General features: G+C 43.5%; 91 protein-coding genes, 4 tRNA genes and 1 other annotated feature (2 of these 96 running past the window's edge). Of the genes, 65 read left to right on the forward strand and 30 right to left on the reverse strand.

The annotated features are described in order from the left end of the window. Positions 1–528 carry the 5' portion of a dienelactone hydrolase family protein gene (locus ACS8FA_RS18475; RefSeq protein ID WP_439267425.1) on the reverse strand. The gene continues 264 nt to the left of window position 1, outside the view, so 528 of the gene's 792 nt are visible here — the first part of the coding sequence; its start codon is at positions 526–528; the stop codon falls past the left edge of the window. 560 nt (positions 529–1,088) lie between these two features. Between ACS8FA_RS18475 and ACS8FA_RS18480 the strand changes: the two genes are divergently transcribed. After that, positions 1,089–3,176 carry a catalase gene (locus ACS8FA_RS18480; protein ID WP_439267423.1) on the forward strand — a complete coding sequence of 696 codons (2,088 nt, stop codon included), beginning with the start codon at positions 1,089–1,091 and terminating at the stop codon, positions 3,174–3,176. Positions 3,177–3,505: 329 nt separating this feature from the next. Further along, positions 3,506–4,294, forward strand: coding sequence for an MBL fold metallo-hydrolase (locus tag ACS8FA_RS18485; protein ID WP_439267421.1), 789 nt, complete (start codon positions 3,506–3,508; stop codon positions 4,292–4,294). Between the two features lie 87 nt (positions 4,295–4,381). Here the strand turns inward: ACS8FA_RS18485 and ACS8FA_RS18490 are convergent. The 7 genes from ACS8FA_RS18490 to leuS all read right to left on the reverse strand — a co-directional run bounded on the left by ACS8FA_RS18490 (position 4,382) and on the right by leuS (position 13,444). Continuing rightward, positions 4,382–4,457 (reverse strand) — tRNA-Lys (locus tag ACS8FA_RS18490). 159 nt (positions 4,458–4,616) lie between these two features. Continuing rightward, positions 4,617–4,692 (reverse strand) — tRNA-Lys (locus ACS8FA_RS18495). Positions 4,693–4,886: 194 nt separating this feature from the next. After that, complete coding sequence (locus ACS8FA_RS18500) at positions 4,887–6,836, reverse strand: MacB family efflux pump subunit (protein ID WP_227684577.1); 1,950 nt, start codon at positions 6,834–6,836, stop codon at positions 4,887–4,889. A 270-nt stretch (positions 6,837–7,106) separates the two neighbouring features. Further along, a complete protein-coding gene (locus tag ACS8FA_RS18505) occupies positions 7,107–8,432 on the reverse strand; it encodes an efflux RND transporter periplasmic adaptor subunit (RefSeq protein ID WP_160021558.1) in 1,326 nt (441 codons plus the stop codon). Between the two features lie 281 nt (positions 8,433–8,713). Continuing rightward, positions 8,714–9,814, reverse strand: coding sequence for a DNA polymerase III subunit delta (gene holA, locus ACS8FA_RS18510; RefSeq protein WP_439265675.1), 1,101 nt, complete (start codon positions 9,812–9,814; stop codon positions 8,714–8,716). A 159-nt stretch (positions 9,815–9,973) separates the two neighbouring features. Continuing rightward, a complete protein-coding gene (locus tag ACS8FA_RS18515) occupies positions 9,974–10,690 on the reverse strand; it encodes an LPS-assembly lipoprotein LptE (RefSeq protein ID WP_439265673.1) in 717 nt (238 codons plus the stop codon). 66 nt (positions 10,691–10,756) lie between these two features. After that, positions 10,757–13,444 (reverse strand): leucine--tRNA ligase, encoded by a 2,688-nt coding sequence (gene leuS, locus ACS8FA_RS18520; RefSeq protein WP_439265671.1) that lies wholly within the window; start codon positions 13,442–13,444, stop codon positions 10,757–10,759. Positions 13,445–13,680: 236 nt separating this feature from the next. Between leuS and ACS8FA_RS18525 the strand changes: the two genes are divergently transcribed. Then, positions 13,681–14,058: an arsenate reductase gene (locus tag ACS8FA_RS18525; RefSeq protein WP_439265669.1), complete on the forward strand. Its 378-nt coding sequence runs from the start codon at positions 13,681–13,683 to the stop codon at positions 14,056–14,058. 128 nt (positions 14,059–14,186) lie between these two features. On the opposite strand, the gene argB is transcribed toward ACS8FA_RS18525, so the two are convergent. From argB to ACS8FA_RS18550, 5 genes are all read right to left on the reverse strand, one after another. Continuing rightward, complete coding sequence (gene argB, locus ACS8FA_RS18530; RefSeq protein WP_057758912.1) at positions 14,187–15,098, reverse strand: acetylglutamate kinase; 912 nt, start codon at positions 15,096–15,098, stop codon at positions 14,187–14,189. 79 nt (positions 15,099–15,177) lie between these two features. Beyond that, complete coding sequence (locus tag ACS8FA_RS18535; RefSeq protein WP_439265667.1) at positions 15,178–16,980, reverse strand: phosphohexomutase domain-containing protein; 1,803 nt, start codon at positions 16,978–16,980, stop codon at positions 15,178–15,180. A gap of 138 nt (positions 16,981–17,118) precedes the next feature. Then, positions 17,119–17,583: a dUTP diphosphatase gene (dut, locus tag ACS8FA_RS18540; protein WP_371546940.1), complete on the reverse strand. Its 465-nt coding sequence runs from the start codon at positions 17,581–17,583 to the stop codon at positions 17,119–17,121. A gap of 123 nt (positions 17,584–17,706) precedes the next feature. After that, the gene (mgtE, locus tag ACS8FA_RS18545) at positions 17,707–19,110 is read right to left on the reverse strand and encodes a magnesium transporter (RefSeq protein WP_101206268.1); all 1,404 of its coding nucleotides are present in this window, start codon (positions 19,108–19,110) and stop codon (positions 17,707–17,709) included. 155 nt (positions 19,111–19,265) lie between these two features. Next, complete coding sequence (locus ACS8FA_RS18550) at positions 19,266–21,299, reverse strand: UvrD-helicase domain-containing protein (protein WP_439265665.1); 2,034 nt, start codon at positions 21,297–21,299, stop codon at positions 19,266–19,268. A gap of 845 nt (positions 21,300–22,144) precedes the next feature. Here ACS8FA_RS18550 and ACS8FA_RS18555 point away from each other — a divergent pair. The 14 genes from ACS8FA_RS18555 (at position 22,145) to ACS8FA_RS18620 (ending at position 39,705) form a co-directional block, all read left to right on the forward strand. Beyond that, a complete protein-coding gene (locus ACS8FA_RS18555; RefSeq protein ID WP_102091044.1) occupies positions 22,145–22,768 on the forward strand; it encodes an NADH-quinone oxidoreductase subunit A in 624 nt (207 codons plus the stop codon). Between the two features lie 175 nt (positions 22,769–22,943). Beyond that, complete coding sequence (locus tag ACS8FA_RS18560) at positions 22,944–23,612, forward strand: NuoB/complex I 20 kDa subunit family protein (protein WP_101206265.1); 669 nt, start codon at positions 22,944–22,946, stop codon at positions 23,610–23,612. A gap of 152 nt (positions 23,613–23,764) precedes the next feature. Beyond that, positions 23,765–25,540, forward strand: a complete 1,776-nt coding sequence (gene nuoC / locus ACS8FA_RS18565; protein ID WP_057758925.1) for an NADH-quinone oxidoreductase subunit C/D — start codon at positions 23,765–23,767, stop codon at positions 25,538–25,540. A gap of 183 nt (positions 25,541–25,723) precedes the next feature. Continuing rightward, entirely contained in the window at positions 25,724–26,233 is a 510-nt protein-coding gene (gene nuoE, locus ACS8FA_RS18570; protein ID WP_201555956.1) for an NADH-quinone oxidoreductase subunit NuoE, read from the forward strand. Further along, positions 26,230–27,654, forward strand: a complete 1,425-nt coding sequence (nuoF, locus tag ACS8FA_RS18575) for an NADH-quinone oxidoreductase subunit NuoF (RefSeq protein ID WP_439265662.1) — start codon at positions 26,230–26,232, stop codon at positions 27,652–27,654. Before nuoE ends, nuoF begins: the two co-directional genes overlap by 4 nt. A gap of 10 nt (positions 27,655–27,664) precedes the next feature. Further along, positions 27,665–30,745 (forward strand): NADH-quinone oxidoreductase subunit NuoG, encoded by a 3,081-nt coding sequence (gene nuoG, locus ACS8FA_RS18580; RefSeq protein ID WP_439265660.1) that lies wholly within the window; start codon positions 27,665–27,667, stop codon positions 30,743–30,745. 52 nt (positions 30,746–30,797) lie between these two features. Further along, positions 30,798–31,790 (forward strand): NADH-quinone oxidoreductase subunit NuoH, encoded by a 993-nt coding sequence (gene nuoH / locus ACS8FA_RS18585; RefSeq protein ID WP_179798733.1) that lies wholly within the window; start codon positions 30,798–30,800, stop codon positions 31,788–31,790. A gap of 68 nt (positions 31,791–31,858) precedes the next feature. Beyond that, positions 31,859–32,407, forward strand: coding sequence for an NADH-quinone oxidoreductase subunit NuoI (gene nuoI / locus ACS8FA_RS18590; protein WP_010198902.1), 549 nt, complete (start codon positions 31,859–31,861; stop codon positions 32,405–32,407). Beyond that, a complete protein-coding gene (gene nuoJ, locus ACS8FA_RS18595) occupies positions 32,404–33,147 on the forward strand; it encodes an NADH-quinone oxidoreductase subunit J (RefSeq protein ID WP_057758935.1) in 744 nt (247 codons plus the stop codon). Before nuoI ends, nuoJ begins: the two co-directional genes overlap by 4 nt. A gap of 98 nt (positions 33,148–33,245) precedes the next feature. Then, positions 33,246–33,554 (forward strand): NADH-quinone oxidoreductase subunit NuoK, encoded by a 309-nt coding sequence (nuoK, locus tag ACS8FA_RS18600; RefSeq protein ID WP_025653102.1) that lies wholly within the window; start codon positions 33,246–33,248, stop codon positions 33,552–33,554. 4 nt (positions 33,555–33,558) lie between these two features. Continuing rightward, positions 33,559–35,433: an NADH-quinone oxidoreductase subunit L gene (gene nuoL / locus ACS8FA_RS18605; protein ID WP_439265658.1), complete on the forward strand. Its 1,875-nt coding sequence runs from the start codon at positions 33,559–33,561 to the stop codon at positions 35,431–35,433. A gap of 3 nt (positions 35,434–35,436) precedes the next feature. Beyond that, a complete protein-coding gene (gene nuoM / locus ACS8FA_RS18610; protein ID WP_439265656.1) occupies positions 35,437–37,062 on the forward strand; it encodes an NADH-quinone oxidoreductase subunit M in 1,626 nt (541 codons plus the stop codon). A 3-nt stretch (positions 37,063–37,065) separates the two neighbouring features. Further along, the gene (locus ACS8FA_RS18615; protein WP_439265654.1) at positions 37,066–38,544 is read left to right on the forward strand and encodes an NADH-quinone oxidoreductase subunit N; all 1,479 of its coding nucleotides are present in this window, start codon (positions 37,066–37,068) and stop codon (positions 38,542–38,544) included. A 333-nt stretch (positions 38,545–38,877) separates the two neighbouring features. Then, positions 38,878–39,705 (forward strand): ferredoxin--NADP reductase, encoded by an 828-nt coding sequence (locus tag ACS8FA_RS18620; RefSeq protein ID WP_439265653.1) that lies wholly within the window; start codon positions 38,878–38,880, stop codon positions 39,703–39,705. A 108-nt stretch (positions 39,706–39,813) separates the two neighbouring features. On the opposite strand, the gene ACS8FA_RS18625 is transcribed toward ACS8FA_RS18620, so the two are convergent. Then, complete coding sequence (locus ACS8FA_RS18625; RefSeq protein WP_224737876.1) at positions 39,814–40,593, reverse strand: hypothetical protein; 780 nt, start codon at positions 40,591–40,593, stop codon at positions 39,814–39,816. A 581-nt stretch (positions 40,594–41,174) separates the two neighbouring features. On the opposite strand from ACS8FA_RS18625, the gene ACS8FA_RS18630 reads away from it, so the two are divergent. Together ACS8FA_RS18630 and ACS8FA_RS18635 are read left to right on the forward strand one after the other, a co-directional pair. Then, positions 41,175–42,062: a TonB family protein gene (locus tag ACS8FA_RS18630; protein ID WP_201571580.1), complete on the forward strand. Its 888-nt coding sequence runs from the start codon at positions 41,175–41,177 to the stop codon at positions 42,060–42,062. A gap of 221 nt (positions 42,063–42,283) precedes the next feature. Then, positions 42,284–43,159 (forward strand): mechanosensitive ion channel family protein, encoded by an 876-nt coding sequence (locus ACS8FA_RS18635; RefSeq protein ID WP_101206253.1) that lies wholly within the window; start codon positions 42,284–42,286, stop codon positions 43,157–43,159. Positions 43,160–43,208: 49 nt separating this feature from the next. On the opposite strand, the gene ybeY is transcribed toward ACS8FA_RS18635, so the two are convergent. Both ybeY and ACS8FA_RS18645 read right to left on the reverse strand, forming a co-directional pair. Beyond that, positions 43,209–43,808, reverse strand: a complete 600-nt coding sequence (gene ybeY / locus ACS8FA_RS18640; protein WP_439265650.1) for an rRNA maturation RNase YbeY — start codon at positions 43,806–43,808, stop codon at positions 43,209–43,211. 314 nt (positions 43,809–44,122) lie between these two features. Further along, positions 44,123–45,226, reverse strand: coding sequence for a PhoH family protein (locus tag ACS8FA_RS18645; RefSeq protein ID WP_439265648.1), 1,104 nt, complete (start codon positions 45,224–45,226; stop codon positions 44,123–44,125). A 599-nt stretch (positions 45,227–45,825) separates the two neighbouring features. Between ACS8FA_RS18645 and ACS8FA_RS18650 the strand changes: the two genes are divergently transcribed. The 3 genes from ACS8FA_RS18650 (at position 45,826) to ACS8FA_RS18660 (ending at position 50,655) form a co-directional block, all read left to right on the forward strand. Continuing rightward, positions 45,826–47,154 carry a UbiH/UbiF/VisC/COQ6 family ubiquinone biosynthesis hydroxylase gene (locus ACS8FA_RS18650; RefSeq protein ID WP_439265646.1) on the forward strand — a complete coding sequence of 443 codons (1,329 nt, stop codon included), beginning with the start codon at positions 45,826–45,828 and terminating at the stop codon, positions 47,152–47,154. Positions 47,155–47,321: 167 nt separating this feature from the next. Then, on the forward strand, positions 47,322–48,605 hold the full coding sequence (locus ACS8FA_RS18655) for an FAD-dependent monooxygenase (protein WP_439265644.1): 1,284 nt from the start codon (positions 47,322–47,324) through the stop codon (positions 48,603–48,605). Positions 48,606–48,738: 133 nt separating this feature from the next. Continuing rightward, positions 48,739–50,655 carry a DUF262 domain-containing protein gene (locus tag ACS8FA_RS18660; protein ID WP_439265642.1) on the forward strand — a complete coding sequence of 639 codons (1,917 nt, stop codon included), beginning with the start codon at positions 48,739–48,741 and terminating at the stop codon, positions 50,653–50,655. A 90-nt stretch (positions 50,656–50,745) separates the two neighbouring features. Here the strand turns inward: ACS8FA_RS18660 and ACS8FA_RS18665 are convergent, their stop codons facing one another. After that, positions 50,746–51,657: a LysO family transporter gene (locus tag ACS8FA_RS18665; RefSeq protein WP_439265641.1), complete on the reverse strand. Its 912-nt coding sequence runs from the start codon at positions 51,655–51,657 to the stop codon at positions 50,746–50,748. Between the two features lie 264 nt (positions 51,658–51,921). Between ACS8FA_RS18665 and ACS8FA_RS18670 the strand changes: the two genes are divergently transcribed. From ACS8FA_RS18670 to ACS8FA_RS18680, 3 genes are read left to right on the forward strand one after another with little or no spacing between them, the layout of a single operon-like run. Further along, positions 51,922–54,615: an alpha/beta fold hydrolase gene (locus tag ACS8FA_RS18670; protein WP_439265639.1), complete on the forward strand. Its 2,694-nt coding sequence runs from the start codon at positions 51,922–51,924 to the stop codon at positions 54,613–54,615. 3 nt (positions 54,616–54,618) lie between these two features. Continuing rightward, entirely contained in the window at positions 54,619–55,824 is a 1,206-nt protein-coding gene (locus tag ACS8FA_RS18675; RefSeq protein WP_439265637.1) for a patatin-like phospholipase family protein, read from the forward strand. Then, the gene (locus ACS8FA_RS18680; protein ID WP_439265635.1) at positions 55,821–56,648 is read left to right on the forward strand and encodes an SDR family NAD(P)-dependent oxidoreductase; all 828 of its coding nucleotides are present in this window, start codon (positions 55,821–55,823) and stop codon (positions 56,646–56,648) included. The genes ACS8FA_RS18675 and ACS8FA_RS18680 overlap by 4 nt, the downstream gene beginning before the upstream one ends. 26 nt (positions 56,649–56,674) lie before the next feature. Here ACS8FA_RS18680 and ACS8FA_RS18685 read toward each other — a convergent pair whose 3' ends face one another. The 3 genes from ACS8FA_RS18685 to nadA all read right to left on the reverse strand — a co-directional run bounded on the left by ACS8FA_RS18685 (position 56,675) and on the right by nadA (position 60,810). Further along, on the reverse strand, positions 56,675–57,568 hold the full coding sequence (locus ACS8FA_RS18685; RefSeq protein ID WP_439265634.1) for a phosphatidate cytidylyltransferase: 894 nt from the start codon (positions 57,566–57,568) through the stop codon (positions 56,675–56,677). 121 nt (positions 57,569–57,689) lie between these two features. Continuing rightward, the gene (nadB, locus tag ACS8FA_RS18690) at positions 57,690–59,600 is read right to left on the reverse strand and encodes an L-aspartate oxidase (protein WP_439265632.1); all 1,911 of its coding nucleotides are present in this window, start codon (positions 59,598–59,600) and stop codon (positions 57,690–57,692) included. A 70-nt stretch (positions 59,601–59,670) separates the two neighbouring features. Next, positions 59,671–60,810 (reverse strand): quinolinate synthase NadA, encoded by a 1,140-nt coding sequence (gene nadA, locus ACS8FA_RS18695; protein WP_439265630.1) that lies wholly within the window; start codon positions 60,808–60,810, stop codon positions 59,671–59,673. A 359-nt stretch (positions 60,811–61,169) separates the two neighbouring features. On the opposite strand from nadA, the gene ACS8FA_RS18700 reads away from it, so the two are divergent. From ACS8FA_RS18700 to ACS8FA_RS18710, 3 genes are all read left to right on the forward strand, one after another. Continuing rightward, complete coding sequence (locus ACS8FA_RS18700; RefSeq protein ID WP_439265628.1) at positions 61,170–62,201, forward strand: NUDIX hydrolase; 1,032 nt, start codon at positions 61,170–61,172, stop codon at positions 62,199–62,201. Positions 62,202–62,361: 160 nt separating this feature from the next. Beyond that, a complete protein-coding gene (gene nadC / locus ACS8FA_RS18705; RefSeq protein WP_439265627.1) occupies positions 62,362–63,222 on the forward strand; it encodes a carboxylating nicotinate-nucleotide diphosphorylase in 861 nt (286 codons plus the stop codon). A 314-nt stretch (positions 63,223–63,536) separates the two neighbouring features. After that, on the forward strand, positions 63,537–64,178 hold the full coding sequence (locus ACS8FA_RS18710) for a MarC family protein (protein ID WP_082624565.1): 642 nt from the start codon (positions 63,537–63,539) through the stop codon (positions 64,176–64,178). A 149-nt stretch (positions 64,179–64,327) separates the two neighbouring features. Here ACS8FA_RS18710 and ACS8FA_RS18715 read toward each other — a convergent pair whose 3' ends face one another. After that, positions 64,328–64,930: a LysE/ArgO family amino acid transporter gene (locus ACS8FA_RS18715; protein WP_439265624.1), complete on the reverse strand. Its 603-nt coding sequence runs from the start codon at positions 64,928–64,930 to the stop codon at positions 64,328–64,330. Positions 64,931–65,096: 166 nt separating this feature from the next. Here ACS8FA_RS18715 and ACS8FA_RS18720 point away from each other — a divergent pair, with 166 nt between their 5' ends. The 3 genes from ACS8FA_RS18720 (at position 65,097) to ACS8FA_RS18730 (ending at position 67,265) form a co-directional block, all read left to right on the forward strand. Next, positions 65,097–65,825: a hypothetical protein gene (locus ACS8FA_RS18720; RefSeq protein WP_439265680.1), complete on the forward strand. Its 729-nt coding sequence runs from the start codon at positions 65,097–65,099 to the stop codon at positions 65,823–65,825. Between the two features lie 173 nt (positions 65,826–65,998). Continuing rightward, positions 65,999–66,673, forward strand: coding sequence for a hypothetical protein (locus ACS8FA_RS18725; RefSeq protein WP_439265622.1), 675 nt, complete (start codon positions 65,999–66,001; stop codon positions 66,671–66,673). Between the two features lie 40 nt (positions 66,674–66,713). Then, complete coding sequence (locus ACS8FA_RS18730) at positions 66,714–67,265, forward strand: hypothetical protein (protein WP_201555925.1); 552 nt, start codon at positions 66,714–66,716, stop codon at positions 67,263–67,265. 155 nt (positions 67,266–67,420) lie between these two features. Here the strand turns inward: ACS8FA_RS18730 and rluB are convergent, their stop codons facing one another. Next, on the reverse strand, positions 67,421–68,347 hold the full coding sequence (gene rluB / locus ACS8FA_RS18735; RefSeq protein ID WP_101206234.1) for a 23S rRNA pseudouridine(2605) synthase RluB: 927 nt from the start codon (positions 68,345–68,347) through the stop codon (positions 67,421–67,423). A gap of 322 nt (positions 68,348–68,669) precedes the next feature. On the opposite strand from rluB, the gene folD reads away from it, so the two are divergent. Continuing rightward, on the forward strand, positions 68,670–69,548 hold the full coding sequence (gene folD / locus ACS8FA_RS18740) for a bifunctional methylenetetrahydrofolate dehydrogenase/methenyltetrahydrofolate cyclohydrolase FolD (protein ID WP_165597445.1): 879 nt from the start codon (positions 68,670–68,672) through the stop codon (positions 69,546–69,548). A gap of 99 nt (positions 69,549–69,647) precedes the next feature. Then, the gene (locus ACS8FA_RS18745; RefSeq protein ID WP_165597444.1) at positions 69,648–70,166 is read left to right on the forward strand and encodes a phosphate-starvation-inducible protein PsiE; all 519 of its coding nucleotides are present in this window, start codon (positions 69,648–69,650) and stop codon (positions 70,164–70,166) included. 80 nt (positions 70,167–70,246) lie between these two features. On the opposite strand, the gene corA is transcribed toward ACS8FA_RS18745, so the two are convergent. Further along, positions 70,247–71,401: a magnesium/cobalt transporter CorA gene (corA, locus tag ACS8FA_RS18750; protein WP_404944629.1), complete on the reverse strand. Its 1,155-nt coding sequence runs from the start codon at positions 71,399–71,401 to the stop codon at positions 70,247–70,249. 145 nt (positions 71,402–71,546) lie between these two features. After that, entirely contained in the window at positions 71,547–71,936 is a 390-nt protein-coding gene (locus ACS8FA_RS18755) for a DUF2237 family protein (RefSeq protein WP_057759025.1), read from the reverse strand. A gap of 488 nt (positions 71,937–72,424) precedes the next feature. Here ACS8FA_RS18755 and ACS8FA_RS18760 point away from each other — a divergent pair, with 488 nt between their 5' ends. From ACS8FA_RS18760 to ACS8FA_RS18820, 13 genes are all read left to right on the forward strand, one after another. Next, on the forward strand, positions 72,425–73,723 hold the full coding sequence (locus ACS8FA_RS18760; RefSeq protein ID WP_439265618.1) for an ATP phosphoribosyltransferase regulatory subunit: 1,299 nt from the start codon (positions 72,425–72,427) through the stop codon (positions 73,721–73,723). A gap of 198 nt (positions 73,724–73,921) precedes the next feature. Continuing rightward, the gene (locus ACS8FA_RS18765; RefSeq protein ID WP_057759029.1) at positions 73,922–75,211 is read left to right on the forward strand and encodes an adenylosuccinate synthase; all 1,290 of its coding nucleotides are present in this window, start codon (positions 73,922–73,924) and stop codon (positions 75,209–75,211) included. A 79-nt stretch (positions 75,212–75,290) separates the two neighbouring features. Continuing rightward, positions 75,291–76,994, forward strand: coding sequence for a TPR end-of-group domain-containing protein (locus tag ACS8FA_RS18770; protein WP_439265617.1), 1,704 nt, complete (start codon positions 75,291–75,293; stop codon positions 76,992–76,994). Between the two features lie 213 nt (positions 76,995–77,207). Next, a complete protein-coding gene (gene ndk, locus ACS8FA_RS18775; RefSeq protein WP_439265616.1) occupies positions 77,208–77,639 on the forward strand; it encodes a nucleoside-diphosphate kinase in 432 nt (143 codons plus the stop codon). Positions 77,640–78,152: 513 nt separating this feature from the next. Further along, positions 78,153–79,382 (forward strand): dual-specificity RNA methyltransferase RlmN, encoded by a 1,230-nt coding sequence (gene rlmN, locus ACS8FA_RS18780; RefSeq protein ID WP_439265614.1) that lies wholly within the window; start codon positions 78,153–78,155, stop codon positions 79,380–79,382. A gap of 211 nt (positions 79,383–79,593) precedes the next feature. Continuing rightward, positions 79,594–80,529 carry a type IV pilus biogenesis/stability protein PilW gene (pilW, locus tag ACS8FA_RS18785; RefSeq protein ID WP_439265612.1) on the forward strand — a complete coding sequence of 312 codons (936 nt, stop codon included), beginning with the start codon at positions 79,594–79,596 and terminating at the stop codon, positions 80,527–80,529. Further along, positions 80,526–81,338: a helix-turn-helix domain-containing protein gene (locus ACS8FA_RS18790; RefSeq protein WP_439265678.1), complete on the forward strand. Its 813-nt coding sequence runs from the start codon at positions 80,526–80,528 to the stop codon at positions 81,336–81,338. The genes pilW and ACS8FA_RS18790 overlap by 4 nt, the downstream gene beginning before the upstream one ends. Before the next feature lie 158 nt (positions 81,339–81,496). Further along, entirely contained in the window at positions 81,497–82,612 is a 1,116-nt protein-coding gene (gene ispG / locus ACS8FA_RS18795) for a flavodoxin-dependent (E)-4-hydroxy-3-methylbut-2-enyl-diphosphate synthase (protein WP_057759039.1), read from the forward strand. Between the two features lie 123 nt (positions 82,613–82,735). Next, complete coding sequence (gene hisS / locus ACS8FA_RS18800) at positions 82,736–84,025, forward strand: histidine--tRNA ligase (protein ID WP_238068148.1); 1,290 nt, start codon at positions 82,736–82,738, stop codon at positions 84,023–84,025. A 69-nt stretch (positions 84,026–84,094) separates the two neighbouring features. After that, positions 84,095–84,889 carry a YfgM family protein gene (locus tag ACS8FA_RS18805; protein ID WP_439265609.1) on the forward strand — a complete coding sequence of 265 codons (795 nt, stop codon included), beginning with the start codon at positions 84,095–84,097 and terminating at the stop codon, positions 84,887–84,889. Between the two features lie 146 nt (positions 84,890–85,035). After that, the gene (bamB, locus tag ACS8FA_RS18810; RefSeq protein ID WP_439265607.1) at positions 85,036–86,244 is read left to right on the forward strand and encodes an outer membrane protein assembly factor BamB; all 1,209 of its coding nucleotides are present in this window, start codon (positions 85,036–85,038) and stop codon (positions 86,242–86,244) included. 389 nt (positions 86,245–86,633) lie between these two features. Beyond that, on the forward strand, positions 86,634–88,055 hold the full coding sequence (gene der, locus ACS8FA_RS18815; RefSeq protein WP_057759046.1) for a ribosome biogenesis GTPase Der: 1,422 nt from the start codon (positions 86,634–86,636) through the stop codon (positions 88,053–88,055). Between the two features lie 205 nt (positions 88,056–88,260). Continuing rightward, positions 88,261–90,231: a sensor histidine kinase gene (locus ACS8FA_RS18820; protein ID WP_439265604.1), complete on the forward strand. Its 1,971-nt coding sequence runs from the start codon at positions 88,261–88,263 to the stop codon at positions 90,229–90,231. Between the two features lie 185 nt (positions 90,232–90,416). Here ACS8FA_RS18820 and ACS8FA_RS18825 read toward each other — a convergent pair whose 3' ends face one another. Both ACS8FA_RS18825 and ACS8FA_RS18830 read right to left on the reverse strand, forming a co-directional pair. Further along, positions 90,417–91,583 carry a D-alanyl-D-alanine carboxypeptidase family protein gene (locus ACS8FA_RS18825; protein WP_160021596.1) on the reverse strand — a complete coding sequence of 389 codons (1,167 nt, stop codon included), beginning with the start codon at positions 91,581–91,583 and terminating at the stop codon, positions 90,417–90,419. A 500-nt stretch (positions 91,584–92,083) separates the two neighbouring features. Beyond that, complete coding sequence (locus tag ACS8FA_RS18830; RefSeq protein ID WP_439265601.1) at positions 92,084–92,518, reverse strand: MCR_0457 family protein; 435 nt, start codon at positions 92,516–92,518, stop codon at positions 92,084–92,086. A 540-nt stretch (positions 92,519–93,058) separates the two neighbouring features. Between ACS8FA_RS18830 and surE the strand changes: the two genes are divergently transcribed. From surE to modB, 12 genes are all read left to right on the forward strand, one after another. Beyond that, positions 93,059–93,877 (forward strand): 5'/3'-nucleotidase SurE, encoded by an 819-nt coding sequence (gene surE / locus ACS8FA_RS18835; protein WP_439265599.1) that lies wholly within the window; start codon positions 93,059–93,061, stop codon positions 93,875–93,877. Between the two features lie 135 nt (positions 93,878–94,012). Further along, the gene (locus tag ACS8FA_RS18840) at positions 94,013–94,801 is read left to right on the forward strand and encodes a peptidoglycan DD-metalloendopeptidase family protein (RefSeq protein WP_057759055.1); all 789 of its coding nucleotides are present in this window, start codon (positions 94,013–94,015) and stop codon (positions 94,799–94,801) included. Between the two features lie 69 nt (positions 94,802–94,870). Further along, complete coding sequence (locus ACS8FA_RS18845) at positions 94,871–96,169, forward strand: lytic murein transglycosylase (protein WP_201605350.1); 1,299 nt, start codon at positions 94,871–94,873, stop codon at positions 96,167–96,169. A 405-nt stretch (positions 96,170–96,574) separates the two neighbouring features. Next, positions 96,575–97,870: a molybdopterin molybdotransferase MoeA gene (locus ACS8FA_RS18850; protein WP_439265597.1), complete on the forward strand. Its 1,296-nt coding sequence runs from the start codon at positions 96,575–96,577 to the stop codon at positions 97,868–97,870. 205 nt (positions 97,871–98,075) lie between these two features. Next, positions 98,076–99,113, forward strand: a complete 1,038-nt coding sequence (gene moaA / locus ACS8FA_RS18855) for a GTP 3',8-cyclase MoaA (RefSeq protein ID WP_439265677.1) — start codon at positions 98,076–98,078, stop codon at positions 99,111–99,113. 128 nt (positions 99,114–99,241) lie between these two features. After that, the gene (gene moaB, locus ACS8FA_RS18860; protein WP_102078147.1) at positions 99,242–99,772 is read left to right on the forward strand and encodes a molybdenum cofactor biosynthesis protein B; all 531 of its coding nucleotides are present in this window, start codon (positions 99,242–99,244) and stop codon (positions 99,770–99,772) included. A gap of 18 nt (positions 99,773–99,790) precedes the next feature. Beyond that, on the forward strand, positions 99,791–100,528 hold the full coding sequence (gene mobA / locus ACS8FA_RS18865) for a molybdenum cofactor guanylyltransferase (RefSeq protein WP_439265595.1): 738 nt from the start codon (positions 99,791–99,793) through the stop codon (positions 100,526–100,528). 30 nt (positions 100,529–100,558) lie between these two features. After that, positions 100,559–101,065, forward strand: a complete 507-nt coding sequence (gene moaC, locus ACS8FA_RS18870; RefSeq protein WP_439265593.1) for a cyclic pyranopterin monophosphate synthase MoaC — start codon at positions 100,559–100,561, stop codon at positions 101,063–101,065. 93 nt (positions 101,066–101,158) lie between these two features. After that, the gene (locus tag ACS8FA_RS18875; RefSeq protein ID WP_439265591.1) at positions 101,159–101,440 is read left to right on the forward strand and encodes a MoaD/ThiS family protein; all 282 of its coding nucleotides are present in this window, start codon (positions 101,159–101,161) and stop codon (positions 101,438–101,440) included. A 77-nt stretch (positions 101,441–101,517) separates the two neighbouring features. Further along, on the forward strand, positions 101,518–102,009 hold the full coding sequence (locus tag ACS8FA_RS18880) for a molybdenum cofactor biosynthesis protein MoaE (RefSeq protein ID WP_439265589.1): 492 nt from the start codon (positions 101,518–101,520) through the stop codon (positions 102,007–102,009). Next, positions 102,002–102,871: a molybdate ABC transporter substrate-binding protein gene (gene modA / locus ACS8FA_RS18885; protein ID WP_439265587.1), complete on the forward strand. Its 870-nt coding sequence runs from the start codon at positions 102,002–102,004 to the stop codon at positions 102,869–102,871. Before ACS8FA_RS18880 ends, modA begins: the two co-directional genes overlap by 8 nt. A gap of 46 nt (positions 102,872–102,917) precedes the next feature. Then, on the forward strand, positions 102,918–103,619 hold the full coding sequence (gene modB, locus ACS8FA_RS18890) for a molybdate ABC transporter permease subunit (RefSeq protein ID WP_439265585.1): 702 nt from the start codon (positions 102,918–102,920) through the stop codon (positions 103,617–103,619). Positions 103,620–103,834: 215 nt separating this feature from the next. Here the strand turns inward: modB and ACS8FA_RS18895 are convergent, their stop codons facing one another. After that, positions 103,835–104,317: a hypothetical protein gene (locus ACS8FA_RS18895; protein ID WP_057759076.1), complete on the reverse strand. Its 483-nt coding sequence runs from the start codon at positions 104,315–104,317 to the stop codon at positions 103,835–103,837. A gap of 133 nt (positions 104,318–104,450) precedes the next feature. On the opposite strand from ACS8FA_RS18895, the gene ACS8FA_RS18900 reads away from it, so the two are divergent. Continuing rightward, positions 104,451–105,670, forward strand: a protein-coding gene (locus tag ACS8FA_RS18900; protein WP_102091412.1) for an IS3 family transposase whose coding sequence is annotated in 2 segments (ribosomal slippage) — positions 104,451–104,733 and positions 104,733–105,670 — 1,221 coding nt in all. Because the reading frame shifts where the segments join, the coding sequence is not laid out codon by codon here. Continuing rightward, positions 104,726–104,842 (forward strand) — a sequence feature (AL1L pseudoknot). Its footprint overlaps the gene before it by 117 nt. 380 nt (positions 105,671–106,050) lie before the next feature. Here the strand turns inward: ACS8FA_RS18900 and ACS8FA_RS18905 are convergent. The 3 genes from ACS8FA_RS18905 to ACS8FA_RS18915 all read right to left on the reverse strand — a co-directional run bounded on the left by ACS8FA_RS18905 (position 106,051) and on the right by ACS8FA_RS18915 (position 107,243). Next, positions 106,051–106,806: a hypothetical protein gene (locus ACS8FA_RS18905; RefSeq protein WP_439265768.1), complete on the reverse strand. Its 756-nt coding sequence runs from the start codon at positions 106,804–106,806 to the stop codon at positions 106,051–106,053. Positions 106,807–107,053: 247 nt separating this feature from the next. After that, positions 107,054–107,130 (reverse strand) — tRNA-Asp (locus ACS8FA_RS18910). Between the two features lie 37 nt (positions 107,131–107,167). After that, positions 107,168–107,243 (reverse strand) — tRNA-Val (locus ACS8FA_RS18915). Positions 107,244–107,544: 301 nt separating this feature from the next. On the opposite strand from ACS8FA_RS18915, the gene ACS8FA_RS18920 reads away from it, so the two are divergent. The 6 genes from ACS8FA_RS18920 to ACS8FA_RS18945 all read left to right on the forward strand — a co-directional run. Then, complete coding sequence (locus tag ACS8FA_RS18920) at positions 107,545–109,182, forward strand: cardiolipin synthase (RefSeq protein WP_439265766.1); 1,638 nt, start codon at positions 107,545–107,547, stop codon at positions 109,180–109,182. A gap of 119 nt (positions 109,183–109,301) precedes the next feature. Next, a complete protein-coding gene (locus ACS8FA_RS18925) occupies positions 109,302–110,831 on the forward strand; it encodes a tetratricopeptide repeat protein (protein WP_439265764.1) in 1,530 nt (509 codons plus the stop codon). Between the two features lie 118 nt (positions 110,832–110,949). After that, complete coding sequence (locus ACS8FA_RS18930; protein ID WP_439265762.1) at positions 110,950–112,506, forward strand: 3-deoxy-D-manno-octulosonic acid transferase; 1,557 nt, start codon at positions 110,950–110,952, stop codon at positions 112,504–112,506. Then, entirely contained in the window at positions 112,503–113,225 is a 723-nt protein-coding gene (locus ACS8FA_RS18935; protein ID WP_439265760.1) for a 16S rRNA (uracil(1498)-N(3))-methyltransferase, read from the forward strand. Before ACS8FA_RS18930 ends, ACS8FA_RS18935 begins: the two co-directional genes overlap by 4 nt. A 263-nt stretch (positions 113,226–113,488) precedes the next feature. After that, the gene (locus ACS8FA_RS18940) at positions 113,489–114,613 is read left to right on the forward strand and encodes an extracellular solute-binding protein (RefSeq protein WP_439265758.1); all 1,125 of its coding nucleotides are present in this window, start codon (positions 113,489–113,491) and stop codon (positions 114,611–114,613) included. Between the two features lie 198 nt (positions 114,614–114,811). After that, positions 114,812–115,343: the 5' portion of an ABC transporter permease gene (locus ACS8FA_RS18945; RefSeq protein ID WP_439265756.1), read on the forward strand. 1,145 nt of this gene lie beyond the right edge of the window; 532 of the gene's 1,677 nt are visible here — the first part of the coding sequence; it begins with the start codon at positions 114,812–114,814; its stop codon lies off the right edge, out of view.

Genomic DNA, 115,343 nt, shown 5'->3' on the forward strand with positions numbered 1-115,343 from the left:
GGCACCGTGGAAGGGTACAAAGGCTTTTTGCTCAAAACCTGATCTTGCTAGCTCTAACGCGACCGTACCGCCGAAACAATAACCCATGGTCGTGCCTTTACGCACATCATTGCCTTGTAGTTGTCCTGCCGTCAATGCCCCTGCCAATATGCGACGCATTTTATTACGGTCATCATATAGCTCCCCAGTTAGGCGTTTGTTTTCTTCGATAGAAGTAGGGCGAATGCCTTGTCCAAACATATCGGCCGCCAATACGTTGTAGCCTTCAGCCGCTAACATATCAGCACGTTTGCGCTCATAGTCAGTTAGACCATCCCAATCATGAATCAATAAGATAAAAGGTGCATTAGCTTTGTCCGCCTTGGCGTAATAGCCTTCGTACGCTTTATCATCGACCGTATAGGTCACGTTTTTGGTCGTGATAGCAGCAGCCGTTTGACTGAACGTTAATGCTATTAGACCCATTGACGCGCCTACTAGCAATGAGTGATAAGGTTTTTTAGTCGGGGAGCCTAGAGTTGGTAACATGGTAGGTAGCCTTATAGTTATATAAAAAATAGTCGCATCATCAAATCCCTATAAATCCGCTACATCGTCATCCTCGCTAACCATACTAATGTATAGCTTGCGCTCGGTTTTCTTGTATCGAAATTATCTGAATCCAACAATATAAAAAAGATAAATATAAGGCTAAAACCCTGCCAATTTATTTATCAATAGTCTCTAGTACTGCATAAAAAGCATACCTTAAAGAATAACTACATTACAAGATTCTGTTGTTAACGTTTATGCGCCTTTAAGACCAACTAAAGCAGCTGGTTTATAGCGTCTATAGACCTTAACCAAACATCAACAAGGTTTACTATATACGCAACTATATTTGACCTATTTTTTGGGTAGTATAAGTCCTAAGCCTATTATTCCTTTACGAATTTTAGTGCGGTATCAATTTAACGATCGGCAATGCTGAAAACACAGACAAATAAATGACAGATGAAGTCACCACTATCTCAAAGGATATCAAACCTGTGTAGGCACTCTTTTAATGATTTAAAAGAGCACTCTCAATCTATTAGCTAGGACTTTTTATGAATAATAATATCGATCATACTGACCCCGCCAAAGACATGAATACTGAACGTGGTAATGGTGGCGAAACCCATCAGCGCGCAGGCGATGATACAAAAGTGTTGACCACGCAGCAAGGTGTGGCTATCGCTGATAATCAAAACTCTCTAAAAGCAGGCTCACGTGGGCCGACGCTATTAGAGGATTTTGTATTACGTGAAAAAATCAATCATTTTGACCATGAGCGTATCCCTGAGCGTATCGTCCATGCTCGTGGTAGTGCCGCACACGGTTATTTTGAGCTGACAGAATCACTAGAGGAATATACGACTGCCAAAGTATTGACCGAAACAGGTAGGCAAACGCCACTATTTACGCGTTTCTCAACAGTAGCAGGTAACAAAGGTTCAAAAGATACGCCACGTGATGTGCGCGGTTTTGCAGTGAAAATGTATACAGAAGAAGGTAACTGGGACATCGTTGGTAACAATATGCCAATCTTCTTTATCCAAGACGCGATGAAGTTTCCAGATTTGATTCACGCCGTAAAACCAGAACCAGATCGCGGTTTCCCGCAAGCGGCATCTGCTCATGATACGTTTTGGGATTTTGTCTCGTTAAGTCCTGAAACCATGCACAATCTAATTTGGCTGATGAGTGATCGCGGTCTGCCACGTAGCCTACGTATGATGGAAGGTTTTGGTATTCATAGCTATCGCTTAATCAACAAAGAAGGGAAGAGCACTTTTGTACGTTTTCATTGGAAGCCAGTACTAGGCGTACAGTCAACCACATGGGATGAGGCAGTGAAAATCTCAGGTGCGGATCCTGACTATCATCGCCGCGACTTGTTTGAGTCAATCAACAACGGTGACTATCCTGAGTGGGAGTTTGGCGTACAGTTATTTACTGAAGAAGAAGCCAATGAGTTTCCGTTTGACCATCTCGATGCGACCAAACTGATTCCAGAAGAATTGGTACCAGTAAAAGTCGTGGGTAAAATGGTATTGAACCGCTATCCAGATAATTTCTTTGCAGAAACTGAGCAGGTAGCATTCTGCCCATCACATCTGCCACCGGGTGTTGATTTTAGTAATGACCCACTATTGCAAGGTCGTTTGTTCAGTTATCTAGACACACAGCTATCACGTCTAGGGTCGCCAAACTTTGCCCAGATTCCTATCAATGCGCCAAAATGTCCGTTTGCTAACAATCAGCAAGATGGTCATATGCAGATGCAAGTGCCTAAGACGCGTGTACTCTATGAGCCCCAAAGTCTAGATCCAACTCGTCCTCGTGAAAGCGCTAAACGTGGTTTCAACTCATTCCATGAGCAACTAGATGATGGCGTAAAAGGCCGCGTACGTGACGAGAGCTTTGCCGATCATTATAGTCAGCCACGTATGTTCTATCGTAGTCAGACAGCAACTGAGCAAGCACATATCGCCACCGCTTATGCGTTTGAGCTAGGTAAAGTAGACACAGCCCATGTACGTACGCGTATGCTTAGCCATTTGATTCATATCGATGAAGACTTGGCCAATCGCGTAGCAACGGCATTGGGTATGGAGCTACCAGAGCCAGCTGATGCAGCTGCACCTGTCCAAGACTTAGGAACTTCTAAAGCGGTACAAACTATCGGTCTAACGCCTGATAGTCTAAAAGGTCGTATGATCGGTATCTTGGTTGCAGAAGGCTCTAATAGTAGTGAAGTCAAAAAGTTCGAAGATGCTGCCAAAGCGCAGGGTGCTAGTGTCAAAATCGTAGCGCCTAACAAAGAAGTCGTATTGGATGATGGTACCCGTATACAAGCTGATGAGCGCCTCGCTGGTGGTCCGTCAGTGATGTTTGATGCTGTCGTTAGTATCATCATGCCTGACCAAGCTAAAAAGCTGGCAAAAGACAGCTCAGCACTAGATTGGTTCAACGATGCGTTCAACCATTGCAAAGCCATCGCCTATTGCGGCGCGACTGATGAATTTATCCTAAGTAAACTCCCAGTTGAAAAAGATGAATTTGTAACGCCATTGGCTGAGCTAGATGCCTTTATCAGCAATGCTAAGTCTCGCCTATGGGAACGTGAGCCAAAGGTTCGTGATCTTGCATAGTTTATAAGTAGGTAATTTACGAATTATCCAAAATACTAAATAAGATACTAAGTGTTTCCTTAAACCCAGCCTAAGCGCTGGGTTTTTTGCTTTTTACTAATAAGGTGAGAGTTATCATGGATAGAATTATATAGGCGGTTATGAGTAGTAAGTTGTCCATAGTTAATTGTTAGCCGCATCGTCTCTTTATGTCGCCTTACTCTTGTATATAGTCACAAGCGTTCACTCAAAGTCATTTTATTTATGGTGACGGGCGCTATACTAAAGATTGGCTATAAAACTGAACAAAAGCCTCACAATAATAACGACGAATGAGGTAGGGAACACCAATGAGTCTATGTGAAATTGTACGTTTAGAAGGATATATCCAGAGTAGCTATCTGGCAGTATATCCAGATAAAATAATGCTGTTAGATGGCTGCTGCCGTGCTGATGTGCCGATGGTGCTTAACTATATTAAGACAACGTTAAAACGACCTATCACCGACCTAAAAGTAGTAGTGGTCACGCATATGCATCCGGATCATGCAGGTGGTGCGAATAAGTTTCGAGAAAAGACTGGCTGTCTAATTGTCTCAGCAGATAAAAAAAAGCAATGGTATAGCGGTATTGGCGGGTACACGATGCACTTCGTAGATATACATCTAGGATATTATGTGGCCAGACGTCAAGGTAAACCATTTAAAAACCTATATTACTCGGCAAGTCTGAAACCAGATATCACTGTCACAGATGGCGAGCTTGTGCCACATTTTGATGAATGGCAAGTATTAGAGACCCCAGGTCACACGGATCGCGATTTGTCTTTGTTTCATCTGCCCAGTCGCGAAGTATACACCGCTGATTTAATCATTAAGTTGCGACACAAGTTCGTAGCACCATTTCCTGTCTACTACCCTAAAGACTATGTTCAATCGCTAAAAAAAATCAGGGCATTGCAACCGTCAATGGTGATGATGGCACATGGTCGAGAGCTAGCGATGAGTGAGGCAGAGTTCGATGAGTTTATTGCTCATGCACCTAAGCACCCACGTACCATCAAAGATACGATCAGACACAAACTACTATGGCGCAAGAGAGATAACTTTCGACTGTTTAAACGTAAGCATAATAAATAGAGGTATATAAAAGCTAAGAAACAACATTTAAAACGCCCAGACGAAAAAAAGCCCAATTACTAAGATAGTAACTGGGCTTTCTAAATATGGTGGGCTGTCCGCGACTCGAACGCGGGACCAATTGATTAAAAGTCAACTGCTCTACCAACTGAGCTAACAGCCCTGAAGAGTATATAAAAAAGCGATGCTTTTTAACTCTACAAGAGAAAATTCTAACTAAAGAACTTTCTAAAACTAAACATCTTAACGATGTCTTTTAAACTTATCTTTATCAGTCTACTACCGGATAGGGCAGAACGATTAATAAAGATTAAACTAAATATGGTGGGCTGTCCGCGACTCGAACGCGGGACCAATTGATTAAAAGTCAACTGCTCTACCAACTGAGCTAACAGCCCTAACGTTTAAAGTGTTTGTATCCCTAAACGTGAGAGCACATTATATATATTATTATGACAATTACAACCCCACATGATAAAAAAAGTGTAATTCTCTTATAAAATCGCCAATTTATTCCAGTTTCTTTAAATTTTTGCCATTATATCGATATTGACTGCTCTATTTTTGGCTAAAGCGAGTCAATAATCGATTATTAGTCTCGAGAAAGTGCTTCAACAGGATCTAATTTGGCGGCATTACGTGCTGGCAAGAATCCAAATACTACGCCAATTAACGTCGAACAAACAAAAGCAGCAATAATAGAGGTTGATGAATAGATAACTTTGAAATTATCACCGCCCACACTATTAATTAATTCACCAATGGCAAAGGCCAGTCCAATACCAATCAGCCCTCCTAAAATACAGACCAGAACGGCCTCAATAAGGAACTGCTGCATGATATCGCTCTGACGTGCGCCTACTGCCATACGTACGCCAATCTCGTTGGTGCGCTCGGTGACAGAGACTAGCATAATATTCATCACCCCAATACCGCCGACGATCAATGAAATAACAGCGACTGATGAAATAAGTAGAGTCATCGTTCCTGTCGTCGACTCGATTGTTTGACGAATAGAGTCTGAATTACGCAGCTCAAAGTCATCTTTACCATGGCGACTCTCTATTAAATCAGAGATGGCCGTCTCTGCGGCACTAGAAGAGATACTGTCATCTAACAACGCCACAAAGCGGTCGATATTGGTACTACCAGTGACACGCGACATCACCGTTGTATAAGGCATATAGATGGTAGGCGTCGTCACACTGGGGCCAAAGCCACCATCGCTCTCTTCGAGGACGCCAATTACGCGTCCAGGTACACTACCAACCAGTATCACCTCACCAACAGGATTATCAATATCTGAGAAAAAGGTCTGTTTAGCGTTGTCATCGATGATGATATCTTGACTACGTAATGTAATGCTTTTTGCATCAAACCCTTGGCCCAATGTTAATGTCTCACCAGTGACGTTTAGATAGTCTTCACCAACGCCATTGACGGTAGCATCCTCTTGTATATTACGATAGCGGACACTAGAGCTGGCATTTACCTGAGGGCTGACACTGATAATATAGGGCTGATTGCCGACCGCCTCTGCATCTTCTGGTGTCAAATTGTCATCATTATAGCGGCGTCTAGGATCGCCTCTAGGGTAGCCATCATTGACGGTAATGGTATTGGTACCTAACGAGCTGATATTGGCAAGGATTTGCTGCTGAGAGCCTTGTCCAAGGCCTACGATAGATACGACTGCGGCAATACCGATAATAATGCCGAGCATAGTTAGTAGAGTACGCATCTTATGCGCGCGCATGGCAAGCAAAGACATTTTAAACGCTTCAAGCAGTCGATCAATAAAACTACCAAAGGCACTTTTTCGATGCTCGCCAAGGATAGATTCTGGTTTTTTGTCTGTGTGCTTATAATGCTCAGTTTGATAGTCAGCGATGACATGGCCATCTTTGAGCTCAATCACACGCTCCGCTTGTGCTGCTAGTTTTGGATCATGAGTGACCATGATAATGGTATGACCTTGTGCGCTGAGGTCATGCAAAATCGCCATGACATCTTCGCCAGACTTACTGTCTAGGGCACCAGTTGGCTCATCTGCTAAGATAACATCGCCACCATTCATCAGTGCACGAGCGACAGAAACACGCTGCTGCTGTCCACCTGAGAGCTGATTGGGACGATTGTTGACCTTATTGCCAAGGCCGAGGTCAGTTAGTAGCTTCTCAGCACGATTGGTGCGTGCCTCGGTATCCATGCCCGCATACACGGCAGGGACGGCGACGTTGTCTTTGGCACTGATATCACCAAGCAAATGATAGCGCTGAAAAATAAAACCAAAGTGCTCACGGCGCAGTTCTGCTAGCTGATCGGCATCAAGCTTACGGGCGGATTGACCATAAATCTTATAATCACCAGCAGTGGCTTGATCTAGACAACCTAAGATATTCATCAAGGTGGACTTACCAGAGCCTGATTGTCCAATGATGGCAACCATCTCACCTTGGTGAATCGTCAGATTGATATCATGCAAGACGCGAATGGTTTGCTCACCAGCAGGGAACTCTCTGATAATGCCAGACAGCTCCATAATGGGCTTGCCTGATGCAGGATGGTTAGCGGTATTGGTTTTTGCCGGATTACTTAAGTTATCTGAGCTGTTTGAAGGGTTAGCAGTAGTGTGTGACCCTAAGTTTTGAGCCGTGCTACTTTCAGAGCTATCTTCACTCGACGGTTTAGGAGATTGAGATATAGTCATAGCAGTGTCTTTAATAAAGGCTAATAAGCGTTATAGTGTTGTTATGAAAGGGCTGCTATGTTTTTAGCAAGCCTTTCTTACTCAACATAGTCAAAGCACAAGTTACATTTGAGGTCCACCAGGTACGCGGCCGCTATCTGATTTCTTACCGCTCTCTTCACTGATGATTACTTCTTCCCCTTCTTTCAAACCACTTAAGATTTGCGCATTTACTCGGTTATCAATACCGACTTCTACTGTACGCTCTTCTACGGTTCCGTCCTCTTTTAATACACGTACAAACTTGCCGGTGGCTGCTTTGCCTTTTTCTTTACCTTTAGTTCGCTTTTCTTGTATCACTGTTGATGGTACTAATAGAGTATTTTTGGCTTCGTTGACGATGATATATATCTGTGCCGTCATATCGATTCGAAACAAGCGGTCAGGGTTTGGTACTTCTACGTAGCCGACGTAATAGATAGCAGCGTCTGTCGAGCTGGTGCTACTGATCTGCTCTGGGGCAGGTTCGATAGCGGTTAATGTCGCATCATACTGTTTGTCTGGATTACCGATAATATTGAAATAAGCAGGCATACCAGCACTGACATTGATAACGTCAGCTTCGGAGATTTGCGCGTTGATACGCACGGTCGATAAATCCGCTAGCGTCACCAATGTGGGCGCCGTTTGGTTAGCATTGACCGTAGTACCTTGCTCAGTCGTAATAGAAACGACTGTACCTGATATTGGTGCACGAATCGTGGTATAGCTTAGATCTTCTTCAGCAGTACTGACGTTGGTTCGTGATTTGCGTAGCGCTGCTTGCTGACTGTTTATATTGGCTTCTGTGGTCGCAATCGCGGCTTTAGCTGTGTCGATAGCCGCACGTGCATTGGCAACGGCTGCTTTTGCAGTCTCGACACTGGTCGCCTGCGTGTCATATTCTTGTTGTGAGATAGCATCGATAGCGACTAAGTCTTGCAAACGCGCAAAGTCAGACTGTGCTTGTTTGAGCTCAGACTGACGGCTGGCAAGATCAGCATAGGCACTTTTTAGACTGGCTTGTTTGCTCAACGATTCTGCTTGCGCACTTTGTAGCGCGGCTTCGCTTTGCTCAAGACTGGCTTGTTCATTGCTCAGGCTGTTCTTCTGAGTCACTTGATCAATCTGCGCAATCAAATCGCCTTGCTTGACTTCGTCACCGACTTCAACGTACAGGCGTTTTACTTCACCAGATACCTGTGCCCCTACATCGACGGTGTTTAACGCTTTTACTTTACCGGACGCCATGACATTGTTTTCAATATCACCGACTTCAACGGTTGCGGTTAAGTAGTTGGGTGTGGTTTCTTCTGGTTTTAAAAAAGTATAGGCCAAAGCCCCTAATGCTACGATAATTAAGGTGATGACACCCCATTTGATAGCAGACTTTTTGCTTATTTTGCGCATGACAACAATCCAATCACAATTAAATCAAGTGTAGATATAGTAGAGGCTTCACCTACAAAAGGGAATGGAAATTAGTTTACGAAAGGTTAAGGTAGCCAAGAATAGAGACAGGTACAGAAAAGAAATGCTTACTAAAAATCAATAAAACGGAGATTATAGGAGAACAAGATAGGGTAGTAAAATCTAGATTTACAGCGTTTAAATGTATAAACCAGTAAGAGAAGAGATGGATAACTTGTTAATAGTAGAAACAATAAAAGGTGGTGACAAGCGGATCAGTCTTAGCGCATAGCAAATAAACGCTTACCTGCGAGCTCTAGTGCCGCTTGCAATAATAGCTCCCATGCTGGCTGACGAATTAGACCTTTAATAGCTTGGTCACAGCGGTAAAGCAGAGCAGGCCATTCGATCGTTTGTTGTTTTGACTGACGACGGCAGGCTTGTTGGTATAACCCTTGTTTACTACGCCAAATGCCTAATGCTTGAGGGTCTTGACCGTCCATAAGTTGAATGATTTGACGCATGTCTTTGCTGATAGCCCAAAGCACTAAAGTAGTGGGCTCATCGGTCGACTTTAGCTGAAACATGATTTTGGCAACCTGCGTACTATTGCCCGCAAGCATCGCATCAGACAAATCAAACACACTAAACTGCGCATCGCTGACCAACGCTGCTTGTAGGTCTGCAATATCCAATGCCACATTATTCACAGGTTGTGAAAAGCTATTAGATTGTTCGGTGCTATTGTCAGTAGCACTATCTTCACTAGTACGGCTATTAGCCACTAGCTGCGGTGCAAACAGATAAGACAATCGCCATAGGGTTTGATAAGCACTTAGCAAATGATGCTCAGTGTGTGACATGAGTAGCTGCCACGCTTCTTGAGACAGTCGTAAGCCAAACTTCTGAGCTTGTATTTGTAATAGCTGTTGGCGCTGCTGCTCATTGTATAAATTGCAATCAATGACATTGCCATATTGCGCAAAAGGAGCAAACCATTTGCTGCTCTGGCTGCGTTTGTCCTGCTTAGGTGTGAGCCACAACACACTATGACCGTGTGTGCCCGCTTGCGCCTCGACCGCGAAACGTTCCAATTCAGCGATAACTGCTTTGTCGGGTTTATGGTTGCCCGTCACGATTAAGGCACTGGCGTCATCAAATAAAGACTGACTGCCAAGCTCAGACAGTACTTCTTGCCAACTCTTGACAGAAATCAGCTCTATACGTTTGATTGCATAGTTCTGCGCGCGCCAATGTGGACGCAGCGCATCTATCAACCATTGACTCAGTAGTGGCTCGTCACCGTGCGCCAGCCACAAGCCAGCTACCGCAACCGAGGGCTGCAGTAGTTTTGGATAGGCTTTGATGAAAGTATCTTGCATAGCGTGGTGTTACACAGGTTAATGAGCAGGTAATGCCAGTTCCAAAAATATGCTCAGCAGTGTCAAGCTAGCCCAGTCTACTCAAGGTAGTACTTACACTCGCTTAGTTTTCTACTCATATTTCTATAAATGGTATCGTTTGATAATCAGAACGACTAACTATTCTGGTTTTGGTACGACGACAACGGTTGGTGTCACACCTTTATTCATCTGCACAGACTGCTTGGTAGCAGGTGCGACCTTTGGAAGCGAGATTGCGACGTACTGGTCAGTGATACGGCGGGCTAAAGTATCATAGAGCCAATCGCGAGTCTGATCGCCTTGCTGATCGTCAGTACTGACAGATGCTTCGTTGTACTGATAGCTTCGCTCGACCTGAATGGGGTTGCTTAGTGTCACAGGCTTACCATTTTCCATCGTTTGATAGCTGACATCTGCTGATAGTACCAAGCGAATCTCTGTTAATACCCCAACCAATTCGTAACGTTTAAAACGTACATTACGGATATCGATAGCGGCAATAGACTCAGCCCCTGCTTGTTGGTTATTACGAGCAACTTCTTCTGAGCTCATATTACCAATAACATCGACACCTAATGTCTTTAGGCGACGCGTCAATGGTAGTTTCAGCGGGAATGAGGTGCGATTGTCTTCGATAATAACAGCTGTTTTTTCGACGTCAAGCAGCATCGCTGAGTCGTAGCCACGCAGCTGGAAGCCACAGCCGCTAAGAGCAGCGGCTGCACCTACCACCGCAAACATTGGCAGCGTAGCAAGTAAGACTGCTCCGAGCTTTTGGCCATGGGACTTTTTGTTAGCTAGGCTGTGTGCGCTCGATTCTGGTTGCGCCTGCTCAGCTCGATGCTTGTATGACATAAACGCTATCCTCATATGATAAGAAGGCTTAGAGCACTAAGCCCAAAATACTTAGCCCAAGATACCTCAGCCTACAACCACGATGTTAACCAGTTTGTTAGGAACGACGATTTCTTTTTTGATCTCGCCAGTGATGAATTTTGCCACACTTTCCATAGTACGAGCTTGCTCTTTTAGCTGCTCAGGATCGCTGTTTGGTGCGACATCCATCTTACCACGCATCTTACCATTGACCTGTACCACCATGGTGATCATGTCCTGTACCAGCGCACTTTCATCCACGGTTGGGTAGTCCAATGTTAAGGTATCAAGACCCAACTGCTCAAGCAGATGCTCGCCAACGTGCGGCGCGTATACAGATAGCATAATTAGCAGATTGGTCAATGCTTCGTGTTTGACGTGCAGCTCTTGCTCATTACTCGCGTTAAAGCCAGTCAGCTCATTAGCAAGTTCCATCAGGCTTGATACTGGCGTGTTCAATGCCAGACGATCACCCAAATCACTGTCAATCTTAGCAATCGTTTCGTGCGTTTTACGACGTAAGTTTTTGGCTTCTTTGCTCAACCCGTCTGTGTTCAAGGTAGCACTATTAAGCGTATCAATATTGATATTGACGGCCGTTAGCGCTTGCATATGGTCGGTTGCAATGCGCCATACTTTTTTCACAAAGTTATAAGGGCCTTTTAGCGCGTCATCTGACCATTCAAGCGTTTGATCCGCAGGCGCAGTGAATAGCGTATATAGACGAACCGTATCAGCACCATATTTATCAATGGTTAGCTGTGGATCTACGCCATTGTTCTTTGATTTTGACATTTTTTCGATTTTACCAATCGTCACTGGCTGGCCGTCAGATTTTAAGATTGCTTTGATTGGTTGACCGCGTTCGTTGAAGTCAATATCGATGTCTTCTGCAAAGTAATAGGTCGTACTGCCATCTGCATTGACGCGGTAGAACGTACCAGCAAGCACCATGCCTTGGGTCATTAGATTGGCAAATGGCTCGTCGCCTGTGACTAAGTTTTCGTCACGCATCAGCTTGTGGAAGAAGCGTGCATACAATAGATGCATTACCGCATGCTCGACACCGCCGACGTATTGATCGACTGGCAACCATTTATTGGCAGCAGATTTATTGACCATGTTTTGCGCATCATTTGGGCTAGCAAAACGTGCATAGTACCAGCTAGATTCTACAAAAGTATCGAAGGTATCGGTCTCACGCTCAGCAGGGTTGCCGCATTTAGGACAAGTGGTATTGACAAATTCTGGGATGTTTTTAAGTGGGTTACCGCGACCATCAGGTACGACGTCGGTTGGCAACACAACTGGTAAGTCTTGCTCTTCAACAGGTACCGTACCACAATGCTCACAGTTGATCATTGGGATAGGGCAACCCCAATAGCGCTGGCGAGATACACCCCAATCACGTAGACGATACTGGATCTTTTTCTTAGCCAGCTCTTTTGGCTCAAGCTTAGCCAGCATTGCTTCAAATGCTTGCTCGAAATCTAGACCGTCAAACTCACCTGAATTAACCAAAGTGTTGCGTTCAGTATAAGCAAGATTCACTTCACTATCGTTCGCTTTGGCATCTACTTTTAGCTCATCAAAATAGCCATCAGGGGTATTGATGACTTGCTTGATTGGTAGGTCGTACTTAACCGCAAATTCATAATCACGCTCATCGTGAGCAGGCACAGCCATCACTGCGCCTGAGCCGTAGCTCATCAGTACATAGTTGGCGACCCAAACAGGCACTTCTTCGCCAGTTAAAGGGTGCGTCACAGTTAGACCTGTATCCATACCGATTTTCTCGGCTTTAGCAAGATCGGCCTCAGCCACTGAGCCTTTTTTGCAAAGGGCACAGAACTGGGCAATCATGTCGTCTTTTTCAGCAGCGTATTGGGCGAGTGGGTGCTCTGCGGCAACCGCGACATAAGTCACGCCCATCAAAGTATCAGGACGAGTGGTGAATACATCTAAGGTGTTTTCTTCGCCAGCAAGCTCATAAGGAAAATGGACTTCCATACCGGCACTACGACCAATCCAGTTGCGCTGCATGGTCAATACTTCAGAGGGCCAGTGACCTTCTAGTTGATCCAAATCGTCGAGCAATTCATCGGCATAGTCAGTGATGTTGAAGTAATACATGGGGATGTCACGTTTTTCGACTGCCGCACCACTACGCCAGCCTTTACCATCAATGACTTGCTCGTTTGCTAAGACAGTATTATCAACGGGATCCCAGTTGACCGTCGATAGCTTTTTGTAGACCAAGCCTTTTTTGTACAACTGCAAGAATAGCCACTGCTCCCACTGATAGTATTCAGGGCTACAAGTGGCAAACTCGCGTGACCAATCAATAGACAGGCCAAGTAGTTTTAGCTGCGCGCGCATATTGTCGATATTGGCAAATGTCCATGCCGCAGGTGGGGTTTGGTTGGCAATTGCCGCGTTTTCTGCTGGCAAGCCAAAACCATCCCAGCCCATTGGCTGCATGACCTCATACCCTTTTAGGCGGTAATAACGGCTTAAGACGTCAGAAATCGTATAGTTACGTACGTGGCCCATATGCAGCTTGCCGCTTGGGTAGGGGAACATTGACAGCATATAACGGCTTGGTTTGTCGCTTGGCTCATTGCTGACTTCAAAGCGCTTGTCAGTGGCCCATTTGGTCTGCTGCGCAGCTTCGATCGCTTGCGGGTTATAATGATGGTTGTCGGTTTGGTCTGCTGTCACGGCGTTGCTCATAGTCGGCTCGAAATTGGTTGATACTGATTTATTTAAGACGGATTTGTTTAATACTGTTCAAAATAGGTGGAATTTGACAATGCCATAGCATAGCGTAATTTGGCAAAAATTGCGACGATATGATGCATTTGCTCATCAGGTTTGACGATTAAAAGTGAGGTATTTTTTATATCCAGTCAGCCTTCGGTATAATAGAAACGTTCACCAGTATTTATGAGTAATGATAAGGAGTCATCATGACCATCACCATTTACGGTATCAAGTCTTGTAGCACGATGAAAAAGGCGTTCACTAAGCTTGACGAGCTGGGCGTTAGCTATGAGTTTCATGATTATAAAAAACAAGGTGTCGACAAAGAAGCAGTACAGCGCTGGGTAAATGCGTTAGGGGTTGATAAAGTGCTTAATAAGCGCGGTACGACGTGGCGCAAGCTAGACGATAGTCAAAAGCAGGCAGCTGATGCTAGTGTAGACACCGCGATAGGTTTACTCGTGGAAAATACCAGTATGATTAAACGTCCGATTGTAGAAGGTCAGTCGGCAGATAAAGATCAAGATCAAGCAGTATTACTATGCGGCTTCGATGAAGCGGAGTTTGATAAAGTTTTTTCGTAACATTGAGCTATAAAAACTAAGCTAGGCTTATTTGTTAAGTATAAAAATACATAAGAAAGCCCGAGCATTTGTATTCACTCGGGCTTTTCTATATTTAGCTTTTTTACATTTAGTATTGCTGTATTTTTCTAGCTCAATGATGAGTCTATCTCACGACTGATGAGCGTACCAACCCCTTCGTTAGTGAAAATCTCAAGTAAGGTCGCATGAGGGACACGGCCATCAACGATTACCGCGCTTTTGACGCCGCTACGTACCGCATCAAGCGCACATTGAATTTTAGGAATCATGCCGCCTGAGATAGTGCCATCTTCGATTAAGCTATCGACTTTCTTTGGCGTGAGTCCAGTCACCACTTCGCCATCACGGCCCAATACGCCTTTGATATTGGTTAATAGCATCAGCTTCTCTGCTTGTAAAAACTCCGCTACTTTACCCGCGACCAAATCCGCATTGATATTATAGGTATTGCCTTCAGCGTCAACGCCAAGTGGCGCGATTACGGGGATAAAATCTGAGGCAATTAACATGTTAATCACGTCTTTATTGACGCTGACCACATCACCAACAAATCCTAAATCAACTGGTACAGCGATACCGTCTGCGCCAATTTTTTCCATCATCAGTTTTTTGGCTTGAATCAAGTTGGCATCTTTACCTGTAAGACCAATCGCGCGACCGCCGTGTTTGTTAATCAGGCTAACAATCGATTTGTTGACGCTACCGCCCAAGACCATCTCTACGATATCCATGGTGCTTTTGTCAGTGACACGCATGCCATCGATACGGTCTGATTGACGGCCGAGCTCTTTTAGGAGGTTGTCAACTTGCGGGCCACCACCATGTACGACTACTGGATGCATACCGACTGTCTTTAGCAAAACGATATCGCGAGCAAATGAGCTCTCAAGCTCAGGGTCGGTCATGGCGTTGCCGCCGTATTTTACGACGATGAGTTTATCAACAAAACGCTGGATATAGGGCAGAGCAGTGGTCAATACTTCAGCGGTGTTTTTGGCATCATCTAAATTAAGCGTCATTACAAACTCCTAAGGGCCGGTTTTAAATTGGTTGTTTTTCTACTATGTCTAATGAGACAGTGATATATGTTTTATGAGGCTACTCCGCAGGAATAGCAAGAATCTGTTCAGCTAGTGCTGCGTTAAATGGTCGACATAAAGCGGCAAATGTCGCCTGAATATCTTTTAGGTCATCTATACTGTCACCTGCAAAGCGCGCGGTCAGGCTATTACTGGTATTTGATTGACGCAGTACGCCAAAGCCATGCGCAAAGTCTAAACGCACACCATCGATACAGTTCAGCTTGGTTCCTACAGGTAATAATTCATGTGTCTGTTTTAATGCTATTTGCGCTTTCGCAGTAGCGCAGGTACACACTGATGACTTGCATGTTATGGCAGTCAAGCCAGAGTTCTTTCGCTGCTGACTAGATGAAGAAATACTATGAGTAGACATATCTACTAGATGCTGCAAGTAGTGACAAAATCTGGTTAGTTGCTCTACAAGAGAGCAGTCGGTAGTAGCCGTCTGCGGCATTGGCAAGTAATGGTCAGCAGTACTGACTATAGTAGGTAAGCTATGGATGATATCTGCTAGCGGTTTTTTATCACTAACACCGTCATTAGTTTGGTCAAGCCAATGCAGCAACCGTAATGCAGCATACATCGCATCATCATAAGGGATAAAGCGGCTGTCATTAAAGATGAAATGCCCTGATAATTCACCAGCGAAGACAATTTGATTGTCAGGATGCTGTACCTGCTGGCGCATAAAGCTGCTGCCAGTCTTGCTAATCACAGGTGTAGTACCAAGCTCAGATAACAGTCTTGGTAAATGATGGGCGCACTTAATATCGAAAAGAACTTCAGACGCTAATAAAGAGGCGCTAAGAGAGTTAGGATGTTCAGTAATAGCAATACGTGCCAGTAGATAGAGCAAATGATCGGGCGTAACTATTTTGCCGTTGTTATCAACGATCATCAAACGATCGCCATCGCCATCAAACGCCAAGCCGATATCTGCTACGTGCAGCACAACGGCTCGTTGCAATTCGTTTAAGCGGTTTGGTTCGGTAGGGTCTGGATTACCAAGGGGGAAATTGCCATTGGGGGTATCATTGAGAAAAATAACATTCTGGCAAAAACGTTCGAACAAGCATTGAGCAATGCTACCAGTTGCACCGTGCATACAGTCAATAACTATGACCAAATCAAGTTTATAAGCGTTTTTTTGATTGGCTGCAGTTGCCGAGTGATTGTGCTGAAATAATTTTTCAAATACCTGCGCAATAGCATCGATATATACATTACCTACTTGATTAGTAGGTGATTGCTCAAGCAAATCTGTTGGCAATTTTGAGTCGTAGTTATTATCAATGCTTTCAATGTTTTCTGAATGCAAGACAGAATTTTTAGCTTGATTATCGGGATAGGTGTGATGACCATGATTGGCGGTGAGTTGATGATAGAGCGTCTGTATCTCTGAGCTGCTAGGGGACTTGTTATTTACTAACCATTTGATGCCTAGTATGTCTTTAGCAGAATGGCTTGCTGTTACGACAATGCCATGACCTTGATACTGCATTGCCCAAAATGCCATCATCGGCGTGGTAACCAGACCTAACTGGATTACGCGTAAACCATGATGAGCTAGTACAGTAGAGAGTGTATGTGCAATGGCTTCACTACCAATGCGCATATCATAACCGATAACGACAACATTCTGCTTAGTCTCAACAGAGGTACTAGCATTGATATTTCGAGACGGTTGGCTATCTTGGACATTGTAGAGAGTGGCAAAAGCATCGCCTAACGCTTGTATAAAACTGCTAGTAAAATACTGGTTGATACCACGAATATCATAAGCACGGAATAAGGATTGCTGCGCCGCAAAAGGTGGCATTGCTTACTCTCCTTATAACCGTGATAGGTGTTCAATGATAAATAAAAAATGAATAGCGCAAGGTTTTAGATATAGCTCAAGCAAAATTCTAATCGCTATCTAAAAAATTACTAGCAGGTTTGACCGTCAAAATAGCTACTATTGACGACCTGAATGTCCAAACCCGCCTGCACCACGTACGCTTTCATCACTGAATTCTGCAACCACTTCAAACTCAGGACGCGCAACAGGTACCACGATGTACTGTGCCATACGCTCAGCTGGATTAAGAATAAAGTCCTCGCTACTACGGTTCCAAATACTAACCATCAGCTCGCCTTGATAATCGGCATCGATTAACCCAACCAAGTTACCCAAGACGATACCGTGCTTATGGCCAAGACCTGAACGCGGTAAAATCATACCTGCATAATTAGGGTCTTGAATATAAACCGCAAGGCCTGTACCTATTAAATGGGTTTCACCTGCTTTAATCGTTAATGGCTCATCGATGCAAGCACGCAAATCAATACCTGCACTGCCATCGGTTGCACGAGTTGGTAGAGAAAACGCTTCGTCTTCAGTAATTTTAGGGTTTACCACTTTAACTTGTACAGCTTGCATAACACACTCACTTAACGATTTGATGGTTTTTTAAATTAGTACTTTGAACTAGGGTTTTAAACAAATAACAATTCTATATTTTAATTATTCAGTAATTCAGTAATTCAGTAATTCAGCAATCAGCTATAGTATCAACACGCTGGCCAATCCTAAAAAGGACATAAAGCCGACGATATCCGTGACAGTCGTTAAGATAACCGAAGCAGATAGAGCAGGGTCGATATTCATTCGTTTTAGCATCAGCGGTATGCTGATACCCGAGACATTAGCTGCAGTCATGTTGATTGCAATGGCAAAACCGATGACGGCACTGATCTTAATATCATGAAACCATAACTGAGCAATAAACGCCATAATTATCGCCCAGATGATACCGTTTATCGCACCCACCCACAGCTCTTTATTTAACAGCCAGACACGGTTAGAACCACCGATTTGCCCCATTGCCATCCCGCGGATAACGACCGTTAGCGTTTGCGAGCCAGCAATACCGCCCATACTGGCGACCACTGGCATCAATATCGCTAATGCCACAACTTGTGCTAGTACTTCTTCAAACTGTCCAATCACTGCTGCTGCCAATAGGGCAGTACATAAATTGATACCTAGCCAAACGCTACGGCTTTTAGCACTGGTTAGGATAGGGGCAAACAGCTCTTCATCTTGGCTAACACCAGCGAGGTTTTTCATGGTGCTGTCGACATCATCTTGGATAATCTCCATGATGTCTTCACCGTTTAGTTGACCAACCAGCTCGCCATGGCTATTGATGACGGGGGCAAAGCGGATGTCTTCTGAACGAAAAATCGCGGCTGCATCTTGAATATCCAAGCGATCATTAATTGTAATGGCAGTATCAATCAGCTCCGAGACTAATGTATTCTGTTTATGCTTGATTAAATCTACTAGACTCAGTAGCCCTAGCAATTGCTGGCTTTGATCGACAACTAACAGCTCTTGGCTCTCGTCATCGAGCAGGTCATCGTTTTCACGCAGCCACTCTTGTACATCTGCTAGGTAGATATCGTCCCTTATCTGGATAATATCTGGATCCATATAGCTACCCACTTCCCAGTCAGCATAAGTATCAAGCTTATTGACTTGGACCCGCGTCTCTTCGTCCAGCGTTGCCATGACTGAGGTACGTACGCTCTCAGTGACGGTATCCAAAATCTCAGAGATATCTTGAGCATCAAGGTCTTGGGTAAACAAGGAGATTTCTTGAGAAGAAATATTCTCCATCAACGGCTGGCGCGTATCGACATCTAGTTCGGCAAGTACCTCACCTTTGATATGCTCTGGCACCTGCGCCCAAATCAACAGACGGTTTTGAGTCGGGAAGGATTCTAGTAGGTTGGCAATCTCATATTCGGACTGCTTTTCCAAAAACTCTGTAATGGCCTCGTATGCTTTGTCAGCAACCAACCCCTGCAGATACAGAAGCTTATATTCGGCACTATATTCAGCCGAATTATAGTCTCCTGACAGCATGGCAGTTCGTTCCTGATTGGGCGTCGGGGTAGGCATAAGTGTTCCAAGTTTTTACAGTCAGTTTTTTATAGTATATAAAGAACAATAACAATGACGATTATAACAATCGCCTTTTGCGCAGTCTAAAGCGTGTTTTCGCAAGCGTTTACTTAAGTGTTTATTACTTAAGTGCTTAAATGTTTTGGTTAAGATTAACGCTTGCCCAGTAACGCTCGAATATTGGCCAAATATTCATCAGCAACAGCTTCTGGGTCTTTGGTCGCTTTTTTCTTTTTCGCTTTGGCAGGCCAGTCAACATGATCCTCAGGCAACTCATCCAAAAATCTTGATTCTGAGGTAACGCGCATCTGACCACCGGCACGGCGCTGGGTCGCTAGGGTCAATGTCAGCTCACGACGCGCACGGGTAATGCCCACGTACATCAGACGGCGCTCTTCTTCGACCGTCTCACTCATAATAGAGTTGCGATGCGGTAGCATTTCTTCCTCAAGACCCATAATATAAACAAAATCAAACTCCAAGCCCTTTGCCGCATGCAAGGTCATCAAGTTGACTTTGTTAGTGTTCTCTTCTTCTTGCTGTTGCTCGAGCATATCAAGCAAAACCAGCTTACGAATGATGGTATCAATAGTTCGGTCCTCGTCTTCTTCAGCACGACTAATCAAGGACTGAATACTGGTGTACAGCATATCGATATTATCGATACGGTTTTTTTCTTGTTGCGGCGTTTTGGCGTCGCTACGCACGAAATCAATATAACCTGTCTCATCAATCATCTGTCGTACGATCGGCACAGGGTCTGGGTGTTGATCCAGCTCACGCGTATAGTGCTCGATGAATTCACCAAACTCTTTTATCGTACCATAAGCCTTTGACGGCAATACATGAGTCAGGCCAGCGTGGGTACAAGAGGCCAGTAGCGATATGCTGTGCTCTTGCGCAAATAGACCGAGTTTTTCTAGCGTGGCAGGTCCCATACCGCGCTTGGGCGTATTGATAATACGCAAAAACGCACTGTCATCTTCAGGGTTCAAAATCAGGCGTAGATAGCCCATGATGTCTTTGATTTCACTACGCGCAAAGAATGATTGACCGCCTGATAATTTATAAGGCACTTGCAGCTGGCGCAGTTGTGCCTCTAGCATCCGTGCTTGAAAGTTGCTGCGGTACAGTACGGCATACTGTTCCCACTCATTACCAAAGCGCAGCTTGTGTGTGACGATTTCTTTGGCGACACGCTCGGATTCATCGTCGTCATTACGGCAGTTAATGATGCGGATTTTTTCGCCTTGACCTTTATCTGACCACAGTTTTTTCTCGAATAAATGCTCGTTATTTAGAATAACGGCGTTGGCCGAAGTCAAAATACGCGTGGTTGAGCGGTAATTTTGCTCAAGCATAACGATTTTCAGCTTTGGAAAATCTTCTTTTAGCAGGGCCATGTTTTCAGGCTTTGCCCCGCGCCATGCATAGATAGATTGGTCATCATCACCCACCACGGTGAAGCGACCTTGCGGGCCAACCAAATATTTAATCATCTCATACTGGGCGGTATTGGTATCTTGATACTCATCGACCAATAAATAGCGAATACGGTTCTGCCATTTGTCACGCAGTTCTCTATTTTCACGCAATATCTTGGTTGGCAATACAATCAAGTCATCAAAATCGACCGCATTGTAAGCACGCAAGTTACGCTCATAAAGCGCATATAACGTCGCGAAAATCATGTCTTCTGGATCGTCTAACGTTTCCATCGCCTTATCAGGCTCGACCAAGTCATTTTTCCAATCCGAAATCATTTTGATGGCTTTACCGACCAACTCGCGACTTTCAGCGCCACTTAGGTTGTCGCGCATCATCAGCTCCATCAGCAGTCGCTTGCTGTCGTCGCTGTCCATGATAGAGAAGTTGCCCTTTAATGGGGTATGAATCAGCTCGTAGCGCAAAAACTGTAGTCCAAACTGGTGAAACGTCGACACCGTTAGCCCGCGCATTTTTTCGCTTGGTAGCAGTTTGCTTACCCGCGCTTTCATCTCACGTGCCGCTTTATTGGTAAAGGTTACGGCGGTGATACGCTCAGCTGGCATGTCACACTCTTGGATTAGGTAAGCAATCTTACGCGTAATCACAGAGGTCTTGCCGGAGCCAGCCCCTGCAAGTACAAGTAATGGACCAGATACGTAGAGCATGGCCTCGGATTGTTTGGGATTGAGTTGACTCATAACGTGACCTGTAAGACAAAAGCAAAAAAGAGGGTAGCGCTGATATGACAAAGATAGATAAACGCAGCGCGCATCATCAAAACTCGTATCGTTGCGATATTTTAATAATCTTTATTATAAGAATAATAGAATTTAAGGTTTGATGATGGCATATCATAAAAATCTGGTGGGTCATTATAAAGCAAAAATGCTCACTTTGGGGGAGGACTTGGGTGATGAAAGTGGGGTATTTGGACACTTGATTTTTGACAAATAGCGTGACAGTGTTTGCTCGTAGCCAAAAGTACGGATTTGGGGTTAATATAAGGTAAGGTCTATATCATAATTCATAGTAAAAAAAACACATTTTTTTTACACAGAAAGTGACCGTTCAATACAGTTAAAAACTAGCTTTTAGGCACTGATATGCGTATAGTACGTAAATAATTTATGCCAGTTGTCACGTCATTGTTGACCACGTGTAATGAGCTATTAAATCAATTAAGTAAGCAGTCAGATATGATATTGATTTAATACGTTGATCTTACGTTGTTAGAAGATGCGTTGGGCGACCAGCCTTTATCCGCGCGCATACCGGAATCTCTACAGTTGGTCACGTCTGACATCGTCGTCAATAAGCTTGATAATTGGTTGTTACCAGCAAAATACCTAACATGTGACTCAATGACAGTTACTTAAACACAGTGACAGTTACTGAAGTGCAGTGACAATTACTTAAATAAAGTCACTTTTTAAATAAAGTCACTTTGTGTTTTCGTCTGCGTTATACCTGTCGCAACATGGCCTGAGTGGGTCAGTGCTTGCGCTGTGTCTAACACTCGATTGGGTGAGGAGCACGTATTATCATGTCTGCTTTTAATTGGTCAGCCATTGCTTTTATCTTAGCCGCCATTGGGCTAGTTGTCTTTATGCTGGTCGTACCGCGCTTACTTGGCGGTCGCTCTCAAGGCTCACAAAAGGAAGAAGTGTTTGAAGCCGGTGTTGTCGGATCTGGCAACGCCCGTATTCGTTTGTCTGCCAAATTTTATTTGGTCGCAATCTTCTTTGTGATTTTTGATTTAGAGGCGCTATATCTCTACGCTTATGCTGTGTCAGTACGCGAGGCAGGTTGGCTTGGCTTTGCCGCTGCTGGCACGTTTATCACTATTCTGATTATCGGTTTGATTTATGAGCTGAGCTTGGGTGCGATGAACTGGGCACCTGCTGACAAGCTACGCAAAAAAGCACGCTTGTATGCGGCGCCTGCAGGCTTTAATTTGGCAGACATCACCAAGTTTGATGGTGCTCATGAGCTAATGGTCGATCCGACAGGTAAAGTGCCCGCGCAGTCATCCGGTCAAATCAATGTCTCAAACAATATTGAGACCAATCGTCGTCATCTACAAAACATCGATCATATTAATACCACGGGTAACGTTACTTCTGTGGATTTTGCGACGTCTGCTCAGCAGGACAAAACTGAACGTTAATAGCAGTTGATGCTCAGCTTCTAGCGTTTGCAAAAACGAGCAGCAAAGCATGAAGGCGTCAGTTCTGTTTGTATTAATGATCGCTGATGATTAGCCACTTATTAATAATAAAAGTTATGGCGACAGCGTGAGCAAGATGATTGCCACGCCAAGCCTAATATGAAGGTTGTATGTTATGAAATACACATTAACAAAAGCCAACCCCGATGCAGATACCTATCCTGCACAGACCAGTCAAACGGTCAATGATCCTATCGAAGATGAAGTGAATAAAAACGTCTTTATGGGTCGTCTCGAAGACCTCGTTCATTCAACAGCAAACTGGGGGCGTAAGAACTCACTTTGGCCATTTAACTTTGGTACCTCTTGCTGTTATGTTGAATACGCTACTACCTTAACCGCCGTTCATGATTTGTCACGTTTTGGGGCAGAGGTTATTCGTGCCTCGCCTCGTCAGGCGGACGTCATGATCGTCGCTGGTACTTGTTTTGTCAAAATGGCCCCTGTCATCCAGCGCCTATATGAGCAAATGCTTGAGCCAAAATGGGTTATCTCTATGGGTGCCTGTGCCAATTCGGGCGGCATGTATGATATTTATTCTGTCGTACAAGGTGTCGATAAGATTATCCCTGTTGATGTGTATGTGCCAGGTTGTCCGCCGCGTCCAGAAGCGCTTATTCAGGGTTTGATGTTGTTACAAGAATCTATTACTAAAGAGCGTCGTCCGCTGGGTATCCATGTCAATGAGCAGGGTATCTATCAGCCGCAAATGACGCCTGAGCGTGACCGCAAGCAGGCAGATCGTATTGCTGTCAAAAACTTGCGCAGCCCAGACAGTATTTAAGTTTTAAACAGCATTTAGACTTGTAGCAACAGTTTCAATATTTTATGCGCTTATCATAGTTCGGTTATGATTAACATAGCTCAGTTATGGTTGACATAGTTCGGTTATGACTAACATAGTTCAGTTATGATTAATGAAGGAATACATCATTCATGGTCACGGTAGTCGAAAACATAGATCCTAAGATCAAGCCCGTCCCAGCAGTCATCACAGAGCTGGAGCAAAAGTATGCTGGTAAATTTGTCGTGCAGCAGACTGTGGATGAGATTCCAACGGTTTGGGTGGCGCGTGCTGATTTATTAGATATTCTTTTATTCTTGCGCAAACTGCCTAAACCTTACGTCATGCTATTTGACTTGTCAGCGATAGATGAGCGTTTGCGCCAACATCGCGCAGGTTTGCCTGATAGTGACTTTACGGTGTTTTATCACCTAATGTCGCTTGAGCGCAACAGTGATGTACGTATCAAGGTCGCGCTGAGCGAAGACGATGTCAATGTACCGAGCGCCACCAATATTTGGCCAAACGCCAACTGGTATGAGCGTGAAGTGTGGGACATGTTCGGTATTGTCTTTACAGGTCATCCGCATTTGACCCGTATCTTATTGCCAAAATACTGGGAAGGTCATCCACTGCGTAAAGAGTATCATGCACGCGCGACGGAATTTACCCCGTACTTCTTGAATACAGCCAAGCAGCAATACGAGCAAGAGAATCTGCGTTTTGTTCCAGAAGAATGGGGCATGAAGCGTTCAGGTCGTGATGAAGACTTTATGTTCTTGAACATAGGTCCTAACCATCCCTCTGCTCACGGTGCCTTCCGTTTGGTACTACAGCTCGATGGCGAAGAAGTCGTCGATTGTATTCCTGATATCGGCTATCACCATCGCGGCGCAGAAAAGATGGCTGAGCGCCAAACTTGGCATTCATTTATTCCTTATACCGACCGTATTGATTATCTTGGCGGTGTGATGAATGAGCTGCCATACATCATGTCGGTCGAAAAGCTTGCTGGGATTACCATTCCACCGCGCGCTGAAACTATCCGCGTGATGATGAGCGAGTTCTTCCGTATTACCAATAACTTACTATTCGTCGGTACGTTCATTCAGGATGCGGGCGGTATGACCCCTGTATTCTATATGTTTACCGATCGCCAAAAAGCCTATGACGTTATCGAAGCCGTGACTGGCTATCGTATGCATCCCGCTTGGTTCCGTATCGGCGGTACAGCTGCTGATCTGCCACGTGGTTGGCAGCGTCTGGTTCGTGAGTTCTTAGATTGGATGCCAAAACGCTTGGACGAGTATGTCAAAGCGGCATTACAAAACAGCGTGCTCAAAGGCCGTACCCAAGGGGTTGCTCAGTATAATGCCAAGCAAGCACTTGCTTGGGGCGTGACTGGCGCTGGTCTGCGCGCGACAGGCGTTGATTTCGACCTGCGTAAAGCACGTCCATATATGGGCTATGAGAATTACGATTTTGAAGTGCCAGTCGGTTACAACGGCGATGCTTATGACCGTTGTATGGTAAAAGTCGAAGAGATGCGTCAGTCGTTACGTATCATCCGTCAATGTATGGATAATATGCCACAAGGCCCTTACAAAGCCGATCATCCACTGGCCGTACCACCGCCAAAAGACCGTACGCTAAATGATATCGAAACGCTGATTAACCACTTTATTTCAGTATCTTGGGGTCCTGTGATGCCAGCGGGCGAATGTACGACGATCGTAGAGGCGACCAAAGGTCTGAACAGTTATTACATCACCTCAGACAAGGCCACGATGAGCTATCGTACCCGTATTCGTACGCCGACATTTGCGCATTTACAGCAGATGCCATCGGTCATCAATGGCTCGCTGGTTTCTGATGCCATTATGTACCTAGCATCGATTGATATTGTGATGGCGGATTGTGATCGTTAGTGCTTTCACCTAAGAATAGAGCTTTGCTCAAAGAGTTATAGTTTTAAAAAAAGATAAGTTAATCAATATATTACTGCCAAATGGCACACCAAAATGCTGTAATATTTCAGTGCAATGATAGTCAATGTTTAGACAGTCGTTGTAGTGTGATAAAGCGTGATGAGTGAGGAAAGACAGAAGATTATGAAAATTGTTTCCGACAAAATGCCAAAAGTAGATGTAGAGAGCATCCTTACCACTGAGGAAATTGCTGCCATTCATGAGTTTATGCATCATTACCCGCAAGCGCGTGCCGCCTCGCTAGATGCACTCAAAATCGTGCAAAAGCGCAACGGCTGGGTCGATGACGCCCAGGCAAACGCCATTGCCAATATCCTAGACATTCCGATGTCAGATATGGATGGGGTTGCGACTTTCTTTAACCGTATCTACCGTCAGCCGGTCGGTCGTCATGTGATTCTGATCTGTGACTCTGTAGCTTGTTACTTGACAGGTTATGAGGCGCTATCCGCTGAGATTAGATCGCAGCTGGGTATCGAGTACGGTCAGACAACTGCTGATGGTCGCTTTACGCTATTGCCAATTTGTTGCTTAGGAAACTGCGACAAAGGCCCGGCAGTACTGATTGACGAAGACACTTACGGCCCTGTTCAACCCTCCGAGGTCGCGCAACTATTGGAGATATACGCATGAGTTTAACGATTTCAGAGCAGATTGCTCGTCGCGGTCAAGGCCAAGCGCCAAGCCAGCTAAATGCACAGCGTGTTCCAATCTATGGTGATAAAGCGACAGCCACTAGCGAAACCAAGCCATTGACGTGGCGTTTGGCGCATCATGATGCGGTGCTTGATTTGGCGACTTACGAATCTCTAAAAGGCTTTACGGGTCTAAAAGAAGCGTTATCTAAGTCGCCTAAAGACGTTGGCAATATGATTAAAGCGGCCAATGTTCGAGGTCGCGGCGGTGCAGGTTTTAATGCTGGTCTTAAATGGTCATTTATGTCGCCGCCGGATGGTTTGCCGCGTTATCTCATCTGTAATGCGGATGAAATGGAGCCGGGCACGTTTAAAGACCGTTTGCTCATGGAGCGTCTACCGTTTCAGCTGATCGAAGGTATGCTCATTACCGCTCATGCGATTGGTGCCACTGACGGTTATATCTTTATCCGTGGTGAGTATATCTTGGCCGCTGAGCGTTTGGTCGCTGCTATCGAAGAGTGCTTGGCCAACAATATCATGGGTAACAACATTCTGGGCTCAGATTTTAGTTTTAACCTGCATGTGCATACGGGCGCTGGACGTTATATCTGTGGTGAAGAAACAGCGTTAATTAACTGTCTAGAAGGCCGCCGTGCTAACCCACGTACTAAGCCGCCGTTTCCGCAAATCTCTGGTGCATGGGGTCGTCCAACCGTTGTCAATAACGTTGAAACGCTGTGTAATATGCCAGCGATTTTGAATCATGGCGTTGAATGGTATCAGTCGTTATCTGAAATTAAAGGCAAAAGTAAAACGCCAGGCACCAAACTATTTGGCTGCTCAGGATTGGTCAACGATCCAGGCCTTTGGGAATTACCGTTTGGTTATACAGCTCGCGAAATCATTGAAGATTTAGCGGGTGGTATGAAAGATGGTAAAACGCTGAAAGCTTGGTTACCGGGCGGCGCATCGACTGACTTTTTGACTGCAGAACATTTGGATGTGGTGGTAGATTTTGACACCATTCAAAATGCGGGTAGCCGTATGGGTACTGGTCTCATTATGGTCGTCGATGAATCACAAGACATGGTGCCATTACTGCGCAACCTTGAGATTTTCTTTCAGCGCGAGTCATGCGGTTGGTGTACACCATGCCGTGATGGTCTACCGTGGGGCGTGAAATTGCTTACCGCCATCAATGATGGTGAAGGGCAAGTGGGCGATGTAGAAAAACTAGAAGGCCTGACGCGTGACTTATGGATTGGTAAAACATTCTGTGCGCATGCCCCAGGTGCGATGGAACCACTAATGAGTGCGATTAAATATTTCCGTCCAGAGTTTGATCAAAAAATCGCGCAGGCGGTTGGTGTCGATGTTATTGATGCTGCAGCCAACCAACAGCCAGTAGTGAAATAAGGAGAGCGGCATGGCAGTCATACATATTGATGGAACCACTGTCGAAGTAGATAGCGCAGATAACTTACTACAAGCCTGCTTATCACTCGGCATTGATGTGCCGTATTTTTGTTATCATCCAGCCCTTGGCTCAGTAGGCTCGTGCCGTCAGTGCGCGGTCAAGCAATTCCAGAATAAAGACGATATGGAAGCGGGTCGCGGTCGCCTTGTGATGTCATGTATGGTCGCCCCTGGCGATGACATGTACATCTCTGTGACTGATGATGAAGCCAAAGCATTCCGCAAGTCGATGGTTGAGCTACTTATGACCAACCATCCGCATGACTGTCCAACTTGTGAAGAGGGTGGACATTGTCATTTGCAGGACATGACGTATATGTCAGGTCATAGCCGTCGTCGCTATCGCTTTACCAAACGCACGCACCACAACCAAGAGCTTGGGCCATTCATCGCACATGAGATGAACCGTTGTATCGCTTGCTATCGCTGTGTACGTTTTTATAAAGACTATGCGGGTGGCGAAGATTTGGGCGTTTATGGCTCAAACAACCGCGTCTATTTTGGCCGTGATAAAGATGGTCAGTTTGAAAGTGAATTCTCAGGCAACTTAACCGAAGTCTGCCCAACCGGTGTATTTACCGACAAGACTCACTCTGAGCGCTACAACCGTAAATGGGACATGCAGTATGCGCCAAGCATCTGTCATGGTTGCTCAGCTGGTTGTAATATCTCACCAGGTGAGCGTTATGGTGAATTGCGCCGTATCGAAAACCGCTATAACGGCGAAGTAAACCGCTATTTCTTATGTGACCGTGGCCGCTTTGGTTATGGCTATGTCAATCGTGATGATCGTCCAACCCAAGCGCTTGAACGTATCAATGATAAGCACGTCAAAATCAATATTGACTATGCCCTTGATGAAACCATCAAGCGTATTAAAGATAAAAAAGTTATCGGGATTGGCTCACCACGCGCCAGTCTAGAGACTAACTTTGCGCTAAAAAATCTGGTCGGCTTTGATAATTTCTCAACAGGTTTGAATCATCAGCAGCAAGCACTGGTCAATAAATGTATCGAAGTGCTTAGCACTGAAGGCATTTATAATCCTAGCATGACCGATATCGAAACGCATGATGCAGTTTTGGTATTGGGTGAAGATATCACGCAAACTTCATCACGTGTCGCGCTGTCAGTACGTCAAGCGGCAAAAAATGAAGGTTTGAAAATGGCGGCGGCGCTGCAAACACAGCCTTGGCTTGCTGAACCCGTCAAACGTATCGCTCAAGATGCGCTAAGCCCAGTCTATGTCATCGATGTGACGCAAACCAAGCTAGAAGACATCAGTAAAGTGAGCGTAGTGGCGACACCTGAAGACATCACCAAACTTGGTTTCAAAGTTGCTGATGAAATTGCTAATTTCGCTGATGATTTAGCAGACATAGCAGATCCACGAGCAGCTGAACAAGATGCTGATGCCAGTACTGAAACCGACGGTATGCAAGCATTGGCGCAGCAAATCGCTTATGACTTGATTCAAGCCGATAAGCCGTTAGTTGTCTCGGGTAGTAGCTTGTCTTCTACCGCATTGATAGAAGCAGCGGCACAGATTACCCAAGCGTTGACCCAAAAACGCGCAGCAATCAAAGCGACTGAGCAACAGCAGGTTGAGGCACATAATGCCAAAGTACAGGCAGCCCAAGCAAAAGCGGCTAATGACCAGCCTGAAGAAGACCAAGATTTATCTGCCAAGCCAAACAAACCTGAAACAGGCGTGAATACAGAAGCGCAGGATGATGTCGAGCGTGAGCCAGCAGAAAACCTTGAGTTAAAAGAAGTAAACGCACAGTATCAGGCACAAGCAGGTATCTATCTAACGGTTCCTGATGCCAATAGCATGGGCGTTTGTATGCTTGGCGGCCAATCAGTAGAAGAGCTACTAGCAACTGATTATGATGTGGTTGTGGTTGCAGAAAACCAGCTAACAGATGCGATTGATGCCAATAAATTGACGCAGCTATTGACTGATAAAACGGTCATCGCATTAGATCATCAGCTCCTTGATTGGCATAAAGACGTCGATATTGTATTGCCAGCGGCGAGCTTTGCAGAAGCGGATGGTACATTAATATCAGCTGAAGGTCGTGCGCAGCGCTTCTTCCAAGTTTACGATAATGAATACTACCATCCAATGAGCAGTATTAAAGAAGGTTGGCGCTGGATACATGCTGTGCATAGCAGCATTGAAGGTCGTGATGTTGATTGGACGCAGCTAGATGATGTCATTAATGCGTTGATCGTAACCCATCCTAAACTTGCGGGTATCAAAGGCGCTGCGCCTGATGCTGACTACCGTATAACGGGTCTGAAAATCGCGCGTCAACCGCGTCGTTATTCAGGTCGTACTGCTATGCGTGCGCCAATCTCAGTGCACGAGCCAATGCAGCCAAAAGATTTGGACACTGGTCTGACTTTCTCAATGGAAGGTTATAGCGGTAAAGAAACGCCAAGCTCGATGATTCCTTTTGCCAATGCGGCAGGTTGGAACTCACCGCAAGCATGGAACAAATACCAAGACAAAGTCGGCGGTCATTTGAAAAATGGTGATCCAGGTGTGCGTTTGTTCGATCAGCTAGAGCGCCTAGCCACTCGTCAATATGTGGCGCCAGAAGCGATGTCTTCGAATACAACTGACTTGCAGCAAGGCCAAGCCAAACTGGTACCGATTCATAATATCTATGCCAGCTCAATGATGGCATCACGTAGCCCAATAGTTGCAGAGCAACTACCTGTTGCTGCATGGCGTATCGGTATAGATGATGCCAAAGACTGGAATATTGCTGCTGGTGATTACTTGGCGATAGAAATCGATAAGCAACAAATCACCTTGCCAGTACAGCTGGTCGGTTATTTGGCAGAAGGCTGTATCGGTTACCCCGTTGGGCAGGTGAGTATCATTCACCCATCAATGCCAGCATCGGTACGTAAAGTGGATGCACCAGTAACGATGATGGGTAGCATGGCTAACGACATGATTAATGATAATGACACAGCGCAAATAAACGCAGCGCCGACCACCACACAGGAGGTGTAATATGCAAGTTACCCGTATTATCCCTGATGTGCCAAGCTTTTTGGCCAATAGCATGAGTTTTGATACTTGGTCTATTCTGTTTTTGGTGGGTCAATCACTAGTTATCTTTTTAGTCGTGGTATTGGTTGCCGCGATGATGATTATCTATGAGCGCCGTATGTTGGCCTTATGGCAAGATCGTTATGGTCCAAACCGTGTTGGGCCTTTTGGTTCGTTGCAGTTAGTCGCCGATATGCTCAAAATCTTCTTTAAGGAAGATTGGACACCGAACTTTACCGATAAGTTTATGTTCACCTTGGCACCTGCAGTCGCAATGTTTACTGCCTTGGCTTCATTTGCCATTATTCCTATCTCGCCAACGCTTGGCGTCGTTGATTGGGATATTGGTATTCTGTTTTTCTTTGCTATGGCGGGTATTGCTGTCTATGCGGTGATGTTCGGCGGTTGGGCCTCTGCCAACAAATTCTCGCTACTCGGTGGTTTGCGCTCAGCTGCACAGACGATCAGTTACGAAGTGTTTTTGGGTTTGTCGTTGATGGGCGTTGTTGCGCTAACAGGTTCATTTAACCTACGTGCCATTGTTGAAGCGCAAGCGGACGGCTGGTATATCATTCCGCAGTTCTTCGGATTTTTGACCTTTGTGGTGGCTGGTGTGGCCGTTACGCATAGACATCCATTTGACCAACCAGAAGCAGAGCAAGAGCTAGCCGAAGGTTATCATGTCGAATATTCTGGCATGAAGTTCGGTATGTTCTTCATTGGTGAGTATGTCAATGTTGTCTTAATTTCTGCCTTGATGACTTGCTTGTTCTTTGGCGGTTGGCTTGCGCCGTTCAATTTAGATATTCCATTTATTCCACCAGCTTTTTGGTTCATGATTAAAACGCTGTTCTTTATGACCATGTTTGTTTTGGCTCGAGGCTCACTCATGCGTCCGCGTTATGATCAGGTGATGAACTTTGGCTGGAAAGTATGTCTGCCCGTAACCTTAATCAATCTATTGATTACTGCTGCGGTCATTTTGATCTTTTCCCCAACGTTATAGTCATTACTAGTAGCCATCACTAGCCATTACTGATGAACTAGGGTAAAGCTGATAAGGATAATAATCCCATGTTTACTACCATAAAAAAGACCGTCATTGGTATATTTACCATTGTCCGCAGCATGTGGATGGTCAATAGTCATGCGCTCAGACCGCGTGACACCATCCTTTATCCTGAAGAGCCGGTACCTGTGCCGCCGCGTTTTCGTGGACGTATTGTCCTAACGCGTGATCCTGATGGAGACGAGCGCTGTGTCGCTTGTAACTTGTGTGCGGTGGCATGTCCGGTAGGGTGTATCTCATTACAAAAAGCCGAGCGTGAAGATGGACGCTGGTATCCAGAGTTTTTCCGTATTAACTTCTCACGCTGTATTTTTTGTGGATTGTGTGAAGAGGCCTGTCCAACGACAGCGATTCAAATGACCCCAGATTTTGAGCTGGGTGAATATAAGCGCCAAGATTTGGTCTACGAAAAAGAGCATTTGCTCATTTCAGGACCAGGTAAATACCCTGATTATAACTATTATCGTGTGACAGGTATGGCGGTAGCAGATAAACCAAAAGGCGCAGCACAAAATGAGTCTGCACCGATTGATCTAAGGAGCTTGCTACCATGATGAATATTTTGAACCATCCTGAACTGGCTGGGTTTTATTCGCTTGCAGCAGTGGCAGTATTTGCCAGTCTGCGCGTAGTGACTCAGGCCAATCCAGTGCATGCTATCTTATCGATGATTGTATCGTTGCTGGCAATTGCTGGGATATTTTTTGTATTAGGTGCGCCGTTTGCGGGTGCGCTAGAGATTGTTGTTTATGCTGGTGCCATTATGGTGCTATTTGTCTTTGTCATTATGATGCTTAATTTGGGCATGAGCAATGACGAGCGCGAAGAGCGTTGGCTCGATGCTGGTACTTGGGCGATACCGACAGGATTGACGATAATCATTGCCGTTGTGCTCTATGCAATGATTGGTCTTAATCACGATGAAGCTGTCATGATGGGTGGCACGACTATCTCTGCCAAAGCAGTCGGTACGGTGTTATTTACCAAATACATTATGCTGGTTGAAGTAGCAGCATTGCTATTATTGGCAGCCTTGGTCGCCGCTTATCATTTAGGTAAAGAGACAGTCGACGATGAGGTCATCGGTAACGATAGCCAAAACTTCAAGCCAAGCGTAGGCAGTATCAAACAATACGACAATGATAGTACGCTTACACAGCATGACGGCGTAGAAATGGCTAAGCCTTATGAATATAAAGATGTTGACCCGCATGACTATGTAGGTATGAAGGTAGGTACGAGGGCAGGCAGTCAAGTAGGTGCGAACAAAGTTACGCGCAAGGAGTCAGACTAATGGTACTAGCAGCAAGCGTGGCACAAGATGTGTCAAACGTGCCGTTTGCCCATGAGGTGGCAGGCTTAGTACAGCCAGTTACTGAGGCGCAAAATGTACTGGGTATGATACCCATGAGCCATGGACTGATTTTGGCAGGTATTTTATTTGCCATCGGTCTGTGCGGCGTTATGGTACGACGTAACTTCCTATTCATGCTAATGAGTCTTGAAATCATGATGAATGCGGCAGCATTGGCATTTGTAGTAGCAGGTAGTCGCTGGGTCGATCCAGACGGACAGATTATGTTTATCTTTATTTTGACCTTGGCTGCGGCTGAAGCGTCAATTGGTCTGGCAATATTATTGCGTTTTTATCATCAGCGTGGGCATCTCGATGTCGATAGCGCCAATGAGATGAAAGGATGATGTCATGAGTTTATTACCATTAACCTTTATATTCCCGCTCATTGGCTTTTTGATTTTAGCCTTTATGCGCGACAAATTATCAGAGACGGTCGCAGCGATTGTTGGCGTGGGTAGCATGTTGCTCTCAGCATTATGTACGCTAGTGGTTAGCTATACCTTTTTGACCACCAATCCAGCTGGAACGGTAATTGAAGTTCCGCTATGGACGTGGTTCCAAGTTGGTGATTTTGCCCCACATTTCGGTTTGAGCTTTGATGGTCTTGCATTGACCATGACAGGCGTCATTACTGGGATTGGCTTTCTGATTCATCTGTTTGCCTCTTGGTATATGAAAGGCGACACTGGCTTTGCTCGTTTCTTTAGCTATATGAACTTGTTTGTGGCCAGTATGTTGTTATTGGTACTCGCAGATGATTTGTTCTTGCTATATCTCGGTTGGGAAGGCGTAGGTATCTGTTCTTACCTATTGATTGGTTATTATTACCATGATAGAGCCAACGGCCGTGCCGCGATGAAAGCCTTTACCGTTACTCGTGTCGGTGATGTGTTCTTAGCCTTCGGTTTGTTTTTATTATTCCGCGAATTCGGTACGCTTAATATTCAAGAGATTATTACGCGCGCGCCAGAAGTGTTCGATGTTAATAACCCAACGATGATGCTTACCACGATGATGTTGGTCGGCGGCGCGATGGGTAAATCAGCCCAGTTGCCACTACATACATGGCTTGCTGATGCGATGGCAGGCCCGACACCCGTATCGGCACTGATTCACGCGGCAACGATGGTGACGGCAGGTGTTTATCTGATTGCCCGTCTACATCCATTGTTTGAGCTAACGCCAGGTATCTTGTTGTATTGGGTTGGCGGCGTAGGGGCATTGACGCTGGTCGTTGCTGGATTCTGTGCACTCGCGCAAACAGACATCAAACGTATCCTTGCTTATTCGACCATGAGTCAGATTGGCTATATGTTCTTAGCGCTTGGCGTGGGCGCGTGGCAAGGGGCAATCTTCCACTTGATGACGCACGCCTTCTTTAAAGCATTGCTGTTCTTATCATCAGGTGCGGTCATCCTTGCCGTACATCATGAGCAAGATATTTTTAAGATGGGCGGTCTGCGCAAAAAGATACCATTGGTATTTTGGTGTTATATCATCGGTGGCGGCGCACTCGCTGCGATACCTTGGGTTACCGTTGGTTTTTATTCTAAAGAAGCGATTCTTTGGGAAACTTATGCCACAGGTCACTTAGTACTATTTTATATGGGTGTATTCGGCGCATTCTTAACCGCGATTTATACGTTCCGTATGATTTGGATCATATTCTTTGGCGAAGAAAAAACCCATGCTCATAAGCTATCAGGTGTGTCGTATTGGTTACCTTTAACCGTATTGCTAGTGTTATCTACAGCCGTTGGTGCTTGGATTACGCCACCATTAGATGGTGTATTGCCAGAGAGCGTTGGCCATCTATTAGAAGTTGCTGGTCAAGCGCATGCTAAACATACCGCAGAGTATATCGCGATGGGTGCCATGGCAGCAGGTTTGATATTGGCCGCACTATTGTATGTCGTCAACAAAGGTCGCTTGCTTACTAGCTTTAAGCGCTCACGTATTGGTGGGGCGCTATATCACTGGTGCTACCATGGCCTAGGCTTCGACGCGCTATATGATGTGATTTTCGTAAAACCCTTTTTATTCATCGGCCGCTTATTAAAAGCCGACCCTATCGATAAAACGTGGTTGCTGTTACCTAAGCTGGCTTCAGCAGGTAATAAAGTATTGTCTGCGACGCAAACAGGGTCTCTTCGAGGTTATGCCACAAGCTTTGGCTTGGGTATGGCTGTATTGCTGGTGCTGGTAATGATGACGGTGGTGTAAAAGATGATTGAGTTACAACAAACGTGGATGCTACCAGCATTAATCGCAATTCCTTTTATTGCAGGATTGCTATGCTGGGTGGTAGAGCGATTTAATAAACGTCTGCCGCGCTGGATTGCCTTGATCGGTATGATGTTGACCTTTGCTTTGTCATTGGTACTTTGGCAGCAAGGTGATTTTAGCGGTATGAGTAAGCAGGTCATTGCACCAGATGCTACCGTGCCTTGGGTCGCGGAGTTCAGTGTGCCATGGATACCAAGTTTTGGTATTAGCTTTCACTTAGCGCTAGATGGTTTGTCATTGATGATGGTGGCCCTAACAGGGTTGCTTGGTGTGGCAGCCGTTGCTTGTTCGTGGAATGAGATTCAGCGCCGTGTTGGTTTTTTCCATTTGAACTTGCTATGGAGTTTGGGCGGCGTTATTGGTGTTTTCTTAGCGATTGACTTGTTCTTATTCTTCTTCTTTTGGGAGATGATGCTGGTTCCTATCTACTTCTTGATCGCAATTTGGGGTCATGATGTGGTTGGCAAAACCAAAGAATACGCGGCCACCAAGTTCTTTATCTATACCCAAGCGTCTGGGCTTATCATGCTCATCGGTATTTTGGTATTGGTCATTATCAGCTACGCCCAAAAAGGGGTAGTGAGCTTTAACTATAATGACTTGCTCGGTACGTCACTTGGCGGCTGGGAATATCCAATCATGCTGTGCTTCTTTATTGGCTTTGCGGTGAAGTTGCCAATCATTCCTTTCCACGGTTGGTTGCCAGATGCGCATGCACAGGCACCAACAGCTGGTTCGGTAGATTTGGCAGGGGTACTCATTAAGACTGCTGCATATGGTTTGATTCGTTTTGTATTGCCGTTATTCCCAGTAGCGTCACAAGAGTTTGCACCGATAGCAATCACCTTGGGTACGATCGGTATCTTCTATGGTGCGTGGCTCGCCTTTATGCAGACCGATATGAAGCGTTTGCTGGCATATACCAGTATCTCGCACATGGGTTTTGTGGTACTGGCGATCTATGCAGGCACATTGCTCAGCTTACAAGGTCTGATGATTCAGATGCTCGCGCACGGGCTTAGCTCTGCGGCATTATTCATTATGGCAGGACAGCTATACGAGCGTCTGCATACTCGTGATTTGACGTTGATGGGTGGTATGTGGGGACAGTTCCGTTACTACGCACCGATACTGATGTTCTTCTGTGCAGCATTGCTTGGTATTCCAGGCACAGGTAACTTCATTGGCGAGTTCATGATTTTATTCGGCTCATTTGCTCAGTATCCCGTGTTCGTGGTTTTTGCGACATTCAGCTTGGTACTAGCAGGATTGTACTCGCTCATTTTGATTCATCGCGCACTATTTGGTGAAAACAACATCGCTGCATTGGCAGAGCGAGAGACTAAGTCACATGGCTTACCGGCACGTAAACTAAAAGATTTGGGCAAGCGCGAGCTGTCATTACTACTGATATTAGCTGCTGGTTTGGTATGGCTCGGGCTGTACCCACAGCCGTTCCTTGATACCTCAAGTCACGCAATGCAGTGGATCAATAACGCATATATATACAGTCAAGTGACACAGGTAGATGCGTCGCAACTGCTTGATGTAATGGAGGCACGTTAAGTCATGAATGATATTACGATGAATGATTTGATAGGATTGTTGCCTTACGCGCCGATTATTGCCGTAGTGATTACGGTACTGACGGTTATGATCGCGATTACCTTTAAACGCTCGCACATGGTCACTGGTACGATTACGGTGGCAGGCTTAAACATTGGTCTATTCACTCTGATCGGGCAGATGATCGGCGTGATTGACAGCGGGTCTATCGCACCAAACGCTGAGCAGTTATTTGTTATTGATAACTTTGCTCAGTTTAATATGGTGGTGATTTTTATCTGTGCCTTGGCTTGTTGTACGCTGTCTTATGCGTATCTGGCCAACCTCAAAGACAATAAAGAAGAGCTGTACTTGCTCATGCTGCTATCGACCATTGGTGCATTACTAATGGTAAGCGCGCAGCATATGGCATCATTCTTTATGAGCTTGGAGATGCTGTCAGTACCACTATATGGCTTGCTTGCTTATACTTACATGCGCAACCAGTCGCTTGAGTCGGGATTGAAGTATCTGGTGCTATCAGCGACTGCATCAGCGACGTTGCTGATGGGTATGGCTTTTATCTATGCAGAAGTAGGCTCACTAGCATTTAAGCCAATCAGCATGGTGCTAGGCAATATCTTTGAGTCGCCACTACTGATATTAGGCGCGGCGATGATGATGTTTGGTATCGCGTTCAAGCTCTCTGCAGCTCCCTTTCACATGTGGACACCCGATGTTTATAAAGGGGCACCAGCACCTATCGCTACTTTTTTAGCCTCTGTATCAAAAGTGGCGATGATGGCACTAGCCGTGCGTTTCTTAATCGATACTGCTTTGCTGGCATTGCCATCAGTGCAAATGCTATTGATGGTCATGGCAACGTTATCTATCTTGGTAGGTAACTTATTGGCAGTACGTCAAACTAGCCTTAAGCGTCTACTCGGTTACTCATCTATTGCTCATATGGGTTATGTGATGATCGTGATTGTTAGCATTGGTTCAGCCGCTGATAGTATCTCTAGTATGTATATGGCAGTCTATGCCTTTACCTCTATCGGTGCCTTTGGGGTAGTGACGTTGATGTCGAGTCCGTATCGCCTATCTGGTGAAGCCGATGAGTTGACGCATTATCAAGGGTTATTCTGGCGTCGTCCAGTATTGACCGCTGTCATGACTATCATGATGTTGTCATTGGCGGGTATTCCGTTGACGGCAGGCTTTATCACCAAGCTATTTGCTATCTTAGCTGCGGTACAAGGCACCAACTGGTTCTTGGCTGCGATGATTATCTTAGGCAGTGCGATTGGTCTATTCTACTACTTACGCGTTTTACTCACGCTGTTCAAACGTCCTAAGCAGTTCATCGAGTTTGATGTGTCTGGACAATGGGGTATTCGTACTGGTGGTATCATGGTCATTGCTGTGACGGCGATTATTCTATTCTTTGGTATCTTGCCAAATAGTATGATTGAGTGGGCAAGTTTGGCTCGCATTTGGTAGTGTCGCTGAGTCAATACAACAGATAAGTCGCTGCGATCTATCTGTTGTTACGGTTAAAAAACCAAGATGCGCCAGCTTTATGATAAGCTTGGCGCATCTTTTTTATGCTTATCTTTTTGGCATTTATCTTCTTGGTGGTGTGTCAAAAAGTATGCTGATTAAAATTTGAACAATTTTTGAAGCCTTGAAAGCCCTATAGAATCAGAGAACTTAGCATAGATTTCTTATTGACTTTTATCGCCAGCATACTTTTTAAAACACCACCATCTTCTTTTGCCTATCAAAGGTATCTTATAAAAATATAGTTTAATAAAGTATAAGTGACGAATAATTATGAGTGATAATATTCAAACAGTAACGGTGCTCAGCAAAACCACATGGACGCCAAATTTATTTAGCTTTACCGTCAGTCGTCCCGATAGTTTTAAGTTTACAGCTGGGCAGTTTGTACGTTTAGGCGTCAATCCCAGTCAATTAAAATATTATCAACAGACTGATGTAAGTGATGAAACTGCTGATACCGCATTGAATGAAGATGTCTTCCGCGCGTATTCGATAGTCTCTTCGCCCTTTGATGAGGTGATAGAATTCTTCTCTATCGTGATACCGGATGGGGCATTTACCTCGCAATTACAGCACTTACAAGTGGGTGATGAGCTACTGCTTAATACCATGCCATTTGGGTTTTTGACATTAGCACGTTACCAAAAACCATTGCCAAAAGACTTATGGCTGCTGGCAACAGGCACTGGCTTAGCACCGTTCTTATCGATGCTGCAAGATTTAAAGACATGGGAAGATTACGAGCACATTGTATTGGCTTATAGTGCCCGTTCGCTCGATGAACTTGCGTACGTTGAGAAAATCGAAAGCCTACAAGAAGACTTCGGTACACTGGTTGATAATCCAGCAAAGCTTATCTTTATCCCAACCGTCACTCGTGAGCCTGTCGAAGGTGCATTGTCAGAGCGTCTGCCGAAGCTACTACTAGAGGGTACGTTACAAGCGCGCGCGGGTATCGCATTAGATATTGATACTACGCATGTCATGCTATGTGGCAACCCAGATATGGTAGAAGATACCAAAGAGGCGTTAAAGACGTTGGGACTGGTGATGAATCGCCGCGGTGAGGGTAATATTGCCGTAGAGAACTACTGGTAGTTATCGACTTCAATAAAAAAACGCTGCATCTATAAGGCCAATAACCTTTAAAATGCAGCGTTTTTTTATGGGATGAATCATTGTCTTATGGGATAAAGCATTAGCGACTTACTCTTGACTTGGCTCAGTCGCATCGTCTACAGGGTTAATAGGACCTTGCATCAATTCAGGATCGTCATCATCACCGATGATATCTTCGTTACTGCTGGCCGCCAGTAAATCGCGATAATTAATCTGAGCTTTCAAAATCATTTGCTCTTCTTCTAGCTCGCCATAATTTATCTGTACCTTATGCAAGGTGCTCATGATTTTTTTGTTATTTTTTAACCAACGATGGATATCGAGATAAATCACTTCGTCTTTTGCGCGAGCAATATTGACGTATGACAGAATAAATCCTAAAGGGTCTTTTTTGAGGACGCTATGATAAAACCAAATCGCCAGTTTGACGCCTTGGCGTTTCACGAAAGATTCGCAGCGCAGATTTAATATATCGGTATAAGTTTGCTGACCAAATACAAAGCGCTGCACATTGCGATCGAGTTGGACGTGAACTAAGCTAAAGTTACTTGCCACCTCGGCATAGATGCCGCCTGCATTGACAGTGCAGTACAAACGAAACCAATCCTCATGCATCTCGACACGTAGCTCTAAAATGGCTTTTACATTGTCGGTGACGAATTTTTGTAGTGCATCATTAACGTAAGTCTGTGCCACTGGCAATGACAACTCATCTTCGAACTTGTCCGTCGTCTTATTATAGATATCTTTAACCGATTGGGCGATACGCTCCCAACCACTGCCGAATGACTCGTCAAAACGATAGCCAATACTCTCGAAGAACTCATCAAAATTGTCTGAATTATTCACGTTATCAAAGTCACTCAAACTTATTATCCTTATAGGGCGCGTCATTCAATCGGTGACGTAAAAATGGCTAAACAAACTTTGCAGGCTATCGTTAATTTGAACGAAAGCTAATCATCTATAATTTCTAAATATCTACGACCATTAGTAATTTTTATACTGATAGGTAGCAAAAGCGAAAAACTGACCTCTGATACTAGTGCATAGTGAATCTACATTTACTGTGCTGCTTGATAATCTGCCGTGCCTAATCAACACGATGCACAGTTCTGATTGTTGCAAAGTATCGTGCTACTAATGCTATTATGCTAAAGCAGTATATAACAAATACAGTGGCTTCAAAATGAACACATGCGTTTTATAGCAATTCATTTGGTATAGACAGTGTTTCGTCTGCCTTATATATTCTCAAATGCATGTTTTTCAATCAGCGGATAAGGTTACCAATACTGTATGGCAAATGTCAAAATGCCGTCTCAGTGCTTATACTGGCGACATAATTCTATGTCATGTTATGATAGCGCCAGTATAAATCATGCCCATCGTTACAACACTTGTTAAATAGTGCTTTGTACTGATGTGCTCACAAGCTGAGATTCATTGTGGCCTATATAAAAGACTCACAGAGCTATCATTTTTCCGCGCAAGCGCCCAAGCGCGATATAAGCTTGCCTGTTGCTATTGTTATTGCAGTGGCTGTTCATGTGCTGATTATTTTCGGAATTAGCTTCTCTATGGGAAAAGACCCAGCTGCTATGATGCAAGATGTGGCAAAGGCGCTGACCGACAATATGAAGCCCAATGAAGATGCACACTTTATTGCCAACGCTTCACAAGAGGGCGGCGGTACAATAGAAGAGCAGCTCAGACAAGAGAACAATCAGTTAAGTGCAATGTCTGCTGAGCAAATGAGTGAGACTCAAGATATCGTTAATTTACAGCGTAAAGTACGTCAGCAGCGTTATCAAGAGAGTTATCTGCGTACGACGTTAAGTTGGCGTCAGGCCACTGTAGAGTCGGATAATGACAGCGAGCAAGCGCAAGATGATGCAATGGCGCAAGAAGAGCGGCTACGTAAGCAGATTGCCACCTTAGAAGCTCAGCTATCTCAGCGTCAGCAGGTCTACGCAACCAAATCCAAAGTCGTGACGATGGATAGTAATTCGACCACACGGGGTGCGGCAGCAGACTATATCAATACATTCCGTGAGCATGTCGAGCGAGTGGGCAACTTGCATTATCCCGTACAAGCGCGTGCTCAAGGCATTACGGGTGAAGTACGGCTAATGGTTATCATCAGTAACGACGGCAATATCAAAGCCATTCGACTGCTTGAAAGCTCGAACTCTACGATATTGGATGAAGCGGCCAAGCAGTCGGTACGACAAGCTGCACCCTTTGGTAAATTCACCGAAGACATGAACGATATCGTCGAGCTGCGCTTGATACGTACTTACCGCTATAGTGATACAGTCGAAGTAACGTACTAAGGTTAATGTATTCATGCACTAAGAAGATAGGTGCTAAGAAGACAAGCACTAAGAAAAAAGCTACTGAAATTAAAGTTACTGAAATTAAAGTTACTGAAATTAAAGTTACTGAAATTAAAGTTACTGAAAACACAACTGTTAAGAATAACGCTTAACGCACTATTTTTTATAATCACAGATATCCAAGTTCATAACACACAGCTATAAAATAAAGAGTCAGTATGGAATTTTTAGGTTTTACCGTCGATGTCGCTACCTTAACGAGCAATGCCCTAGAGCTGGTCATTAAAGTCGCTTTAGCAATACTTATATTTATCGTTGGACGTTGGCTTGCCAAAAAGGCAGTCGCTTTTTCCGATCGCTTGATGACGCGTAGCCATCTGGACGAGACAGTTGCTAGTTTTTTAAGTCGCCTATTGTATGGCGTGCTACTGGTCGTGGTGATTTTAGCTGCACTTAGCAAAGTCGGTGTACAGACTACGTCGGTCGTCGCAATCTTAGGTGGTGCCGCTGTTGCCGTTGGTTTGTCACTAAAAGACCAGCTATCGAATTTTGCCGCTGGTATTATGATTGTGACATTTCGCCCGTTTGTACGCGGCGATTATGTACAGATTAGTAGCTACACAGGTACGGTGACTGAGATTACCTTGGTTAATACCCATCTGACGACCATTAACAATCACGATATCATCATTCCTAATAGCGATATCACGACTTCACCTGTGGTCAATTATACAGCGCTACCCAATCGCCGCGTCGATATCACCGTCGGTATTGGCTACGATGCTGATATCAAAACGGCTAAAGACGTGATGCTAAGTCTGGCAAGAAATAACCCATTGGCTTTTACTGATCCTGAACCTATCGTACGAGTGACCAATCTAGGCGATAATTCAGTAGATCTTACCCTAAACGTTTGGACAACCAATGCCGACTGGTGGTCGATGCAATGCGAGCTACTAGAGCAATTCAAGCAAGCTCTAGATGATGAGAAAATCGAGATTCCATTCCCGCAGCGCAGTGTCCATGTTAAAGGCTTGGATCATATGATTAATCAGATGGGTCAAGCACAAAAGCTACCATTAACTAAAGATTAATAAATAACTGCTTAATAGTTAGAAGACTGTTTAATAAAGCAGTGCTAGTTTAGATATAAGGATTTGGTAGGTTTAGGCCTACCAAAATCTCAACTTCAAAATGCTCCATCTCATCTTGCTCAGCTTGTCCGAGCTCATGATCAAACCCCAGTAGGTGTAGCACGCCATGCACTAGCAAATGGCTGATGTGCTGCGCCACGGTTTTGTCCTGTTCAGCCGCTTCACGTACCATCACTTCATGACAGATAATCAGCTCTCCAAGAGGCAATGTTGGCATCAGCTCAATGACGGCAGCAGGCAATTCGCTTGGATAAGACAAAATGTTGGTCGCATAGTCTTTACCACGTGCTTCTAGATTTAAAGCACGGCCTTCGACGTCATCAGTGATATATATATCTAGCGTTTTAGACTTTTCTTGCCACAGCTCAGGATCGATATCTGCAAAATAGGGTAGGGTCAGACCATTATTAATACGACCGTCTATATAATCTAAAGTCGCCATCATGACTAATAGTAAATGCTCGCGATTATAAAAAGTATCTAGTATTTCATCATCAATACTGTCGGTCGCACTGATATCAAGTGCTGCTAAGCTGGCATGGTTGCTAGCGATCTTGTCATCGAAATTAGTATTGTCAGGTTGGCTCATATTGCTGTCCTTTTTATTATAAATGTGTTTCTAATGCTGCATCGTCTAGGTGATTTATTTGCCAGTTTTTTACTATAAAAGTAGTTCAATCACTGTTTATCTTATCGCTAAATTTTTGGCTAATAAATAGAGGCCAATGTATAAAATGTATAGAGGCTACTATAGCTAAGTTGCTGGTAGGCGACTAGTAGTGAATATGCTAAATTCAATAAACTGTTGGTAAGAAAAAACCGGACTACTTTGAGTAATCCGGTTTTCTTATGCAATATAACTGTTTATAGCAAATGATTGTAATTCAATGATTAGCTTGATTATTAAAGATTGGCTGCTGCATTAGCGACGGCTTGTCTACGCTCTTGTTCTTTAATACGTTCAAACTTACGTTTTTCCTCTAAAGCCATTTGCTCTTCATCAAACACATCATAGGCTTCAACGATTTGTTGTACCAATTGATGTCGTACAACGTCTTTTGAATCAAACTTTGTGATATGAATCTCTTCGATATCTTTTAGAATATCCATCGCTTGTGCTAGGCCTGATTTGTGACCACGTGGCAAATCGACCTGAGTAATGTCACCAGTGATGACGGCACGTGAGCCGAAGCCCAAACGGGTCAAAAACATTTTCATCTGTTCAGGCGTGGTGTTCTGCGCTTCATCCAGAATGACAAACGAGTTATTCAGAGTACGACCACGCATATAGGCAAGCGGAGCCACTTCGATAATCTGACGCTCAATCATTTTACCGACTTTCTCAAAGCCTATCATTTCATAGAGTGCGTCATATAGCGGGCGTAAGTACGGATCGATTTTTTGGGTCAAATCACCTGGCAAGAAGCCCAGTTTTTCGCCAGCTTCTACCGCTGGACGCACTAGCAAAATACGCTCAATCTCATTACGCTCAAGCATATCTACGGCACAAGCCACCGCTAGATAGGTCTTGCCAGTACCAGCAGGGCCAATACCAAACGATACGTCAGAGCTCAGGACGTTTTTTACATAGCGCTGTTGGTTGCCGCCACGCGGAACGATGCGGCCCTTACGTGTACGTAAACTGATGGGCGTAAACTCGCTAGCCTCATCCAAGTCTTCATCATATTCCAGGTCATCGTGATCTTGCTCGTCTTCTTCGATGTCTTCATCACGAGAGAGGCTAGATTGGATGATAAGGTGCAGCTCTTCTGCACTGATGTCTTTAGTATTCTGTGCTTCATCTACCATTTTGTAGATAATATGTTCACCACGTTCGACATTGGTTACATCGCCACTCAGGCAAAAATCGCCTTGGCGCTGCATGATTTTAATATCGAGGCGTTCTTGGATATATTTCATGTGATTGTTGTATTCACCAAGCACGGTTTTTAGCTGTGCTGGGGTCAATGATTCAAACTTTATACGGCGGCTCATGGAATCAGTCAAGCGATTATCCTTTTATTGTGTACCCGACGCTATGATTTGGTTTTAATTGCGTGGCGGGTTGCAGAGATAAAATAGTTAGTGGCGTTACAGTATTTAGGTGGTAAAAAATTGTAGATGATAAAAATGACGGCGATATTATTGTTGTTTTTGTGGAAGGTCGTGAATGAAAGTAATGAAAAGTCTTGCCTTCATTATGGTAGAGAATTTTTAAATTTCAAGCCATACATCAGATAGATAACGCTGTTTTTGTATGCGGATTGCAACTGTTACAGCGATTTTCTATAGATTGATTCGATGTTGCTATAAGTTCTATATAATTCATCGCTACCCATCGTATGATAGTGCTCTAATAAAATTAAGATATTTGAGTTTTATGAATATAAACCTCGTTTATGATGAGAGTAAAGAAACGATTTGTCTACGGTTAAGACCACGGCATAATGGACAATTTGTGGTAATCTATGGGCGATACCATAGGTTGCTGCAACCTATCTAACAACAGCAGCGACATGATAAAAATTATAAAATAAAGTCAGTGACGAGCAGTTGTCTATCATAAATAAACTGCTTGTCCAAAAAATTATAATAGGAAAATCACGATGCAAGATACTGATTCACATTTATCCAATACTGACAGCATACCTAAAAAGTTCGACAGCATCTCTAAAAAGAAAGAAGCGATAACCGACCAGCAAGTGCTTATCGCAGGTGGTGGTCATGTTGGTTTGTCTTTTGCATTGCTATTGGCCCATCACGGTATTGCGAGCACCTTATTAGAAAAAAACAGCTATCCAACCATCAGTCCAACGGATGATAGTACTCGCAGCCATTATTTAGACAGTCGCAATACGGCGTTATCACGGCGCACGGTACAGATATATCAAGAGATTGGCCTGTGGGATGAATTACAGAGTCATGCCTGCCGTATCGACACTGTACAGATTAGTGAGCAAGGCAGCTTTGGGCGCGCGCAGCTGAATAAAGCAGAGGAAAAGGTCGAGTCATTTGGGCAAGTCATCGAAAACGCTTGGCTGGGTCGTAAGCTTTTATTAGCCGCGCAGCAAGCGCCATTAATTACCTTGATAGATAATGCCAATGTGACGACTGTCCAGCAGCAAGCCGATAGTGTGACACTTAGCTTTAATTATAACGATGAAGCCGAAAACGAGCAGCAGCTACAAGCTAGCGTATTAGTCGCTTGTGATGGACGCGATTCTACAGTACGCCAACTGCTAGATATTAGTACAACTACGTATGACTATCAGCAAACGGCCATCGTCGGCGTAGTAGAGACAGATACGCCACACGAGCATGCAGCGATTGAGCGTTTCAGTCCAGCTGGCCCACTTGCCGTGCTCCCACTGACCGATCCAGAGGGCGATGGCAATGATGAGTATCAACAAGGCTACAGACGCTCTGTCGTGTGGGTATGCCCAACAGGTGAAGAAACTAGATATTTAGAAGACGACGCCCATTTCTTGCAGACGCTACAACAAGCTTTCGGTCAACGCGCTGGCAAGTTCACAACTGCAGGTCGCCGCGGCGCCTATCCATTGACCCGCGTACTAGCAGATAAGCAGGTAGAAGGGCGCTGCGTCATTATGGGCAATGCTGCTCACACTCTGCATCCTGTAGCAGGACAAGGCTTTAATCTCTGTATGCGAGATGCGCATGTGCTGGCACAAATGCTAAATGCACAAGTGCTCAAAGGCGCAGATATCGGTGATGCACAGTTATTGAAACGTTATGAAAAAGCACGTCAAACTGACCAGAAGCGAGTGATTCGTTTTTGTGATGCGGTGGTACATGGCTTCACGCATCCTAACCCAGCGATTAAGCTGGCACGAAATATGGCGCTATTGGCCTTCGATAAATTGCCGAATATCAAGCCATTAGTCGCCACTTATGCGATGGGTCTAAAATCATAGCGCTATAGTTAAATCCTCTTTAAAAGAGTGACAGCGTTAACCTCGCTTGAAGTATTGCCTATACATCTGCACTCGGTTGCCTTGTCTCTCTTTTAAACTGAATCAACTAACTGTAATTAAGATTGATAATAAGCATTCTAATATTGAGCAATATTGAGAGACACCTTATGAAAGACAACCATACGTTGATTATCGGTAGCGGTATCGTTGGGGCGACGCTTGCTCTAAAGCTGGCGCAAGATAAAATGCCAGTGACATTGATTGATGCCCGCCCTGAGCGTGATGAGTCAGCTTGGCAAGATGTACTTAGCAAACGTGATGCACGTGTCTATGCACTCAGTATGGCTAGTATTAATTTGCTTAAAGATATTGGCGCTTGGCAACATATTGCCGCCTCTAAACGCAAAGCAGACTACTCGCAAATGCAGGTATGGCAGCTAAATGGGATGGGTGAGTTATTATTTGGCGAAAGTGAAGACAGCGGCGCCGAGGATAATAGTAGTAAAAATCATGAGCCTACATTATTAGGTAGTATGGTCGAGCCTGCTGTTATCGAGCACGCCTTATGGCAGCGTTTGCATGAAATTGATGTCAGTGACTATCTGACCCTTATCGCTGGTCATAAAGTTGTCAATATGGATTGGCTAGGGGTGCAGCAAGGCTACCGTGTAACTCTGGACAATGGCGAAGCGATTGATGCGTGTCTATTAGTTGGTGCTGATGGGCGCGGTTCATTTGTCCGTCAGCAAGCAGGGATTGGCGTAGATACACTTGACTATAAACAAACTGCCATCTGCTGTGCGATTCAGACTGAGAAACCACATCAAGCGACAGCACGTCAAGCCATGCTACCAACAGGTACGTTGGCACTATTGCCACTAGCTGATATAACCGATGTTGATAAGGCAAGCCCGCAGCATTGGCAGTCGATCGTATGGACATTGCCGCGCAATCAAGCGTTGGCATTGATAGAGGAAGAAGATCGATTTATTGCTGATAAGTTAGCAGCTGCCAGCAATTACGAGTTGGGTGCGATTAATCAGATTGAGTCTATCGCTAGTTTTCCATTAGCGGCACAGCAAGCGAAAAGCTACGTCGCTGATAACTTGGTACTTATTGGCGATGCAGCTCATGGCGTACATCCGCTGGCAGGTCAAGGACTGAACCTTGGTATGCTGGACGTGCAAGTATTATGTGAGCAGCTAACGCATGACTTTACACGTAGTGACGGTACGCTTTGGGGAAGTAATCAAACGCTACGTCATTATGAGCGTTCGCGCCGTCCGCATAACAGCCTGATGATGCACAGCTTTTCTGCGCTTAACTGGTTATTTGCAGGGTCGCTTGCCCAAATGCGTCCTGTGCAGCAAATTCGTAATGAAGGCATGTACCGAGTCAGTAAAATAAAACCATTGATGCGCTTGTTTGCTAAGCAGGCGAGTGGGGTTTGATATTTCATAAGACTATTTACAAAGCACTTTATATTTAGGTAGATTAGAGATGAAGGGTTATTTATTTTAGATTTAAATTAAAATTTTTACGCTATATTCTAATATTAAAGTCAACTAAAGGAAGTTCACATACATGGAAGCTAATGCTCGTAACTTAGAACGTATATTTGATGGTACTGTCTCGTATCAAATCCCACTATTCCAGCGTCCCTATGTTTGGACAGAAGAAAAAAACTGGTGTCATCTATGGGGAGATATTGTTGATGTCGCTGATCGTTATCTATCAAATGAGATATGTCGCAGCCATTTTTTAGGGGCAGTGGTATTAGAGCGTAATAACAATGTTACGGGTTCTATTGAAACCAGACAAGTTATTGATGGGCAACAGCGATTTACTACTCTACAAATAATGATGATTGCTATCAGAGATATTTGTGAGAAGTATGAAAACACTAAGCTTTATGACAGATTTGATGGTTTGGTAAGTAATAAACGCAGTAAGGTTGATTTGGACGAAGAAGCTTACAAAATTTGGCCTACAAACAGTGATCGCTCAGCATTTGAAGTTGTACATCAATTAAATAAGTATGATCTAGAGCAGGCACATCAACTTGAAGATAAAATCAAAAATAGTCAAATATTTAAAGCTTATCATTACTTTCTTAGAGTATTAGAAGTATGGTTCTCAGAGCATAACGATGTAGAGGATTGTTTAGATGCTTTATGGCAAGTAGTACGTGAGTATTTACAAATTGTAGTCATCGACCTGCATTCGCAAGATGAAGCACAAGTTATTTTTGAAACGCTTAATGCACGCGGCACTCAGCTTCTCCCTGCAGACTTAATTAAGAATTTTCTGTTTCGCAAGGTTATTGGTTCAGATAAGGAAATAGAACGTTTATACACTGAGTATTGGCTCGCATTTGATAGTGAGTTTTGGCGTGAAGAGGTTAGTCAAGGACGTACTAAGCGACCACGAATAGATTGGTTTCTGCAGAATTATTTAAGTTTGATGTTGCAGGATGATATTAAAGTATCGCATCTTTTTGATTCATTCAAAGTATATGTCAATGATACAGAAGATAGTTATGATAAGTTTAATAACCGTTTTTTTAAACATCCTAAAAATACGACTGAGCACCTAATTGCTCTTAAAGAATTTGCTAAGCTATATCAGCTTATTACTCAACCGCAAGACGAAAGAGTGGATTTATTCCTATATCGATTAGAAGCTGTAGGTACAGCAACGGTCTATCCATTGTTACTGTTAGCAATGAAATTATGGCAACATCAGCCGACAGAATTATACGAGTTTTTAAGTACTTTGGAATCATATTTGGTTAGAAGAATGGTATGTGGCATGACCAGTAAAAACTATAACCGCTATTTTACAGATGTTATAAAAGAAATATATCGTACTAAAAAAGAGTCTGATGGTCTTATTAGTTCATATGATATACACAAAATATTATCTAAAAGCGATAGCGATAGTTCGCGAATGCCCGATGATATCGAGCTAAAGTCTCAGCTACTAGAACGACCTATATATGGGCGTATCGCGCAATATAAGCTTAGAATGGTATTGGAAGCAATAGACGCTGCTGCTCATCATACTAAAGCTGAATCAATGCCCATTCAAAAGAATCTCACTATTGAACATATATTGCCAGAGAAGTGGGAAAAGTATTGGCCACTTGAAAACGAAGGAAAGTCACCAGAAGATATTCTTGAGCAAGAGTCGCGTAGAAATACGTTAAAAAATACAATCGGTAATTTGACACTAATCACAGATAGCTTAAATCCTTCTATTTCTAATGGCTCATGGCAGGCAAAGCGGCCAGAAATACTTAAATATAGTAAGTCTAATCTAAATCGTTATTTTCAATTAGAAGCTGAAGATGAATTAAGTATCTGGAATGAAGATAAAATCCTTAAGCGGGCAGATAGTTTGATCGGTTTATTTATTTCAGTGTGGTGCTCACCGTTAGCTAAGCAACACGAGTGGTCTGAAGATTTCGCGGATGATATATATATTGCTATTGATATTTAGTGGTTGAGAGTTACATTATATAATCCATATGAAAACCTTTAATAGGCTCACTATATAATCACTAAAAGCGTATATAGTGAGCTATCTTATTTATCCCAACGCCGAAAAAAACACCATCAGCACTGGCGAGACAATATTAATTAGGAAACCAAAGCTAATCGCTAGTGGCACGACTTTTAGACCACCTGACTGCTGAATGATAGGCAAGGTAAAGTCTAAACTGGTCGCGCCGCCAAGCCCAACCGCAGCGGAGGGGTATTTGCGCATAAATACCGGAATAAAGATTAATGCAAAGAACTCACGTACCAAGTCATTAAACAACGCGACACTACCCCAAACCGCGCCATAAGCATCGGTCATGACAATCGCTGACAGCGAGTACCAACCAAACCCTGACGATAGTGCTAAGCCTTTCGTCCATGACACATCCGTAAATAGTAGCGCGAAAATAAGCCCGCCTGCCAATACCGCTAGCGTAAAGATGACACTCATTTCTACGCCGCGTTTATTCAGTAATACTTCTTTTAAGGTGATGCCCGAGCCTTTTAAGCCTATACCGACCAGTAATATCAAAATCATCAGCATGACAGTCATAGAGTTTTCAGGCGGCATATAATCAGTAGGCAAGAAATAGCCAATCACCATCCCAATCACCACACAAACCACTTGCGCCAAGCTACCTCGAATACTCACCCGATGCTCTTTAGATTTTACACTTGGTTTTTTGGCATGCCACGGGCGCAGATGGTCAAACACCATAAGCGCAACCAATCCTGTACCAATTGTTAATATTGATAGGACGGTGACATATAAGGCAATTTCACCCAGCTGATTACCTAGACCTTCTACCTGAGACAGCTCAATGCCAATCAACGCTAGGATGATAAATACCAGATATGATAGACCTTTGTCGGCCACTTTTGTCATGGTAGGGTTAGACGGAATGGCAAAGCCAATAAACATTGGCATTAGGACCAGAACAAGGGTGACTAGGCTTTGCATGATGACGGGCTCGCAGCATTTTTAATAAGGCGTTTTTAAGAAGCTGAAGATTGTACCATACAAGGTTAGCAATACTGATATGAGCCACTGAGATTCATTGTAAATCATCGCTCATTGTTGGCTAAACTGGAAAAACTGGACGATTATAATGATGTTAATAAATATCTTTTTCAAAATGTTTGAACGTTTTTGAGCGCTTTGTAATTCTTTACCTTACAAACTTTTGTTGCTACATTAAAGTACTGAAAATATTTGGCTAGACTCATGTCGCTATATCAGCTCAAGACTCAGTTTCAAAATCAACTACGTCCGATAAGCAATACGCTGGTTGAGCAAAATATTACTGCCAATCAAGTGACAGTATCCGCTGTTTTATTAAGTATCGGTACTGCTTATATAATTGCCAAACCAACGGCTGAACAGCAGCGGTTGTGGCTTTTATTACCATCATCATTGTTTGTACGTATGGCACTCAATGCCATCGATGGCATGATGGCGCGTGAACATGGCCAGGTATCAAGGCTAGGAGCTGTGTTAAACGAGGTAGGTGATATGGTTGCCGATACGGTGCTATTAGCGAGCCTGACCCCTCATATTCTGACTCATCATATCAATGATAAAGAACAGCAAACGTCAATAGCCAACTTACCAACGAATATATCAACTTCTCAGCAGCATATCACTGCTCTGATCGCGCTTAGTATTGGCACCGAGTTGTTAGGCATTACTAGTAATACCATGTTAGGAGTTCGTGCTAACCAAGGGCCTTTGGGCAAAAGCGACCGTGCCTTCTTATTAGGGGTGCTTGGTGCGTTTATGGGCATTAGAGCCAAAGCCCCAGTAGGTATTAAAACGCAGGTGGCTTTACCTGCTATCAGAATGAGTCAATTATTTATATTAACAGAGATAATGCTACTAAAGACCTGTCTCAATCGACTACGTTATATGACAGAGTTATACTTGAGGCGTAACCCACCTCAACTGCGATCCGTACTGGGTGAGTCAACAAACAACTCACTATCTCTTACTGTTGTTTTGCCAAATACTTCTACTGATAACGCTCGCCCATTGGAGTTCAAAGAAATGCCAACCACAACCGTTGATAGTCAAAAATTCGAAGAACAGGCCAATGTTGGTTTTGACTTGCCTGCATCTAAAATCATCAATGGTGAAAGCTGTTATAACGCTTACGACGGCACCGCTATTTATTATCGCTATTGGCTAACGACACCTTTAGCAGATATTAAGCAAGCCAACCAACCGTTGCGCCAAGTTATCTTATTGCACCGAGGACATGAGCATTCGGGACGATTGGCAGAGCTAGGAGAGCAGTTTGCAAAGGCTGGCTATCAAGTATTTGCTTGGGATGCGCGCGGCAATGGTCGCTCAGGGGGCATCAAAGATCATGCAGAAAGTGTCACAGAGCTTGAGCGAGATTTAGACGGTTTTGTACAGCTGGTGATTGGACAAACCGGTATTGCTATCGAAGATACATTGATTGTCGCTAGCAGTATCGGCGCGGTATTGGCAGCAGCATGGGTACATGATTATGCGCCAAATATTCGTGGCATGATACTTGGCACGCCAGCTTTGAGTATTCGCTTGTATTTGCCCTTTGCCATACCGTCGTTGAAAGTGGCGCGTACGCTAGGTCTGATGTCACGTGTCAGTAGCTACGTTAAAGCACAAGTACTGACTCATGATAAAGACGCGCAGCAGGCTTACAATGCCGATCCATTGATATCGAATAGTATCTCGACTGATTTACTCATTGATACCCATGCAACGGGTCAGCGCTTGCTCGACGATGCAGGGGCTATCACTGTACCGACGTTTGTATTGTGTGCAGGCAAGGATTATGTGGTCGATAAGCAGGCTGAACGCACGTTTTATGAAGCGATTAACACACCGATTAAACGCTGGCAGTTGTACCCAGACAGCTACCATGCAATCTTTCATGAGACTAATAAAGCCGATGTATTTGCCGACTGTATTGAGTTTGCTGAGCAAGTGTTTAGCGTACCAGTCCAAGCACCTGATTTGAGTACGGCTCACTTGAACAGTGCTAGTAAGGATAAAGTGGATCGTCTAGCGATTAAGCCGTTTAATCCAAGCTTTGCAATTACTCGTTTTGCGATGCAGAAATTCGGTCATGTCAGCGATGCGATAGCTACAGGGCTGGAGCATGGGTTTGATTCTGGCCATTCGCTAGATCATGTCTATTACAACAAGCCTAGCGGTCAGAATAAATTTGGACAGGCGGTTGATAAATTTTATTTAAATAATATCGGCTGGCAAGGTATTCGTATACGCCGCGTGCATATATTGGAGCTGGCGCGTTTAGCACTTGCAGATATCGAAGATAAAAACCAAAGTAGCAATAAATCATATCAACCGAAACTGTTAGATATCGCTAGTGGACATGGTTTTTATGCGTTTGATTTATTAACAGAGTTTATAGAATTATATGCTGAGCTGCGTGATTATGATATGCATAATATACAGGCATTGCACACAAAGGCGGAGCGTTTGGCCATGAGCAGTCGAGTCGTGACCAGTCAAAAGGACGCCTTTGATCCTACTAGTTATATTGATGCACATACGAATGACACTAGCACCGATACTAAAAAATCAGATCTTGCTATTGCTTCTGGGTTATTTGAATTGTTCTCTGATAATGCGCTACCAGCTACAGCTTTGGCAGGTATTCATGACAGTTTAAAATCGGGCGGTTATCTGATTTATACCAACCAACCGTGGCACCCTGAGCAAGAATTTATCAGTAAAACATTAAACAATCACCGTGGTAGTAGTTGGGTGATGCGTTGTCGTTCGCAAGCGGAAATGGATCAATTGGTTGAGCGTGCAGGCTTTAAGAAAGTCACGATGCGTATCGATCGCTTTGGTATCTTTACCGTGTCGTTAGCGATTAAAACTGTAGCAGCTGATGATGAGTAATAGATGAACAATGAGCAGGTTAAACCTTACGAGCGTGTTCAGCTGTTTTCAGGGGGAGGGTCACGTTTTGGTTATTATTTGGGCAGTTATGTAGCACTAGCAGCGCATAATTTGACGCCAGACATTATCGTTGGTACTTGCGGTGGCAGCTTGTCTGCTTATTTAGTACACCTTGCGCCTGACCCTAAAGATTTGCAAGCGTTGATGTGCAGCCGTGAGTTGTATCGCGTTATCACTGCCATCAGACATGTCGCGCCAGATGAAGCCAATAAACGTCTAAAGCTGCGCTATATGACACATGCACTCAAACGTTGGCGGTTATCAAAGCAAAGGGGTAATGGACAAGGACAACGTCAAGCAGACAGCTACGAGCGACTGTTAAATGAGTTACAGCAGTTAGCGATGTTTCGTATCGATAACGAGCAGTATTGGCTAGATGAGCTGTCGCGGTTCGCTGCTAGTAATAATGATAGTGGCAATACTGATAAAGCAACGCCAGAGATAGCAACGCCAGAGATAGCCATCATTGCTAGCCGCCTGTATCAAACGCCTGCTGATGATTCGTTTAATGCGACACTAACGCTGCAAGAGTTATTGTTTATGCCGCCGCGCTTAGCAAGTTTGCCAAACCTTGTATCAGGTCTGGCTGACGAACAAATGACGTCACCAGCGCACACATTTGCAAACGAGCGCATACATCCATCTGTAAATGTTCAAACGCAATGGGATTTTGCCGCAGTGATCCGCGCGTCTATGGCTGACATGTACTATCTACCGCCAACACATATCACAGAGCTTGGCTGGTGCTTGGGAGGTGTGATCAATCTGACACCGATTGAGCTAGCCTGTCAGTTGGGTGACAGCGTATTTGCAGAGACTAAGGCAGGTTATGACGCATGGCTTGCCGCCCCAGCGATTCAACGCGTCTTTGGTTTTGATCCCAATGAGCGACTGGCAGCAGTACACGGTTATCAACTAATGAGAGAGCTGCCGCATGCTACTAGCAATCACCGTCAGCTACATTGGTTACCATTTGCCGATAATGCGCAGCAGTTAGCGGGCCAAAATGTGCAAAAGCGTTTTAACCTAAAGCAAATGACCGTTGAGCTAATACACAGCGACTACGATGGCTTTGTACAGCAAATGCAGGCACAATGGCAATATGGCTATCAGCGTACGGTCGACTATATACAGCAACATAAATTATGAAGACACTCGTAGAAGATATCGCCGAAACCTATACGCCGCATGTTATTATCGTTGGTGGTACGAGCGGCCTTGGCTTAGCTTTAGCGTTACATCACCAGATGCTTGGCTGGCAAGTAAGCGTTGTTGGAAGTAGCGCGGCGAAGATAGCAGATATCAACAGCCAGCATCCTGCTATCGTGACTTATGTATGCGACTTAACTGACCCAAGTCAAACGCAAACGTTATTAGACAGTTTGTCAGATATTAGTTTTCAAAGGCTGATCTATAGTGCTGGCAGCTATACCAATGAGCGTATCCATCACCTAAATCAAGCAGATAGCGACCAAATGCTAGCGATTAACTTGCAGGCGTTTGAGCAGGTTTTTAGATGGGCAAGCAGCCAGTTAAAGCAGCAGTTAAAACAATCACATCAGGCGTTGGATTTGACTGGAAGTGACAGAACTAGCCTTATCTGTATTGCCTCTATCGCAGGTACGATAGATTATCCTTATGCCAGCCTTTATGCAAAAAGCAAACGTGCAATGATTACGACTGCTAGCGCTTATCGGGCAGCACTTGTATCTTATGATATACAAGTAAACTGTATTGCTTCAGGCTATATTGATACTCAAGCGTTACGTGATTTAAACGATGGCGATGCTCGCCATAAGCCATTTATCATGGGCAAGCAGACAGCGGTTCATCATATTATGCAAGCGATTGACGATGATGTAGAACTAGCGATATTTCCACGCTCGATGCGCTATATCACGAGTGCTTTAAATCATTTACCAAAGCTTGTGCTCAATTGGATATTGCGCAGTAAACTAGATAAAGCCAAATAATATGTCTATCAATACTTTGACTAGGTTTAACCAAATAACCAGTAGAGTAGGGTAAATATTGGCACTCCAATCAGCAAACTGTCTATCCGATCTAATACCCCACCATGACCAGCGAGCATCGTTCCAGTGTCTTTTACCCCGTGCTGGCGTTTAAATGCTGATTCTAATAAGTCTCCAAATATACCGCTCACAGCCAAGCCGTACGCAGCTAATAGACAGATCCACCAATCAAAAGGGGTGAGCCAAAGACCTAATGCTGTTGCCAAGATTGCCGCAACTAAACTGCCAAAGATAGCACCTTCAATACTTTTATTCGGGCTAATAGTCGGCGCTAGACCTTGTTTAAACAGCTTACGTCCAAGCAGTCGCCCACATAGATATTGGGCAATATCATTAAACTGACTGGCAAATAATACGAAGAGTAAAACGCCATATTGTTCGCGTTGCCAGGTCAATTGCTGTAAGGCTACAAGGCTAATGATGAGTGAGATGAATGCAATACTCAATAGCAGGTCTAAGTAATTAAGCCGTGTATAGTGTTGAGTCGAGTTGAGAGAGGTCTTCGGTAGCAGGGGAGTACTTGGTTGCAAGCCTTGCGCTTGGAGTTTATGAATGAGTACGGCTTTACTGCGCAAACACCATAGGCGTTTAATCTCGTAGCTGCCGCGTAGACCAATTAATATAAAAAATAAAATGAGCAGCCATTGATAGGGATATACTTGCGAACAAGAACCTTGCGTATCGTTCGTTATTTTTGCAATCACATAGCAAGTACAGAGCGCGGCTAACATCAACCACCACGAGCGGGCTATCAGGTAGATTTTTGGCAAACGTTTGCGCAGACGAGGTACGGCAAGCACGCTCCAAGCCAAGCTGACGATTATCATCAGGGCAATCACAAACACAATATCAGAAGCCATACCGTGGACACTCAAAGAAGAGGTAATATTTTAAGTCTATCCATAATGATAGCTTAAATGCCTCTTTAACTATAGTGTTAGATATTGCCCTTGATAGGTTTGTTTATTATCTGTCGTACGCTTAAATATGGTCAGTAACAAGTATCGGATAACGCTCATTTTCTATAATGTGAGAAAAGGAGTTAAGCGTAGTTTTTCTTAATGGCAGAATGATACTGGTTAAAGGCGTTTCAGCTAAGTTAGGATAATCCTCACGGTAATGCCCACCACGACTCTCAAAGCGCTGATAAGCCGATTGAACAATCATCGTTGCTAACGCTAATTGCCTCACTAATTGAAAAATGGCAAGCTCACTGTTAGTAGTAGGAGTTCTACTGCTCGTATCAGATAGCATGATCTCAGTATGTTCGATTGACTCTTGCCACTGCTCAATTTGTCGCAATGCTTGCTCTAATTTTTCATCGCTACGTGTGATGCCCATATTTGCTGTCAAAAGAGCTTTCAACGCTATAGTTATCTCTGCAATATTTACGTCAGAATGAAACGCCTTATCGACCTTATAAGTTGGATACGATGACTGCTTGGAAGATGGCAAGATAACAAATTGCGTGTTTTCTAATGTCGGGGATTGCCAAATATCGGCAGCTAACTGATGCAGTTCATAATAGGCAGTCGTATGTGGCTGCGCCATTTTTTCTAAAGCTTCAGCGGTTTTCTCTAAAGCTTCTAAGTTCTTTAAGCGTTCCAATTTTGTTAAATAATGAGGTAAGTTGGCGGCGATGTTGCGACCAACTACCACACACTCCAACAATGAATTACTTGCTAAACGGTTGGCCCCATGCAACCCTGTATAAGCAACTTCGCCTGCTGCATACAGCCCTGCAATATCGGTCAAACCATTGGCGCAAGTCACCACTCCGCCACAACTATAGTGGGCAGTCGGAGCGACTGGAATAGGATCTGTGGTCATATCGATGCCGAGTGCTAGCAGCGTCTGATAAATCTGCGGGAAATGCGCTTGTGTAAATGCAGCTGGCAAGTGACTGACATCAAGATGCACGTAGCCAAGTCCGTTACTACTAATCTGATTGGCTATTGCTCGAGCGACGATATCACGTGGCGCCAACTCAGCGCGTGCGTCTACGTCTAGCATAAAGCGCACACCAGTCTGCGGACAATAGAGTCGTCCACCTTCACCGCGTAACGCTTCAGATATCAAGAAGCTGCTGTCATCTAACGCTAAGCCCGTCGGGTGAAATTGAATAAATTCCAAATTTGCCAAGCGGCAGCCTGCTTGCCATGCCATCATGACGCCATCACCGACGCAGACATTAGGCGCGCTGGCACGCTTAAATAGTTGACCTAAGCCACCACTAGCGAGTACGACAGCTGAACTATGAATGGTGAGTTGGCGCTCGTTGATATGATCAAAGACTAACGCTCCTCGGCAATGTCTAATCTCGCTATCGTTCATGCTAAAAGAGGAGCTGCTAATTATAGGTGAAGTCAGTAACTCTAATGCTTCATGATAAGGCAAGATAGTGATATGGGTTGCAGCTTGTGCTTTGGTAATTAATGCATCCATCACGTGTCGACCCGTTGCATCATCCGCATGAGCCACACGTCTACAGCCATGACCGCCTTCTTTGGTTAAGTGCAAGTCACTGGTTTTTAAGACTGCAAAATCAGGTGTATTATCATTTTCTTTAGTTAAAGTGGTTTGAGTAAATGGCACACCTTGTTCGCATAGCCACTGCACCGCTTGCTGTCCTGCGCCCAAGATACGGGCAGTATTGTCCGTCGCACACAATCCTGCACCAGCGATTAAGGTATCAGCGACATGATCAGTCACAGAGTCTGCTTTGTCTAAGCTAGCTGCGATACCACCTTGAGCGTAATGACTTGAGCAAACCTCGAGCGCCGCTTTGCTTAAAACAGTAATATTCAGCGATTTTGGCAGAGATAGCGCGGTGCTCAAACCTGCCAGACCAGCCCCAATGATAAGAACATCAGTTTTTATAGTATTACTCATATCACTGTTACCTCTGTTATTCGTATAACTAGTGGTGCTGGAACAATCAACTGAATGCGACTGACTCATACTAGGCTGCCCCAACGTTAGCGAACAGTGCACGGTCTTTGACGATGTCGCCACTGGCGGCTACACGTTGCTTTTGTGCTTCAGCAAAATCGAGCATCCGTTGTAAAGGTTTCTTAGCTGCTACTGCTAGCTCAGGTGTCATTAGTACTTCACCGCTTTGATTGGTTAAGCACTGTTCAATCCCTTTTAAGCCGTTCATAGCCATCCAAGGACAAAACGCGCAGCTCTTACAGCTAGCGCTCTCGCCAGCAGTTGGTGCGGCCAAAAATCGCTTGTTTGGTGAGCGTTTTTGCATCTCGTGCAATATGCCCAAATCAGTAGCGACGATAAAGGTATCAGCATCCATCTCATACGTTGATTGCAAAAGTTTACTAGTCGAGCCGACCACATCGGCTAGTTCAACCACGCTATCAGGTGACTCAGGATGCACCAAGACTTTGGCCTCTGGGTACTCCTCTTTTAGTTGCAGGAGTTCAGTGGCTTTAAATTCGTTATGCACGAGGCAAGACCCTTGCCACAGCAGCATATCTGCGCCAGTCTCACGAGCAATGTATTTGCCCAAATGGCGATCAGGCCCCCAAATAATCGGCTCGCCTTGAGCATGTAAGTGACGGACGATATCGATACCAACGGATGAGGTCACTACCCAGTCTGCGCGTGCTTTCACGGCTGCGCTCGTATTGGCATACACCACAACGGTACGCTCAGGATGAGCATCACAAAATGCGGAAAACTCATCAGCAGGGCAGCCCAAATCAAGTGAACACTCGGCTTCTAAATCTGGCATGAGGACAGTCTTTTCCATGCTTAATATTTTTGCTGATTCACCCATAAAGCGCACACCAGCGACAACCAATGTTTGGGCGCTATGAGCTTGTCCAAACCGAGCCATTTCAAGTGAGTCACCGACGCAGCCACCCGTTGCCAATGCCAAGTCTTGGATAAAAGGGTCGACATAGTAGTGTGCTACCAGTACGGCATTATTCTCTTTCAGTAGCTTCTTGATATTTTCTTCAACCACGATGCGTTCAGCGCGAGGCAAGTCTGCTGGCATTTTAGCCTTGGCATATTCAATGTTCATCTGAGTGGCGATGCGATTGTCCGTACTCATGATAGGTGCGTCGTAAGGATATTTTTTCATAATGGCAGCCTTTATTGGTGCGATAACGATAAATGTAAGAGCTAAAAAATAGGTAATGGGGTATAACAAATTTATAAGTTATCTTGATTATGCTCATTTTGAGCATAATTACAAGTGGTTTTTATACTTAATAAGTCAAAATATTAGGTTTTATTGCTAAAAATGACGTGCAGTTAAGCCGTACTGAGCTTGAAAATGGTGCTAATTCATGCCCCTTATAACTATTTATCGATATTGATTTTTCATACTTACAACCACAGACTATGATAGTTTTGGATTCGAGCTATACTAAGCCATACCATAGCTATTAACCCCAATAGCCTTTCACATTTCAGAGAAAAAGGATAATTCCCAAAGCCATGACGTTGTCTTATTCACATGCGCACCAGCAAGGTAGTGGCACGACAGAAGTGGTCGCCGTATTGGTCGCTATCACCGATCATATCGCGCGCGTTCTAACCGTTGACCAAGGCAAGCTGTTGCCAAATGGGCCACTTATGCCACTACATCGCTCGCTACAAGCGGGCGTACGTCAGTGGGTAGAGGAGCAAACGCAGCAACCGCTCGGATACTTGGAGCAGTTATATACCTTTGTCGATACTAACAGGCGTAATATTGATGGCCATGCGTTGGTGTATGTGAGTTATTTGGGTTTGGTGCAAGAGACGCAAACGCAGGCACTTCAAAGCAAAGCACTCTGGCGAGATTGGTATGATTATTTCCCATGGGAAAATCATTTGGACGGTATGCCCAGTATTATTATGGACTTTATCGTGCCTGCGCTACTCGAATGGGCCAATACTGCAAACGACCCGATTGTCCAACAGCGCAGGCGTCAGCGCGTTGGATTATGTTGGGGGCTGGACGAAGCGTTTTTAGCAAGTGGCAAACTCACTGACAGTCAATCCGTCAACGAACACGATAATGAAAGTAGAGAATGGATTGCAGAGCATGTATTACTACGCTATGAGATGCTTTATGAAGCAGGTCTGATACCCGAAGCCCCTAATTATCCGCCCAATTATCAAGCTGTTACCTTGCCAGAAGACTGGTCACAACGCATAGGTGTACCCATGTATTACGATCACCGTCGCGTGATCGCTACTGCTATCTCAAGACTGCGCGCGAAGATTGAATATAGACCGCTTATTTTTGGTCTGATGCCAGACGTCTTTACCTTGTCGCAGTTGCAGCAGAGTGTTGAAGCACTATCAGGCGTGCGTTTGCACAAGCAAAATTTCCGTCGATTGCTTGATTCGCAAAACCTAGTGATGGAGACAGGAGAGAGTAGTACTGCTCAGCGTGGTCGTCCTGCCAAGTTATATCGCTTCCGCCATGATATTGAATTACAGAGTTTATTGATGGATAGCAAACTTCCCAAGCGTAAATAGTCGTTTCAAGCCATTCCGTTGTATCTCTAAATCGGTTTGTAAAACGAAAAATTTGTCACCTTTCCTTGCAGGGTCGCTAACTTTACGCTATATTTATGCTCATTTTGAGTTTAAATAACGAGCAGTTTCTATCAATATCATGCCTAGATAAGGGTCAAAGATGACAATTGAAAAAGAGCCAGCATTGGATGACGTATTGCTCAAGCCATTGGTTGAGAATGCACTAACTGAAGATTTGGGTAGGCGTGGTGATGTAACCTCACAAGCTACTATCCCAACCGATATGCAAGCGCAGTTGCAGATCAAAGCGCGGCAAGCAGGCGTGATATGCGGTATCGATTTGGCACGCTTGTCTTTTGCCTTAGTCGATGCGCAAATTGAGTTTATTGCACAAGTACAGGATGGTGACATAATAGAGGCTGGCGCAGTGTTAGCGACCGTAAAAGGTAACGCGCGTCACTTATTGACAGCAGAACGCACGGCCCTGAACTTTATGACCCATCTCAGTGGTATTGCGACAGCGACCCGTCAAATTGTCGATAGCGTGGCGCAATATCCTGCGCAAATTACTTGTACACGCAAGACCATTCCAGGCTTACGTATCGTACAAAAATACGCCGTACGCTGCGGCGGCGGACGCAATCATCGCTTAGGGTTGGATGATGCGATTTTAATTAAAGACAATCATATCGCCATTGCGGGTGACATCAAAACGGCCATTCAGCAAGCACAGAAATTTGCTGGGCATCTGATTCCTATTGAGGTCGAAGTCGATACGCTAGAGCAATTAGAGCAAGCACTCGATGCAGGTGTGAGTTTAGTGCTATTAGACAACATGTCGCCTGAAACATTATCGCAAGCGGTTGCTATGTGTCAGGGCCGAGCAAAGACTGAAGCCTCAGGTGGTATTACGCCTGAAACGGTACAAGCGGCAGCAAGTACGGGAGTTGATTTTATCGCCATGGGTTATTTGACGCACAGTACGACAGCCTTGGATATTGGGCTAGATTTTAGTGCATAAGTGCAGGCGTAATAAAGGCTAATATCATTATATACGCTAGATTTTAGCGAAAGGACTATCACCGAGTTAATAGAATGGCAATTTATACTGACAGCTTGTACTGATAATCGGTTAAATGCTTGTTTTTACACTGAAAATTTACTAAGGTGACATGTAGGCATAACGGCGCAAAGTTAATGATTTTATTAGCTTATCTGCCTATGTTAGAATATAAGCTACAATGCCGTTTTTAACTGCCTATTGGGTCATCGTTGCACTTGCACGATGGCCTTATCTTTTTGCACCAGTGGTATCAATAGACAAGTGAGCGCTCAGTGAATACTGAAATTATCAAGATAATCCTAGCCTTTATGGTATTGATCAATCCATTTAGCGCATTGACGTTATTTTTAGATTTGACTCGCGGCTATTCGATGAACAATCGACGTAAGGTCGCGCGCGTTGCTTGTCTGACTATTTTTATCACCATCAGCTTTTTTACGATTGCAGGTGAGACGCTACTAAAAACCCTTGGTATTTCTATCGGCTCGTTCCAATTGGCAGGCGGTATATTGGTGTTTTTAATTGCGCTAAATATGATGAATGGGGAGGGTAACCCGGTTAAACCTGATCAAGAGAATTTTGATGTTGATCATGTGAAAGATGCGCCAGTTTCAATGGCAGCTGCTGTGGTTCCCCTCGCGATTCCGATGATGATTGGGCCTGGTGGTATCTCCACGGTTATTATTTATTCTTCACAAGTATCAGGTATTTTGCAGGTATCTGCCATTTTGATTGCTGGCTTATTTATCAGTCTGTTTTGCTACTTAGCATTGATGGCGGCAGGTCGTATCAGTCGCTTACTAGGTGATACTGGCTTGAACATCATGAGCCGAATCATGGGGATGCTATTGGCCGCCGTTTCTATCGAGATTATCGTTAATGGACTGCGTACGCTCTTTCCTAGCTTGATGTAAACGATCAATACAATATTACCGCTAACCATATATATTTATACAGTGGTTAGCGGATATCGACGTCATTCAGTATTATCCAATACGTCGTTTACTTAATATTCAGTTTATTCAACACTCAGCTTATCTATCATTTCTCAGTTATACCTCTATCAGCTTTGATACAAATGCCAAGCCAGATAGAGCATTAGCAACCCTACCAAAGCGTCCAGTATGTTCCATGCTTTAGGCTTCTCAAATAGAGGCCTGAGTAATCGCGCACCATACCCAAGCGCAAAGAAGAAAAAGAACGAAGCGCTAATTGCACCTGCGGCAAACGTCAATTTACTGCTTGCGCCCGTAGAGACCATGCCGACGAGTACCAATGTGTCTAGATAGACGTGCGGGTTTAACCAAGTAAAGCCAAAGCATAGTAGTAAGGCTTTTTTTGAGCTAGTGACGACTTGTCCTTCGACAGTCAAAGCATGTGACACACGTACGCTGGCATACAAACTCTGCAAGCCGTACCCTAATAAAAATATAACGCCTGCTATTTTTGCGATATCTATAACGTGAGGATAGCGGGCCGTAACTGCACCAAAACCACCAACACCTGCTGAGATTAAAAACGCATCGCTCACCGCACAAAACAAGCAAACAAAAAATATGTGCTCGCGTTTGAGGCCTTGTTTAAGTACAAAAGCGTTTTGGGAGCCAATAGCAATGATGAGAGATAACCCAAGTAGGAAACCAGAGATATAATCGGGAGCATTCATAATACGGTGCTTAACGGTTGGCGTGTAGGAATGGTGACATTTTGCTTACTGGCAGGCCAGCAAAAACCTGCTAAGATACGCTATTGAATGAATGTATGCAATATGCGCACAATGTGAGTGTAATAGACGAGGGGCAGAGCAAGTCATGGTAGTCAGTTTGACAAGAATGCTACAGTCATTTGGGCAAGCTCAAGATGACCTACCGACATTGGCAGCAAAGAATGCTCAGGAGATGAGTGTCAATCATGAACGGGATGCTGCTGCCAAGAGTGATAGCAATCACGCAGTACATGAGCGTTCTACACTGACTCCGCCTGAACGTGTAAACCGTATATGTGATGCGTTGGCACAAGTCAGTGATAGCCAATCATCCACGCCTTTGACCGATCGCTATCTGAGCAATCGTGCTCAAATGCGCCCAACTAATAGACCGCCTTTTGACCCAGATACTTTGTGGTATCTCAAACATGGACGTTGTCCGATTATGACTGAACTTGTTGATGTGGTCGATGAGGCCACCCTAAATGCCATGCCTATTGAAGCCGTTGCGATATTAGATCGTATCAATAGTAAGCTAAAGCGTTATCGTGAATGGAGTAGTGAGCTGAACGAACAGCAACAGCAGCAGCATAACGAGCGTCAGTTCGTCATCGATAAATTGGTGTCCGAAAGTATCCCTGAAGCATTACATCATTATGAGCAGCTACAACGCTTTAGTCCGCATCGCACCAAAAATAACATGGTGCAGGGCAAGATGACTGCTGGTGATATGCTGACAGATTTGTTCTTAGAGATTGATTATGAGCTGGACGAATTATTGGATGAATTGCATCAGACAGTTTTGAACCGCCTTGCCTCAACCCACCGTTATGTTAAGAGCCGTACGCAAAGTTAAATGTTCTTTGATGATGTTTTTTTGAACACTTGCAAAGGTTAAGTATTATCAAAAAACACAATCGACCCAATGCATAACAATATAGGGCTTTAATAGAGCCTTATTTTTTTGTTTAATAATAACAACCATAAAAAATCAGCCACGACATTCTGATAAGTAATAAGGACAATATAATGACCCAAATGACTGCAATGTTCGTAATGTTTGTTTTGTATGGGCTGTTGCCAGCGGCTGGGTTATATCTAGGTTATCGTGGCATTAAAAAAGTCACAGCACCCAAAATGCTCGAATATAAGGCGATGCCGCAACTGGGTTATATACCTGAAAAAAGCCTACCTGTCGACGTTAAAACTGCTCTGGAGCAAATTAATACAAAGGGTGAAAAGTTGCGTGTCATGTATGGCGATACCAATAATGATGGCAAGATTGATGATAAGGATACCATCAACGAAACTTATATTATGATTCAAAACTTAATGGATAGGCACGTGCCACAAGCAGTGGCTGACTATCGCCGATTACATGATTTAGATGTGGCAGACAGTGCGCTTGCTGACACTACCAAAATTAAGCATTCTAATGTCACTGGCAAAGAAGCCTTGTTAGATGTGCTTAAGACAATTAACACACAGTTCGATGACCTGCTCAACGCGTCATATCATCAAGACGGTCAAAAGCTACTCGCGACCAATCGCTATCTCCAAAAACGTTTTGACAGTCCTGCTAGCAATACAGATATTCTAAAGCCCGATAGCAATGCCAGTAGTAATGCTAGCAGTGATGTAAATATCCAAGCGATTGAAAGCCCAACTGGTGAAAATGTGAGTGCTGAAGACATTAAGCTATAAATACAAAGTTGAATGGTAAAAGGGTAAAGAGCAAGCGTATATGAGTATTTTAATAGGCATCGGTATTGTAACGACCGTCACTACCTTTTATCTAGGTAGAAAAGGCTGGCAAGCTTTTCATAAAGCCGTCGGTATCTCACCTGGTGTACTCACGTATCAGGATTACGATGTACCCTTGTCATTAGCCACATTAAATTGGCAGCAGTTAACGTTAAATAAACAGCACTTAAAAACGTTGTCTGAGCAGAAATTGCGCCAGTTAAAACGTATCGATGAAAAAGTAAGCAGCTATCACGCTTATCAAGCAGCCCTACAAACTCAACATAAGACACCGGCGATAACAGAAGCACAATTTGTGTTGAATAAAATGTTACAAACACGGTTACCCGAGATGCTGGCTACTCATTACCAATTAACGGATATAAATGCCAAGAATAGAAATAACGAAAAGAGATTGGAAGCTAGTGAGTTATTGCAGAGTGTTTTAGATAATATCGAACAGCGTTTGGATAGATTACTGGCACAAATGGACGAGGAACAGCTACAAGAGCTGCGAGTCATGAAGCACTATATTAATAGCCACGATAGCTGAGCCGTTATTTTTATACTAAGCGACTGTGACGCCTGTAAACTGTGACACCTGTAAAAAGACACAAAAAAAGCGGTCAATGACTATTCATCATTGACCGCTTTTTTATGTTTATCCCAAATCTATTTAAGACTTAGAATAATGTTAAACAAAATCAACTAGCGCTTATCATTGCGATCACGGGTGTTGCGTGTACCGCGGCTGGCAGGGCTAGCGCTACTTTTAGGTTTCGCGCTGCTATTGCGGTTATCGCTACGAGTGTCAGTGCGACGCGCTTTAAGCGGCTTATTTCTAATACGTTCTTGCTTTTCTTTGGCTGCGCCATGTAGACCCGTGCCATAACGTGGACGCAAGCTGACCAAATCCGTCAACGTGTTGATTTCTTTTTTATCAAGCTCTAAGAAACGACCAGTACGTAGCTCTTTTGGTAGAACAATCGTGCCATAGCGTGTACGTAGTAGACGACTAACTTTTAGACCTTGTGATTCAAACAAACGACGTACTTCGCGGTTACGGCCTTCTTTTAGCTGGACGTGATACCACTTGTTGACGCCTTCGCCGCCGCCTTCTTTGATGTCTTCAAATTTTGCAAGGCCATCTTCTAGCATGACGCCAGCGGTCAATGCACGGGCGATATCAGGCGTTACTTCACCCAATACACGTACCGCATATTCCCGAGTAACTTCACCAGATGGATGCATCAAGCGATGCGCCATTTCACCATCGTTAGTAAATAACAATAGGCCAGTTGAGTTAATGTCCAAGCGTCCAACCATTACCCAGCGGTCATGAGTCAGCTTTGGCAAACGTTCAAAGACAGTTGGGCGACCTTCTGGATCTTTAGCAGAGCAAACTTCGCCTTCAGGCTTGTAGTAAGCGATAACACGGCGACGCTTCTCATTTTCAGAAGTGTATTTGATTTGACGGCCATCAACGCGAATCTCATCACCTTGCGAGACGCGATCACCGATGGTCGCAGGACCATTGTTAACCGTTACGCGGCCAGATTTGATGACTTCTTCCATTTGACGGCGTGAACCAAGTCCCATACGGGCGAGTGCTTTCTGTAATTTTTCATCTTTCATCATAATATCCTTGAGTCGGTGGGTTTACATTTCTCAATGTAAAAAATTGGATTGACTATTCTACGCTATTTTAACAAATTTAGCACGTAAACCAATACCTTACTGGTTAATGATGTATTCACCCATAAATACGTAATACTGTTTAATTGACTTATTATGAAAATTTATCAGTGCGCAGGCTTTATCTTACGCTAGGATTTTGTAGCGTACACAGGTACAATATTACTCTTAGTCAAAGATTGACGAACCAAAGGACAGGCATGCAAAGTATTTGCGCGCGCTGTCTTTATTTTTTTATATCGTACCCTCTATTGGAGTTACTATGTCTACTGCCCAAGAATCCGCCACCGTTTTGGACGGCAAAGCACTTGCCAAACAAATAGAACAGGATCTGCGCACGCGCGTAGATACGATTAAGGAAAAGACTGGCCGCACCCCAAGCTTAGCGACGATATTGGTTGGTGACGATCCAGCCTCTGCCACTTATGTTCGTATGAAAGGCAACGCCTGTAAGCGTGTTGGCATGGACTCTATACGCGTTGAGATGCCGAGTGCCACGACCACTGAGCAGCTCATGGCAAAAATAGATGAGTTAAATAGCAATCCAGATGTACACGGCATTTTGCTACAGCATCCGGTTCCTGAGCATATTGATGAGCGTGCTTGTTTTGAGCAGATTGACTTAGCAAAAGACGTCGATGGCGTGACTTGTCTTGGTTTTGGTCGTATGGCGATGCAGCAGTCAGCTTATGGCTCATGCACACCGCAGGGCATTATGCATTTGTTAGAGCATTATAATATCGAGCTATCAGGTAAAGAAGCCGTAGTCGTAGGACGTAGTGCTATCTTAGGTAAGCCAATGGCGATGATGCTATTGAATGCCAACTGTACAGTGACTATCTGCCATTCAAGAACTCAAGATTTGGCAGCGCATATCAAGCGTGCAGATATCGTGGTTGGTGCCGTAGGCGTACCTGAGCTTATTAAAGCGGAGTGGATCAAATCAGGAGCGGTTGTCATTGACGCAGGTTTCCATCCGACAGATGATGGCGGTGTTGGTGATATCGAAATGCAAGGCATGGAAAACATTGCCAGTGCTTATACGCCAGTACCAGGCGGCGTTGGCCCAATGACTATCAACACGCTTATTCGCCAAACGGTCGATGCTGCTGAAAAATCAGCGGGTTTGAATAACGGCTAAAAAGATAGTCATACGAATACTGATTGCCGATACATAAGGGGCCTGAGGTAACATAAACTCAGGCTAAATCAACCACATTTCAGTTGATAGGACCTAAACATGGCTAAAAAAAACGTAGGTGTTCATGAGCGACTACAAGGTATTGGTAGAGAGTTTGTCGATGTCTGTCATTACGTTATTTTATTTCTAATCAGTGTGGTTGTTGTTTGGACCGCAGGTAAAGAGTTTATTTATATTGTCCAAAAGGGTTCAGCGGATCTAAAAGACATATTAATGTTATTTATTTACCTTGAGCTACTGGCTATGATAGGTATTTACTTTAAAACCCACCGACTGCCAGTACAGTTTTTGATATTTATTGCCATAACAGCATTGTCACGACATTTGGTGGTTGATGTGCAGGCGGTTTCAGACTATTTCCATTTATGGCTGCTAGCGACAATTTCCGTGGCCATCATGCTACTGAGCGGCTCTATTGTAATCCTGACTTGGACGGCCAAAACATTTGGTCGCCCAGAGGATAATCTTGATAAGCAGCATGCAAATCTAACAGTTAAGGCGCTATTGCCTGATAATGCTCAAGCACCTGATAGTCATACTAAGCATCGCCGTGAATAATTAGATAGCGTTACAAAGAGATAGCAACATAAAAAAAGAGCGACCAGTGGTTGCTCTTTTTTTATGCCTAGCGTTTGGTATTACAACCATTTCAATCTTTTGAAGTTATAGTACAGATAGCTACATAAGGCGATAATAATGACCATTATGACAAGGTAAGAGTATTTCCAATGCAGCTCAGGCATAAAGTCAAAGTTCATGCCATAAATGCCAGCGATAGCTGTCGGCACTGCCAGAATACCTGCCCATGCAGCGAGCTTACGCACGACTTCATTCTGACCCATATTGACCATCGCCATATAGGTGTTCATCACCACGCTCAGCATTTCATTAAGACCATTAATAGCATCTAGGGAGTGCAATAGGTGATCGTTAACATCGCGAAAGTAAGGCTTAGCGGCTTGAGAAAATCCAGAGATAATCTCACTTTTTTTATGATTGATAAAAAAGCTACAGATGTCTTGCACAGGTAAGATGATGGCGCGCATATGTACCAGTTGCGATTTAAGCTCGTAAAGATTTTTTAGCGTGCCTTTATCAAACTCAGAGGTAAATACATAGCGTTCTTGCTCGCGCAAGTAACGGCCCAATCGATCGGTAATCGGCATATAGTTATCAACGATAAAATCGAGGATAGCATGCAGTACAAAGATAGGGCCCATGCGTAACTTCTCAGGGCGACGATGGCAATGCTCACGTACTGGCGCATAAGAGTTTGACGGACCATTGCGAATTGTAATGAGGTAGTTTTTACCCATAAATATCGCAGTAGTACCATAACGAATGACATTATCTTCGAGCTTGGCTGTACGTAGCACCACAAAGACCATATCATTATCGTAGTTTTCGACCTTGGCGCGTTGATGATCAGCAAAGGCATCTTCAATCGCTAGCTCATGCAGGTCAAAAGCTTCTTTTACTTTAACCATGGTTTCTAAGCTTGGATCATATAGCCCAAGCCAAATAAATTGACCATTGTTCCCTAGCGTACGACTCACATCATTGAGCGCCACTCTATTAAGGTTCTCACCTGTTTTACGTGAGTAAGCGTAGCAATTGACCACTTCGCCTGCACTTGATGAATCAATATCTTCATAGCGTTCAGAGTCAGGATCGTAGACCGTCATGGTCTCAATAGTATCTTCAGTAGTGGCGTCCACATCCCCATAGATATAACTATCATCATCGTCCAAATAGAGATGCTTGTCACTCATATTGGCATAGATATGGTTCATATTGGAATCAGGTGCAATGTGAGCCGTTTTTTTGATTAATTGATTATTATCATTTTCCATATACTTTCCTGTCATATAATAAAAAACTTCAATAATCCAAATATGTTGTGAACGCTGCTACGATTTTATCGTGTGCCAATACTAACTATAGGGCATAGCTTTTTAGCGTATCGATATCTACCAATGCCAAGAGACTCTCGTGACAAGCTTCTAGCTTTATTTGCGGTGCAATATCAAAGTCCAATGCTTCAACCCAACGTAGCGCGCAGATGCACCAGTAGTCACCAGGTTTGAGACCAGGAAAGTTGTATTCAGGTAATGGGGTAATCAGGTCATTACCGCGACTGGCAGAGAAGTTTAAAAACTCGCTGGTCATCTTGGCGCAGACGGTATGTTGACCGACATCATGGTTGCCAGTATGGCAAAAACCATTGCGATAATAGCCAGTGATTGGATCGAAACAACAGCTGGCAAGTGCAGTGCCTAAGACATTGGTTTGGTTGATGGCAGGGTTTGGGTGGTAATCAGATGACATAAGGCTTCCGAGATAAAAATATGTGTTAGTGTATCATGAGTCTGTGTTGATGACGCTGCCGTAATCGCGCTCATTATCTTATGGATAACAAAAAACAAACCTCTCGGCCATTCGCCCAACATTGAGCCAAATACATCAACGATGACTGTTACATCTGCTAAGCTCATAAGCAGCAATTGAACTGTAATTAGATAGTGATTGTGGCTAATTGTCACTAGGCGAACCTTGAGTGCTATGCTAAACTAAAGCATAAAGTGCCTTGATTATTTGTCGCAATTTTTTAGCGCATAAAGATACTCGTCTTATCATTCTAAATTATACTTATTATTCACCCTTTTGCGGTTACCTGGTTTGTTTATAAATAATTGGGTCAATGATGTTGCGCGTTAAAAATAAAAACACACAGCGTCAATACCCGGCAAATCACCCTTTAAGTACCGCATCAGTACCGCGTTTTTGGTAAGCGATACGCCAAACAAGGATTTATTGTGTCTGTTAGTTCTGATTCTGCAAAACCTGCCCAGCCAAATTCTACCAACGAAACAGTGTCTCAGCCTGCTGAAAATAATGCTGCACCCAATCGCATGCCATATTTGAGTAACTTTGGCAGTGATGTTGCCAATAGTTGGCTATTGCCTGATGGGGTGGTTGATGTCCTGTTTGAAGATGCGCATAAGCAAGAAGTGCTTAGACATCAGTTAATCGAGCAGCTTATTACTCATGGTTATCAGCTGGTTTGTCCGCCGATGATCGAGTTTACTGAGTCTTTGCTAAGTGATGCGTCAGAAGATCTCAAACGTCAAACCTTTAAGATTATCGATCAGTTGACTGGTCGCCTAATGGGCGTCCGCGCTGATATTACCCCGCAAATTTTGCGTATAGATGCGCATCATGGTGGTACGGGTATTGCGCGTTATTGCTACGTTGGTGATGTGATTCATACCTTGCCATCAGGACTGTTTGGCTCTCGTACGCCGCTACAGTTGGGTGCTGAGATATTTGGCTGTGCGTCACTAGCGGCAGATATTGAGCTGATAGATGTGCTATTTACGATGGTGAATAAACTCAATATGAGTGCAGCACTCCATATCGATTTGGGTCATGTAGCGATATTCAAACGTTTGGCTGAACTGGCTGAGTTATCAGACAGTGATACTGAGCAATTGATGTACTTATATGCCAATAAAAACCTACCAGAGCTCAAGCGTGTTTGTCGCGCTTTGCCAATGGGTGATGATTTTTATGTGTTGGCACGCTTTGGCCACGATATCGCAAACCTATTAGCCAAATTATCAGATGCGGCGCAGCAAGACAGCCAAATCGCAACGGCAATCGATGAGCTACAGCGTTTGAAAAACTATCTACAAGACCAATGGCAGTGTCCAGTCAGTATCGATGTGACTGAACTATCAGGTTATCACTATCATACTGGCATCGTCTTCAATGGTTATATTAATAGCGAAACGCAGCCACTAGTACGTGGTGGTCGTTTTGATGGTATGCAAAGCCAGACACAAGCGTTACGTGCGGCCACGGGCTTTAGTATGGATGTTAGCCGATTGCTGGCTCATACAAAGTTAGATGCGCCAACCGTTGTCTTAGTTGATTTTGCCGCTTTGTCTAATGCAAATACAGATGAGATGCAGACGCTACTGCAACAAGTAGAGAGTCTACGTCAGCAAGGCTATCGCGTCACTATGCCGTTAGATGCACAGGACAGTCCAGATGATGTTACGCATCGTTTGAGCATGGCTGATGACAGCCAATGGCAGCTACAAACTGTTTAATTGTCTAATAGTAGGCTATTGAATGGCTCACGCAGCCAAAAGTGTTCAGTACAAATTATGAGAACGCAAAATTATTCGTTAGATATCTCAGTGTTTCTATTTCATAAATCACTGAGATAAAAAGATATAGCTAAGAAAATCATTTTAATTTTCAGCTTTTATTGCACACACCTCAATACATAAAGGTAAGGATTGATCATGGGTAAGAATGTTGTAGTTTTGGGTAGCCAATGGGGCGACGAAGGTAAGGGTAAAATCGTTGATTTACTTACCGAAAAAGCCTCAGCAGTAGCCCGCTTCCAAGGCGGTCATAATGCTGGTCACACGTTGGTTGTCGATGGCAAAACCACTGTCTTGCATTTGATTCCATCAGGTATCTTGCGTGAAGGCGTCACTTGCTTTATCGGTAATGGCGTGGTGTTAGCACCTGACGCACTACTAAAAGAGATGAAAGAGCTAGAAGACAACAACGTACCAGTACGTGAGCGTCTACGTATCTCTCCTAATTGCCCACTTATCATGCCTTATCATGTGGCACTTGACCAAGCTCGTGAAGCCAAGCGTGGCAGCGGTAAAATCGGTACAACAGGTCGCGGTATCGGTCCTGCATACGAAGACAAAGTAGCACGTCGTGCGATTAAACTTGCTGATTTGTTCCGTGAAGATCTAGAAGAAAAACTACGTAACCTAATCGAATATCACAATTTCCAACTGACTGAATACTATAAAGTTGAAGCGATTGATTTTGATGAGACGCTTAAGCTTTGTAAAGAGTGGAAAGAAGAGATTAAAGGTATGGTTACTGATGTAACTGAAGACCTAAATCAATTACGTCTAGCTGGCAAAAACCTAATGTTCGAAGGTGCTCAAGGTACGCTACTTGATATCGACCACGGTACTTATCCGTTTGTAACCAGCTCAAGCGTAACTGCTGGTGGTGTATCAACGGGTACAGGTATCGGTCCATTGTATTTAGACTATGTACTTGGTATCACCAAAGCGTACACTACGCGTGTTGGTAGTGGTCCGTTCCCAACTGAATTGTTCGATGATGTTGGTGCTCACTTAGCCAAAGTCGGTCATGAATTTGGTGCAACGACTGGCCGTGCACGTCGTTGTGGTTGGTTCGATGCTGAAGCATTACGCCGTGCAGTAGTACTTAACTCTATGTCAGGTATCTGCTTGACCAAGCTTGACGTACTAGATGGTCTTGAAGAGTTGCTAATCGGTGTGGGTTATAACCTGCCTGAGACTGAGTGTGCAGGCGCACATGATGCTGAGTTTTATGAATCAGTTACGCCTAAGTACGAAACAATGCAAGGCTGGAGCGAGTCTACCGTTGGTATCACTAACTATGATGAGCTTCCAGAAAACGCTAAAAAATACATCAAACGTATCGAAGCATTGATTGGTTGCCCAGTTGATATTATCTCAACTGGTCCTGATCGCGAAGAGACTATCGTATTGCGTGACCCGTATGATGCATAAATAGAAATAAACTATTGTGATTTAATATGAAAAACCTCATGCTACATGCATGGGGTTTTTTCTATTTACGGAGATAGTAATGTCAACTTTCCAAAAAAAGATTTATGAGCATATCTCTAAAGAGTTAGGATTCGACTTCGGTATTTCAAAGCATCAAACTTTTAATCTTAAAGATATTGCAGAGTTAGTAAGACAAGCCAAAGAAAGCGAAACTCCTTATACGATTCTAACAGGAGCAGGATGCTCTCAATCAGCTGGTATACCTTTGGCAGGTGAGTTAGTAAAGGAGATGAATCAAAAGTTTAGTGTGCAGTTACGCAATTTATCTGAAAAAGATAGAAGTAATTATAATAAATGTATGAATGCTTTGACTCATCAAGAACGTAGACGACTTCTTCAGAATCATATAAAAAATGCTAATATAAATTGGGCGCATATTGGTCTAGCGGCTTTGATGGATAATGGCTATACACAGAGAGTATTAACCTTTAACTTTGATAATATATTGATGAGAGCTTGTGGGTTAATTGGGTTATATCCATCTATTTATGATTTTACAAATGCAGATGTTAACCTTCAAAACCTTATTATTGATCCTTCTATCATCTACTTACATGGTCAAAGCTATGGTTTTCGTCAGTTGAATGATGAGAATGAAACTAAAAGTCATGCTAATAATATGACTAACTTTATTGCACAAACCTTGAATACGTCACCTGTTATTGTAGCTGGGTATAGTGGCTATAATGATGGATTTTTTGAGCAAATCGATAAACATTACTGTGGTGAGCAAAGATTATTCTGGATTGGATATGAAAAAGAAATACCAGAGCATCTACGAGATTTCTTTAAAAAATATAAGAATCATGCCCATTATATTGGCGGACAAGACGCTGATGATTTTTTTGTGAGTCTGATGCAGAATCTTAAATGTTTACCAAGTTTCTTCACACAACATGCTCAACATACAATAAGGATTCTAGATGAGGTTATAGACTTCCCAATACCAAACACTGACGGTGGAGTCAATATATTAAGTGATTTACATCAGCAGATGGTTGAGCTGGGAAAACAAATATTATCACTAACAGCTATATTAAATAGTTTTATGATGGAAGGTAAGTATAGCGAAGTGATAAAAGCTATAGAGGACAAGTATGGAAAAATTTCCACTACGAGTAATTCTGATATAGTAGATAAAGAAGTCAAGAAACTTTATGTTTGGGCGCAAATCAATCAGGCTAACAAAGATTGGTTTGAGTTGAGTAGTAAAGACATAGATCCTAATATTCATCTTAGCGACATTGATGCCATTCTTAAACGTTTTGAAAAAGCAGAATTTTTGCAACATGACATGTATGAATTTTATCTAGAATGGGGTCTGATATTAAATGATATGGCTGAAACAACAAATAATATAGATATTTACAAGAAGAGTAATATTCAGCTGGAAAAGGCAGATAATATTCAACCATCAGCCTTGACCCCTAACACTGTTTGGGGAGTTAATCTTCTGAAGTTAGCTGAACTAGAAGGTGATGTTTCTTATAACGAACAAGCTTTGGAGAAATTGTTGGTTGCTGAACTACATGACTCAGAAGAGGTTTATAACTTAGCTTGTGTTTATGCTCGTTTAAAAGAATTTGATAATGCTAAGAAAAAATTAAAAATTTGTCAAAAGAATAATGTTTTACCTGAGAAAGAACATTTGCTCAAAGATCCAGATCTGAAGCTACTTCGTGAAGATATATGGTTTGATGACTTTATTTCGGATGCATACTAAATTTACTTTTATGCAAGGTATGGTCATAAATTAACCCTATCATTTATGGCCTTAATCATTATAATAGGCAGCAATCCGATGTTGGCGCTTATGGTTATACACTGATATACCATGAGTTGTGTAAAACAGTCCAAGTCAACATTGTGGCTAAAGCTAAAACAACGCATTAATTTTTCATATTTTATTGAATTTATCATTTATTAGGAGCTTCTCATGGCTAACGAACGTACTTTATCTATCATCAAACCTGACGCAGTTGCTGGCAACCATATCGGCGCTATCTACAGCCGTTTTGAACAAGCTGGTCTAAAAATCGTTGCAGCTAAAATGCTACAACTTGATGATGAAAAAGCAGGCGGTTTCTACGCTGAGCACGCTGAGCGTCCATTTTACAACGACCTAAAATCTTTCATGATGTCAGGTCCAGTATTGGTATCAGTACTAGAAGGCGAAAACGCTATCGCTCAGCATCGTGAAATCATGGGTGCAACTAACCCAAAAGAAGCTGCTGAAGGTACTATCCGTGCTGACTTCGCTAGCAGCATCGACGAAAACGCAGTACATGGTTCAGATTCAGCTGAATCAGCAGCACGTGAAATCAGATACTTCTTCAGCGATGATGAAGTTTGTGCACGTACACGCTAATATAGTAAATAAACTATAAGCTTTTACGGCATTCGATTTGTTTGAGGTAACTGCTATAATAAGACAGCTACGATTTAAACTGATCTTACCTGTATGAGTTTTATACTTGATTGACTATGGACGAATTATTTATAACATCGATTGTTTATAATTGGTTTGCGAGACGGCTTATATCTTATGGGTATAGGCCGTTTTAGCTATTATAATAATCCTATAGTCAAAGAATTACTAAACTGCGACGGCGTTACCCTCATCAGATGTACTACTTGTACAATCTGCAGTCGGCTGCCTTGTATCCGCTTTAGAGTTCTATAATTATATTATTCATTGAAATTCTTAGTGACTTGCCTCATTATTGATTTTACTTAGCGTTATCAATCCCTTATCAGCATGTTTTTGTCAATTCGAAGAACTGCGCTCATAGCGGATTGCTCATGCACTCACGTATGTATGGCAAAGCCCATATAAATAATTGCACCGCTTATCTAAGCTTCTGCAAAAAGGTTACCTATTATGTCAACTGTTCAAGCACCTACTCAGCACGTACCTGCTAAGATTACTGATAGCATTAAGCTAGTAGATGAGGCACATGCCAAAACCAATCTATTGGGTATGACGCAAGCGCAACTGGCTGATTACTTTAAGAGTATTGGCGAAAAGCCATTTCGATCTACTCAGGTGATTAAGTGGATTTATCAGCATGGCGTGACAGATTTTGAGCAAATGACCAATTTGAGTAAGTCATTGCGAGATAAGTTATCGCTTAATGCTTGTGTAGTACCGCCCAAAGTGATTCATCGTCAATATAGTGATGATGGTACGCGTAAGTGGGTATTTGAAGTCACTGGTGGCTCGTTGGTTGAGACGGTGCTTATCCCTGCAGATGATAGCAAGATAAATGGCCGTAAGACATTATGCGTGTCTTCGCAAGTAGGCTGTGCACTAGACTGTAGCTTCTGTAGTACAGGTAAGCAAGGGTTTGAGCGTGACTTGAGTGCGGCTGAAATTATCGGTCAGTTATGGGTCGCTAATGCGTCATATATGACAGATGAAAATGAAAGTTTAGAAAACGTCGATCATAGTCTATGGGAAAATAACGTCACCAACGTGGTGATGATGGGCATGGGTGAGCCGCTATTGAACTATAAGCCTGTAGTAGGCTCAATGGAGCTAATGCTAAGCGATCATGCTTATGGATTGTCAAAGCGTCGCGTCACGTTATCTACTTCGGGTGTCGTCCCGAAAATGTATCAGCTAGCACAAGACATCGATGTGGCATTGGCTATTTCACTGCATGCACCAAATGATGAGCTGCGTAACAAGTTGGTGCCAATCAACAAAAAATATCCATTAGAAGAGCTGATTGCAGCGGCAAAAAACTATGTCTATGATGTCAATCCACGTCATAAGAAGCACGTTACGATTGAATATGTGATGCTTGATGGGGTCAATGATAGCAATGAGCATGCTCATCAGTTGGTTGCGCTATTAGAAGGGTTGCCAAGTAAAATTAACCTTATTCCGTTTAACCCGTTTCCACATGCACCGTATGACAAATCAAGCAACAACCGTATTCATGCGTTTAGCAATATACTGAGCGAAGCAGGTTTTGTTTGTACCATTCGTCAAACCCGTGGTGATGATATCGATGCTGCTTGTGGCCAATTGGTTGGACAAGTGGCGGATCGTACTAGACGCTCAGCCGCATGGCAGCAGAGCATTAAAGATCGTGAAAGCGTTTAGCACGTTCTCTAGAAGATAAACGTTATATCTGACTGGTATAGCGTTTTAGCTGTCTTTTGTCTATCGCAATGGTAAGAAAATGTAGCAATGACTGTCAAGATTGCAGAACGTGGCAATTAATAACAACTAAATTGTACTTATAGGGGTTAAATCTATTAAACTGAGGTCTCGAAGATCGAACGCATTGAATCTCAGTTTTATGATGGCGGCTATGATGACTTCTAAAAATTCTTGTCAGTTCAAATATCAAAAATCATTTTCTAAATTTTATAAGCAGTCGAGTATTAGTGCTGCCCAAACCGCTTTGCCAAAGCGTGCAGTGCTGTCGGCAGTATTTGGCATCCTTGTATTAAGTGGCTGTCAGACCACCCCGAACAATGATTTGCTAGGCAACTCTCCTTATCAAACATCTACGCGCGCTAGCAACGATCGAAATTTAGATCAGCAGGAAATCGCCCGTGTGCGTACCTCACTTGCCGCGCAATACATCCGAAAAAATGAGCTTGATACCGCGCAGCAGCAGCTCGAAAAAGCCTTTGCTGCCGATAGCCGTTATGCGCCAGCCTATGATATGATGGGCGTTTTGTTGCAGCAAGAAGGCAGCCGTATCAATCTAGCCAAAGCTGATGAGTACTTCAAAAAAGCAATCGCGCTAGATAAAGACTTTGTACAAGCACACAATAATTATGGCGTGTATCTGTCACAGACAAAGCGCTATCGTGAAGCAGCAGAACAGTTTGAGATTGCAGGGGCGACGCTAGGCTATGAAGGCCGTATTGGCGCGCTAGAAAACCTAGGTCGTACTTATCTACAGTTAGGTGATAATAGTGCCGCTTCAAAAGCATTTTTACGGGCACTTGATGGCAATCGTAATAGCATCATTGCTCATATCGAACTGGTAGATTTATTGCTCGACCAGCAACGTATACCGCAGGCACAGAGACTGTATGATGAGACGCTGATATTGGTGCAGGGGCAGGGTATTAGCCCGCGCTTGCTCTTACAAGGTATCAAGCTTGCAGCAGCACAAAATAATATAACAACGCGCCAGCAATTGGCACAGCAGCTTTTATCCGCTTATCCGCTAAGTGATGAAGCAAAACAACTTAAGACTTGGCTTAACAATCCAGAGGCACCATGGAAATGATCACCCCATCATCTAACACTCAATCTAACGCTCAGGGATCATTTGGTGCCGTGTTGCAGCAAGCCCGTAAAAACAAGCAAGTCACTTTAGAAGCAGCGGCGGCTGAGCTGTTCATTCTAAAGCGTCATTTGGAGGCCTTAGAAAGCGAAAACTTCGCTGAGCTACCACAGGCTGCATTTGCTCGTGGTTTTGCGATTAACTATGCCAAATATTTGGGCTTAGATTCAGCAAAAATCGCTAGTAGCTTCGATGCCGCCTATCCTAATGAGCTAAAGGCCAAATCAGCCAGCAATATCGATACGCCACTGCGTCCAATGGGGACTTTGCAGCGTGATACTCATAACCGTATCCGCTTTAACCCTCTATTGATCATAGGCGTTATCGGATTGATTATCTTGGCGGTATTCCTATTCCGCATGGTGAGTAACGCAAGCAAAGAAAACACGCAAGAGCCTGTATCAGCTGTGGAGGACATGTCAGCGATAGAGCAAGCCCAAGGTGCCGCCATCAATAGTGATGCAAGTGGCGTTGGTGCTTCTGGCTCTGCATTGAATCTAGGTGATGCTGCAGCAACGGCTAACCTAAACCTTGTATTGACAAGCGACGCTGTGGTTAGTATCACGGATTCTTCTGGAAACAGCCTGATAAATGGTTCTCAGTCTGTAGGTAACTATGACTTGTCAGGTATGCCACCGTTCAATGTGCAAATTGATAATATCGACAATGTTAGCTTGATGCTCAATCAACAACCAGTTGCGTTAGATACGTATGCAACAGATAAGCAAGCTACTTTTGAATTAGCACCATAGTTAATTGTATAAGCGCCAAATTTAAATAAAGCACTCATATGTTTGAATGAAGCACTCATGTGTTTGAATAAAGCGCACATGTGTATCCGGATTTAGCTGGTTTATATTATATGTACAAAGGCCTAGGGCTTTTCTATTTTTGATTCAAGGATTTATGTATGTCAATGCCATCGCCTATTAATCGTCGTCTGACCAAAAAAATCTATGTCGGTGATGTCGCGGTTGGTGGTGATGCACCAATTAGCGTACAGAGCATGACCAACACTGATACCTGTGATGTAGCAGCGACGGTCGCTCAAATCGAGCGTTGTGTCGAAGCAGGTGCAGATTTGATGCGTGTATCTACGCCAACGATGGATACGGTCAAAGCCTTTGGTGAAATTCGCAAACTGGTAAGCGTGCCTTTGATCGCTGATGTGCATTTTGATCATAAAATCGCTTTGGCCGTTGCTGAAGCAGGCGCTGATTGCTTACGTATCAATCCTGGTAACATTGGTAGCGATGCCAAAGTACGTGAAGTGGTCGCTTGTGCTAAATATCACAATATTCCTATTCGTATTGGCGTCAACGCTGGCTCTTTAGAAAAAGACATACAGCGTAAGTATACTGAGCCAACTGGTGAGGCAATGCTAGAATCGGCAATGCGCCATATTGATATTTTAGAGCGTCTTAACTTTGACCAGTACAAAGTATCTGTCAAAGCCAGCAACGTGTTTTTGACATTAGATGCTTATCGTTTAATATCAGCGCAAATTGATAACCCATTACATTTGGGCGTAACGGAAGCGGGTGTCTACCGTACGGGCGCTGTCAAATCTGCTATCGCGCTAGGTGGATTATTACTAGATGGTATTGGCGATACTATTCGTATCTCATTAGCCGCTGAGCCTGAAGAAGAGATTAAGATTGGTTTTGATATCTTAAAATCGCTTAATATTCGCTCGAACGGTGTAAACTTTATCGCCTGTCCAAGCTGCTCGCGTCAAGAGTTTGACGTGATTAAAGTAATGACAGCGTTAGAGTCTCGCTTAGAAGATATCCGTGAACCGATGAACCTATCTGTGATTGGCTGTAAGGTAAACGGTCCAGGAGAGGCAAAAGAGGCCGATATTGGCATCGTTGGTGCTGCCCCTAGATCACTGGTCTATCGTATGGGTGAAAAAAGCCACCTTATCGATACAGGCAATCTAGTTGATGAGATCGAAGGTATGGTTCGCGCCCATGCAGAAGACTTGGCAAAAAAACGTGAAAATGAAATCATTCGCGTAAAATAAGCCATAGAAGAGATTGATACGTTAGGCTATACCGTCACAGTATCAATCAGATATAGCGCTTATTTGAATATATAGAAAACAATAATAGAATGCCTGTTAAACATTTAAGGATACGACCGTACCATGATCAAAGCTATCAAAGGTTTTAATGATATTTTGCCTGACCAATCCGCAAAGTGGCTGCATTTAGAAGCGATATTGGCTGATGTACTTGGTAGGTACGGTTACGAGCATATTCGCTTGCCTATCGTTGAACAAACGGATTTATTTGCCCGTGCTATTGGCGGCGCGACTGACATCGTCGAAAAAGAGATGTACAGCTTTACTGATAAATCTGAGCCGCCAACGCCGTTAGCGTTGCGTCCTGAAGGCACAGCTGGAGCAGTACGCGCAGTTATCGAGCATAACTTGCTACGCGGTGACACGCCCAAGCTTTGGTACATCGGTCCAATGTTCCGCTACGAGCGCCCGCAAAAAGGCCGCTATCGTCAGTTTCATCAGTTAGGTGTCGAGAGCTTCGGTAGCGCACTACCGGATGCTGATGCTGAGCTGATTGCGATGACTCATTTGATGTGGCAAGAGCTAGGTCTCAACAATGAGATGCGTTTGCAACTAAACAGTTTGGGTGAGTTGGATGAGCGTTATGCTTATCGCGAAGCATTGGTTGCCTATTTAACTGATAAAAAAGACCAGCTAGACGAAGACAGTAAGCGCCGTCTAACGACTAACCCTTTACGTATCTTGGATAGTAAAGAAGCGAGCACGCAAGCAGTATTGGCAGATGCGCCAAAGCTTGCTGACTTCTTGGGTGAAGAGAGTGTGGCGCATTTTGAGCAGGTCAAAGCCTATCTGACTGCGCTTAATATCGATTTTGAAATCAATCCGCACTTAGTACGTGGCCTTGATTATTATAATAAAACAGTATTTGAATGGGTAACAGATAAGCTTGGAAGCCAAGCTACCGTTTGTGCTGGTGGTCGTTATGATGGGCTAGTAGGGCAATTAAAATCAATCGGTACAGATGGCAGTAAACCAGTCAAATCTGAGCCTGGTGTTGGTTTTGCAATGGGGCTTGAGCGTTTATTGCTACTCATAGAAGCGGTTGCGCCGATTGCTGACGTACCTGCTTGTGATGTATTCGTGGTGGCCCATCCTGAGGTGTATAGTGCTGGTATAAGCTATGCACAGAACTTACGTCACAGTCGTCCAGATGTACGAGTAAAAATGGCCAGTGCCACGAGTCTAAAAGCGCAAATGAAGAAGGCAGACAAGTCAGGCGCGGCATTGACAGTCATCATCGCCCAGCAAGAGCTGGATGATAATACGATTAGTATTAAAGACATGCAGACAGGTGAGCAAAAGACGGTCGCCCAAGACTGGTTATCAAATAAAGATAACTTTTCTCGTCGCTAATTGACTTTGACTAATCAGCTTCGTTTGTCGCACTAGCAATTTAATGTAAATTTTATCAGGTAAATATATATGGCTCTGACACCTAATTCGCCAAATGCAGATAACTCCATGCAAGCGCTAAAGCAATATGGTAGTTATATCGTCACTGCGATTTTGTTAGCACTGGCCGCCTATTTTGGTTGGACGTACTGGCAAAACAACCATGCGCGAGTAGATACCGTCGCCGCCGATCAATATGCTGATATTCAGCAGCTAAACGAAGAGGTCAAATTGGCCTCGCAAAACCCAGATTTAGAAGCAGAAGCTCAAGAAGCACTTACCCAAAGTCGTAGCCAGCTAGACAAAGATATTGATACTTTGGTCAGTACGCATGGTGAGTCAGTTTATGCATGGCAAGCGCTAATGATAAAGGCACGTCAACAAGTAGACAATGATGACTTTGCAGCAGCGACTGAGACATTCAAAAAAGCATTGGCCATAGATTTGGGTGATGCTGGTCTAGAAGCGATTACTCGTTTACGCTATGCAAAAACTTTATTGGCCGCAGGTGATACAGGTGCTGCACTGTCAGAAGCAAACAATGACATGCCAAGCTCGTTTGAAGCAAGTCAGCAGGAGCTGCTAGGAGATATTTATTTAGCACAAGACAATAAAGATTCAGCGATTAAATCCTATAGCAATGCGTGGGAGCTATTACGTAGCCGTCAAGAAACGCGTGCAGTATTGGCATTAAAGATGGAAAGCTTAGGTATCACGGCTGAGCCGATTGCTGAGCAAACCAGTCTTATTCAAGAGCCATCTGCTCCTGAGCCGTCGCTAGTGATGGATACCTCGAACGAAGTCGCTGTCGAAGCAGGGCAGTAAGTCAGTAGGCTAGATATTAAGTCAGTAGTATAGTATTGAGAGTTGGTAATCATCCAAAGCTCTTTTTTAATATAACCTAATGATTACTAATTTGCGGTTGGCCAATTTACCAATTAATAATAATTTATCTGTAGTGAGAACATACAATGACTCAATCTATTCGCTCTAGCAAAATGTTAAACACCAAGACTATCAAAAAGACAGTCATGCATGTGGCCGTACTGGCAGTAATGAGCACGGCAGTGATTGGATGTAATCGCGGTATTAAGCCGGTCGTTAATGATCCGGTAAAATTGGTACAAATCGCTCAGCCGATTAGCGTACTACAGCCTGTATTTAGTACCGATGTTGGCAATAAAAAAGCCAGCAAAAAAGATCCGCTAGATTTGCAAGTTGGCTATGCCAATGGTCAAATCGTTACTGCATCACGCGGTGGTGAGCTGTCAGGGTTTAATAGTGCAGGCGAGCGCGTATGGTCAATCAATGTTGACGACCAAATCACCGGCGGTGTTGCAGTAGATGCATTGAGCCAGACAGCTATTATTAGTACTCGTGGTGGCAAGGTCATGGCATTTGATAGCACGACTGGTGCAAAGCGTTGGCAGCAGCAGTTGTCAGGTTCGGTTTTAACGCCAGCACTGATTACTAATAATCGTGTGGTATTATCAGCGAATGATGGTTTCTTACACGGTCTGTCGCTGCAAACTGGACAATCAGTATGGCAGTTCGCAACTCAGGTACCTGCTATCAGCGTTCGCGGTAGCGCTGCGCCGACTTTATTAGACAATGAGACAGCGCTTTTGGCGACAGCTGATGGTCGTCTGCATGCAATTACTGTCGATAACGGTCTTCCGCTATGGTCAAGACGTGTTGGTGTAGGCGCTGGTAGTAGTGAAGTTGAGCGCATGAGCGATGTCGATGGCAAACCTATCGTAGATAAAAATCAGTTGTTTGCGATCAGCTATAGTGGTCAGCTATTAGGTATTGATTTGGCCTCGCGTCAGGTGATGTTCGTCAATGAAATTGCGAGCCTCAAATCACTGGCAGTAAATACTCAGCAAGTCATCGCGACCAGTCTAGATGGCAAAGTAGTTGCTTATGATCGCAACAGTGGCGAGACACTTTGGGAAAGTGACGAATTGGCTTATCGAGATCTTACCAATCCTGTGATGATTGGCAACTATATCGCCATTGGTGATTTCGATGGCGTAGTGCATTTGTTTAACCCTGCTACGGGTAGCATCGTTAGTCGTGTAGAGACAAAAGGTGCGTTGACCAACTTGCAAGTTCAAGGTAGCCGTTTAATGACTCAAAGTACGTCAGGACAAGTTGCTATCTGGCAGTTAGTGCGCTAATAACTATATAGATAGGTGCTTATAGATGATTAACGAAGTGTAATATTTCACTATAGCCCTTAAGCCTATTCTTGATTGTCACTTATGAAACACAAACGCTGCTTAGTCAGCGTTTAGTGCCTTGTGTAAATTGCTTGTTTAAACACAGGCTTTCGCGTACTCTATGCGACCGATGTGCTATCCATCTATACTACTTATTTATAGTATGTATAATGAGGCCATCCTATATACTATTTTTAATCGTAAGATAGCCATCTATTATTTTTGCTATTGTTCTATCATTCATTTTAATTCACGGTCAATTGCAGCATATCTATTACTATTGTTATGTCACTGGTTATAAGAATAACTGTACTGCCCGTCATTGTGCCTTTCACTGAGAGTAACCCATGAGTATCAAGCCTGTGGTCGCCTTAATTGGTCGTCCAAACGTCGGTAAATCCACCTTATTTAATCAGTTCACAAAAAGTCGGCAGGCATTGGTCGCTGACCTTTCAGGATTGACTCGTGACCGTCAGTACGGTGATGCAACTTATGAAGACAAATCTTTTATCGTTGTAGATACGGGTGGTATCGGTGAAGCTGATGACGGTAGCGGTAATATTGATGACTATATGTCTGAGCAGTCGCATACAGCAATTCATGAAGCAGATATCATTGTATTCGTCGTTGACGCTCGTGCCGGTATGATTGGCGCTGATGCTGAAATTGGTAAGTTTTTGCATACGTTAGGCAAACCTGTCTATGTTGTCGCCAATAAAGTCGACGGTGTACATGATGCAGCACCTGCTGAGTTTTATGCACTAGGATTGGGCGAGCCGTATCCGATGGCAGCCAGTCATGGTCGCGGTGTCGGCAACTTGCTTGAAGTACTAACGGCTGATATGCCTGAGCAAGAAAACATAGTAGAGCCAAGAGGCTTAAAGCTTGCTATTATCGGTCGTCCAAACGTTGGTAAATCGACGCTCGTCAACCGCCTGCTTGGCGAAGACCGAGTAGTGGTATTTGATATGCCAGGCACGACGCGCGATAGTATTTATATTCCTTATCAGCGTGAAGGTCGTGACTATGTTTTGATCGACACTGCTGGTGTACGTCGCCGTGGTAAAATCGATGAAAAAGTAGAAAAATTCTCTGTCATCAAGACCTTGCAAGCGATTGAAGATTCTAACGTAACCGTGATTGTCATTGATGCTCACGAAGGTATCGTGGATCAAGATTTGCATATGATTGGTTATGCGCTTGACGCTGGACGAGCGTTAGTCGTTGCAATCAATAAATGGGATGGCCTAACGCAAGACCAAAGAGACTATATCAAGCTTGAAATGGATCGCCGCTTTAGCTTTATTCCTTATGTAAAAATACATTTGATCTCAGCACTGCATGGTACAGGTGTCGGTAATTTATATCCGTCTATCTTACGTGCGTACAAATCTTCAATGTTCGAAGTATCGACCAACCGTTTGACTCAGATTTTACAAGATGCGGTGACGGCAAATCCGCCACCAACCGTTGCTGGTCGTCGTATCAAGTTACGTTATGCGCATATTGGTGGCCACAATCCACCCGTTATTGTTATTCATGGTAACCAAACCAGTGCGCTTCCTAAGAGCTATCAGCGCTATCTAGAGAATCAATTCCGTCAAGTGTTTAAGCTAGAAGGCACACCGCTTAACGTTATCTTGAAGCAAAACGACAACCCATATGCTAATAAGAGCGATACGCCGACTAAGGCAAAAGCCCAGCAGTTGCGTCAGCGTGAGCGTAATAGATCACAGAAATTTACTACCAAAGATAAAAAGCCTCGTTAATCCTCGTATTTTAGGCTTTATATCTTTAGCTTTATGATTAATGTCATCGCGTTCGATAGCGCGATGACATTTTTATATTAATACGCTATAGTTTGGGCTTATAAATAACTATCTTAGTTTCAAAAAATACTCAAATGTTTTACTTATCACATCTTTAAAATACCTGTACTATAAATGAAAGCTGCACGCGACTCAGTAGAGTGATATGAACAACCGTTCGTCTCAAACCATCCCCGTACTTATCTGGCGTTCTGTCATACAAGCTGTCGTATTGGCAGTGCTGGCAGGTTTTTTATTGCCTTTTCTTTATGGTTTAGTGCATCACTATCAAGAAAAAGAACAGCATATTCAGCAATTGGCATCGCTACTAACGACTAGCGCATCGACTGCAGATGGGGCAGATGTTGTGGCTGAACAAGTCAATATCTTGTTAGAGAATGAGCCGACTATTCAGAGTATCGTTTTCTATTCCACCTCTGAGCCAATTGAAGATATAGACCAGTCGCTTGCTGATTGGAAAAATGCTTTATTTGCGCATACGGTCAGTTTCAACTATCCAGTGATTAGTAAAGACCTTGATGCCAGTAGTATCGCGTCCAATAAGTCCGATTCCAATCAACAGTTAGCACTGACTTTATCAAACATTATGAGCGAATCGTCAGCGCCAGATGAGGTGACTGATACAGTTACCGAAAATAGCACATTGATTGGTTATATTAATATTACGATGGACGTAGAGTTGCTACGTTTACAGTGGTTCCAAAATATCCTGTGGTTATGGCTAACAACAGTGGTACTGATTGTCATGTTTGCCTTATACATTTTTAGGAAGCTTAATTGGCCAGTTAAAGATATTGAAGTGTTAACTGATGTTTGTGCCATTGTCATGAACAACGCAAATCTAGAGCAACTACCCGTCATTCCGCAGCAATTCAATTTCCAAGAACTGACCCAAATCAAAAAAGCATTAATTGTTTTATTCAATCGTTTACAAGAAGCACGGCAAGGTTATGAAACCCTTGCAGCTTTTGAACAGCAATTGCACAATAAAGACGTGTCACTTGATGTGCAATTGCACAATTTTCAAAGCATGATTTCTCATGAGTTAAAAACGTCGTTGAATGCAATTGTAGGCGGTTTACAACTATTGGATCATGAGGCGCTAAACAGAGAGCAAAAAGACGCGGTAGAGATTATCAGTAGTGGTAGTGATAAATTGGTATTGTCGTTAGATCATATTATACAGTTAAACCAGATCCAAAAAGGCCAGATAAGAATTCATAAAAATGAGTTTAACCCATTACAGCTAATCGCTGATCTGTTAGCTAAGTTTGAAAATATGGCTACGCAAAAAGGGTTAGAGCTGATTAGTAATATTCATCATATAGACTATAGCCTATATGGTGATTCAGAAAAAATATATCAGATACTATCGATACTGCTCAATAATGCGATTAAGTTTACACCTGTCGGGAAAGTTACGATTACGTCGCAACTGACACATTTTAATAAAAGTAATCGTTGGCAGATTAGCGTGAAAGATACGGGTATTGGTATCAATAATGAGCACCTAGACGATATATTTAATCCGTTCTTTCAGGTAGATTCGTCGCAAACTCGCCAGTACGAAGGCTCAGGGGTTGGCTTACCGATTGTTAGACAAATGGCGCAGCTTATGGGTGCTACGATTGATGTTGATAGTGTGCTTGGTGTAGGTACACAGTTTACGCTGACCATAGCGATGCCCAATCAACAGCAATCAAAACAGCAGCGCTTATTGTCTGGTCTAACGATTATTTATTATTACTATCATGAGACAGGCTCCTTATTAAATGAACTGGAATATCTAGGGGCTACGATTATTTGTTGCCAAGGTAACCAACTCGTCATAGAGGAGATGCGTAAGCAGAAAGTTGACATGGTGATGTTTGGTGAAGATGTTTTCCCGGAAAAAGCTGCGATGCTAGCCAAACGTATCCGTAAGCATGAAAGCGATGAGGGCAGTAAGAGCGAGCATCGTGCGTTATTGGTATATTGGTATCCACAGCATCGGGCGCGCTATGTAGGCAGCTTTGAGTATGGTTTAAAAGCAGCTGGTATTGACTATTGTCATATTGCTACTTATAAGGACAAAGCGTTAAGCGACTTATTAAAACAATGGTTGGTTTGGACGTAGAGCTGTTCTACCAAATCCGTGTTCCTAGTTAGGTTCATTTTATTAGGTAGCATTTTTTATATTTTCTACTTTTAAATATCGAAGCACTTTTAAAATAAAGTAGGCATAAAAACAAAAAAGACGCCCATTTTGAGGCGTCTTTTTTTAAACAGTTTTTAGCTAAAATTACTTTTTAAAGGTTTCTCTTAGAGAAGATTCTTTACCCAGCGTACGATATGTTCCCAAGTACGGCTCATAAAGCCTGACTGTTCGATATCGTTGGTTGCAATGATAGGAACTGAGGCTACCGCTTTACCATCAATGACAGCCATCATTTTACCAACTTCCTGACCTTTTTTGATCGGTGCTTCTAAACTCTCAGGAATATCCACCACTGTGGTAATTTTATTTTTCTGGGTTTTACTGGTTAGGATTTGCAAGTTGTCGCCAGTTGCAAGCTCTACCTCGTCAGCTTCTCCAAACCATACTGGAAGCTTACTAACGAACTGCCCAGCAGGCGCCTTGGTAACCGTTGTAAAGTGACCGAAACCCCAGTTAAGTAGTTCGCGTGACTGATCAGCGCGAGCCTGTTGGCTCTTGGTACCCATAATGACAGAGATTAGACGCATGCCTTCACGGTTGCTTGATGCAACCAAGCAGTAGCCTGCTGCATCAGTGTGGCCAGTTTTTAGGCCATCAACAGTTGGGTCAGTAATCAGCAGAGCATTACGGTTACCTTGGGTAATACCATTATAAGTGAACTCTTTTTCTGCGTAGATACTATAGTAGTCGCCGCTGTTTTTGATAATAGCACGAGCAAGTTTAGACAAATCCAAAGCAGATGCTAAATGACCTTCATCAGGCATACCCGTAGCATTGACAAAGTTAGAGTTCTCCATGCCAATTTTTTGCGCTTGTTCGTTCATCAAGATTGCAAACGAGGCTTCGCTACCAGCAATATGTTCAGCCATGGCTTTCGATGCATCATTACCTGATTGAATAATAATACCGCGTAGCATATCGATGACGCTGGCGGTTTTGTTCACAGGCACATACATACAAGATTGGCTGCTACTACCACGGCACCACGCGTTTGGACTCATCAATACCTGTTCATCTTCTTTCAGGTCACCTGATGCTAAGCGTTGCTCAATGATATAACTGGTCATCATCTTAGTCAGAGATGCTGGCGGCAGCGCCTCATTGGCGTTCTTCTGAGCCAAAATTTCGCCAGTGTTATAGTCCATCAACACATAGGCAGTATTGTCCATTTCAGGTGGTTGAATGGCTGCGTTTGCCACTACTGCACTCATCGAGATACTTACACCAACTACCAGCTGTATAAGCTGATTTTTTACACGCTTTACTGTCATATATCATTACACCGCATCATGGAACCAAATGTATCTATCGCTTATGTTTTGTACCTATTTCCATACATTATTTTAAGCAGCATGTCTTAAATGCAGTGTTTAAAATAATGTATCGACGAAAATAGTAACGCCTACACAATAGACATAAAATTAACGCCTTATCTTAGCAAAATGACTACCGATGGGGAATCAATAAATGCAAAAATAAGGCAAGTTTGAAAAGAAAAATGAAGGCCTATCATATATTTATTCTGACTATCATCTGACCAGTCTCTGTAATAAAAATTTAACGCTCACAAAAAAGCCTGCTGCACTGCTTGTGAATAACAAGTAAAGTGACAGCAAGCTTTGATGCTACAGATATCTAAACAATCAGTTGATAAACTTTGCTTAACCGATGTTATAAAGAGTACATAGCTTTTATTTTATTATCATCAATACCAATATTATTAATAAGCTAAGCAGATGACGCTAGTCATTGAATCAAATTAACGAACCTTCTAGTAATCCGCGTTTGCCAAATCTTCACATAGTGCTTTGTTTTCTTGCTTTGAGAATCCCATTGTCCAACTACGAATACCTTGTAGTATCTGGCGATAGTCTTGCTGTGTAGATAGGTATTGAATAGCCGCTTTTGGATCTTCTAGAGAAGGCATTAGCTCATGCAGCTGTACAGTGTACGACTTATAGAACCGCTGTTTTTGCTTACCATTTAGCATTGGTGGGCATATCTCTGATAGTACCTGCATCACCGCAATTTCGTGCTTAGTAATGTTGATGCCAGACATGTCTAGCGGAATGGTAGTGCCAGCGTTATTCGCAGCATTAGAAGCTTGAGACAGCATAGCAACAGACGTTATCAGTCCTGCAATCCCAACTTTTGAGGCAGTATTTGCTATCACAGAAGCTATAGATAATATCGATTGTTTATTCATTCAGTATTACACTCGCTCGTCTTTATTTAATGGTCATATGTTAATCGGTAAAAAAACAAAAGTCACATAAAATATTGATTTATGTGTAGATATCTTGTGAGCCAACACCATTTTTTAGCAACATATCAGTAGCATACCCTAATGACGTTACTTCAGTATCAGTACATCGGTTTGTATTGTTGTGGGGTGTTGCGTATTGTAACGCGATGCTTAATCTACTGGTTGTTATTCGTTTGATACAGATCTTGTTACGCTACTTTCATCGTATAATTATCAGCATAAGAAGAACACGATACTTTGCTAACGACAGGGTTCGTGTCTGTATATTATTCAGTTATAATCGCCCATGCTATCAAAATGAATATTTTTCTCTAGACTGTGACGTCATGTCATTGAAGAATTAGAGTATCATGTTTTCATTTTAAATATGAGCATCGTATTTTTATGCCATATCTTGAACAGACATGGCGCGATAGTAGAATTACCAAATAGAGATGTAGAAAGACAGCTAATAAAACATTAACCACATACTGAGTAGAAATGAGATTTTTAATTAGTAATGATGACGGTGTGTATGCGCCAGGATTATTGGCACTATCTCAAGTATTATCGACTATCGGTGAAGTGGTCGTCGTCGCCCCGAACGATGAACAAAGCGGTTATGCCAGTGCATTAAGTGTTTCAAGACCACTGCATACGCATCAGCTGCCTTCTGGATTTGTAGCGGTAAATGGCTCACCAGCTGACTGTGTTTATTTGGCACTGCATGAATTGTATCGTGATACTGACTTTGACTGCGTGATTACAGGTATCAACTCAGGGGCTAACTTGGGACAAGATGTGATGTTCTCTGGTACGTTCGGTGCTGCATTGACCGCGCAACTATCTGGTATCCCTGCTATAGCAACGTCTTTGGTAGGCGGGGGTGTTAAAAGCGGCGGGCAAGAATCAGCCAGTGATTATCAAGTGGCCGCACATGAAATCGTCAAACTGCTTACTGAAACTTCGGTTTTAGAGATGCTCAAAAGTTTGCCCTATCATGTATTAAACGTTAATATTCCTGATGTGCAGCATGCTGATGATATCAAGGGTCGAAAAATAACCTCGTTAGGACATAAGCAAGCTGCTCAGCCAGTACGCCATATGATAGATCCACGCGGCCGAGATGCATATTGGTTGTCTCTACGCAAAGGTAAAAATGAGCGACCATTAGAAACGTCAATCGATGCGGTACAAGCAAAGCAGGATGTGATGACAGATTATCAGGCTGTAGCGGCAGGGTATGTCAGTTTATCACCAGTACGCCTACATCATACGCCAACGGCAGCGCTGGAGAGATTATCAACACTCGCGCTATAAATTCTATAAGATATAGTCCATACCGGCTTATTAAACACTGACGTGTTATGAGAATATCAGAAGACTCTTGTATGATATCAAGCGCTTTTGAATGATTAAACAATGAATGAGCAACACAAAGAATAGGAACCTTGTATGAAAAAAATCATAGCTGGATCGCATCTTGTTAAAGCCGCGTTGATTGGTACTATGGCAGTCGCTACTCTATCTGTCGTTGGCTGTGCAACGAAGCCTACCTATCAATCAGCAAACCAAGCAGGTCCTAAGATTATTACTAACGCGCAAGGCGTCCCTAACTATCACCGAGTACAACGCGGCGATACGGTCAGCCAGATTGCAGCGCGTTATCGTCTGAACTACCGTCAAATCGGAGCGATGAACAATCTAGATAGTAAATACACCATCTATAGTGGCCAATGGCTCAAACTATGGCAAGGTAATGCGGCAACCACTGCAAGTAACAATAGTTACAGTGCTCCAGTTCAAACGCAACCAACTTATACGCCACCTGTGACCCAATCTCAAACACCAGCTTATGAAGCCACTGCCAACTCGACCTCTGGTTATGATTATCCTACGCGTAATCCAGTGACTCGTAACATTGACCCTGCTGCGGGTAATATGGGAATGTGGTTTGCAGGCAAAGTTGGTGATCCAGTACTTGCCAGCCAATCAGGAACTGTGCTTTACTCAGGCAACGGTCTGCCAGAGTATGGCAATCTAATTATGATTCGTCATAGTGATAACTACATCACAGCCTACGCGCACAATAGCCAGTTGTTGGTACAAGAGGGCGATACAGTACAGCGTGGTCAACGTATTGCTAGTATGGGCAGCAGTGGTCAGACCAATGAGGTAGGCTTAGAGTTTCAAGTTCGCTTAAATGGTAATCCTATTGACCCACGTAGCGTACTTGGGCGTTAGACTTAAATAATAGCTACGGATAGCTTGGCCACTGTGAGCCATTTTATTTATTCATGTTTGAGATTTTTTATGAGATTAAAAAAGCAATACCTCACCTTTGTGCCAGCATTAGTGATGGTCGGGTGTACAAGCCAGCAGGCAATGCAAAGTAAGCCTGTTCGTCAAGGCGGCGTTGAGATTACTCAAACCCAAACCGTTCAGGTCAAACCAACACCTGCGCCAGTCGTAAAACCGCAGCCTGCGCCCAAGCCTAGCTACAGTAGCTTTTCTGATTGGAAGTCAGACTTTTCTATGCGTGCCATATCGTCAGGCTATGATGCCCAAGTTATTGGTCGATTGCTCGATTCTGCTTATCTAAACCAGCAAGTCATCTCATTAGATTCAGGTCAGCCCGAGTTTTCCAAGATGCCGTGGGAATACGTAGATTCTGCGGTATCTAGTGGACGCGTCAGTGTAGGTAAACGCAAATTTGCTGAGCAGCGTGCTTATTTGTCTCAGCTAGAGTCTCAGTATGGGGTTAATGCAGAGATTATCGCTGCGATATGGGGTATGGAGTCATCGTATGGCGCTGTGACTGGCAATAGTGATTTGCCAAGTTCGCTTGCCAGCCTTGCCTATGATGGTCGTCGTCAAGAGTTTGCTGAAACACAGTTGCTATCGTTAGCGACACTGCTACAACGCGGTGACGTATCATGGTCACAACTCGATGGTTCTTGGGCAGGCGGCATGGGACAAACCCAGTTTATCCCTGAGACTTGGCTCAAACAAGGGGTCGATGGTGATGGCAATGGACATCGCAATCCTTGGGCGACTGGTGATGCACTAGCCTCGACGGCCAACTATCTTAGCAATTCAGGTTGGGTTCGTGGCTTAGCACCGTTTTATGAGGCAACGGTGCCAGCATCGTTTGATTACTCAGTGGTTGGTAGCAAACAACCTGCTGCTAGATGGGCTGCGATGGGTGTCGATACGATAGCGGACGTTTACCTAGATGCCAATACTCAGATGGAGCTATGGTTACCCGCTGGTAAGGATGGTCCAGTATTATTGCTAAGCCCAAACTTTGATGTGATTAAAGTCTATAACAACTCATCAAGTTATGCGTTGGGTGTCAGTCTGCTAGGCAAAACGATTAATGGACAAAGCGGTTTGCAAAAATCTTGGCCTCGTTATGAGCGTCCATTATCGACCACACAAGTGACTAACCTACAACGTCGTTTGACTAGTATGGGTTACGATACCAAAGGCGCTGATGGTATCGTTGGTACCAATACTCGTATGGCATTCCAGCGCTGGCAAGCAGATAATGGTCAAACGCCAGACGGATTCATTACTCAAAACAGTGCGTCTTCACTAGCTGGATGGTGAGGTAGGCTGACGGTATTTATACATTGTATAAAAGCGGCTCTTTTAAATTATATTTAGCCATTATTGATTAGCCACTAGTCATCAAATGATAATTTACTTTGTTCTACAAAAAGCACCTTGCAAGGTGCTTTTTTTGTCTCAATCTATGTCTGATTTTGCTGACATCTTTAACACAATGGACCATGCAATAAATATCAAATATTAAGACCAGTGTAATCTGGCTTTATTCAAAACTTATCAGGACAAGGTTAATACAAGAAAGTTGATACTTTGAATGATAGACTCTAGATAATGTGTTTTTTAACGATGACTTTTACTCATAGTTTTTAGTGACAGTTTTCAATGACCATTTTAAATAACAGTTTCGATTATAAATAATTAGAACGATAGAAAGAGCGTGACCTTATGATTACCATGGAAGAATTACAAGCTGCGATACAGCAACGGATAGATAATTATCATATTACTGACTTTCCGCTACAAAAAAGAGCCGTCTACACTCTAGAGTTGCTGGATAGCCTAAACCATATACTGGCTCAAGATATTGCTTCGCCTTTTGATGTGCCGCGACAAAATCTATCTGCGATGGATGGCTATGCGATTGCAAAGGGAAGTGAGTTATCAGAAAGCAGTACTATCGAAATCGTTGGTGAGTCGCAAGCTGGCAGTGCTTATACTGGTGAGACAGCGGCAGGGCAAGGGGTACGTATTTTTACTGGTGCAGTCGTGCCAGATTGCTGTGATACGGTCATTATGCAAGAGAATACAAACTTTGCAGCTATCAAAGCGACCGTTGATAAATCTCGACCTTATAACATTACGCTTACGCAAACCGCCAAAGTTGACGATAATATCCGCTCACAAGGCGAAGAGATTGAGTCTGGGGAAGCCGTTTTAAAAATCGGTAAACGCCTCAATCCTGCAGATATTAGCTTACTGGCCAACCTTGGTATTAGCCAAGTTAACGTGTTCCAGCCGCTCGTTGTAGGCGTGTTGGCAACAGGTGATGAGCTCGTGGCTATTGGCAATGAGCTACAAAGTCTAGCCCAAATATATAACTCTAATACCCCAACGCTCAAAAGCTTGCTGTCAGATCTGCCTATCACTATTCGTGATTATGGCATTATCCCTGATAGCCTAGAGCAGACAACTATCGCAGTCAATGAGGCCATACAGGACTGTGATGTACTGATATCGACGGCAGGTGTCTCAGTTGGTGACTATGATTTTTTGACCAATGTGATTGAAACACTAGGTCGGATTAACCATTATAAAGTGGCGATGAAGCCTGGTAAGCCTTTTGTATTTGGTGAATTGAATAAAAATCTCGATAAGCCAGTACTGTATTTTGGCCTACCGGGCAATCCGCTATCTACGGTTGTGGGTACGTTACAGTTTGTGATTCCTGCATTGTGGCAAATGTCAGGTGCTAGCGTATCAGAGCAGCCAATGCCGCTAACTATCAAGGCCAAACTCATCAGTGATATCAGAAAATCTCCCGGCCGCAAAGACTTTCAGCGTGGCGTATTGTCACGAGATAAGACAGGTAATTATCAAGTTGAGTGCTTCTCAAGACAGCAGTCACATAGAATCAAACAGCTGAGCCGCGCCAATTGCTTTATTGTGTTGGACAAAGACAGTGGGAACGTAGCAGCTGGTAATGACGTCGTTGTACAACCGTTTCCTTGGCTACATCGCTAATTCATCGTTTGCCAATTTATTGTAAGGTGGTCGCACAAAGCTAGAGAGCAATCCTATAACCTTACACTGGTATGCTAAACACGAATAACAAAGTAGTGCTTATAGTAAGCAGTACTGATGGCAGTAACATATGATTGATGACAACATAGATGACAAACACAAAATAGACAGCCCGCAACTGTATTCACCGAGCTTGGCACCGGCAATGTCTGATGGCTACATAGAGCCTTCCTTGATCGTGCCCACTGAGCAGATGAGTGACTATCACCAGCCGCTAACCGATGGATTTGCACGGCGTCTGACATACTTGCGTCTATCTATTACTGACTTTTGTAATTTTCGCTGTGAGTATTGCCTGCCAAATGGCTATCAAGGTAAGCGCCCTGATGATGAGCTGAGTATCTCTGAAATTGCCACCTTGGTGCGCGGCTTTGCTCAGGTAGGTACTAAAAAAGTTAGAATTACAGGTGGTGAGCCCTCTATTCGTCGTGATGTTGTCGAAATCATCGAAACGATTAAGCAAACTGACGGTATCGAGACGGTCGCGATGACCAGTAACGGTTATAAATTGGGTAAACATATAGCCAGCTGGCAAGCGGCTGGACTTGACCAACTCAATATCAGTATGGACAGCTTTGATGCCGCTACTTTTCATAAAATGACAGGCTTTGATACCTTGCCGCAGATATTGGCTGACATGGATATATTGTTAGAAACGACTGATATCAAACTGAAAATAAATAGTGTCTTGATGGCGGAGACTGCTTTTGAGAACTTAGTCACGGCGATCGACTATGTCAAAGATAGACAAGTGACTTATCGCTTTATCGAATTTATGCAGACCAGTGATAATAGCGATTTGTTTTTTGCTCAGCATGCTCAGTCTGATATTATCACTGATTACTTGTTAGAGAATGGGTGGCAGCCGCACGAGCGCGGTAGTGCCGATGGCCCAGCGGTAGAGTACAGTCACCCTGAGTATATCGGTCGTATCGGTATGATTGCCCCATATGCGGCGCATTTCTGTGATACCTGTAATCGTCTGCGTGTAAGCAGCCAAGGCAAGGTGCATTTGTGTCTGTTTGATCAAGGCAACTATGATATCCGTCCATACTTACAGCAAGACGATATCCAAGGACTGGTAAACACTTTACATAGCTTTATGCCAATCAAGCCTGAGCATCATCATCTGCATGACTCTAACAGTGGCATCATGCACAATCTATCGATAATCGGTGGTTAAGATATTCCAAGTCTGCAATCATGACGCTGATAGAAACGGTTTTCCAACGCAATCTTTTTTAACATAGCTCTTTTTGATACAACCGCTTTTTAATACAATTATAAAATGACATCTATAAAGGATTATTTATGAGTAAGCCTGCTGCACAATTTACACCGCTTAATATTGCTGTATTGACTGTTTCTGATAGCCGTACGCTGGCAGAAGATACGTCAGGCCAGTACTTAGTAGACAGCTTGACCGAAGCAGGGCATCATTTAGCAGATCGTCAGTTAATTACCGACGATATTTACCAGATTCGCGCAGTCATCAGTGGTTGGATTGCTAGTCCAGACGTTCATGCGGTTATTACCACTGGCGGCACAGGGTTCTTCATCAGAGATAGCATGCCAGAAGCTGTGAGTGTGCTGTTTGATAAATCAATTGATGGTTTTGGTGAAATGTTCCGTTTAATCTCAAAAGATGAAATCGGTATGTCTACCGTACAATCACGAGCAGTTGCTGGTATGGCCAATGGTACGGGTATATTCTGTCTACCTGGTTCTTCTGGTGCTTGCCGTACGGGTTGGGAAAATATCTTAAAGGATCAGTTTGACAGTCGTACTCGTCCATGCAATTTTGTGCCGCACTTTTTGGCACAAAATCCTAGCCATGATTGAGTTATAAATAATTGAGCTATGAGTGATATACAATCAAGCCTCACAGGTAATGGCCTAGTGACAGATTGCTCAAATAATCTGGATGGTTTGGCAGGTGTGGTTATCTTGGCAGGCGGGGCATCTAGACGTATGGGAACAGCCAAGGCGATGTTGACACTACCGTCAGGTGAGCAGCTGTTAGACTATCATGTTCGTCATGCGAGCAAGTTACAGGTTCCTATATTGATTGCAGATAATGGTCGCGGCTTTCAAACGGGTTTAGATGTCCATTTAGAAAAAACCAATTCGCCTATTATTCATATTGCTGATTATGATATTGACTCTAATGAGCATGATGAGCAGATTAAAACTGGCGGCGCTTTGGTCGCTATCGAATCAGCCTTACAAACATTGAGCGATTTGAATGATTCAGGCATATCAAAAAATGTACAAGCATCGTGGTTACTGGTTATCAGCTGTGATAGCTTAATACCAGCAACTGACTTGTGGCAGAAATTACAATGTGAAATAAGCCTTGCTGCCGATAAAAAAGTAATTTGCTTAAAAGATGATAGTCACTTATATCCATTATTAGGGCTGTATCAGTTGAGCATTGAGCGTGATTTGAAAAACTATATAGATAGCGGACAGCGTAGTGTAATGCAGTTTATTCAGCCATTAGTGCAAGCTGTACCATTTAGCAAAGAGTGGCAAAATTTGACCAACTTTAATACGCCTGAAGAGTTTAAGCAGGCATGTGCTGCTCTACCAAAATAATAAAAATATCACATAGAAAAGGTTATATAAATGAATGACAGCGTTCAGATAAATCCGCAATCTACTTTATCTCACTTAGATAGTGATGGTGATATTACCATGGTCGATGTCAGTGGTAAGACAGCAACGACGCGAGAAGCCAATGCCACTGGACAAGTACGCTTTCCCAGTAAAATTTATGCGAAGATTAAAGCGGCTGATGGAATGACCAAAAAAGGCAGCATTACGCAAACAGCTCATATCGCTGGTATCATGGCGGCCAAACGCACTCATGATCTTATACCGCTTTGTCATCCACTACCGCTAGACAAGATAGGCTTAAGCTTTGAGTACAATGACGCGCTCAACAGTATCACGGTTAGTGCGGTGGTCAAGGTTACGCATAAGACAGGGGTTGAGATGGAAGCGTTAACAGCGGTCAGCGTTGCCTGCTTAACTATCTATGATATGACCAAAGCGCTATCGCATGACATCGTTATAGATGATATTCATTTGGTTAAAAAGACAGGTGGTAAGTCAGACTACAGTCATGCTTAAAGTGACAACATTGCAGAGTGCGTCGTCAATTAATCAATCAATAAAGATATGATAAATGTCAAGCAAGGAAGCTTGTATAAGAGGGAGAGGTTTATGAGTGCTATCGATATGACAACTAATGTCAAATCAACGATGAATATTAATGTCATGTATTTTGCCAGTTTGGCTGACGAGGCCAATTGTCAGCAAGAGACAGTAAGCGTACAACAGGATACGTCATTGACTGAACTATACGAACAACTTAGTCAAAAGCATCGCTTTAGCCGTCCGCAGTCAGAGCTACGCGTTGCAGTAAATGACTACTTTGCTAAATGGACTGATCAGATAAATGATGGTGATAGCGTAGTTTTCATCACGCCAGTGGCTGGTGGTTAGATAAGCGTTTACTAGTGTCCATTTTGTCAGTGGCTATTCAGTTGCGATAAAGAGAAAATAATAAATAGAGAGTAAAAATGACCGACAACGTCCACGATCATTCCATGACTATCAAACGTAGTGCTGATGACGCTTACCTTATCGCTGAACGTGATGGTTTTACGCTACTAGATATTGCGATTGATGAAGATAGGCTAAAAAGTACGTTAGATAATGACAGCTGCGGCGCGTTTGTTTGCTTTGAAGGGCGCGTGCGCAACCATAATAATGCCGCGAGCGTTGATCGTCTTACCTATTATGGTTATGAGGATTTGGCCATCAATCAAGGCCGCACCATTATAGAAGAAGCCAAAAAGCGTTTTGAAATTACGCATGCTATTGCGATACATCGTATCGGTGCGTTAGAAATTGGCGATGTAGCTGTGTGGGTTGGGGTAGTGTCAGCGCATCGTTATCCAGCATTTGATGCTTGTCGCTGGATATTAGATACCATCAAAGCAGACATTCCTGTGTGGAAGCAAGAATACTACGAAGACGACTCGTCTAAATGGCTCAGCAATAATGGTTAAGTCATTAGTTACTGTCTGTGTATCTGCTTGTCTGCTATTATCACTAAATGCTTGTACGCAAGACAAAGACGCTAATACGACGCTTACTGATACTACTGAGCAATCTCATACATTGCGTATTGCTGCGGCTGCTAACTTATCTGATGTACTCCCTCATATCATTGATAGCTATCAGGCTGATAATAACTCATCTGCCCAAAATATTTCAGGTATCTCAGATATTGAAGTTACTTATGCCTCTTCTGGCAAGTTATATGCGCAAATCAAAGCAGGGGCACCGTATGATATATTCTTGTCTGCCAATCAAGATTTCCCTGCTAAATTGGCTGATGAAAATTCAGCTGATGTTACTAGTAAAGACCGTAAACTAACTAAGCCCTTTACATATACTAGAGGACAGTTAGCGCTCTATAGTGTCAGCAAACCTTTAAACGATTTTACGCCAACATCGCTGGGTGATGTGTTTACCAGTGCTGACTTTACTCAGGACAGCAAGGTGGCTATCGCTAACCCTGACCTTGCGCCTTATGGTGCCTCTGCAAAAGCCTATCTGCAATCACAAGACATGTATAGTAAGTTAAATGCTCAAAAAAGCTTAATACAATCAGAGAATATCGGTCAAGCATTTCAATATGCGCATACGGGTAGTGTGGACTATGGTTTTGTAGCACAGTCTCAGCTTGTTGCGATTAAAGCCAAGCCTGAGCACTTTATTACCTTATTGCCAACGTCTTATCCAGCTATCTTACAAGATGGCATAATCGTTAATAACACTGACCAAGCAGCAGACTTCACCGACTACCTGCGCTCAAAAGCAGGACAGCAGCACTTCTTACAAGCAGGCTATCTGGCCGTCCAGTAATACGTTAGACTAACCCCTCTCATCATAGAACGAGCAGTGACATTATATGATCGACCAGTCTCTTATGTCAGATATGCTCAGTCCATTTTGGGTGAGCATCAAGCTCGCTTGCGTGACCACTTTATGTCTATTGCTATTTGCAACGCCTATCGCTTATTGGTTGGCTAAGCCGAGCCGTATAAGAGCAATAGGACGTCTTAAGGTACTGCTCATGGGCATCATTGCGATGCCTCTGGTGCTACCACCTACCGTGATTGGTTTTTATCTACTGTTACTGCTCAGTCCTAGTGTGGGTATCGGTAAATGGTTGAGCGAACATAATATTAGCCCGCTGATTTTTACCTTTGAAGGTCTGGTCATTGGTTCTATTATTTACTCATTGCCTTTTTATATACAGCCTGTCTATGCACAGTTTTTGCGTATTCCGCAAAGTGTCACGGAAGTTGCTCATCTCTTAGAGCCCAGTCGTATGCGACGGTTTATGAAAGTAGCCTTACCGCAAGCGCGGGTAGGTATTATTTTGGGCAGTTTGGTAAGCTTTGCCCATACCATTGGAGAGTTTGGGGTTGTACTGATGATAGGGGGCAGCATCTCAGGTGAAACTAAAGTGGTATCGATTGCTATATATGAGCAGGTAGAAGCGCTTAACTATGAAGCAGCGCACATGATGTCTGGTATTCTAATTATTATAGGTGTAGTGATGGTAGCATTAATCGCTAGTGTGAGCCGAATAAGTCAACGTCCATAGCACTAAAACATGCGCCTATTGTATCTATGATAATAATCAACCAACAATTAATAAAAACATGAGTCCTACCCACAATAGGGATTTTAGCAAGAATCTAATGTAAGCTTCATAACTCAGATCATTATGTATCAAAAACCTCTTTCCCAGAGAGAGCTCTTATGCATCTATGACTATCGTTTCCAATAAAATACAACTCTTCATGTATTAACGTTAGTCTAATTAAGAACACTTGATAATATATCAAAAATAGTTTGGTTCTCTATGAGAAGATAACTCAAAATGCTTGGAAGGATGATACCTATAGTTATAGCAATAGCTAAGATTTTCTTGTTTACTTTGAGAGGGCTTGTCATAGATATTTGTGGAAATGATTTTAATACGTAAATTTTTATATGATTGTCAGTAATTTTTATATTTTCTAAAATATCTGTTTTACTTTCTCTAGTAAAGTCAAAAAAAGCATTGATACTAGTAGAAGTATATTCCTTGCTATTTACGGTATAAGAATACTTTATCCTCAAAGTAAATAAACTGTAATCTTCTAGCCCTGAGACTGATTTTTCAATAGTATTAACTTCTACTACCTCAGCCCAAATTCTTCTAGCATTGATTAGTATGTAAAAATCGAAAATCAGTGCAGAGATAGTGTAAATACCAACTAGAACCATCAACAAGAGTAATGTATATATCCAGAACATAGCTGTCCTTTGAGTACTTTTATCAATTGAATCTACCAGTATGTGCTGTATTTATCATCATAATATTAATTGAGACTACACTGTGAACCGCCCCGGTATTGTCGGAGACTTAACATTCTGAGAGAATACGACAATGAAAAGACAAACCTACACTCCTGAGATTAAAGAACGCGCCGTTCGCATGCTGATTGAAGCGTCGAGCGACTATCCTTCTACATGGTCAGCCATTCAAGCCATAGCGTCAAAGATTGGCTGTACGCCTGAGACACTGCGATCCTGGCATAAAAAGCACATAGACCAAACCATTCCCGCCTCAGTGCAGGCTCAAAGTGACAAAGAGCGTATCAAAGAGCTTGAACGCGAGAACAAAGAGCTCAAGCAAGCCAATGAGATTATACGTAAGGCTGCTGGTCTTGAAGCCCAGGCGGAGCTCGACCGTCCACCCAGATAATGGTTCAGTTTATTGATGACTATAGAGGTAGTTATGGGGTCGAGCTGATTTGTAGAGTACTACCGATTGCCCCGTCAACCTATCACCGTACTAAAGACCTAGAGTGCTGCCCTGAAAGACGTTCACTGCGCAGTCAGCATGACGACTACTATCTCAGCGAGATTAAACGCATCTGGCAGGACAGCAAATGTCGCTATGGTGCTCGCAAAGTCTGGCGGCAGATGAAGGCAGATGGCATTTATATTGCACGCTGCACCGTCGAGCGTTTAATGAGTCAGCACGGCTTACAAGGTGTCTGGCGCGGTAAGGGTAAGATTACCACCAACAGCCGTGACGACCAAAAGCGTGCTGACGACTTGGTCAATCGTAACTTTAATGCCCATCGTCCTAATCAGCTGTGGGTTGCAGATTTTACTTATATCAAGACATTGAGCGGCTGGGTTTATACCGCTTTTATCATCGATGTATTTGCTCGCGCTATTGTCGGCTGGAAAGTATCGAATCGTATGAACACTGATATGGTAATGGCAGCATTAAATCAAGCGATAACAGATAGAAATAATCCCAAAGATGTGATTCATCACAGTGATCGAGGGGTTCAGTACTTATCTATTCGCTATACCGATAAGATGACGGACTCTGGCGTGATTGCTTCTGTTGGTACAACAGGCGATTCATACGATAATGCACTGGCTGAAACGGTCAATGGGCTTTACAAGTCTGAGGTGATTCATTATTTAAAGCAGAACTGGACTGGTGTGAACGATGTTGAACTTGCAACCCTTGAATGGGTGGATTGGTTCAACAAGAAGCGTCTACATAGCACGATTGGATATGTGTCACCCTTTGAGTTTGAAAAGCGGTATTATGATAATTTAACCCTGTCAGGCATCGCTGCCTGACTCAAGTAGATCAGCCTTCGATATAGTCGGGGCGGTTCACTATTCTTTTCTTGGAGCTTAATTGTCTGAGTTCTTATTTCTGAACACTTCTGATTTGAGAGGTACAGAGATAACGGCATATATAAATAATATTAAAAGAATAGGAACTATAAAAAGTAAACCATTAGCTCTATGTCCAAGAATAATACCTAAAGGGAAGAAAATTATTAGAGTTACAATTGCCCATTTTCTAAGCTTATTCGTATCTATTAATTCGTAATTACAGTATGGACATGGAAGCTTCTTAACATCTAAAGTACTATTTATAGATGAGTCAGTTTTTGTACTTTTAATGATTAAAGACAATCTATTAGGTAGTTTATGTTTACAGTTTGGACATATTAATACACTCGACATGCTATTTTCCTAAATTGATAACTCATAAAGCTGACTACTATACCGCCTATAACAGCAAGAGCTATAGTTAGTAGTAAACCAACAAAGGTAGCCGCAGTAACGAAGCCTAGTACAGCAAAAATAGCTGAAGCACATATTATAGGTATCATTAGTATTGCAGCAGTGATAGGATCGCATTCACTAAACATAGTGTAAGCATTAATTACTATAGATGCTACGAAGTTAGCAGCAGCCAGTATGCTTGATATAACTATGCTTTTCATACCGAAGATAAACTCGCTAAGGTTTTCAGCAAATGTTGTATAAGTGAGAATAGTCCATGATAATTTATCTTCATCACCTCCCACAGTAAACCCACCATCAAGCCCACCACCGATCATGTACGCTCCAGCGCCTGTGTTCGGATCTAAGATAGTATAGCCCGTACCTGACCAGCCATTAAGCGTGATTTGAGTATCATGCACTGTGACTGTTTTACCTGCATTCACTCCGTTGCGGATATCTGTCATAACTACATTACTATGATTCAGCTTTGGTAACACCTCAGCATAATTGGCTTTGGTAATCGTATAGATAGTTTGACCTTGTTGTGCAGCTAGACTGAGTGCCTTTGTTGCACTGATGCCATCGGCTTCTTTTTCTGGCGTATCAGGGTTGTCAAACAGTTGCTCAGGAACGAGATTCTCGTTTAAGCTATAGCTGGGTCGGTAATCACCCCAAATTTTAATAACCTTGGTCACGAAATGGTCACCGTTTGGTCACCGAGCACTTGGTCACCGATTTTCAAAGCATAGAGTGCTTGCAAGAAAACTTGTCATTCATGCATTGTTAAAGAGTAGAGTATTTTGCAAAGGTCAATATAGGGAAAACATCCAACCCTTATAAACACAGGCTTTTAGAGTAACTGCAGACACAAAAAAACCTCAAACAATCTAATGTTTGAGGCGAAACTTGCTTAAACCCAAAGGTTTAAATTCGTTTTAAATATGGCGCAGCGGACGGGACTCGAACCCGCGACCCCCGGCGTGACAGGCCGGTATTCTAACCAACTGAACTACCGCTGCTTAGGTCTCTTAGCTTGTTTAGCCACTTGCTAAGAAGTGGTGGGTGATGACGGATTCGAACCGCCGACATTCTGCGTGTAAGGCAGACGCTCTACCAACTGAGCTAATCACCCTTCGAAAAATTGCGATGCAATTTATTCAACATCAACTGAGCTCTTAAGTTTGTCACTAAGCTCTGCTGCTGTGGGTGTGTATTATATAGATTTACTGTTGGGTGTCAAATATTATTTTAATATTTTTAGAAAATAATCATAAATCGCACTTGTAATCTATCAAAAATAGCACTCAAAGCCATGTATTATATAGCATTTCTAAAAGTACACTTATTATCATTACTTGTTGTTTAGAGGTGAAAAGCTACTATACTATGGATGCTTTGCTCGTTATGGATGCTTTATTCGTTGAACACGTTTGATGGAGGCCAATATAAACACTTTTACTATTAAAGATACTTTTACCAGCTGGACCTGGGGAGACTTAGCGGGTCTAGGTCTGGTGCTGCATATTGTACTTATGATAGTAATGACGCTGCGCGTGGTTTCTGTGCAGCGCAATATTGGTGTGTCTATTGCTTGGGTGGCTGTGCTTTATACGTTACCAGTATTTGGTTTTGTGGCTTACATTTTGCTCGGTGAGCCGATGATTGGACGGCGCTATCGTGAACGCGTAGATCAAGCCAGCATCTTGATGAACGATATGGCAAGGCGTGAGCATCTGATTTTTGATAAAGGGCAGGACTTATTACCAGCCAACTACCGCGGTGTTAGCCAAATAGGAACGCGCTGGACAGGGTTTGGTGTATTTCCCAATCATCAAATGCAGCTGTTGACGGATCCTGCTTCTATTTTTCAGCGTTTGATTGAAGATATCCATGCCGCCCAGCGTATTGTCCTCATGGAATTTTATATTGTCTATCCAAAAGGACAGGTGTTAGAGGTCATAGAAGCGCTGTCTGTAGCGGCTCAGCGCGGCGTAGAGTGTCATATATTGGCTGATAGTGTGGGCAGCTTTAGCTTTATTAATAGTAGCGTGCACCGCAAATTAGAAAAAGCAGGAGTTTATGTCCATCAGTCATTGCCAGTAGGGTTATTTAAGACATTATTTAAACGTTCTGATTTGCGCAATCATCGCAAAATGGTGGTTATCGATGAACATATTGGCTATATCGGCAGCTTCAATCTGGTTGATCCAAGGTTTTTTAAGCAAAACAAAAATGTCGGTCAATGGATTGATGTGGCGCTACGAACGACTAGCCAGCACTCAATTAGTATCAATACAGCGATGGCCAAGGTAATTGTTACCGACATCGGTGCTGAAAGTAATGACAATCTTGCCGAGCTGCATCAACGGGTTAATAACTACACCCGTAAGTTATATGTGATGCATCCGACCATCAATGATCTAAATAGCCGACTGAAGGTATTGGCGGATACGATTGATGATCATGAGCAGCCAGATATTGGCGCCACTTCGATTGTCGTACCAAAGATGCCTGTCGTGGACAAAGTCTTAGCGCAGCTAATACCTTCAGCACCGCAGCTAACGGCTCATGTGATTTATAATACGTTAGTTACCGTGATTCATCGTGCCAATAAGCGCATCCGTATTACCACGCCTTACTTTGTCCCTGATGAATCCCTATCGGGCGCGCTGACGATAGCAGCTAAGCGCGGCGTTGATGTGACGATTATTGTTCCTGAAAAGGTTGATTCATTTCTGGTACAGCACGCTTCTCAGGCTTATTATCAAGAGTTGTTGGATGCAGGGGTAACGATTGCATTGTTTAGAGGAGGTTTGCTACACGCAAAAACAGTGGTTATCGATGATGACTACTGCTTATTTGGCACCGTTAATATTGATATGCGCAGTTTTTATCTAAATATGGAAGTCAGTTTGGCGATTTATACGCCAGAAATGGTCGCCCAAGTAGCGGACTGTCAGGAAGTCTATTTAGAAAACTGTCGAATCTTGGATAGTGATGAGTGGCAACAGCGTCACGGATCAAAACGCTTGTTTGATAATGTCGTGCGCTTGTTCAGTCCTTTATTGTAGCACTCAGATTTTTAGGGTAAGGTAATCTACCAGTACCGTTCTATTATTTTAGTAGTATTAGCACTTTTATAGCCTATGCTTTTTTGGTTTATCTATCTGCAAAGAGGTCACTCCCGTCTATGTCTGCATCACCTTTAACGCCACTGGACTATATTGCAGAAGGCTACTGGCAAGACTTCTTGGCTGGGCGTCCTATTGCGGGCGGTATCGCCTACGAAACTGAGCTGCGCGCTTGTACACTAGACGAGTCGCTTGAGAGTTTACAGCGTATCGATACATTATTGTCCCAAGTGCGCCGAGATATGATTAAGAGTGGTATATGGGATGAGACGACGCTGCTGGTCGATGAACGCTATCGTAATTTTATGGTATTTTTGGCGTTTTATGCAGGTCGTGTATTGGCGCAGCAGTGGCAAAGCAAGCCACATTGGTATGGTCAGTTTGAGCTGCGTAAGCGTTACCCTGAGCTAGCCTTGATCACCGATGATTTTTATCAGCATATGGCAGTCGGTTATGATGATAGCGTAGGTAAAGAGCGCTTATTTTTTGTACTAGAGCCAATAGGGCTGCGTCTGTTTGGTCATATTGATCGGCAGTTTGACGCAGTACAAGGCGGGCAAGTAGAGAGTGGGTTATATCAAGCGGTTAGCCTTAGACTACCAACTATTTTGAGTAACGACGTTCATTCAGTGTCCGAATTAACAGCGAATAAAGTAACAATAAACAAAATAACAACACATAAAGCAACCACTCATCAAGTCGCTGATAGTGGTAATCCGAGCGCAGATTCAAATACGCATGTCGGTACTAGCCAATCGAGTGAGTTTCTGGAAAAGCCAGAGGAAGTATCGATAGGAGCTGAGCATAATCAAGTTAATATAGTTGTAACTGATGGTGAGAGTCTCGCAGCTCTATCTGCTATGCCTGACACTGTAACTGAGTTACAAGCAAGCGTAGTGCCTCCTGAGTCTGAGAGCCCAATAAAGCCTGAGCTGACTAAAGTATCACAACCAACAGCCAAGCCTACGTCGTCTGTAAAAAGTACATCGACGCCAGAGATGTTTACGCAACTGCTGGTAGAATTAGATGAGATAGCGGTGCCACAACCAACTGGTGATGTTCAGTATCTGCAAGCACGCAAAGTACTGGATCAATTCGAGCAGCATATTGCCAAACAGAACAAACCTCGTCGCCAAGTTATATTTTCAGATGATCATATCGCAGCAAAAAACAAAGCGTTGCTATTACTACAAGCGGCTGCTGAAGATGGTAATACAGCGGCTATGTTACGTTTGGCCATGTATGAATTGTTAGGTGAAGGTTTGACAGCGGACAGTGACAATCAAAAAAAATCTGGCGTAGATTGGGTTAATCAAGCCGCCAGCAAAAACGACAGCCGTGCTCAGCGTCTACTCAGTAAAATGTATTATCAAGGAGTAGGGGTGTCTCAAGATATAGATAGCGGTAAATACTGGTTAGAGCAAGCAGCGGATAATGGTCATGCAGAAGCGGCCAATCTGGTCAAGCAATGGCAGCAAGCAGATATGCTGCTGACCACACAGAAGCAAGAGCAGCATAGCACCAAGCGTTATCAGCTGTTAATCGGCGCAATCATCGCAGTCGCTTTATTGATAATAGTCATTATCTAATAACTATTTACTCAGTAACTTTTTAAAAGCTTATTGTTACAGCTTAAATTCAGGTAGAATTGGCGCGCTTTACCTTTACCCTTTTATTGTTTGATTCATAACTAATCTGGGCTGTTCCATGCCATCATCTAATACCCCGTCTGACCACTCTGCAAATCCAATTGACTCTGTATTATCGTCTAGTCGAGCGGTATATGAGACACCTTTATATTATCAGTCTCTTATCGGGCTGCTAAAGCCACTATATCGTCTGCAAGTATGGCGTCGATCTCATAGAAATGACAATTATCAGCAGGAAATCGATCAGCGTTTTGGCAAGCAGTATCCACCGCGTCCAGTGGTCAATGCTGATATCGATAAAGGGGTGATTTGGTGCCACGCAGTCTCATTAGGTGAGACCAATACGGTCGCGCCTTTATTAGATATGTTATTGGCTAATGGCTATCAGATATGGTTGACCAATACGACTCAGACAGGTTTTGCCCGTGGCGCCAGTCGTTTTGCAGAAAAGATAGCTCAGGGTCAGATGAGTCATAGCTATGTGCCAGTCGACAGCCCTACTGTGATCGAGACTTTTTTGACGCATGTACAGCCTATCGCTGCACTATTTGTAGAAACAGAGCTATGGGCAAATATCTTGACCAAGTTATCCCAACACTGTATTCCAAGTATTCTGGTCAATGGCAGGTTATCGGCTTCTTCTTTTCAGAGCTATCAAAAAATTGGTGCAGTCAGCGCCAGTATGATGAAAAACCTCTCTTTAATTATTGCGCAAGACAGCGACTCTGCTAAACGCTTTAGACAGTTAGGGGCTAGTAGCGCCCAAATTCGTGTGGCAGGCTCATTAAAGTGGGTAATCAATGCGTCCAAAACTGATGACAAAGCGGTAGAAGATAACAGTATTTATAGTAAGAAAGGTGATCTGCGAGCAGAGTTTGGTATGGCAGATCGTCCTGTGTGGGTAGCTGCGAGTACTCATGATGGCGAAGAGGCAGCAGCGTTGTCATTGCAGCAGCAACTACTGTCTCAAGCCACATTAGCAGATACCTTGCTTGTTATCGTTCCTAGACATCCTGAGCGTTTTGACGCAGTAGCAGATCTCATTCAAAAAACTGGGTTAAACATGGCTCGGCGCAGTGATGGAGATATGATTAGTGCAGATACGCAAGTCTATCTAGCAGATAGCATGGGTGAGATGATGACTTGGTATACATTGGCAAATGTAGCATTTGTGGGCGGCTCACTGGTAGATATTGGTGGGCATAATCCAGTGGAGCCTGCATGTGTGGCCACGCCTGTACTGATGGGGCGTTATACTCAGTCGTGCCAAAGCGTGATAGACAAATTGGCTGAAGTAGGCGCTTTATATCAGCCAAATAATGACTTCTATCGTCCAATCGAGTCAAATAACTCAAGTAGTTCGGATGCACAGATGGCCATTGATTACCAGTTAAAGGCGAATAAAAAAACTTCTCGTAAGAAAACAGCTTATAATCGTGAAGACGCTGTAAGTATTTATACGCAGCTAGAAACTTGGCTAAGTAATTTGCCATTAGCCGCGCAGGCAGGGCTAGCTGGCGAGCAAATGACGATACAGCAGCAAGCGGTACTGACCCGTCAATTTACTATGATTGAAAACGCAATCGAGCTGTCTTCCAACCAAGATAGCTTATGAACTGTATATTATTGCCCGCTGAAAACTTTTCAGTAGACACAGCAAAAATCGATGCCTTGTCTCAAGTCAGTCATGTGACTAAAATCCTAGGCGCAAAAGTCGGTGATACGCTTAAAATTGGCCAGATCGGCGGCAATCTTGGTGCTGCTGTCATTGAGGATATTACCGCTGACAGTATTCGGCTAGGTAATGTCCAGCTCAATACTGCGCCGCCTGCCAAATTGGATCTGACTGTCATTTTAGCGTTACCGCGTCCTAAAGTGCTACGGCGTTTAATCATGGATATGACGGCGCTTGGTGTACGCGATATCATTCTTATCAATAGCTACCGTACTCAAAAAAGCTATTGGCAAAGCCCAATGCTTGAGCGGATAGACGAGTTTGTATTAGAAGGCCTGCAACAAAGCATCGATACAATTGTTCCTAATATTATGCTACAAAAACGTTTTAAGCCATTTGTTGAAGACACACTTGCAAGTCTAATGAGCAATCGAGCGATTGTCGCGCATCCTTATAGTCAACAATCTTTTTCTGAGTTTTTACAAAAGCAATCATCACGAGAGCTACCAAATATAGTCTGCATAGGTGCTGAAGGTGGCTGGATCGACTATGAGATAGAGCTGCTGTCAGCACAAGGCTGCACGCCTGTACATATAGGCTCTCGTATTTTGCGTACGGAAGCTGCGGTCAATGCAATCTTAGGACAGTGGCTGCTTTAGATGGACACTAAAACGCGTCGCTAGACCAAACTGTTGAAAGAATGGTGAAAAATAGTTCTTAAAAATCAATGCTCAAGACTCATCACTGATATATTTGCCAGTTAAACAAATGTATTGATAATTAATCTCACTTCCATTAGTATGTTGCTTTGATATATTGTGGCCTGATTACTGTTAACGCTTAGCAAGTCATCGTTATAATCACTGTTATTTTGTCTCACCATCCGTCTTACTTTTTTTATAGCATTACTATGGGGAAAACCATGTTATTGAACGCTATCAGCGCTAATCTAACCTCTACGAAGCTTATCCTACCTGCAGCCGTATTTGGCATGATGTTGGGTCTGGCAGGTTGTAGTAATTCTTCAACCACAGAAGAGAGCGTAGAAGTAGAGTCAACAGAAACAGGTGCTGAGCAGCAAACAGCAACTGACGAAGCTACGACTGCTGATGGTCAGACGGTTACTATCTACTCATCACGCAATGAGCAGCTGATTAAGCCATTGTTAGATCGCTATACTGAGCAAACAGGTGTAAAAGTTGAACTGGTTACAGACCAAACTGGGCCTTTGATGGCACGTCTAAAAGCTGAAGGTCAGAATACTCCTGCTGATATGCTATTGACCGTTGACGCTGGTAACTTATGGCAGGCTGCAGAGCAAGGCCTATTACAACCAGTGTCATCTACTGTATTAGAAGCCAACGTCCCTGCAAAATACCGTGATCCAAAAGGTCAATGGACTGGTCTGTCACTACGTGCACGTACTATCTTTTATGACCCAAGCAAAGTCACTGCTGACCAGCTATCTACTTATGCAGATTTGGCCGATCCAAAATGGAAAGGCAAACTATGCTTACGTACCTCTAAAAAGGTCTATAACCAATCGCTTGTTGCTAGCATGATGGAGCATTTGGGCGAAGAGAAGACCGAAGCGGTTATCAAAGGGTGGGTTGATAATCTAGCGACTGATGTGTTCAGTGATGATGTTGCGATGCTAGAAGCTATCGCTGCTGGTCAGTGTGAAGTGGGTATCGCCAATAGCTACTACTATGGTCGTCTATTGGACGAAAAACCAAACTTCCCTGTGAAGATATTCTGGGCAAACCAAGGCACAACTGGTACGCACGTAAATATCTCGGGTGCTGGTGTAGTGGCAAGCTCAGACAATCCAGATGGTACGCTTAAATTGATAGAGTGGTTGTCATCTGATGAGGCACAAGGTCTTTATGCCAGCTCAGACAAAGAATTCCCAGTAAAAGTAGGTATCGATGAGTCAGACATGCTCAGATCATGGGGCGAGTTCAAAAAAGACGATATCAATGTACAGAAATTCGGTGAACTACAAACTCAAGCTATCCAAATGATGGATAAAGCGGGTTATAAATAAGGGGTCGCCAGTAATACTGATACCAATCTTAAAATCATAACTTTTAGGCAATAGTTCTCAAAGCATGGCTTTTAAACAACAGCTTTTAAAGAATAGGTTCAAAGGTTAGTCATTACAGATCAGTTATCTAAGTAATGATGATTTTGAGGTTGGTACCAGCTTACAAGGTCTCTATACGTATGACACGGTAATGATAATATGATCACAACGCCAGATGCGTCTGTTAGTCAAAATGATACTGTCAATGACGGTGTTAATGACCAGCAGACTGTCAGCCAAGACCACGCCTTTCGTAAACGTATTATCTCGAAATCAGTCTTAGGGCTGATTTCGTTGTTTATGCTAGTACCGATTTTGATCGTGCTGCTGTCGTGGACTCAGCCAGTGGCAGAGATTTGGACACACATGGCAGATTATGTACTGCCGCAAGTACTCAAAAACACGGCGATTTTATTGCTTATGGTGACTGTCGTTTCAGGCACTATTGGTACTGCTTTGGCTTGGGTCACTAGTATGTATCGCTTCCCCGGTCAGCGTTTCTTTTCGTGGGCGTTGATGTTGCCACTTGCCATCCCTGCTTATGTATTGGCATTTGTCACTATCGGCATTGTTGATTTCAGTGGGCCGTTACAGACAGCTCTGCGCGATTCCGGTATCAGTACTGCTATACCGTCGATAAGGAATGTATGGGGCGCAGGCTTGGTATTATCGCTAGCGTTTTACCCTTATG

This window comes from Psychrobacter sp. 1Y1 (assembly GCF_051847395.2).
In the GTDB taxonomy this organism is placed as follows: Bacteria; Pseudomonadota; Gammaproteobacteria; order Pseudomonadales; family Moraxellaceae; genus Psychrobacter.

What these genes read in the sequence shown, in the direction of transcription:
- ACS8FA_RS18480 (WP_439267423.1), top strand. Translation starts at nt 1,089, where the DNA reads ATGAATAATAATATCGATCATACTGACCCCGCCAAAGACATGAATACT.
- ACS8FA_RS18485 (WP_439267421.1), top strand. Translation starts at nt 3,506, where the DNA reads ATGAGTCTATGTGAAATTGTACGTTTAGAAGGATATATCCAGAGTAGC.
- ACS8FA_RS18500 (WP_227684577.1), bottom strand. Translation starts at nt 6,836, where the DNA reads ATGGAGCTGTCTGGCATTATCAGAGAGTTCCCTGCTGGTGAGCAAACC.
- ACS8FA_RS18505 (WP_160021558.1), bottom strand. Translation starts at nt 8,432, where the DNA reads ATGCGCAAAATAAGCAAAAAGTCTGCTATCAAATGGGGTGTCATCACC.
- holA (WP_439265675.1), bottom strand. Translation starts at nt 9,814, where the DNA reads ATGCAAGATACTTTCATCAAAGCCTATCCAAAACTACTGCAGCCCTCG.
- ACS8FA_RS18515 (WP_439265673.1), bottom strand. Translation starts at nt 10,690, where the DNA reads ATGTCATACAAGCATCGAGCTGAGCAGGCGCAACCAGAATCGAGCGCA.
- leuS (WP_439265671.1), bottom strand. Translation starts at nt 13,444, where the DNA reads ATGAGCAACGCCGTGACAGCAGACCAAACCGACAACCATCATTATAAC.
- ACS8FA_RS18525 (WP_439265669.1), top strand. Translation starts at nt 13,681, where the DNA reads ATGACCATCACCATTTACGGTATCAAGTCTTGTAGCACGATGAAAAAG.
- argB (WP_057758912.1), bottom strand. Translation starts at nt 15,098, where the DNA reads ATGACGCTTAATTTAGATGATGCCAAAAACACCGCTGAAGTATTGACC.
- ACS8FA_RS18535 (WP_439265667.1), bottom strand. Translation starts at nt 16,980, where the DNA reads ATGCCACCTTTTGCGGCGCAGCAATCCTTATTCCGTGCTTATGATATT.
- dut (WP_371546940.1), bottom strand. Translation starts at nt 17,583, where the DNA reads ATGCAAGCTGTACAAGTTAAAGTGGTAAACCCTAAAATTACTGAAGAC.
- mgtE (WP_101206268.1), bottom strand. Translation starts at nt 19,110, where the DNA reads ATGCCTACCCCGACGCCCAATCAGGAACGAACTGCCATGCTGTCAGGA.
- ACS8FA_RS18550 (WP_439265665.1), bottom strand. Translation starts at nt 21,299, where the DNA reads ATGAGTCAACTCAATCCCAAACAATCCGAGGCCATGCTCTACGTATCT.
- ACS8FA_RS18555 (WP_102091044.1), top strand. Translation starts at nt 22,145, where the DNA reads ATGTCTGCTTTTAATTGGTCAGCCATTGCTTTTATCTTAGCCGCCATT.
- ACS8FA_RS18560 (WP_101206265.1), top strand. Translation starts at nt 22,944, where the DNA reads ATGAAATACACATTAACAAAAGCCAACCCCGATGCAGATACCTATCCT.
- nuoC (WP_057758925.1), top strand. Translation starts at nt 23,765, where the DNA reads ATGGTCACGGTAGTCGAAAACATAGATCCTAAGATCAAGCCCGTCCCA.
- nuoE (WP_201555956.1), top strand. Translation starts at nt 25,724, where the DNA reads ATGAAAATTGTTTCCGACAAAATGCCAAAAGTAGATGTAGAGAGCATC.
- nuoF (WP_439265662.1), top strand. Translation starts at nt 26,230, where the DNA reads ATGAGTTTAACGATTTCAGAGCAGATTGCTCGTCGCGGTCAAGGCCAA.
- nuoG (WP_439265660.1), top strand. Translation starts at nt 27,665, where the DNA reads ATGGCAGTCATACATATTGATGGAACCACTGTCGAAGTAGATAGCGCA.
- nuoH (WP_179798733.1), top strand. Translation starts at nt 30,798, where the DNA reads ATGAGTTTTGATACTTGGTCTATTCTGTTTTTGGTGGGTCAATCACTA.
- nuoI (WP_010198902.1), top strand. Translation starts at nt 31,859, where the DNA reads ATGTTTACTACCATAAAAAAGACCGTCATTGGTATATTTACCATTGTC.
- nuoJ (WP_057758935.1), top strand. Translation starts at nt 32,404, where the DNA reads ATGATGAATATTTTGAACCATCCTGAACTGGCTGGGTTTTATTCGCTT.
- nuoL (WP_439265658.1), top strand. Translation starts at nt 33,559, where the DNA reads ATGAGTTTATTACCATTAACCTTTATATTCCCGCTCATTGGCTTTTTG.
- nuoM (WP_439265656.1), top strand. Translation starts at nt 35,437, where the DNA reads ATGATTGAGTTACAACAAACGTGGATGCTACCAGCATTAATCGCAATT.
- ACS8FA_RS18615 (WP_439265654.1), top strand. Translation starts at nt 37,066, where the DNA reads ATGAATGATATTACGATGAATGATTTGATAGGATTGTTGCCTTACGCG.
- ACS8FA_RS18620 (WP_439265653.1), top strand. Translation starts at nt 38,878, where the DNA reads ATGAGTGATAATATTCAAACAGTAACGGTGCTCAGCAAAACCACATGG.
- ACS8FA_RS18635 (WP_101206253.1), top strand. Translation starts at nt 42,284, where the DNA reads ATGGAATTTTTAGGTTTTACCGTCGATGTCGCTACCTTAACGAGCAAT.
- ybeY (WP_439265650.1), bottom strand. Translation starts at nt 43,808, where the DNA reads ATGAGCCAACCTGACAATACTAATTTCGATGACAAGATCGCTAGCAAC.
- ACS8FA_RS18650 (WP_439265646.1), top strand. Translation starts at nt 45,826, where the DNA reads ATGCAAGATACTGATTCACATTTATCCAATACTGACAGCATACCTAAA.
- ACS8FA_RS18655 (WP_439265644.1), top strand. Translation starts at nt 47,322, where the DNA reads ATGAAAGACAACCATACGTTGATTATCGGTAGCGGTATCGTTGGGGCG.
- ACS8FA_RS18660 (WP_439265642.1), top strand. Translation starts at nt 48,739, where the DNA reads ATGGAAGCTAATGCTCGTAACTTAGAACGTATATTTGATGGTACTGTC.
- ACS8FA_RS18665 (WP_439265641.1), bottom strand. Translation starts at nt 51,657, where the DNA reads ATGCAAAGCCTAGTCACCCTTGTTCTGGTCCTAATGCCAATGTTTATT.
- ACS8FA_RS18670 (WP_439265639.1), top strand. Translation starts at nt 51,922, where the DNA reads ATGTCGCTATATCAGCTCAAGACTCAGTTTCAAAATCAACTACGTCCG.
- ACS8FA_RS18675 (WP_439265637.1), top strand. Translation starts at nt 54,619, where the DNA reads ATGAACAATGAGCAGGTTAAACCTTACGAGCGTGTTCAGCTGTTTTCA.
- ACS8FA_RS18680 (WP_439265635.1), top strand. Translation starts at nt 55,821, where the DNA reads ATGAAGACACTCGTAGAAGATATCGCCGAAACCTATACGCCGCATGTT.
- ACS8FA_RS18685 (WP_439265634.1), bottom strand. Translation starts at nt 57,568, where the DNA reads ATGGCTTCTGATATTGTGTTTGTGATTGCCCTGATGATAATCGTCAGC.
- nadB (WP_439265632.1), bottom strand. Translation starts at nt 59,600, where the DNA reads ATGAGTAATACTATAAAAACTGATGTTCTTATCATTGGGGCTGGTCTG.
- nadA (WP_439265630.1), bottom strand. Translation starts at nt 60,810, where the DNA reads ATGAAAAAATATCCTTACGACGCACCTATCATGAGTACGGACAATCGC.
- ACS8FA_RS18700 (WP_439265628.1), top strand. Translation starts at nt 61,170, where the DNA reads ATGACGTTGTCTTATTCACATGCGCACCAGCAAGGTAGTGGCACGACA.
- nadC (WP_439265627.1), top strand. Translation starts at nt 62,362, where the DNA reads ATGACAATTGAAAAAGAGCCAGCATTGGATGACGTATTGCTCAAGCCA.
- ACS8FA_RS18715 (WP_439265624.1), bottom strand. Translation starts at nt 64,930, where the DNA reads ATGAATGCTCCCGATTATATCTCTGGTTTCCTACTTGGGTTATCTCTC.
- ACS8FA_RS18720 (WP_439265680.1), top strand. Translation starts at nt 65,097, where the DNA reads ATGCTACAGTCATTTGGGCAAGCTCAAGATGACCTACCGACATTGGCA.
- ACS8FA_RS18725 (WP_439265622.1), top strand. Translation starts at nt 65,999, where the DNA reads ATGACCCAAATGACTGCAATGTTCGTAATGTTTGTTTTGTATGGGCTG.
- ACS8FA_RS18730 (WP_201555925.1), top strand. Translation starts at nt 66,714, where the DNA reads ATGAGTATTTTAATAGGCATCGGTATTGTAACGACCGTCACTACCTTT.
- rluB (WP_101206234.1), bottom strand. Translation starts at nt 68,347, where the DNA reads ATGAAAGATGAAAAATTACAGAAAGCACTCGCCCGTATGGGACTTGGT.
- folD (WP_165597445.1), top strand. Translation starts at nt 68,670, where the DNA reads ATGTCTACTGCCCAAGAATCCGCCACCGTTTTGGACGGCAAAGCACTT.
- ACS8FA_RS18745 (WP_165597444.1), top strand. Translation starts at nt 69,648, where the DNA reads ATGGCTAAAAAAAACGTAGGTGTTCATGAGCGACTACAAGGTATTGGT.
- corA (WP_404944629.1), bottom strand. Translation starts at nt 71,401, where the DNA reads ATGAACCATATCTATGCCAATATGAGTGACAAGCATCTCTATTTGGAC.
- ACS8FA_RS18755 (WP_057759025.1), bottom strand. Translation starts at nt 71,936, where the DNA reads ATGTCATCTGATTACCACCCAAACCCTGCCATCAACCAAACCAATGTC.
- ACS8FA_RS18765 (WP_057759029.1), top strand. Translation starts at nt 73,922, where the DNA reads ATGGGTAAGAATGTTGTAGTTTTGGGTAGCCAATGGGGCGACGAAGGT.
- ACS8FA_RS18770 (WP_439265617.1), top strand. Translation starts at nt 75,291, where the DNA reads ATGTCAACTTTCCAAAAAAAGATTTATGAGCATATCTCTAAAGAGTTA.
- ndk (WP_439265616.1), top strand. Translation starts at nt 77,208, where the DNA reads ATGGCTAACGAACGTACTTTATCTATCATCAAACCTGACGCAGTTGCT.
- rlmN (WP_439265614.1), top strand. Translation starts at nt 78,153, where the DNA reads ATGTCAACTGTTCAAGCACCTACTCAGCACGTACCTGCTAAGATTACT.
- pilW (WP_439265612.1), top strand. Translation starts at nt 79,594, where the DNA reads ATGATGACTTCTAAAAATTCTTGTCAGTTCAAATATCAAAAATCATTT.
- ACS8FA_RS18790 (WP_439265678.1), top strand. Translation starts at nt 80,526, where the DNA reads ATGATCACCCCATCATCTAACACTCAATCTAACGCTCAGGGATCATTT.
- ispG (WP_057759039.1), top strand. Translation starts at nt 81,497, where the DNA reads ATGTCAATGCCATCGCCTATTAATCGTCGTCTGACCAAAAAAATCTAT.
- hisS (WP_238068148.1), top strand. Translation starts at nt 82,736, where the DNA reads ATGATCAAAGCTATCAAAGGTTTTAATGATATTTTGCCTGACCAATCC.
- ACS8FA_RS18805 (WP_439265609.1), top strand. Translation starts at nt 84,095, where the DNA reads ATGGCTCTGACACCTAATTCGCCAAATGCAGATAACTCCATGCAAGCG.
- bamB (WP_439265607.1), top strand. Translation starts at nt 85,036, where the DNA reads ATGACTCAATCTATTCGCTCTAGCAAAATGTTAAACACCAAGACTATC.
- der (WP_057759046.1), top strand. Translation starts at nt 86,634, where the DNA reads ATGAGTATCAAGCCTGTGGTCGCCTTAATTGGTCGTCCAAACGTCGGT.
- ACS8FA_RS18820 (WP_439265604.1), top strand. Translation starts at nt 88,261, where the DNA reads ATGAACAACCGTTCGTCTCAAACCATCCCCGTACTTATCTGGCGTTCT.
- ACS8FA_RS18825 (WP_160021596.1), bottom strand. Translation starts at nt 91,583, where the DNA reads ATGACAGTAAAGCGTGTAAAAAATCAGCTTATACAGCTGGTAGTTGGT.
- ACS8FA_RS18830 (WP_439265601.1), bottom strand. Translation starts at nt 92,518, where the DNA reads ATGAATAAACAATCGATATTATCTATAGCTTCTGTGATAGCAAATACT.
- surE (WP_439265599.1), top strand. Translation starts at nt 93,059, where the DNA reads ATGAGATTTTTAATTAGTAATGATGACGGTGTGTATGCGCCAGGATTA.
- ACS8FA_RS18840 (WP_057759055.1), top strand. Translation starts at nt 94,013, where the DNA reads ATGAAAAAAATCATAGCTGGATCGCATCTTGTTAAAGCCGCGTTGATT.
- ACS8FA_RS18845 (WP_201605350.1), top strand. Translation starts at nt 94,871, where the DNA reads ATGAGATTAAAAAAGCAATACCTCACCTTTGTGCCAGCATTAGTGATG.
- ACS8FA_RS18850 (WP_439265597.1), top strand. Translation starts at nt 96,575, where the DNA reads ATGATTACCATGGAAGAATTACAAGCTGCGATACAGCAACGGATAGAT.
- moaA (WP_439265677.1), top strand. Translation starts at nt 98,076, where the DNA reads ATGTCTGATGGCTACATAGAGCCTTCCTTGATCGTGCCCACTGAGCAG.
- moaB (WP_102078147.1), top strand. Translation starts at nt 99,242, where the DNA reads ATGAGTAAGCCTGCTGCACAATTTACACCGCTTAATATTGCTGTATTG.
- mobA (WP_439265595.1), top strand. Translation starts at nt 99,791, where the DNA reads ATGAGTGATATACAATCAAGCCTCACAGGTAATGGCCTAGTGACAGAT.
- moaC (WP_439265593.1), top strand. Translation starts at nt 100,559, where the DNA reads ATGAATGACAGCGTTCAGATAAATCCGCAATCTACTTTATCTCACTTA.
- ACS8FA_RS18875 (WP_439265591.1), top strand. Translation starts at nt 101,159, where the DNA reads ATGAGTGCTATCGATATGACAACTAATGTCAAATCAACGATGAATATT.
- ACS8FA_RS18880 (WP_439265589.1), top strand. Translation starts at nt 101,518, where the DNA reads ATGACCGACAACGTCCACGATCATTCCATGACTATCAAACGTAGTGCT.
- modA (WP_439265587.1), top strand. Translation starts at nt 102,002, where the DNA reads ATGGTTAAGTCATTAGTTACTGTCTGTGTATCTGCTTGTCTGCTATTA.
- modB (WP_439265585.1), top strand. Translation starts at nt 102,918, where the DNA reads ATGATCGACCAGTCTCTTATGTCAGATATGCTCAGTCCATTTTGGGTG.
- ACS8FA_RS18895 (WP_057759076.1), bottom strand. Translation starts at nt 104,317, where the DNA reads ATGTTCTGGATATATACATTACTCTTGTTGATGGTTCTAGTTGGTATT.
- ACS8FA_RS18920 (WP_439265766.1), top strand. Translation starts at nt 107,545, where the DNA reads ATGGAGGCCAATATAAACACTTTTACTATTAAAGATACTTTTACCAGC.
- ACS8FA_RS18925 (WP_439265764.1), top strand. Translation starts at nt 109,302, where the DNA reads ATGTCTGCATCACCTTTAACGCCACTGGACTATATTGCAGAAGGCTAC.
- ACS8FA_RS18930 (WP_439265762.1), top strand. Translation starts at nt 110,950, where the DNA reads ATGCCATCATCTAATACCCCGTCTGACCACTCTGCAAATCCAATTGAC.
- ACS8FA_RS18935 (WP_439265760.1), top strand. Translation starts at nt 112,503, where the DNA reads ATGAACTGTATATTATTGCCCGCTGAAAACTTTTCAGTAGACACAGCA.
- ACS8FA_RS18940 (WP_439265758.1), top strand. Translation starts at nt 113,489, where the DNA reads ATGTTATTGAACGCTATCAGCGCTAATCTAACCTCTACGAAGCTTATC.